At 40.4% G+C, this 115,343-nt stretch carries 119 protein-coding genes and 2 pseudogenes (1 of these 121 running past the window's edge); 60 read left to right on the top strand and 61 right to left on the bottom strand.

Translation table 11 applies throughout. From position 1 onward, the window contains the following. Together ACODST_RS14455 and ACODST_RS14450 are read left to right on the top strand one after the other, a co-directional pair. A protein-coding gene (locus ACODST_RS14455; RefSeq protein WP_488932824.1) for a type IA DNA topoisomerase crosses the window boundary here: on the top strand, positions 1–1,119 show its 3' portion. The gene continues 972 nt to the left of window position 1, outside the view; the window shows 1,119 of its 2,091 coding nt (coding positions 973–2,091); the start codon falls outside the window, past its left edge; it ends in the stop codon at positions 1,117–1,119. Continuing rightward, positions 1,109–1,990 carry an ORF6N domain-containing protein gene (locus ACODST_RS14450; RefSeq protein ID WP_488932823.1) on the top strand — a complete coding sequence of 294 codons (882 nt, stop codon included), beginning with the start codon at positions 1,109–1,111 and terminating at the stop codon, positions 1,988–1,990. The genes ACODST_RS14455 and ACODST_RS14450 overlap by 11 nt, the downstream gene beginning before the upstream one ends. 90 nt (positions 1,991–2,080) lie before the next feature. Here the strand turns inward: ACODST_RS14450 and ACODST_RS14445 are convergent, their stop codons facing one another. Further along, positions 2,081–2,533, bottom strand: a complete 453-nt coding sequence (locus ACODST_RS14445; RefSeq protein WP_488932822.1) for a DoxX family protein — start codon at positions 2,531–2,533, stop codon at positions 2,081–2,083. Between the two features lie 57 nt (positions 2,534–2,590). Further along, positions 2,591–3,157: a Crp/Fnr family transcriptional regulator gene (locus tag ACODST_RS14440; protein WP_488932821.1), complete on the bottom strand. Its 567-nt coding sequence runs from the start codon at positions 3,155–3,157 to the stop codon at positions 2,591–2,593. Positions 3,158–3,362: 205 nt separating this feature from the next. Here ACODST_RS14440 and ACODST_RS14435 point away from each other — a divergent pair, with 205 nt between their 5' ends. After that, positions 3,363–3,800, top strand: coding sequence for a DUF1896 family protein (locus ACODST_RS14435; RefSeq protein ID WP_488932820.1), 438 nt, complete (start codon positions 3,363–3,365; stop codon positions 3,798–3,800). Further along, positions 3,787–9,198 (top strand): N-6 DNA methylase, encoded by a 5,412-nt coding sequence (locus ACODST_RS14430; protein ID WP_488932819.1) that lies wholly within the window; start codon positions 3,787–3,789, stop codon positions 9,196–9,198. Before ACODST_RS14435 ends, ACODST_RS14430 begins: the two co-directional genes overlap by 14 nt. 25 nt (positions 9,199–9,223) lie before the next feature. Here ACODST_RS14430 and ACODST_RS14425 read toward each other — a convergent pair whose 3' ends face one another. Beyond that, the gene (locus tag ACODST_RS14425; protein WP_488932818.1) at positions 9,224–9,616 is read right to left on the bottom strand and encodes a hypothetical protein; all 393 of its coding nucleotides are present in this window, start codon (positions 9,614–9,616) and stop codon (positions 9,224–9,226) included. Positions 9,617–9,802: 186 nt separating this feature from the next. Beyond that, on the bottom strand, positions 9,803–11,821 hold the full coding sequence (gene mobC, locus ACODST_RS14420) for a conjugal transfer protein MobC (RefSeq protein ID WP_488932817.1): 2,019 nt from the start codon (positions 11,819–11,821) through the stop codon (positions 9,803–9,805). A gap of 185 nt (positions 11,822–12,006) precedes the next feature. On the opposite strand from mobC, the gene ACODST_RS14415 reads away from it, so the two are divergent. Further along, entirely contained in the window at positions 12,007–12,294 is a 288-nt protein-coding gene (locus ACODST_RS14415) for a hypothetical protein (protein WP_488932816.1), read from the top strand. A 65-nt stretch (positions 12,295–12,359) separates the two neighbouring features. Here ACODST_RS14415 and mobB read toward each other — a convergent pair whose 3' ends face one another. Then, entirely contained in the window at positions 12,360–13,646 is a 1,287-nt protein-coding gene (gene mobB, locus ACODST_RS14410; RefSeq protein WP_488932815.1) for a conjugal transfer protein MobB, read from the bottom strand. Positions 13,647–13,648: 2 nt separating this feature from the next. Beyond that, complete coding sequence (gene mobA, locus ACODST_RS14405; RefSeq protein ID WP_488932814.1) at positions 13,649–14,086, bottom strand: conjugal transfer protein MobA; 438 nt, start codon at positions 14,084–14,086, stop codon at positions 13,649–13,651. Positions 14,087–14,781: 695 nt separating this feature from the next. Here mobA and ACODST_RS14400 point away from each other — a divergent pair. Genes ACODST_RS14400 through ACODST_RS14390 form a run of 3 tightly spaced genes read left to right on the top strand, consistent with a single transcriptional unit; the run spans position 14,782 to position 16,599 of the window. Beyond that, positions 14,782–15,549, top strand: a complete 768-nt coding sequence (locus tag ACODST_RS14400; RefSeq protein ID WP_488932813.1) for a ParA family protein — start codon at positions 14,782–14,784, stop codon at positions 15,547–15,549. A gap of 11 nt (positions 15,550–15,560) precedes the next feature. Next, on the top strand, positions 15,561–15,959 hold the full coding sequence (locus tag ACODST_RS14395; protein WP_488932812.1) for a DUF3408 domain-containing protein: 399 nt from the start codon (positions 15,561–15,563) through the stop codon (positions 15,957–15,959). Positions 15,960–15,963: 4 nt separating this feature from the next. Beyond that, positions 15,964–16,599 carry a conjugal transfer protein TraD gene (locus tag ACODST_RS14390; RefSeq protein ID WP_488932811.1) on the top strand — a complete coding sequence of 212 codons (636 nt, stop codon included), beginning with the start codon at positions 15,964–15,966 and terminating at the stop codon, positions 16,597–16,599. Positions 16,600–16,607: 8 nt separating this feature from the next. Here ACODST_RS14390 and ACODST_RS14385 read toward each other — a convergent pair whose 3' ends face one another. From ACODST_RS14385 to ACODST_RS14345, 9 genes are all read right to left on the bottom strand, one after another. Beyond that, complete coding sequence (locus ACODST_RS14385; protein WP_488932810.1) at positions 16,608–17,057, bottom strand: hypothetical protein; 450 nt, start codon at positions 17,055–17,057, stop codon at positions 16,608–16,610. A gap of 9 nt (positions 17,058–17,066) precedes the next feature. After that, complete coding sequence (locus ACODST_RS14380) at positions 17,067–17,492, bottom strand: hypothetical protein (protein WP_488932809.1); 426 nt, start codon at positions 17,490–17,492, stop codon at positions 17,067–17,069. A gap of 9 nt (positions 17,493–17,501) precedes the next feature. Then, positions 17,502–18,023, bottom strand: coding sequence for a hypothetical protein (locus ACODST_RS14375; RefSeq protein ID WP_488932808.1), 522 nt, complete (start codon positions 18,021–18,023; stop codon positions 17,502–17,504). Between the two features lie 7 nt (positions 18,024–18,030). Next, on the bottom strand, positions 18,031–18,537 hold the full coding sequence (locus tag ACODST_RS14370) for a hypothetical protein (protein ID WP_488932807.1): 507 nt from the start codon (positions 18,535–18,537) through the stop codon (positions 18,031–18,033). A 22-nt stretch (positions 18,538–18,559) separates the two neighbouring features. Then, entirely contained in the window at positions 18,560–19,168 is a 609-nt protein-coding gene (locus ACODST_RS14365; RefSeq protein ID WP_488932806.1) for a toxin-antitoxin system YwqK family antitoxin, read from the bottom strand. A 126-nt stretch (positions 19,169–19,294) separates the two neighbouring features. Further along, positions 19,295–19,846, bottom strand: a complete 552-nt coding sequence (locus ACODST_RS14360; RefSeq protein ID WP_488932805.1) for a hypothetical protein — start codon at positions 19,844–19,846, stop codon at positions 19,295–19,297. Then, entirely contained in the window at positions 19,843–20,430 is a 588-nt protein-coding gene (locus ACODST_RS14355; RefSeq protein WP_488932804.1) for a hypothetical protein, read from the bottom strand. The genes ACODST_RS14360 and ACODST_RS14355 overlap by 4 nt, the downstream gene beginning before the upstream one ends. A gap of 3 nt (positions 20,431–20,433) precedes the next feature. Further along, positions 20,434–21,057 carry a hypothetical protein gene (locus tag ACODST_RS14350; RefSeq protein ID WP_488932803.1) on the bottom strand — a complete coding sequence of 208 codons (624 nt, stop codon included), beginning with the start codon at positions 21,055–21,057 and terminating at the stop codon, positions 20,434–20,436. 10 nt (positions 21,058–21,067) lie between these two features. Next, complete coding sequence (locus tag ACODST_RS14345; protein ID WP_488932802.1) at positions 21,068–21,466, bottom strand: hypothetical protein; 399 nt, start codon at positions 21,464–21,466, stop codon at positions 21,068–21,070. A gap of 188 nt (positions 21,467–21,654) precedes the next feature. Between ACODST_RS14345 and ACODST_RS14340 the strand changes: the two genes are divergently transcribed. From ACODST_RS14340 to ACODST_RS14285, 12 genes are all read left to right on the top strand, one after another. After that, on the top strand, positions 21,655–22,431 hold the full coding sequence (locus tag ACODST_RS14340; protein ID WP_488932801.1) for a LuxR C-terminal-related transcriptional regulator: 777 nt from the start codon (positions 21,655–21,657) through the stop codon (positions 22,429–22,431). A gap of 189 nt (positions 22,432–22,620) precedes the next feature. Next, positions 22,621–22,926, top strand: coding sequence for a DUF4134 domain-containing protein (locus tag ACODST_RS14335; RefSeq protein WP_488932800.1), 306 nt, complete (start codon positions 22,621–22,623; stop codon positions 22,924–22,926). Positions 22,927–22,935: 9 nt separating this feature from the next. Further along, positions 22,936–23,268 carry a DUF4133 domain-containing protein gene (locus ACODST_RS14330; protein WP_488932799.1) on the top strand — a complete coding sequence of 111 codons (333 nt, stop codon included), beginning with the start codon at positions 22,936–22,938 and terminating at the stop codon, positions 23,266–23,268. Continuing rightward, entirely contained in the window at positions 23,265–25,769 is a 2,505-nt protein-coding gene (locus ACODST_RS14325) for a TraG family conjugative transposon ATPase (protein ID WP_488932798.1), read from the top strand. The genes ACODST_RS14330 and ACODST_RS14325 overlap by 4 nt, the downstream gene beginning before the upstream one ends. A 27-nt stretch (positions 25,770–25,796) precedes the next feature. After that, on the top strand, positions 25,797–26,429 hold the full coding sequence (locus ACODST_RS14320) for a DUF4141 domain-containing protein (protein WP_488932797.1): 633 nt from the start codon (positions 25,797–25,799) through the stop codon (positions 26,427–26,429). A 1-nt stretch (position 26,430) separates the two neighbouring features. After that, positions 26,431–27,426: a conjugative transposon protein TraJ gene (traJ, locus tag ACODST_RS14315; protein ID WP_488932796.1), complete on the top strand. Its 996-nt coding sequence runs from the start codon at positions 26,431–26,433 to the stop codon at positions 27,424–27,426. 19 nt (positions 27,427–27,445) lie between these two features. Further along, the gene (traK, locus tag ACODST_RS14310; RefSeq protein WP_488932795.1) at positions 27,446–28,069 is read left to right on the top strand and encodes a conjugative transposon protein TraK; all 624 of its coding nucleotides are present in this window, start codon (positions 27,446–27,448) and stop codon (positions 28,067–28,069) included. 10 nt (positions 28,070–28,079) lie between these two features. Next, positions 28,080–28,508: a hypothetical protein gene (locus ACODST_RS14305; RefSeq protein WP_488932794.1), complete on the top strand. Its 429-nt coding sequence runs from the start codon at positions 28,080–28,082 to the stop codon at positions 28,506–28,508. Between the two features lie 20 nt (positions 28,509–28,528). Continuing rightward, entirely contained in the window at positions 28,529–28,798 is a 270-nt protein-coding gene (locus tag ACODST_RS14300; RefSeq protein WP_488932793.1) for a nitrogen regulatory IIA protein, read from the top strand. Between the two features lie 4 nt (positions 28,799–28,802). Next, positions 28,803–30,080 carry a conjugative transposon protein TraM gene (gene traM, locus ACODST_RS14295; protein WP_488932792.1) on the top strand — a complete coding sequence of 426 codons (1,278 nt, stop codon included), beginning with the start codon at positions 28,803–28,805 and terminating at the stop codon, positions 30,078–30,080. A gap of 23 nt (positions 30,081–30,103) precedes the next feature. Further along, entirely contained in the window at positions 30,104–30,997 is an 894-nt protein-coding gene (gene traN / locus ACODST_RS14290) for a conjugative transposon protein TraN (RefSeq protein WP_488932791.1), read from the top strand. A 187-nt stretch (positions 30,998–31,184) separates the two neighbouring features. Beyond that, positions 31,185–31,736: a hypothetical protein gene (locus ACODST_RS14285; protein WP_488932790.1), complete on the top strand. Its 552-nt coding sequence runs from the start codon at positions 31,185–31,187 to the stop codon at positions 31,734–31,736. A 233-nt stretch (positions 31,737–31,969) separates the two neighbouring features. On the opposite strand, the gene ACODST_RS14280 is transcribed toward ACODST_RS14285, so the two are convergent. From ACODST_RS14280 to ACODST_RS14250, 7 genes are all read right to left on the bottom strand, one after another. Continuing rightward, positions 31,970–32,773 (bottom strand): PRTRC system ThiF family protein, encoded by an 804-nt coding sequence (locus tag ACODST_RS14280; protein ID WP_488932789.1) that lies wholly within the window; start codon positions 32,771–32,773, stop codon positions 31,970–31,972. Continuing rightward, positions 32,770–33,498: a PRTRC system protein B gene (locus tag ACODST_RS14275; protein WP_488932788.1), complete on the bottom strand. Its 729-nt coding sequence runs from the start codon at positions 33,496–33,498 to the stop codon at positions 32,770–32,772. The genes ACODST_RS14280 and ACODST_RS14275 overlap by 4 nt, the downstream gene beginning before the upstream one ends. Further along, positions 33,491–34,666, bottom strand: coding sequence for a hypothetical protein (locus ACODST_RS14270; RefSeq protein WP_488932787.1), 1,176 nt, complete (start codon positions 34,664–34,666; stop codon positions 33,491–33,493). Before ACODST_RS14270 ends, ACODST_RS14275 begins: the two co-directional genes overlap by 8 nt. Before the next feature lie 16 nt (positions 34,667–34,682). After that, positions 34,683–34,901: a PRTRC system protein C gene (locus ACODST_RS14265; RefSeq protein ID WP_488932786.1), complete on the bottom strand. Its 219-nt coding sequence runs from the start codon at positions 34,899–34,901 to the stop codon at positions 34,683–34,685. A gap of 16 nt (positions 34,902–34,917) precedes the next feature. Next, a complete protein-coding gene (locus tag ACODST_RS14260; protein WP_488932785.1) occupies positions 34,918–35,583 on the bottom strand; it encodes a PRTRC system protein E in 666 nt (221 codons plus the stop codon). A gap of 117 nt (positions 35,584–35,700) precedes the next feature. After that, positions 35,701–36,774, bottom strand: coding sequence for a DUF932 domain-containing protein (locus ACODST_RS14255; protein WP_488932784.1), 1,074 nt, complete (start codon positions 36,772–36,774; stop codon positions 35,701–35,703). A gap of 50 nt (positions 36,775–36,824) precedes the next feature. Then, positions 36,825–37,235: a single-stranded DNA-binding protein gene (locus ACODST_RS14250; protein ID WP_488932783.1), complete on the bottom strand. Its 411-nt coding sequence runs from the start codon at positions 37,233–37,235 to the stop codon at positions 36,825–36,827. A 1,012-nt stretch (positions 37,236–38,247) separates the two neighbouring features. On the opposite strand from ACODST_RS14250, the gene ACODST_RS14245 reads away from it, so the two are divergent. The 7 genes from ACODST_RS14245 (at position 38,248) to ACODST_RS14215 (ending at position 47,340) form a co-directional block, all read left to right on the top strand. Continuing rightward, the gene (locus ACODST_RS14245) at positions 38,248–39,456 is read left to right on the top strand and encodes a hypothetical protein (RefSeq protein ID WP_488932782.1); all 1,209 of its coding nucleotides are present in this window, start codon (positions 38,248–38,250) and stop codon (positions 39,454–39,456) included. Positions 39,457–39,520: 64 nt separating this feature from the next. Further along, a complete protein-coding gene (locus ACODST_RS14240) occupies positions 39,521–41,671 on the top strand; it encodes a KAP family P-loop NTPase fold protein (RefSeq protein ID WP_488932781.1) in 2,151 nt (716 codons plus the stop codon). A gap of 80 nt (positions 41,672–41,751) precedes the next feature. Beyond that, positions 41,752–44,694 carry a type I restriction enzyme HsdR N-terminal domain-containing protein gene (locus tag ACODST_RS14235; protein ID WP_488932780.1) on the top strand — a complete coding sequence of 981 codons (2,943 nt, stop codon included), beginning with the start codon at positions 41,752–41,754 and terminating at the stop codon, positions 44,692–44,694. Between the two features lie 310 nt (positions 44,695–45,004). Beyond that, positions 45,005–45,349: a hypothetical protein gene (locus tag ACODST_RS14230; RefSeq protein ID WP_488932779.1), complete on the top strand. Its 345-nt coding sequence runs from the start codon at positions 45,005–45,007 to the stop codon at positions 45,347–45,349. Positions 45,350–45,386: 37 nt separating this feature from the next. Beyond that, a complete protein-coding gene (locus ACODST_RS14225) occupies positions 45,387–45,962 on the top strand; it encodes a Crp/Fnr family transcriptional regulator (protein ID WP_488932778.1) in 576 nt (191 codons plus the stop codon). A 69-nt stretch (positions 45,963–46,031) separates the two neighbouring features. Further along, positions 46,032–46,484 (top strand): carboxymuconolactone decarboxylase family protein, encoded by a 453-nt coding sequence (locus ACODST_RS14220; protein ID WP_488932777.1) that lies wholly within the window; start codon positions 46,032–46,034, stop codon positions 46,482–46,484. Positions 46,485–47,088: 604 nt separating this feature from the next. Next, on the top strand, positions 47,089–47,340 hold the full coding sequence (locus ACODST_RS14215; RefSeq protein WP_488932776.1) for a DUF6965 family protein: 252 nt from the start codon (positions 47,089–47,091) through the stop codon (positions 47,338–47,340). Between the two features lie 231 nt (positions 47,341–47,571). Here the strand turns inward: ACODST_RS14215 and ACODST_RS14210 are convergent, their stop codons facing one another. The 13 genes from ACODST_RS14210 to ACODST_RS14150 form a co-directional block, all read right to left on the bottom strand. Next, positions 47,572–47,808 (bottom strand): hypothetical protein, encoded by a 237-nt coding sequence (locus ACODST_RS14210; RefSeq protein WP_488932775.1) that lies wholly within the window; start codon positions 47,806–47,808, stop codon positions 47,572–47,574. Between the two features lie 15 nt (positions 47,809–47,823). Continuing rightward, positions 47,824–48,825, bottom strand: coding sequence for an NADP-dependent oxidoreductase (locus ACODST_RS14205; RefSeq protein WP_488932774.1), 1,002 nt, complete (start codon positions 48,823–48,825; stop codon positions 47,824–47,826). Between the two features lie 9 nt (positions 48,826–48,834). Beyond that, complete coding sequence (locus tag ACODST_RS14200; protein ID WP_488932880.1) at positions 48,835–49,173, bottom strand: DoxX family protein; 339 nt, start codon at positions 49,171–49,173, stop codon at positions 48,835–48,837. A 65-nt stretch (positions 49,174–49,238) separates the two neighbouring features. Continuing rightward, positions 49,239–50,003, bottom strand: a complete 765-nt coding sequence (locus ACODST_RS14195) for an SDR family oxidoreductase (protein ID WP_488932773.1) — start codon at positions 50,001–50,003, stop codon at positions 49,239–49,241. 27 nt (positions 50,004–50,030) lie between these two features. Further along, on the bottom strand, positions 50,031–50,768 hold the full coding sequence (locus tag ACODST_RS14190; protein WP_488932772.1) for an SDR family oxidoreductase: 738 nt from the start codon (positions 50,766–50,768) through the stop codon (positions 50,031–50,033). 90 nt (positions 50,769–50,858) lie between these two features. Then, a complete protein-coding gene (locus ACODST_RS14185; RefSeq protein WP_488932771.1) occupies positions 50,859–51,449 on the bottom strand; it encodes a TetR/AcrR family transcriptional regulator in 591 nt (196 codons plus the stop codon). A gap of 33 nt (positions 51,450–51,482) precedes the next feature. Next, entirely contained in the window at positions 51,483–51,854 is a 372-nt protein-coding gene (locus tag ACODST_RS14180) for a nuclear transport factor 2 family protein (protein WP_488932770.1), read from the bottom strand. Between the two features lie 1,137 nt (positions 51,855–52,991). Further along, positions 52,992–53,393, bottom strand: coding sequence for a DinB family protein (locus ACODST_RS14175; protein WP_488932879.1), 402 nt, complete (start codon positions 53,391–53,393; stop codon positions 52,992–52,994). 321 nt (positions 53,394–53,714) lie between these two features. Next, positions 53,715–56,783: an efflux RND transporter permease subunit gene (locus tag ACODST_RS14170; protein ID WP_488932769.1), complete on the bottom strand. Its 3,069-nt coding sequence runs from the start codon at positions 56,781–56,783 to the stop codon at positions 53,715–53,717. 8 nt (positions 56,784–56,791) lie between these two features. Beyond that, entirely contained in the window at positions 56,792–57,877 is a 1,086-nt protein-coding gene (locus ACODST_RS14165; protein ID WP_488932768.1) for an efflux RND transporter periplasmic adaptor subunit, read from the bottom strand. An 11-nt stretch (positions 57,878–57,888) separates the two neighbouring features. After that, positions 57,889–59,220 (bottom strand): TolC family protein, encoded by a 1,332-nt coding sequence (locus ACODST_RS14160; RefSeq protein ID WP_488932767.1) that lies wholly within the window; start codon positions 59,218–59,220, stop codon positions 57,889–57,891. 56 nt (positions 59,221–59,276) lie between these two features. After that, positions 59,277–59,894, bottom strand: coding sequence for a TetR/AcrR family transcriptional regulator (locus ACODST_RS14155; RefSeq protein ID WP_488932766.1), 618 nt, complete (start codon positions 59,892–59,894; stop codon positions 59,277–59,279). A 90-nt stretch (positions 59,895–59,984) separates the two neighbouring features. Then, complete coding sequence (locus tag ACODST_RS14150; RefSeq protein ID WP_488932765.1) at positions 59,985–60,752, bottom strand: SDR family oxidoreductase; 768 nt, start codon at positions 60,750–60,752, stop codon at positions 59,985–59,987. Between the two features lie 102 nt (positions 60,753–60,854). Between ACODST_RS14150 and ACODST_RS14145 the strand changes: the two genes are divergently transcribed. The 8 genes and pseudogenes from ACODST_RS14145 (at position 60,855) to ACODST_RS14110 (ending at position 66,977) form a co-directional block, all read left to right on the top strand. Further along, positions 60,855–61,268, top strand: coding sequence for a winged helix-turn-helix transcriptional regulator (locus ACODST_RS14145; protein WP_488932764.1), 414 nt, complete (start codon positions 60,855–60,857; stop codon positions 61,266–61,268). 45 nt (positions 61,269–61,313) lie between these two features. Beyond that, complete coding sequence (locus ACODST_RS14140) at positions 61,314–61,871, top strand: DUF6624 domain-containing protein (RefSeq protein ID WP_488932763.1); 558 nt, start codon at positions 61,314–61,316, stop codon at positions 61,869–61,871. A gap of 156 nt (positions 61,872–62,027) precedes the next feature. After that, positions 62,028–62,123, top strand: coding sequence for a cold-shock protein (locus tag ACODST_RS14135; protein WP_488932762.1), 96 nt, complete (start codon positions 62,028–62,030; stop codon positions 62,121–62,123). Positions 62,124–62,383: 260 nt separating this feature from the next. After that, positions 62,384–62,767 (top strand): annotated as a pseudogene (locus ACODST_RS14130) (type IX secretion system membrane protein PorP/SprF); the annotation flags it as partial. 638 nt (positions 62,768–63,405) lie between these two features. After that, positions 63,406–63,645, top strand: a complete 240-nt coding sequence (locus ACODST_RS14125) for a DUF6965 family protein (RefSeq protein WP_488932761.1) — start codon at positions 63,406–63,408, stop codon at positions 63,643–63,645. A 120-nt stretch (positions 63,646–63,765) separates the two neighbouring features. Continuing rightward, positions 63,766–64,779, top strand: a complete 1,014-nt coding sequence (gene hemH, locus ACODST_RS14120) for a ferrochelatase (protein WP_488932760.1) — start codon at positions 63,766–63,768, stop codon at positions 64,777–64,779. 593 nt (positions 64,780–65,372) lie between these two features. Then, positions 65,373–66,092, top strand: a complete 720-nt coding sequence (locus tag ACODST_RS14115; RefSeq protein ID WP_488932759.1) for a hypothetical protein — start codon at positions 65,373–65,375, stop codon at positions 66,090–66,092. Between the two features lie 171 nt (positions 66,093–66,263). Beyond that, on the top strand, positions 66,264–66,977 hold the full coding sequence (locus ACODST_RS14110) for a DUF3667 domain-containing protein (RefSeq protein WP_488932758.1): 714 nt from the start codon (positions 66,264–66,266) through the stop codon (positions 66,975–66,977). Between the two features lie 623 nt (positions 66,978–67,600). On the opposite strand, the gene ACODST_RS14105 is transcribed toward ACODST_RS14110, so the two are convergent. Beyond that, positions 67,601–67,759, bottom strand: coding sequence for a hypothetical protein (locus ACODST_RS14105; protein WP_488932757.1), 159 nt, complete (start codon positions 67,757–67,759; stop codon positions 67,601–67,603). A 133-nt stretch (positions 67,760–67,892) separates the two neighbouring features. Between ACODST_RS14105 and ACODST_RS14100 the strand changes: the two genes are divergently transcribed. Beyond that, entirely contained in the window at positions 67,893–68,468 is a 576-nt protein-coding gene (locus ACODST_RS14100; RefSeq protein WP_488932756.1) for a Crp/Fnr family transcriptional regulator, read from the top strand. Positions 68,469–68,537: 69 nt separating this feature from the next. Next, positions 68,538–68,990, top strand: a complete 453-nt coding sequence (locus ACODST_RS14095; RefSeq protein ID WP_488932755.1) for a carboxymuconolactone decarboxylase family protein — start codon at positions 68,538–68,540, stop codon at positions 68,988–68,990. A gap of 270 nt (positions 68,991–69,260) precedes the next feature. Here the strand turns inward: ACODST_RS14095 and ACODST_RS14090 are convergent, their stop codons facing one another. Continuing rightward, complete coding sequence (locus tag ACODST_RS14090) at positions 69,261–71,135, bottom strand: ATP-binding protein (RefSeq protein ID WP_488932754.1); 1,875 nt, start codon at positions 71,133–71,135, stop codon at positions 69,261–69,263. Positions 71,136–71,419: 284 nt separating this feature from the next. On the opposite strand from ACODST_RS14090, the gene ACODST_RS14085 reads away from it, so the two are divergent. The 9 genes from ACODST_RS14085 (at position 71,420) to ACODST_RS14045 (ending at position 77,805) form a co-directional block, all read left to right on the top strand. Beyond that, the gene (locus tag ACODST_RS14085; protein ID WP_488932753.1) at positions 71,420–71,722 is read left to right on the top strand and encodes a TIGR03643 family protein; all 303 of its coding nucleotides are present in this window, start codon (positions 71,420–71,422) and stop codon (positions 71,720–71,722) included. Positions 71,723–71,737: 15 nt separating this feature from the next. Next, positions 71,738–72,154, top strand: coding sequence for a DUF2452 domain-containing protein (locus ACODST_RS14080; protein ID WP_488932752.1), 417 nt, complete (start codon positions 71,738–71,740; stop codon positions 72,152–72,154). A gap of 9 nt (positions 72,155–72,163) precedes the next feature. Next, positions 72,164–72,373 (top strand): hypothetical protein, encoded by a 210-nt coding sequence (locus tag ACODST_RS14075; RefSeq protein WP_488932751.1) that lies wholly within the window; start codon positions 72,164–72,166, stop codon positions 72,371–72,373. Positions 72,374–72,397: 24 nt separating this feature from the next. Next, on the top strand, positions 72,398–72,535 hold the full coding sequence (locus ACODST_RS14070) for a DUF2256 domain-containing protein (protein ID WP_488932750.1): 138 nt from the start codon (positions 72,398–72,400) through the stop codon (positions 72,533–72,535). Between the two features lies 1 nt (position 72,536). Then, positions 72,537–74,075, top strand: coding sequence for a cryptochrome/photolyase family protein (locus ACODST_RS14065; RefSeq protein WP_488932749.1), 1,539 nt, complete (start codon positions 72,537–72,539; stop codon positions 74,073–74,075). A 189-nt stretch (positions 74,076–74,264) separates the two neighbouring features. Further along, entirely contained in the window at positions 74,265–74,930 is a 666-nt protein-coding gene (locus ACODST_RS14060) for a MarR family winged helix-turn-helix transcriptional regulator (protein ID WP_488932748.1), read from the top strand. Positions 74,931–75,029: 99 nt separating this feature from the next. Further along, positions 75,030–75,866 carry a phytoene/squalene synthase family protein gene (locus tag ACODST_RS14055; protein ID WP_488932747.1) on the top strand — a complete coding sequence of 279 codons (837 nt, stop codon included), beginning with the start codon at positions 75,030–75,032 and terminating at the stop codon, positions 75,864–75,866. Between the two features lie 157 nt (positions 75,867–76,023). Further along, positions 76,024–77,322, top strand: a complete 1,299-nt coding sequence (locus ACODST_RS14050) for a DASH family cryptochrome (protein WP_488932746.1) — start codon at positions 76,024–76,026, stop codon at positions 77,320–77,322. A gap of 138 nt (positions 77,323–77,460) precedes the next feature. Further along, a complete protein-coding gene (locus tag ACODST_RS14045; protein ID WP_488932745.1) occupies positions 77,461–77,805 on the top strand; it encodes a hypothetical protein in 345 nt (114 codons plus the stop codon). Between the two features lie 168 nt (positions 77,806–77,973). Here ACODST_RS14045 and ACODST_RS14040 read toward each other — a convergent pair whose 3' ends face one another. The 5 genes from ACODST_RS14040 to ACODST_RS14020 form a co-directional block, all read right to left on the bottom strand. Continuing rightward, positions 77,974–78,363 (bottom strand): response regulator, encoded by a 390-nt coding sequence (locus ACODST_RS14040; protein ID WP_488932744.1) that lies wholly within the window; start codon positions 78,361–78,363, stop codon positions 77,974–77,976. A gap of 311 nt (positions 78,364–78,674) precedes the next feature. Further along, positions 78,675–78,923 (bottom strand): hypothetical protein, encoded by a 249-nt coding sequence (locus tag ACODST_RS14035; RefSeq protein ID WP_488932743.1) that lies wholly within the window; start codon positions 78,921–78,923, stop codon positions 78,675–78,677. Positions 78,924–79,025: 102 nt separating this feature from the next. Then, positions 79,026–80,534, bottom strand: coding sequence for an ATP-binding protein (locus tag ACODST_RS14030; RefSeq protein WP_488932742.1), 1,509 nt, complete (start codon positions 80,532–80,534; stop codon positions 79,026–79,028). Between the two features lie 206 nt (positions 80,535–80,740). Next, a complete protein-coding gene (locus tag ACODST_RS14025; protein ID WP_488932741.1) occupies positions 80,741–81,190 on the bottom strand; it encodes a response regulator in 450 nt (149 codons plus the stop codon). 661 nt (positions 81,191–81,851) lie between these two features. After that, positions 81,852–82,280: a hypothetical protein gene (locus ACODST_RS14020; RefSeq protein WP_488932740.1), complete on the bottom strand. Its 429-nt coding sequence runs from the start codon at positions 82,278–82,280 to the stop codon at positions 81,852–81,854. Between the two features lie 235 nt (positions 82,281–82,515). Between ACODST_RS14020 and ACODST_RS14015 the strand changes: the two genes are divergently transcribed. The 6 genes from ACODST_RS14015 to ACODST_RS13990 all read left to right on the top strand — a co-directional run bounded on the left by ACODST_RS14015 (position 82,516) and on the right by ACODST_RS13990 (position 86,522). Next, complete coding sequence (locus ACODST_RS14015; RefSeq protein ID WP_488932739.1) at positions 82,516–82,923, top strand: hypothetical protein; 408 nt, start codon at positions 82,516–82,518, stop codon at positions 82,921–82,923. 2 nt (positions 82,924–82,925) lie between these two features. After that, positions 82,926–83,615: a VIT1/CCC1 transporter family protein gene (locus ACODST_RS14010; protein WP_488932738.1), complete on the top strand. Its 690-nt coding sequence runs from the start codon at positions 82,926–82,928 to the stop codon at positions 83,613–83,615. Between the two features lie 109 nt (positions 83,616–83,724). Then, entirely contained in the window at positions 83,725–84,159 is a 435-nt protein-coding gene (locus ACODST_RS14005; protein WP_488932737.1) for a thioredoxin family protein, read from the top strand. Continuing rightward, entirely contained in the window at positions 84,122–85,093 is a 972-nt protein-coding gene (locus tag ACODST_RS14000) for an FAD:protein FMN transferase (RefSeq protein WP_488932736.1), read from the top strand. The genes ACODST_RS14005 and ACODST_RS14000 overlap by 38 nt, the downstream gene beginning before the upstream one ends. Beyond that, positions 85,090–85,323, top strand: coding sequence for a DUF4266 domain-containing protein (locus ACODST_RS13995; protein WP_488932735.1), 234 nt, complete (start codon positions 85,090–85,092; stop codon positions 85,321–85,323). Before ACODST_RS14000 ends, ACODST_RS13995 begins: the two co-directional genes overlap by 4 nt. A gap of 17 nt (positions 85,324–85,340) precedes the next feature. Then, positions 85,341–86,522, top strand: a complete 1,182-nt coding sequence (locus tag ACODST_RS13990) for a DUF3570 domain-containing protein (protein ID WP_488932734.1) — start codon at positions 85,341–85,343, stop codon at positions 86,520–86,522. A gap of 337 nt (positions 86,523–86,859) precedes the next feature. Here ACODST_RS13990 and ACODST_RS13985 read toward each other — a convergent pair whose 3' ends face one another. Next, complete coding sequence (locus ACODST_RS13985) at positions 86,860–87,231, bottom strand: helix-turn-helix domain-containing protein (RefSeq protein WP_488932733.1); 372 nt, start codon at positions 87,229–87,231, stop codon at positions 86,860–86,862. Positions 87,232–87,718: 487 nt separating this feature from the next. Here ACODST_RS13985 and ACODST_RS13980 point away from each other — a divergent pair, with 487 nt between their 5' ends. Then, positions 87,719–88,402 (top strand): SDR family NAD(P)-dependent oxidoreductase, encoded by a 684-nt coding sequence (locus ACODST_RS13980; protein WP_488932732.1) that lies wholly within the window; start codon positions 87,719–87,721, stop codon positions 88,400–88,402. A gap of 11 nt (positions 88,403–88,413) precedes the next feature. Further along, positions 88,414–89,832 carry an SDR family oxidoreductase gene (locus tag ACODST_RS13975; RefSeq protein ID WP_488932731.1) on the top strand — a complete coding sequence of 473 codons (1,419 nt, stop codon included), beginning with the start codon at positions 88,414–88,416 and terminating at the stop codon, positions 89,830–89,832. 39 nt (positions 89,833–89,871) lie between these two features. Here ACODST_RS13975 and ACODST_RS13970 read toward each other — a convergent pair whose 3' ends face one another. The 4 genes from ACODST_RS13970 to ACODST_RS13955 form a co-directional block, all read right to left on the bottom strand. Continuing rightward, positions 89,872–90,252 carry a response regulator gene (locus ACODST_RS13970; protein ID WP_488932730.1) on the bottom strand — a complete coding sequence of 127 codons (381 nt, stop codon included), beginning with the start codon at positions 90,250–90,252 and terminating at the stop codon, positions 89,872–89,874. A gap of 187 nt (positions 90,253–90,439) precedes the next feature. Then, a complete protein-coding gene (gene hemA, locus ACODST_RS13965; protein WP_488932729.1) occupies positions 90,440–91,744 on the bottom strand; it encodes a glutamyl-tRNA reductase in 1,305 nt (434 codons plus the stop codon). A 275-nt stretch (positions 91,745–92,019) separates the two neighbouring features. After that, on the bottom strand, positions 92,020–92,607 hold the full coding sequence (locus ACODST_RS13960) for a globin family protein (RefSeq protein ID WP_488932728.1): 588 nt from the start codon (positions 92,605–92,607) through the stop codon (positions 92,020–92,022). Between the two features lie 18 nt (positions 92,608–92,625). Continuing rightward, positions 92,626–93,060 carry a hypothetical protein gene (locus ACODST_RS13955; RefSeq protein WP_488932727.1) on the bottom strand — a complete coding sequence of 145 codons (435 nt, stop codon included), beginning with the start codon at positions 93,058–93,060 and terminating at the stop codon, positions 92,626–92,628. Positions 93,061–93,431: 371 nt separating this feature from the next. Between ACODST_RS13955 and ACODST_RS13950 the strand changes: the two genes are divergently transcribed. Continuing rightward, positions 93,432–93,800, top strand: coding sequence for a hypothetical protein (locus ACODST_RS13950; protein ID WP_488932726.1), 369 nt, complete (start codon positions 93,432–93,434; stop codon positions 93,798–93,800). A 643-nt stretch (positions 93,801–94,443) separates the two neighbouring features. Next, positions 94,444–95,625 (top strand): Na+/H+ antiporter NhaA, encoded by a 1,182-nt coding sequence (gene nhaA, locus ACODST_RS13945; RefSeq protein WP_488932725.1) that lies wholly within the window; start codon positions 94,444–94,446, stop codon positions 95,623–95,625. 24 nt (positions 95,626–95,649) lie between these two features. Here the strand turns inward: nhaA and ACODST_RS13940 are convergent, their stop codons facing one another. The 5 genes from ACODST_RS13940 to ACODST_RS13920 all read right to left on the bottom strand — a co-directional run bounded on the left by ACODST_RS13940 (position 95,650) and on the right by ACODST_RS13920 (position 102,670). Then, positions 95,650–96,960, bottom strand: a complete 1,311-nt coding sequence (locus tag ACODST_RS13940; protein WP_488932724.1) for a DUF389 domain-containing protein — start codon at positions 96,958–96,960, stop codon at positions 95,650–95,652. Between the two features lie 117 nt (positions 96,961–97,077). Then, entirely contained in the window at positions 97,078–98,850 is a 1,773-nt protein-coding gene (locus ACODST_RS13935) for a chloride channel protein (protein WP_488932723.1), read from the bottom strand. A 134-nt stretch (positions 98,851–98,984) separates the two neighbouring features. Then, the gene (locus tag ACODST_RS13930; protein ID WP_488932722.1) at positions 98,985–99,359 is read right to left on the bottom strand and encodes a hypothetical protein; all 375 of its coding nucleotides are present in this window, start codon (positions 99,357–99,359) and stop codon (positions 98,985–98,987) included. Between the two features lie 693 nt (positions 99,360–100,052). Further along, entirely contained in the window at positions 100,053–102,185 is a 2,133-nt protein-coding gene (locus ACODST_RS13925; protein ID WP_488932721.1) for a TonB-dependent siderophore receptor, read from the bottom strand. A 107-nt stretch (positions 102,186–102,292) separates the two neighbouring features. Beyond that, a complete protein-coding gene (locus ACODST_RS13920; protein ID WP_488932720.1) occupies positions 102,293–102,670 on the bottom strand; it encodes a hypothetical protein in 378 nt (125 codons plus the stop codon). A 265-nt stretch (positions 102,671–102,935) separates the two neighbouring features. Here ACODST_RS13920 and ACODST_RS13915 point away from each other — a divergent pair, with 265 nt between their 5' ends. Further along, complete coding sequence (locus ACODST_RS13915) at positions 102,936–103,247, top strand: hypothetical protein (protein ID WP_488932719.1); 312 nt, start codon at positions 102,936–102,938, stop codon at positions 103,245–103,247. Between the two features lie 238 nt (positions 103,248–103,485). Here ACODST_RS13915 and ACODST_RS13910 read toward each other — a convergent pair whose 3' ends face one another. Next, complete coding sequence (locus ACODST_RS13910) at positions 103,486–104,235, bottom strand: phosphatase PAP2 family protein (RefSeq protein ID WP_488932718.1); 750 nt, start codon at positions 104,233–104,235, stop codon at positions 103,486–103,488. A 362-nt stretch (positions 104,236–104,597) separates the two neighbouring features. Here ACODST_RS13910 and ACODST_RS13905 point away from each other — a divergent pair, with 362 nt between their 5' ends. The 3 genes from ACODST_RS13905 to ACODST_RS13895 all read left to right on the top strand — a co-directional run bounded on the left by ACODST_RS13905 (position 104,598) and on the right by ACODST_RS13895 (position 107,710). Continuing rightward, on the top strand, positions 104,598–106,556 hold the full coding sequence (locus ACODST_RS13905) for an LTA synthase family protein (RefSeq protein ID WP_488932717.1): 1,959 nt from the start codon (positions 104,598–104,600) through the stop codon (positions 106,554–106,556). A 303-nt stretch (positions 106,557–106,859) separates the two neighbouring features. Continuing rightward, a complete protein-coding gene (locus ACODST_RS13900; protein ID WP_488932716.1) occupies positions 106,860–107,324 on the top strand; it encodes a hypothetical protein in 465 nt (154 codons plus the stop codon). Positions 107,325–107,461: 137 nt separating this feature from the next. Beyond that, positions 107,462–107,710: a hypothetical protein gene (locus ACODST_RS13895; protein ID WP_488932715.1), complete on the top strand. Its 249-nt coding sequence runs from the start codon at positions 107,462–107,464 to the stop codon at positions 107,708–107,710. Positions 107,711–108,049: 339 nt separating this feature from the next. Here ACODST_RS13895 and ACODST_RS13890 read toward each other — a convergent pair whose 3' ends face one another. From ACODST_RS13890 to ACODST_RS13855, 8 genes and pseudogenes are all read right to left on the bottom strand, one after another. Further along, on the bottom strand, positions 108,050–108,604 hold the full coding sequence (locus tag ACODST_RS13890; protein ID WP_488932714.1) for a fasciclin domain-containing protein: 555 nt from the start codon (positions 108,602–108,604) through the stop codon (positions 108,050–108,052). Between the two features lie 84 nt (positions 108,605–108,688). Continuing rightward, a complete protein-coding gene (locus ACODST_RS13885) occupies positions 108,689–109,090 on the bottom strand; it encodes a cyclic nucleotide-binding domain-containing protein (protein WP_488932713.1) in 402 nt (133 codons plus the stop codon). Positions 109,091–109,215: 125 nt separating this feature from the next. After that, positions 109,216–109,473: a hypothetical protein gene (locus ACODST_RS13880; RefSeq protein WP_488932712.1), complete on the bottom strand. Its 258-nt coding sequence runs from the start codon at positions 109,471–109,473 to the stop codon at positions 109,216–109,218. Between the two features lie 754 nt (positions 109,474–110,227). Continuing rightward, positions 110,228–110,546, bottom strand: a pseudogene (locus tag ACODST_RS13875) (DDE-type integrase/transposase/recombinase). Between the two features lie 772 nt (positions 110,547–111,318). Continuing rightward, a complete protein-coding gene (locus tag ACODST_RS13870) occupies positions 111,319–111,747 on the bottom strand; it encodes a hypothetical protein (RefSeq protein WP_488932711.1) in 429 nt (142 codons plus the stop codon). Positions 111,748–111,751: 4 nt separating this feature from the next. Further along, on the bottom strand, positions 111,752–113,716 hold the full coding sequence (locus ACODST_RS13865; protein WP_488932710.1) for an RHS repeat domain-containing protein: 1,965 nt from the start codon (positions 113,714–113,716) through the stop codon (positions 111,752–111,754). Between the two features lie 290 nt (positions 113,717–114,006). Beyond that, a complete protein-coding gene (locus ACODST_RS13860) occupies positions 114,007–114,240 on the bottom strand; it encodes a hypothetical protein (protein ID WP_488932709.1) in 234 nt (77 codons plus the stop codon). 6 nt (positions 114,241–114,246) lie between these two features. Further along, the gene (locus tag ACODST_RS13855; protein WP_488932708.1) at positions 114,247–115,272 is read right to left on the bottom strand and encodes an RHS repeat-associated core domain-containing protein; all 1,026 of its coding nucleotides are present in this window, start codon (positions 115,270–115,272) and stop codon (positions 114,247–114,249) included. Positions 115,273–115,343: the final 71 nt, after the last annotated feature.

The following is a 115,343-nucleotide window of genomic DNA, read 5'->3' as shown; positions in this document are numbered from 1 at the left end:
GATCTGTGGGCAGAAATTCCCAGCCTTGTAAGAGCTTTACTGAAAAGTGAGGCCTTTAAACATTCCTCTTCCCAAATGAAATGGGGCAGGTTTAATAAGCGTATCGTAGATGATTTGCGTGTAACGGACCATCATGGATTATTAACTACTGATAAGATCCCATCTGCACTTAATGCAAAGGAAAATTCAGTTTATAATATGATTGCCTTTAGACTGCTGGAAGCCATTTCCGAACCCTGCATCAAAGAGTCAACTGATGTCATCCTGCAGGTGCTTCATTATGATTTCATCACAAAAGGCTGTAAGATTATAGAACCCGGCTGGCGTTCCGTGAAGGGCTGCTTCTCTGATGATACAGAAACCATAGCTGATCTGCCTGAACTGAAAAAAGGCGATGATCTTAAAATAAAAGAAGCCTGCATTTTAGAAAAGAAAACCAAACCGCCTACGCTTTACACCGAAGCAGGCCTTTTGTCAGCTATGGAAAGCGCAGGAAATGATATCGAAAATGAGAACGAGCGCAAAGCTTTAAAAACGATTGGTATTGGCACTCCTGCGACAAGAGCCTCAGTGATCGAAACTCTTTTTACACGCAATTATATACAACGGGAAAAAAAATCTTTAATCCCTACTGAAAAAGGCCTTCAGGTATACGAATTGGTCAAAAACCAAAAGATAGCAGACGTGGCAATGACTGCCAAGTGGGAACTAGCTTTGCAGAAAATTGAAAATAACGAAGCTGATGCTGATGCATTTCAAAAGGAAATAGAAACTTATGCTTCATTTATAACAAATGAACTATTAAATACTGCCGTTGTCCAAAACAGAATGCCGGATCTTATATGTCCTAAATGCAGAAGCCAGAAGCTCATCATACGTGACAAAATAATAAAGTGTCCTGATCAGGATTGCAGCTGGTTACAGTTTCTCAATGTCTGTGGAGTACAAATCGGCATCAAAGATATAGAAAGTCTTATCAAGCACGGAAGAACACCACTCATCAAAGGAATGAAAAGCAGATCGGGAAAGAAATTCGATGCCTACATCCTACTTAATGAAAATGCTGAAAGTTCCCTTGAATTTTCAAAAAACATAAAATATAAAAACAATGGAAAATAAAACCATCATTGAATCAAATGAAATTAAAAGTCTTATTTATTCCATACGCGGCAGGCAGGTGATGCTGGACAGCGATCTGGCCTGCTTATATCAGGTGGAAACAAAGAACCTCAACAAAGCCGTCAAAAGGAACATTGAAAGATTCCCTTCTTCGTTCTGCTTTCAACTTAGCCAGGAAGAAGTTCAAAACCTGAGGTTCCAAAATGGAACCTCAGGTGTAAGCTACGGCGGAAGACGATACCTGCCTTATGTTTTTACCGAACAAGGCATAGCAATGGCTTCTGCCATACTCCGTTCAGATACTGCCGTTAAGATTAGTGTTGAAATTATGGAAGCCTTTGTAGAAATGCGAAAACTACTTATCAGCAACGCTGCTTTGTTTAGCAGATTGGATAAGATTGAACTAAAGCAGCTTGAAGCCGGCGAAAAATTTGAGAAAATCTTCAAGGCTTTAGAAAACGACAGGCTCCATAGTGACAAAGGCATCTTTTACAACGGTCAGGTATTCGATGCATATGCTTTTGTTTGCGATATTATTAGAAGAGCCAAGAGCTCTATAATCCTGCTGGATAATTATGTAGACGACACGGTGCTAACTTTATTAGGAAAACGCAATGATAATGTAAAGGCAACAATTCACACCAAAACAATAAGCAATCAGTTACGGCTCGATTTACATCGATACAATAGCCAATATCCTCACATTGAGATTGAATTTTTTTCTAATGCTCACGACCGTTTTTTAATAATTGACGATACAGAACTGTATCACCTCGGTGCCTCGCTCAAGGATTTGGGCAAAAATTGGTTTGCCTTTTCAAGAATGGATATTGAAGTGGGCAGAATGCTTCAAATTTTAAAAAATGAGTAAGTTTTCAATTAGAATAATACCCTATTTTTTATCTCATCTAATAAGTTTCTGATCTATGGAGCAACAAAAATTTTTAAGTCCTAAGCATTTTTAATGTTTCACAGATGAAAGATATATCCAAACTATAAAAAGAATTTGCAATGGTATTCTAAACCACAAATAACTCAAGCCGTTTCCGTCGAAAGTACCTTTCTGGTAGTCAATATGCTTTATAGATGCATAAATATTTACGGGGAGTATCAATATAAGAAATGCTATCAGCAGCCAGGCTGTAATTATTCTAAAATTAGGAATAAACAGACCAATAGCAGCGGCAATTTCAATAATTCCCGTCACATAAACAGTCTGTACTTTAAATGGTATAAAGTCCGGCATCATCATGGTCATGCCTTGTGTATACATAAAGTGTCCCAAAGCGGTAAAAAGCAGCATTGCAGACATTGCTATTCTTGCTGGGAAATAAAAGTCATAACTGCCGCGAAAAATTCTGAAGCCCAAAAGCGAAATTAAAAACGCTGAGAGCAACACTATTAATGGTTTCATCTTTACTATTTTTTAGCAAAGATCAGCATAAGGAAAAAATGAAACAATGAACCCAAGTTAAGAAATTCGTTTCCTGATTCTACTTAAGGCCTGCGGGGTAATGCCGATATAGGAAGCAATATATTTGAGAGGAATTTCTTTTATCAATTTGGGCTGCTGGGTAAACAAATTCAGGTAACGCTGCTCTGCAGATTCCTTTAGCAGAGAAAGTTCACGTAATGACTTTTTGAGAAACAAATCTTCACTCGCCTTCCTTCCGATGGTATTTCCAATTTCTGTCTCTTGATAAATACTTTGCAGATCACTGTAAGTCAATCTCCAAAGCGTTGTTTTTGCAAGCGTTTCTATATTGTACTCGGAAGGTAATTGGGTCAGAAACGAATTGTAGCCGCTTACAAAGCTGTTTTCAAATACAAAAGAGAAAGTTAACTCATTTTCCTTTTCAGGTATATAAAAACGAACCATACCTGTTTCAATAAAGGAAAGATAATTTTCTGTCTCTCCAGCTTTCAATACATGATGTTTCTTAGGGAATTCCTGCTCTATGAGCTTTGATGAAAAGTACTGCCAGTCTGTATCTGTAAGTTTAACAATCCTCTCTAAATATTGCCGTACTTTTTCCATTGTTCGTTATTCTACAAATTCCGTTCAAACTCAATGTTAAGACATTAATCATCATTCAACAGCAAAAATACAAATTAATTCCTCCCGGCTATCTAGTATTGCGCCAAATTCCATCTTTCAAAACCAAATCCTGCCACTTCTCCAAAAGCATTTATCTACAGCTATACTTTTACAATTCAAGTAAAATTATAAACAAAATTAGATTATGGATGCAAAGCAAAATGACCTATCCTATTTCAGTTTAAGACTTCAAGAATTATTAAACTTCAGCTTCCCCGAAAAAGCTAGTGACCAAAAGTTTATCGAAGAGCGTTCCTTATTTGCCGCGAACGCTTATCAGAGTGCCTTTAATTCAGGAAATTCCATTGAGCAATGCAGCGAAACAGCAAATTTCATCCTTTTTGAAAATCTGCATTTCTCCAGATTTGACACTGTTTTTCAGGTCGTATGCCAGGAGTTTGATACCTTAATGACAGAAGAGGAACTTCGAGTATTTGCCTTGAAAATGTTTCCAGTCTGCACACCTGTTTTCTCCCGTTATGAGCTGACAGATAACTTTGCATACACTCATGAGTTTGACCTGCTTTATACCGAAATAACAGGAACCATCGCAATATGGATACAGGAAAATGGGCTTCATTAAAAAGCAGCATCTCCAGCTGAATATTGATGCTCTTCGAATTGCTTTTAAGCTGGAAAATGAGAAGCGGCAAGCCACCGCGGGCGAAAGACTGTTAATGATGCAATACAGCGGATTTGGCGGTCTTAAATTCATATTGAAACCCATAGCAAGTGATATAGATATCAATAATTGGAAAAAGACAGAACACGACCTTTTCCCAATCACACAGCAACTCCATCAACTGCTCAAAGAAAATGCAGAAGACAAAAAGCAGTACCAAAGGTATGTAGACAGTATGAAAAGTTCCGTACTTACGGCTTTCTACACACCGCCTGAAATCATAAATGCCGTTTCCTCTGTGATGCGTGAAAACAGTCTGAACATTAATAAATTCCTTGAACCATCCGCAGGAATCGGCTCATTTATTCAATCCTTTTCAGAAAGTGGGCAAAGTGTAACCGCTTATGAAAAAGATTTGCTGACAGGCAAGATTTTAAAACAGCTTTACCCCAAAAGCAATATCCGCGTGAGCGGTTTTGAGGAAATCCCAGAAAAGGACCAAAACAGTTATGATGTCGTTGCCAGTAACATTCCGTTCGGAGACACATCCGTATTTGACCTTTCCTACTCCAGAAGCAAAGACATATCCAAAGTGCAGGCAGCACGAAGCATACATAATTACTTCTTTCTGAAAGGTACTGACATGCTGCGTGAAGGCGGCCTGTTAGTGTACATAACTTCGCAGGGCATTCTCAACAGCCCAAAGAATGAAACGATACGCAGGGCATTGATGCAGGAAAATAATTTGATTTCGGCTGTACGCCTGCCTAACAACTTGTTTACAGATTATGCAGGTACAGAGGTTGGCAGTGATCTTATTATTCTGCAAAAAAACACAGCAAAAAAAAACCTGACCAAAATCGAAGAACTCTTTTGCCAAAGCAAACAAACGGAGTACAATACGCCTGGCAATGCAATCTTTCAGGACAAAACAAGAATTGTACATACCGAACAGAAATTAGATACCGACCCATACGGAAAACCTGCTCTACTTTATATGCACAAAGACGGAGTTTCCGGAATTGCCAAAGACCTCGAACAGATTCTTAGGGATAATTTTGACAGACACCTGAATTTAGATTTGTACAAAGGCAGGCTTAACATTGAATCAATTATCCAAATTCCGATTGTTCCAAAGACAACACCTCCGATACTCGAAGCTTTAAATACGAATGAAAAAACACAGCCAGTACCAAAACTGGTAATGCAGCAAAAAAATCCAAAGGAATTAAAACAATTGAGCATTTTTGATCTATTTGAAAATGCGGGTGAACCTGCAATGGCGGTATCTCCATCGAAAAGGCCTACACAAACCAAAAAGCAGACCACTAACAAAAAAAGCCTTGAAACGGACCGCCAAACAAGCTTGTTTAGCAGTATGATGCAACAGCCTTATACAAAGCCAAAAAACAATATAAGTGGAGATGGTACAACACAAATAGACAATAAAAAGCAGTCAGCTGTGGGCGACTTGTTTTCGGAAGTTAATGGGAATCAACAAGCGGATAATCCCGCTGTTCCCATCACAGCAATCAATACCATTCCTGAACCTGCTCCCTATGGTGGTGAACTGCGATCATTCCACCGAAATGATTGTCTTGTGGTGGATAATGGCTGGGTCGGTCATCTGCAAGATATAGATACATCAGATGGTACTGCACTATTTACCGCATTACAATTGCCTGCATCACAAAAATCAAGAGCCGAAGACTATATAGCGCTACGGGATATTTATCAAGATCTTTACATCAACGAGGCGAAACTTCAGACCGAACACAAAGAAGAAAGAGAAAATCTTAATCACTTATATGATGCCTTTGTAAAAAGTTATGGAAACCTCAACAGTGCCGATAATATCAAACTCATCAAAACTGACAGTTCTGGAAGGGAAATCCCTTATCTGGAGCGTGTCATTGGCGGCGTGGTACACAAAGCCGATATATTCAGTCGTCCTGTAAGTTTTTCTACCTCAACCATAACAACAGATAATCCCGAAGAAGCACTATCGGCTTCGCTCAACAAATACGGAGCTGTAAATTTTGACTATATGTCTCAAATCAGCGCTATGACGGAAGATACATTGAGAGAAGCTTTAAACGGCCGCATCTATTTCAATCCTCTGCAAAAAAAATACGAAATAGCCGAACGCTGGATTGCAGGCAACGTAGTGGAAAAAGCCCAGGAAGTAAAAGCATATCTGGAAAATAATGCCGATGATGCCCAGGCCAAATCAAGCCTTGCCATATTAGAAGAAGCCCGTCCAAGACGTATCGAATTTGAAGAATTGGATTTTAACCTCGGCGAACGCTGGATCCCTACTGGTATTTATGGCCGGTTTGCTACACATCTTTTTGATACGGATGTCAACATCAATTACTCAGATAGTTCTGATGATTTCTCTGTAAGCTGCAAACAAAAGAATGTTCATATATGGGATAAATACGCAGTTAAAGCTCAAAGCCGCACTTTTGACGGGATCATCCTTCTTAAACACGCCCTTGTAAATACTACGCCTGATATTACCAAAAAAGTGATGGTCGGCGACCAAGAGATCAAGGTAAGAGATATGGAAGCAATACAAATGGCAAATACTAAGATTGATGAAATCCGTAACGCTTTTACAGACTGGCTTCACTCTCAAAATGATGATTTTAAAACAATGCTTACCGACAAATACAATGATACGTTTAACTGTTTTGTTCGCCCAAATTATGATGGAACACATCAGGATTTTCCAGCCCTTGACCGTAAGGCATTAGGAATTGAAGATTTGTATTCCAGCCAAAAGGATACGGTCTGGATGATAAAAATGAACAATGGAGCTATCTGTGACCACGAAGTTGGTGCAGGGAAAACACTCTTAATGTGTACGGCAGCACAAGAGATTAAACGTTTGGGATTAGCTCATAAACCTATGATGATCGGACTGAAAAGTAATGTGCACGAAATTGCCGAAGCCTACCGCACTGCTTATCCACATGCAAAAATACTATTCCCCGGTAAAGAAGACTTTAAACCCCAAAAACGCCAGCGCATTTTTGGCGATATTAAAAACAACGATTGGGATTGTATTATCCTCACGCACGACCAATTTGGCATGATACCCCAATCGCCAGAAATACAGAAAGAAATCTTAGAAATTGAACTAGACAGCGTAGAGCGCAACCTCGATGCCCTGCAAGCGCAAGGAAAGGAAGTGACCAGGGGAATGCTTGCTGGGGTAATCAAGAGAAAAGAAAACCTCGAAGTCAAACTCAAGACCTTAAAGCACGATATTGAAAATCGTAAAGATGATGTGGTAGATTTTAAGATGATGGGGATAGACCATCTTTTTGTGGATGAAAGCCATCAATTCAAAAACCTGATGTTTAATACAAGGCATTCAAGGGTTGCAGGATTAGGCAATGTGGACGGGAGTCAAAAGGCAATCAATTTGCTCTTTGCAATCCGCACCATTCAGGAACGTATCAATGCAGATATGGGAGCAACTTTTCTTTCAGGAACCACCATCAGCAATTCTTTGACCGAACTGTATTTACTATTCAAATACCTCAGGCCAAGAGCAATGGAAAAACAGGGCATCCATTCCTTTGATGCCTGGGCTGCCATCTATGCAAGAAAAACGACCGATTATGAATTTTCAGTAGCTAATAATATCGTAGCTAAAGAACGTTTCCGCTATTTTATCAAAGTGCCGGAGCTGGCACAATTCTACTCTGAAATCACGGATTATCGCACCGCAAAGGATATCGGCATCGACCGGCCGAATAAGAACGAAGTACTTTATAATATACCGCCTACTCCGGAGCAGGAAGTGTTTATCCAAAAACTGATGGAATTCGCCAAATCGGGAAATGCCTCTTTATTGGGAAGAGAACCATTGTCACCATCAGAAGAAAAGGCAAAAATGCTCATCGCTACGGACTACGCCCGAAAGATGTCTTTGGATATGCGAATGGTAAACAGCAGTTACGAAGACCATCCCGATAACAAAGCTTCGCATTGTGCCGCAAACATTGCTAAATATTACAACCAGTATCACGCACAAAAAGGAACTCAGTTTGTTTTTTCTGATTTGGGAACCTATAAGCCGGGCCAATGGAATGTGTACTCTGAAATCAAGCGTAAACTCGTGGATGACCACCACATACCCGGACACGAAATCCGTTTTATTCAAGAAGCCAAAAATGACAGGCAGCGCAAGGAACTCATCAAAGGGATGAACGAGGGTAGAATCCGTGTGCTATTTGGTTCAACCAGTATGCTTGGGACCGGTGTAAATGCACAAAAAAGAGCCGTTGCCGTTCATCATCTCGATACGCCTTGGCGTCCAAGCGACCTTGCCCAAAGAGACGGCAGAGCTGTTCGCAAAGGCAATGAGATTGCCAAGTTTTTTGCTGGTAACAAAGTAGATGTGATTATCTATGCCGTAGAAAAATCATTGGACAGCTATAAGTTTAACCTGCTATACAATAAACAGCTGTTCATAGACCAGTTAAAAAACAACAAGCTTGGCAAACGGACTATTGATGAGGGCAGTATGGACGAAAAATCAGGGATGAACTTCTCTGAATATGTGGCTATCCTTTCAGGAAATACAGACCTATTGGATAAAGCCAAACTGGAAAAGCAGATTGCCGGACTCGAAAGCGAAAAACAGTCTTTCAACCGTTCTAAATTCAGTGCCAAGTATAAGTTTGATGACTATTCAGCAGAACTTGACAAAGCCAAATCCCGCTTTGATCGCATGAGCCTCGACTGGGAGAATTTGCAGCTGCGCATACAAAAGGGTTCTGACGGCACTCTTGCCAATCCTGTTATACTGGAGGAGTTACCGCCCGATGCCGATATCAAACAAATCGGCTTAAAACTCACTGAGCTTGCCCAGAAAGCACGTACCGGAGGGCAGTATGAACAAATCGGTACTCTTTACGGCTTTGACCTTTTGGTTAAAACCGAAATTTCGGAAAAAGAGGGTCTGGATATGCGGCTAAACAGATTTTTTATACAAGGCGAAGGCAATATCAAATATAGCTACAAAAATGGCTTAATTGCTAAAGATGAAAAGCTGTCGGTTATGAACTTCCTTAACGCACTGGAGAAATTGCCCGGTTATATTGAGCAGGAAAAAAAGAAGATTACAGAAATACAAAGAGACCTTCCGGTTCTCCAGGAACTGATAAACGCTAACTGGCCTAAGGAGAACCGTCTAAGTGAGTTAAAAACTGAAATTGCCGCTGTTGAGAGAAAGATTCAATTATCAATTACACCTGCAACCGAAAACAATAATCAGGAAGAAAAAAATGAAAACAATGATATTCAAATACAGCAAAGCTCTTCACCCAAAGTAAAGGTTTAATAAGAACCGTCTTAAATTGAATCTATTAATATATTGGAATAACTGCTCTTTCTTCCTGATTACCCCATTGAACCTGCCATGTTCTTCCGTCAAATTGGTCAAGCAGAATAAAAGTATAGATATTTGTTGTCGGATAAAGAAAGAATCTGCCATTCTTTTCCTGATCTTTACTTGCTCTAGAAATATCCGATAATGTACTTACAAACCTAGATTTACTTTCAGTGCTCCATTGAACCTGCCACATTTGACCGTTTCTAGTATCCAATTTAATAAATGTATACATATTTCGGGTTGCAAAAAGACGATAGACTAGATCATTATCTGCAGATATATTTTGCACAGGTGCACCAGCTGTACTCTGAGAAAGTACAGGGATTGAAGCTAAACTAAAAATTATAAAAAATAGAATTGTTTTCATACCACTTAACTATATCTTATTAAATATTAAAAAAAAATCTCTTCCTCAGACTGCTTCTGTTTTATGCCGCTGATCAGCCTAAAAAGTGCCTTCCTTATTAGAGAGGCAAAGATAATATTTTTATAACTCACACAAAGTCAGGAAAGTATAATCATACTCAGTTTATTAACTTTGAATAAAACAGCTTTACTTATCTCCTTTCTGCTCATCCTTTTGCACTAAATGCTGTAATTGAGGATCGTTTTTTATACGCTCCAGCTCGTTTTCAATCACCAGTACAATATCTGTTTTTATCTGTCTGTAATTCGACTCGATTGTTCTCTTAATATTGTCCTGCCCATCTTGGTCAATAAAAGATAATATATCGGGTATTTTTTGATATTCTTTAGTTTCGGAAGCAACCTTTTCATTATCCACAACAATTTCAGCATGAAAGATTTTCTGATCAATTCGCTGGTCAAAATTGTCCGATACAGAACCAACAAAAAAACCTTGGGTCAGGGTAGATATTTTTGATGCCGGTATCAAACTGTCCAATTGTGTAGATATTGAGGTTGATGTGTCGTTTCGGTTGATGCTCATACTCTGACGTTTCTGCAACACTTTCCCAAAACGTTCCGAAAGGCTTTTAGCTGTTTCTCCAACCACTTGTCCGCTAAAAATATTACCCACGGTGTTCTGGATTACCTTACTCTCTTTGTCACCGTAATCTCTTGTAAGCTGGGAATAATCCTGAAACCCCAAACAAACCGCCACTTTGTTGCTTCTTGCAGTTGCAATTAGGTTATCCAACCCTCTGAAGTAGATCGTGGGCAGCTCGTCTATGATAACCGAGCTTTTCAATTGGCCTTTCTTATTGATGAGTTTTACAATACGTGAATTGTACAATCCTAGTGCCGCTGAATAGATATTCTGGCGGTCGGGATTATTGCCTACGCATAATATCTTAGGTTCCTTAGGATTATTGATATCCAACGAAAAATCATCGCCTGTCATAACCCAGTAGAGCTGCGGGGAAATCATTCTTGACAGTGGAATTTTTGCAGATGCGATCTGTCCCTGCAATTGGTCCTGTGCACCACCCTGCCATGCATCCATAAACGGCGAAAGATAGTTTTCCAAATCTGGATAAGAGGTTAAAATAGTAAATACATCTGAATATTTTTTGTTGAGAAGCTCAATAGCATGCGGAAATGTGCAGTGTTTACCGTTATCATAGATTTTGAGAAACCAGATGATCGCTGCCAGCAAAATTATCGGACTTTCCACAAAGAAATCTCCCTGCTTTTGTATCCACGACCTGTTAAGGTTCAGCATAATGGTATATGCCGCTTCGTAGGCATCGGAAATATCGGTCATGAAATCAGGATTAAGGGGATTGCACCGATGACTTTTTCTTGGGTCATCAAAATTGATGATGTAGAATTTAGGTTTGACTTTGTATTTATTATGATGTTTCAATAAATGATTGTATGCAATGGTGGAAAGATCATCAAATTTGAAATCGTAGATGTACATACTAAAACCCTTCTCTATCTGCTGCTTGATATAATTGTTTACTACAGCATACGACTTTCCCGAGCCCGGTGTACCCAGCACGATTGTTGCCCTGAAAGGATTTACTATATTTATCCAGCCATTGTTCCATCTGCCCTTATAGTAAAATTTAGTAGGAAGGTTTATGGAATACTCATTTTCCATCAGTTTGGTTTGCTGCTGGAAACTCTCGTTTTCGTTATTGAAAACATCCTCCATGAGGTTAGTGTGAAGCAATCGGCTCATCCAAACACCACCCATCAATAAGGCAATATATCCCAATGAGATAGTGAGAATATAAAGAAATGTTCCAATTGCAAGAGAAAGCTTTAACAGAGGTTCATTGAGAAAGAACAGCACAAAACCGATCCCTAAAACCACATAAATTTTACTCCAGGTTATCTTTTCATTCTTTACGCCTTTTGTTCCCAAACAGCTTAAGGCCAGTAAAACCAGAGCAAATGTCTTGGTGTAAAGTTTATGGGAAAACAGACCGGCAGTTCTATCGAAATTGATCAGTATTTTATTGATCACTTCCAGTGTCCATGTCTTTTCTAAAAAGAAAGCATAGCAGAACCAATAAAGATGCATCAGTACCAAAAGTATACTTACTGCCCGCATAAAAGCCATAATTTTGGCAAGTCCTCTTAAATCATCTTCTCCCTGCATATCAAAACATTTAAGATTATCTATGAATTTAAATGCGAGAAGAGCTACTTGCCTGAAAGTAGCCGAAAATGGCTTAAAATGGCAGTGACTGACTGATTTTTCAAAATTTGAGCTGCGCTTATGGAAAACCGTAATTATCGCTCTTTAAAAGCTCTTAATTTTAGGGAAATTTAAATTTCATAGATATGGTACAATTTGATGAAAATGACTTAGTCAATCGTGATTATGTAAACACGACCACAAACGGCGACAATCCCAATTACACGGCTATTCGTGACAGGGAACGCGTAAATAAAAAAGAGCGCTACGAAGTAGTCTATTTCTGCGATGCTTTTGTAAAGAACTATCAGGTTCCTAAAACCAAAGCAAGCTTTCAAAAGGTAGAGAGAATAATAAGACTCCCTCAGGCAAGCAGCATTGTAATGAGAGACCAGCTCAATAATTTTGTGGCTCAAAACTGGAATTTAGTCTAGCTTTCTTTTTCTAACTAAGCTATCCGATAAAAGCAGCGGCTTTTCGGATAGCTTTGATTTTATCCTTATCTGCCTGTCCTCTTTTTTCTTTTCTTCTTCACTCTATTGGCAAAATACTGTTCCTCGTAATCTTCAGAGTGGGCTTCAGGCAGTAAACTGCCCAAAACTTCAATCAAAATGTCTTGGTTCTTTTCATCATCATTTAGAAAATTAAATAAGTAATGAAGTTCCTTCTCAGGAAGATCTGCATCATTTGATTTGGATATTTTCAATTCTAATTCCACATTTTCTTTGAAGGTGGGCTTAATGTTATTGTTCCAGTGATCGTTAAAGATATTTGCAGAAAGATCCCTGCTTAAACGTGAACCATTACAGACGATTTTGGAATTGTGGTCTATAAAAGTGATACCATAAACGCGACCTGTTTGATTTCTGCGAACCACGACATTGATGCCCTGTCCGCCTAACCGCTTTTTGAAAGCCAGCTCGTTATCTGTTAATTCAAGGGCGATAGTAACGGCAGATTTAATGGTTGGCTTTGCCGGGTGGTCTTTTAAGTTTTCAATGCTTTTGGCAATATGCAAATCCAAAGCCGGAAGTCCCGCGTTCTTTCCAAAAAGTGAAGCCTTGAACGGATGCCCTGCTCTTTCTCCTTTTTCGTTCAAAGAAATGTAAAGCAAACCCTGCTGCATTTTTCCGTGAAATTCACCCTGCACTTTCTCGGCGGTGATATTGAACAGGGATAACAAGGCATTGTATTCGCCCAAAGTTTGATATTGATAATAATTCGGCAGATGACGGATAACAGCTGCAATCTGGCTTTTCACATCACCCGCTTTATAATTGACCGGATGGAAAACCTTGTCATTCTGCTTGCGCTTCCTATCGGTTGCGGGTATTAATCCGTGTTTGTTTTCCAGTTCACGGCAAACATCCATAGACCGCATTTTCTCGAACTTGTCCGAAATCTTTTTCCCGTGCTCATCTATACAGACCGATACGATATGGATATGGCTGCGGTCAATATCGGTATGTTTGAATACGATAAAAGGCTGCTGCCCATAACCCATTTCCCGCATATATTCCTCTGCAATTTCCCGAAATTTATCATCACTTACCTTGTCATTCGGGTCTGGATTGAGCGAAATATGCAGTGTATGCTTCTCTGTATTACGGTTGGCAATCAGGTAGGGGGCAAAAGACTGGGCTAATTCTGAAGCGGAATAATGGCCGTTTGCATTTTCAATAATCTTATTTCCAAATAAAATTTTTCCAAGTTCATTCTCCACCTTTAGCTGATTGTATGCCAATGCTCCGTATAAATTTGCGCTTTTTGAAATTTTTGCTATCATCTTTAAGGCTTTTTTTTCAGATGTTTTTCTTCAAATTCTTCGGCAATCTGAATAATTTTTTGGCACAGCATCGCCATTTCAGCAGTCTGTTTTTCTAGTTTATATAGAAATGCAGCAGCCTTTTTCTCTGAAAAATGGCGGTACAAGAGCTTTACAACCTGATTATAATTTACACCTGCCGACCGAAACTGACTATAAAACGAAGTCAATCTCATATAGAAATCTACAGTTCCCTTGTCGATTGAAACAGTCTTTATTTCCCGGCTAAACAAAAGCGATATAATAAATTTTGCTTTATTGTGCATGCCAGACGCCTCATAGAGTGATGAAAGTCTGGCATTTTCCTTTTCGGTCAGACGGAAAACATGTCTGTATATGCTGGGGTCAATTTTAGGGTTTCTGCCTCCTCTGCCCGCTTTAGTGTTGTTTTTATCTTTCATCTTAAATCTATTTATTCTGCAAAAAAACCTGACTTCGGAAGGTTTTTCCAGCTCCCGGCAGGGCAAGTTGTTTTGAGGCACGAACTCAGTTTCGAGTGCCTCAAAACACAACTTGCCGTGTTCTGGTGAACACAAAAATCCGCCCTTCGGGACGGATTATATGTAACAGGGAAAAACGGCGTGCTGCCGTTCTGACTGCCTCCATTCTATCACGATGCTTTTGCATAAATCCATTAATAAAAAATCATTCTGCAAAGTAAAGTACTGCGGATAACAGTGCCGCTATACGGCACTGGGACAAACGATGTTAATAACAGCCAAAGGCTCGCATAAATCAATCAGGCGCAGATTCAAACGGTTTATTTGCCATACAGTTTTAGTGCAGCTTTTAAAAAATGTATTCCTATAAAAAATAAAGGAGTATTTGAATGCACGCAATTTGGAATAAAAACATAAGATTTTAAAAGCATGAAACTTTAAAAATGTAAAAGCATAAAACTGGTAAAACAATTTACCAGTCAAAAAGTTTGCAGTAAGCTAAAAAATACTCCCCGTCAAGAAGTAATGCTGGCAAATAACAACCATGGGAATTTACAAAATTACAATACTGGCAAAGGGCAGACAGGTACTGCTTAAAAATAGAAATATTCAAACCTGCCAAACAGATAAGATATACAACAATAAAAATGTAAATAATGGAAACAAAAAAGAAAAATTTAAAAATCAGTTTTTCAACGCCTAAAGGAGGAGTTGGAAAATCTACTATGACCGCGCTGCTTTCAAGTGTGCTGCATTACCGTCTGGGCTTTAATGTACTTGTAATGGATTGTGATTTTCCGCAGCACAGTTTAGCCAATATGAGAGAAAGGGATATGAAAACCATTATGCAGAATGATTACCATAAAAAAGCAGCAATGAGGCTTTATCAAAGCATCAATAAGAAGGCATATCCGATTCTCAGCTGTAAACCCGAGGATGCCTTGCTGAAGGCTCAGCAATATGTAGATCAATCCTCAGTAGAGCCGGACATCACTTTTTTTGACCTGCCTGGCACCGCCAACACCAAAGGCGTGCTGACGACCTTAAGAACAATGGACTTTATTTTTTCTCCAATCAGCGCTGACCGTCTGGTTATGGAAAGTACGTTGAGCTTTACTAAAGCATTCGTCGGTTTGCCGGCAACGGCAGAGAGCAATAAGCATCAAAAAATGTTGATGTTTTGGAATCAGGTAGATGGCCGCGAAAAAACAGGAATATACCAGGCGTACCAAAATATCATTAACGAGCTTGATTTATCGGTAATGGCATCAAAAATTATGGACAGCAAACGTTTTAGGAAAGAAACCGATGATACCCCAAACAGTGTATTTCGCTCAAGCCTGCTGCCTGCCGAACCACAGCTGATGAAAGCAACCAGATTGGATTTGTTTGTTGAGGAGTTTTTAAAAATTGTTAATCTCTAAAATTGTTAAGCATGTCCTTAGATAAGAGAAGAAAAGATTTCGAGAAGTCTGCTGTTGATGAAGAATTAATCATGAATATCATGAGCGGCAATCAGTCTTCTGCTTTACCTCAAGCTGATCCCCAGCAGGAAATGCAGAAAGAAACAAGACTAAAAGCCCGCAGCAGTTCGTCAAAAAAGATGGATTATGAAGAGATATTTCTGGTAAACCGCTTTCCATCGGGCCGAAACGGCAAGGTCGTTTACATACGTCCGGAATATCACGAAAGACTAATCCGAATTGTGCAGCTGACAAGGGAAGAAAAGACCACCCTCTACTCCTATATTGACAACATACTGGAACATCACTTTAAGGAGTTTGGACATGATATTACTGAATATTTCAACGAACATTTTAAACCCATCTTATAAAGCTATGGAAATAGTAATTGTAATTTGCCTGCTAATAGTCATTGCCCTGCTTTTGCAAGACAAGATCATTATTATGACCAAATCGGAAAAAGAGGTGGTGCAGGACAAAGCCAATCCAAATTTACCTGATGTTATGGGACAGCCCAAACTGCAAAGGAGCTTTTTAATTCCAAACCCTGCCAATGAATGCCAAGTCGACGAGGAAGGTATAAATCATGGTAATTTAGACATAGAATACGACGAAAATGAAAACGAAGGTATTCAAATTCCGCAGGAAGAACTTGATGAAGTTTTCAGTGATATGCCTGATTTTGAACAGGAAGAAGAAGAATGGAATGGGTATGGAATATCCGGCGCAGATAACGGTTTTGCCCAAGGGGTTACCTTCGAGGAACTAAGCTCCGTGGGGATGATGCTTCAAAAAGACAGATTGGAGCTCTCTCAAAGGGAAACAGCGATAGCTTTAGTTCAGAAAATACAGGGGACCGAATTATTCAGTCTGCTGGAAAATTCCATGGAAAGCGCCTCCCGTAAAATAGCAGAGCTGTTGGACGGGAGCCTTTCTTCTGAAAAAGAATCCGGTTTTTCCTATATGCGGAAAAGTGATCTGAATGATTTTGACATTGGGGAGTTTGTGTGAGATTGGTTTTAAAGAAGACTTTTCAACTTTAAGATAATCTTCAAAAGAGCTTCACGGTTTTTTGCTTCGTGATAAAACTTTGGCAATTTTTCAAGCAATGTAAAATGCGACCTGTCTTTATGCTCTCTTAGATTTGCAGAAATGTATTTTTCCAGATATTCCAAATGGGAAAGATTATAAGCCCAAAAGACATTATTCTTGAAAGACGCTTTCAGCCAAAGCTCTGCACCGAAATAAGAACCTGCAGGCAGCTGCCAATTTCCTGAATGCCCAAAAACAGCCACTTCGGTCGTTTTCTGTTTATTGTAACCGCAATTTTCACAAAACAAACGAGCCGAGTTATTTTCGTAATCTACTCTTGCAAAAGCTTTCTTCCCGCATTTTGGGCAAACCACAAGAACATCCGTCCAAAATTCGGAGATTTTTTTGTTTTCATCTTGGAAACGGCCTTGTTTCATATTTTACTCTTAGTAGGTCTCAAATTTTACTTTGTCTTCATATCTTTTGCAATGATAAATGATTTTGTCTACCAATGGCGGAATATTTTGATTGAGATATTTCTTTTCCGAAAAACCATCATTGTCATTTGAAATGTCTGATTTGTACAAAACTAATGATTGCAGAATGAAATTGAGCGAAGATTTCAGTTTCGCCATTTCTTGTTTGTTATCTAGAATTTTTATGATATTTCTATTGAAAAAGTCTTTTTGAGTGGTTGCCGATTTAATTAGACGGTCTAATTTCTCTAATTGTTGTGGCTTTTCTTTGGAATTGACAGTCGTTCTGATTTCCAGCAAATAACTTTTCACCAAGAACAAACTGTCAACAACTTTAGAGGTTTGGGAATTTGCCTGAAATGAAATCAGAAAAAATAATAGAAATAACGTCCTCATAAATTATCTTTATTTAAAAAATTTATCATTAAGATAATACCTGAATTTTGTTGTCAACGAACCGTCATTCGCTTTAATTTTAATGCACGCCATATAGTGTGCTTTTATGTATTCATGAGTCCCTCTCTGATAGTAGACAGGTATTTTTTCATAAACTTTTTCAGCCACTTCTTCCATATAGGAATAATTAGTTTTCTCATATTTTCTCATAAACCAATCGTCTTTAATTTTATATGAACTATCGCCAAAACTTTCGGCTTCTTCCATTACCACTATCCACTTCCCATCGTCGTCTGGCTTAAACCAATAGTATTTAACATTTCCTGTTAAATTACCATACATATCCATATCTCTTTCTATAATCCAATAATTTCCATCGTCTTCTTGCAGGTTTTCATAAGCCTTGTTTGTATAGCGCTTAAAGTATTCTACAGCTGCATCATACTCCATTCCTAAATAAGTTTGTGCACAAACATTCCCCGAAAAAACAAGGAATGCAGATAATACTGCGGTTTTAATTAATTTTTTCATAATAAAATTATTTGATTTTAAAACTTGACGTATCAAGGTAAAAACTTAAAATTAAACTAGGAACCAACATTACATAATGAGGATTATTTTTGAAATATTTATCATTTGCCTTGTAAACAGGTACATCAAATGAGGACTGCACATAATTAGTTTTTTCATATCCATTTTTTAGAGCATCAGCTACGCTTGCGCTCTTCCATAATGAACCGTAGAATTCTTCTGGGCTGTAGACCTCTATTTCGTTGCAAATCATTTGCTTTCCTCTTTTCACGAAATAAAAATTTCTACTTACACTGCCTCTGTCTTTATTTTCAACATATTCTTCAACAATCCTTCGCTCATTGTCAAATTTTTCGACTTTGTATTCTCTTTTGTCTGAATCTATTTTTTTTATGACATAGTCATACTCTTTTCCCAAAAGCTCTTGTCCGAGAGCTACAGTAGTCTGTCCGACGGTATTCCCCGAAAAAATCAGGAATACAAATAAAACTGCGGTTTTAATTAAATGCTTCATAATTCATGAATTTCACTATTTATCAATCTATTTTTTTTCCGTTTTTGTAATGCTCTATGGTTTCCAAACGTCCATTTTCATAAACTTTCTTTTCGCCTTCGTATAATTCGTCAGCATTTAATTTAACGGATGCTATCAAATTTCCATTTGGGGCATACATTTGCAATTCTTCTGCTTTTCCGTTTTCGTCAAAATATTCCCAACGGCCGAATTTTTTTCCGCTATCGTAATGACCACTGTAATAGATTTTTCCATTATCATAGTAACCTTTTACTTTTCCAGCCCAGTTCCCATCTATTGCAAAGCCTTCTAATTTCGGTTTCCCGTTGTAATAATATTCTATGTAATCTCCGTCCCGTTTTCCTGTTACAAAATTTTGACAGGCTGCTATTTTCAACCTTCCTCCGCTGTAGTATTCCTTATATTCTTTGTAAGTTTTTGGGTCAGATTTTATTATTTGTGTTTTGTCATAAACTTTCCTGTTTTGTTCGCCATACATTAGCGTCATAATAAATCCTTCCTGAAAATCTTCATCAGAATCAATATCAAATTTCCGTTCCGAAGGGTTCTTTTCTTCTAAAGATTCTGCACCTTGTGCGAAAATAGTTCCCGAAGAAATAAAGAAACTCATAAGAAATAGGATTTTAATTGAACTTTCCATAACTTTTTTGTTCAATAATTATTTATATTCCTGCGGAAATTGAATATTAAACGAAGTGAAACCTTGTTTTTTTGAACTGATTTATGACCCAAAACTTTAATCATGCCAAAATCCCTTTTGTATTGCATATTTCGCCTTTTTGAAAGCTTCTACCAAATCTTCTGCTAAATATTCGTTTTGCTTTTCATAAGACAGCTGAAGGAAAAACATGTCGCTTGTTCTTATGCTTTTTTCTCCATTTTCTTTGGTTTGGGTAATTTTTACTGCATCGGGTTCGGTTTCAAAAATTACATTGATATCTTTTACCACGGCTTTTATTTTTTGTAAATCTACTTCCTGTCTTTCGGTGTAGAAATCTTCCCCATAATCACTTTTCTTTTTCACTTCTATGCTCAGGATTTTCATTGTAGTCTGCATTTCTCCCACTTCTTTTCCCTCAGAATTTATGGCAGTAATTGTCAATATGCTGTCCTTAATGCTGAAATTTTTCTGCACTTCAAATTTTTCTGCATTATAATTCCCAAGGTCTTCTTTTTGAGCTTTTGTTTCTTTTTTCAACTGTAAATTCAAAATTTTTACGATTTCAGAAGTTTGGGAAAATGCAAAAAAAGATTGAAGAAGCAAAAAAAGGGCGATAGCATTTTTCATTTTTTAAAAGTATTGTTTAGATGCTGATATTTATGATATTTTCCGCCGCCTTGTTTTACGATATCAAACATCTTTGCTACTAATTCTTGCTCTTTTGAACCCGGAAATTTCTTATCCCAATAATCTTTTTCTTCATATACATAATCCATAATATTCATACCGTCAATTTCATCTATCACATCAAGAGGAAATTTAAAAACCGTAACGGCACGTCGCAAGAAATCTATGTTCCCGATCGCTACAGCTACTTTTAACAGTTGAATATTTACCTTGTGCGTTCTTATTGTACTGCACAGAATACATTTGTAGCATTTGGCAAAATAGGCTTGTATTTTTGCAACAAATAGTTGGTCACCATCTTTTGCATAATCGACTTTTGCCAATCTCGCCATTTCCTCTTCATATTCATAAAAATAAGGAGATTCTTCATCTTCTACTTCACTCCAATGTTCCAACGCACTGCATAATTTCCCGTATCCATTATAGGTTTCAGATGTGCGTTCGCACTCATAATTTGGAATTTTTACCTGAGCGGAATTTTTAGCAGAGAAACAGAGAAGTATTATTGAAAATATGAATTTCATAAACTATCCTATTTGGTTTGCTAATTTATAAGTTGAGAAAAACTCCTCATCCAATTCTTCTGGAGAGTATTCTATAACAATACCTTCTGGTAAAAACGCTTTTCCATAATCGAGTTGTGTGCGAATTATTTCTAACAGAAATGGAGGCTGTCCTGTAAAACCTTTAACAATGTTTATCTTGAAACTCTCTTTTGAGGTAAGCCCATTTGACGGCACTCTTATTTTCAAAGAGTTACGAAAAATTTCTATTCCTTTGATAACTTCAAGATAAGGCTGTAAGTGCAGGCTTTCACCTACAATTTTATCATTAACAGCCGTCACCGTAATGTTGGCAATAGTTCTTTCATTTTGGTCAACCACCAGTACAGTTTTATATTTATCAGTATGTTCAATGGGATAAGATCTTTCTACTGAAAAGAATACAGAACCTTCTGTATTTGCAAGGGTCCCGAAGATTAGCGTAAGCACAAGTTCTGTATCCACTATACTTGGAGGATCTTTTTTTTCTAAGTGATACAAAGGTTTTTGCCCAAATGTTGGGAATGTTCCGTTAATTACAATTTGTGGAGTTTTGCCAGTGTTATCTACAGCAGCACTCCAGTTTCCGATGTTTTGATTTGCTTTCATTTTATTTTCTTTATGGTTCTACAAAAGTTACATATGACATTTTTACAATTTTATAACCCGGATTCTTTAATTGAATGCCAACAATTAAAAAAGGGGAAGAAGTCCCTTCAAATTGATTGTCCAATCCCAAAATCTTAAATTGTTTAGGTCTTATAATATACAATGCTCTATATTTTCCAGGATAAGGCTGTGTAGAATAAATGAAATAGATGTTTTTATCGTACACAAAATCTGTTTCATAAGCCAGATTGGTCAATGTCCCGTTAAAATTTTCTACACTAACAACAGTTAAGCCTGACTTTAAAAAGTCTTGTACAACCGTATCGTTTGTATTTGCTGTTTGGGCAAATCCATTTCCTGCCAACATAATGAAACAGACAAGGATTGCGTGCTTTAATTTTATTTTCATACTCCTTCGGTTTTGCTGTTGCTTTAGTTAAAAGATCTATTTTGATTTTTAGCCAATGTTTTCATAATTCATTTTTTATAACCGTAAAATTATGGCAGCATTAAAAACCAAACAATCGCTAATGGTAGTGAATTTTTTATGAAATTTTGTATTTTTGAAATAATTAACCGGCTAATCTGACAATACTTATGGAAATCGTGAAATTTGACGAGATGAAAAAAACGTGGTTTCAGATTGCGAAAAACCACGATGGAAAAATCGATTCCAAGTTTGAGCTTGAAGTGCATAAAAAGCTTCTTGACATTTTCCAGGCAGGAGACTTCTATTATTACATTTTCAACACTGCAAACGCCGAAATGGAATTTATCAGTGAAAAAATAATTCCTATTCTGAAATTAAGTGATGTTTCCGAGTTCACTGTTAAATATATCTTTGACAATTTGCATCCTGATGACAAGGAAAGATTTATCCTCTATGAGCAGAAAGTAACTGAGTTTTTTAATAATCTTAAGCCTGAGCAGGTTACCAGATACAAAGTAATTTATGACTATCGACTCCGGAAAACCGATGGATCCTATATCTGGGTGCTTATGCAGACCGTTACAATTCAAAGCACCGATGACGGAGCTGTAATAAGGGTGCTGGGCATACAGACAGACATCTCCCACTTGAAGACCGGCAGCATAGGATCGGGATTATCGTTTATAGGTCTTGAAGGCGAACCATCTTTCTACAATGTAAATACCCATTCCAGCCTTTTACTGCCGATAAAAGATCTATTCTCAAAAAGGGAAAAAGATATACTGCGTCTGGTCTTAGATGGAAAAAGCACCGTTGAGATTGCCGAAATTTTAAATCTTTCCATACACACAATAAACTCACATCGCAAAAATATTTTATCAAAATCTAAATGCAGTTCTCTGGCAGAACTTGGCTCAAAATCAATCATAGAGGGCTGGATTTAATTTTTTTTTCAATTTCACCTAACAAAGGCTGTATCGAACGATACAGCCTTTGTTTTTTATTATCATAACCACTCACTGCCAAATACTTCCTTTACAAACCTTATTGCCGGCTCATCCTGATTTCTAAAACACCTTTGTCGCGAAAGCCCGCATACTGCGGGATAAAGCAATAATTTAAAGTGTTTAATCATGGAAAAACAAAGAAAAAAAATCCTGCCGGCAGCAACTTTACTGCTTTTATCCTTAAAGATCTCCGCTCAGGGAAATGGAACAGCAGGTATTACAGAAGCCACCCAGATGGTTACTTCCTACTTTGACCCTGCCACCCAGCTCATCTACGCTATCGGAGCTGTAGTGGGGCTGATTGGCGGGGTTAAGGTGTACAACAAATTCAGCAGCGGGGATCCCGATACCTCAAAAACAGCGGCAAGCTGGTTTGGTGCCTGCATATTTCTGATTGTCGCGGCCACCATCCTCCGATCCTTCTTCCTTTAACCCTGCACTATGAATACTTACAAAATCAACAAAGGCATCGGGAGAACGGTCGAGTTCAGGGGGCTCAAGGCACAGTACCTGTTTATCTTCGCAGGCGGACTGCTTGCAATGCTTATCCTGGTTATGATTTTATACATGGCCGGGACTGGTTCCTATATCTGTCTTTTTCTAGGAACGGGCGGCGCCTCGCTGATTGTCTGGCAGACTTTCTCGCTTAACAGAAATTACGGGGAACACGGTCTTATGAAAATGGGTGCTAAGAAAAGGCATCCCCGTTACATCATTTGCCGCAAGCCTGTACGACGCTATTTGAGGTTGACCGCTAAATCAAGCATCATATGAGAAATACAGCCAAAACCACAACACTGGAAAGACGATTTCCGCTGCTTGCAGTGGAAAATAACTGTATCCTTTCCAAGGATGCGGATGTTACAGCCTGTTTTGAAGTCCTTCTGCCTGAGCTCTTTACGGTCGCTTCGTCTGAATATGAAGCTATTCATTCTGCCTGGCATAAGGCCGTTAAGACCCTTCCGGATTTTACGATCGTTCATAAACAGGACTGGTATATCAGCGAGAACTATGATCCTGAAATGAATAAGGATGACCAGAGCTTTCTGTCCAGGTCTTATCAGAGGCACTTTAATGAGCGTCCGTTCCTGAATCATTACTGCTACCTGTTTCTGACCAAGACCAGTAAAGAACGAATGAGGATGCAGAGCAATTTCTCCTCGCTCTGCAAAGGTGTACTTATACCTAAAGAAATCAGGGACAAGGAAGCAGTCCAACATTTCATGGAAGCAGTCGCGCAGTTTGAGCGTATTATAAACGATTGCGGATATGTCAAAATCCGCCGCATGAGCGAAGAGGATATAATGGGATCCGAAGACCGATCAGGACTGCTCGAACAGTACCTGACCCTTTCACAGAAAACAGGGACGCCACTGCAGGATATCGCCTTGGGCAGCGAAGAGGTACGTGTGGGAAACAAAAGGCTCTGCTTGCACACGCTCTCGGACACCGACGATCTGCCTTCATCTGTATCGGCTGATACAAGGTATGAGAAACTCTCCACCGACCGCAGCGACTGCCGCCTGTCCTTTGCAGCTCCTGTAGGGTTGCTTCTTGATTGCAGCCACATCTACAATCAGTATCTCTTTTTGGACAACAGTGAAGAGAACCTACAGAAGTTTGAAAAATCCGCCCGAAACATGCACTCTCTGGCACGCTACAGCCGCGCCAACCAGATCAACAAAGAATGGATTGAACGCTATCTAAATGAGGCGCATTCTTTTGGGCTGTCCTCTGTAAGGGCGCACTTCAATATCATGGCATGGTCTGAGGAGCCGTCCGAACTCAAACAGCTCAAAAATGACTGCGGAAGCGCGCTGGCCCTTATGGAATGCAAGCCTAGGCACAATACAACAGATACTGCAACGCTGTATTGGGCAGGCATGCCCGGAAATGCAGGGGACTTCCCCAGCGAGGAAAGCTTTTACACGTTTATAGAACCCGCTTTGTGCTTTTTCACCCAGGAAACCAATTACCATGATTCGCCATCGCCTTTCGGCATCAAAATGGCCGACAGGCTCACGGGCAAACCCATTCATCTGGATATTTCGGATCTGCCCATGAAACGAGGCATCATTACCAACCGCAACAAATTCATACTTGGCCCTTCGGGAAGCGGCAAGTCTTTTTTTACCAATCATATGGTAAGGCAGTATTATGAGCAGGGCGCGCATGTCCTGCTAGTGGATACTGGAAACTCTTATCAGGGTTTGTGCGAGCTCATTAAAGGAAAAACCAAGGGCGAAGACGGAGTGTATTTTACCTATACAGAAGACAACCCTATTGCCTTCAACCCATTCTATACAGATGATGGGATTTTTGACATCGAAAAAAGGGAAAGCGTCAAAACGCTGATCCTGACCTTATGGAAACGTGATGACGAGCCTCCTACCCGCTCCGAAGAAGTCGCACTCTCCAATGCCGTGAGCGGCTATATCGAAAAGATCAAGCACGACGATGCCCATCCTTCCTTCAATGGCTTCTACGAGTATGTTAGTGGGGATTACCAAAGCGTGCTGAACGAAAAGCAGGTCAGGGAAAAAGACTTTGACATAGCCAATTTCCTGAATGTCCTGGAACCTTATTACAAAGGCGGCGAGTATGACTACCTGCTGAATTCCAACAAACAGCTGGACCTTCTTTCCAAGCGCTTTATCGTCTTTGAGATTGACGCCATCAAGGAGCATAAGATCCTCTTCCCAATTGTGACGATCATTATTATGGAAGTGTTCATCAACAAGATGCGAAGGCTTAAAGGCATCCGAAAGCTTATCCTGATTGAGGAGGCATGGAAGGCTATTGCCAAGGAAGGAATGGCAAATTACATCAAGTACCTGTTCAAGACCGTGAGAAAATTCTTTGGAGAAGCCATCGTAGTGACCCAGGAAGTGGACGACATTATCCAGTCGCCCATCGTCAAGGAAAGCATCATCAACAATTCAGACTGCAAGATCCTTCTGGATCAGCGCAAATACATGAACAAGTTTGATGATATACAAGCTATGCTGGGGCTGACCGACAAGGAAAAAGCGCAGGTGCTTTCCATCAACATGAACAACGACGCATCACGCCTGTATAAGGAAGTCTGGATCGGATTGGGAGGAACGCACTCAGGGGTATATGCCACCGAAGTCAGTCTTGAGGAATATCTGGCTTACACCACCGAAGAGACCGAAAAACTGGAAGTGATGCAGCTTGCGGCTGCACTTGGCGGAAATATTGAGCTCGCCATCAAGCAGATTGCCATAAGACGCCGCGAGCAGGAAAATCAATAATCTAAAACAACTTAAAAATTAAAAACAATGAAAAGAATACTATTCATGGCGTGTGCCGCAATTATGCTTTCCGGCGCGCCATCAGCAAAAGCGCAGTTTGTAGTGACCGACCCGGCCAATCTTGCCTCGGGAATCCTCAATAGCGCAAACGAGATCATTCAGACCTCCTCAACGGTGAGCAACGTTGTCAAGAATTTCAAGGAAGTAGAAAAGGTCTACAAGCAGGGCAAGGAATATTATGACAAGCTGCAGGCCATCAACAATCTGGTAAAAGATGCCCGCAAGGTACAGCAGACGGTGCTATTGGTTGGTGATGTATCTGAAATGTACGTAAAGAATTTCGGCAGGATGCTCAATGATCCAAACTTTTCGGCAAGGGAACTCACCGCCATTGCCAAGGGATATTCGGCGCTGCTGGGAGAGAGTACCGAACTTTTGAAAGAACTCAAGCAGATTGTCACATCCTCGAGCCTGTCGCTCAGTGACAAGGAACGAATGGATATTGTTGACCGAGTATATAAAGAGGTGAAAGAATACCACAGCCTGGTACGGTATTACACCAATAAAAATATTTCAGTCAGTATCCTAAGGGCTAAAAAGCAGAACAGCACCAAAAGGGTTCTGGAACTTTACGGCACCCCAAACCAAAAATACTGGTAAGATGGAATTCAATAATCTTCATGAGGTCCTCCGCTCTCTGTATGATGAGATGCTGCCACTGTCCGCCGATATGGCGGCGGTGGCCAAAGGACTCGCAGGACTCGGAGCTCTGTTTTTTGTGGCCTTGAAAGTCTGGCAGGCACTCAGCCGCGCCGAACCCATTGATGCCTATCCGCTTCTGCGACCTTTTGCACTGGGTCTCTGCATCATGTTTTTCCCGACCATCGTACTGGGCTCAATCAATGCTGTATTAAGCCCGATAGTTCAGGGAACACATGGCATTCTGGAAGATCAGGTATTGGACCTGAACGATCTGCAGGCAAAAAAAGACCTTCTGGAGCATGAAGCGATGATCCGCAATCCTGAGACCGCCTACATGGTATCGGACGCTGAGTTCGACAAGAAGCTTGACGAGCTCGGCTGGTCGCCCTCAGACATCGGAACGATGGCCTCAATGTACATGGACAGGCAGACTTATCAGATAGAGAAAATAATTAAGGAGTGGTTTCGCAACCTGCTCGAAATACTGTTTCAGGCTGCGTCGCTGGTAATCGACACCATACGGACTTTCTTTCTTATAGTGCTGTCCATCCTCGGACCCATCGCATTTGCCATTTCAGTGTGGGATGGCTTTGAGTCAACACTCACCCAATGGATTACCAGATATGTCAGCGTTTATCTCTGGCTTCCCGTAGCGGATCTTTTCAGTTCTATGCTGGCCAGGATACAGTCCCTGATTATTGAAAGGGACATTGAAATGCTTGCCGATCCCGCTTTCATTCCTGACACGTCAAACACCGTGTACATCATTTTTATGATAATAGGCATTGTAGGCTATTTTACCATTCCGACTGTGACAGGCTGGATAATCCAGGCAGGCGGCGCAGGAAACTTTTCACGCAACATCCATCAGACTGCCATGAAATCCGGAAATATCGCAGGCGCCGGAGCAGGTTCCACCGCAGGCAACATTGCTGGAAGGCTCATCAATAAATAACTATTAAACAATCGATAAGATGGAATTTAAAACACTTAGAAATATAGAAAACAGTTTTCGCCAGATCAGGCTCTACGCCATCGTGTTTGCCGTGCTCTGTGCATTTGTGACCGGCTACGCGCTTTGGAAATCTTACCGTTTTGCCGAGCAGCAGCGCCAGAAAATTTATGTGCTGGACAATGGCAAATCACTCATGCTCGCTCTTGCCCAAGATGCCTCGATCAACCGTCCCGTGGAAGCCCGCGAGCACGTAAGGCGTTTTCACGAGCTATTCTTTACCCTTGCCCCTGACAAGAATGCCATCGAAAGCAATATGAAAAGGGCATTCAACCTTGCCGATAAAAGTGCCTTTGATTATTACAAGGATCTTTTGGAGAAAGGCTATTACAACCGGATTATATCGGGCAATGTCCAGCAGCGCATTGAAATGGACAGCGTGGTCTGCAATTTTGAGACATACCCTTATGCAGTGCGCAGCTATGCAAGGCAGATTATCATACGCTCTAGCAATGTTACCAAACGCAGTCTGGTCACCTTTTGCCTTCTGGTCAACTCGGTACGCTCGGACAATAATCCGCAGGGCTTTAATATTGAAAAATTTGCCGTGGTTGAAAACCGGGATATAGAAGTAATCCAGCGCTAAAAAAAATCTTATGGAAGCATTATATAATTTAGAAACATTTACGGGAATCCTGACTGGCAAAGGCTACAACGGCTACTTTCATACGCAGGGTGCATACGCAGGAAAGTTAAAAGACAGCATCAGCGAATACCTTGAAAACTGCCAAAAAGGGACAGACAGTCTGCCTAAAGCAGACTTGCTGCTGACAGGCTACCTGGAATGGTCGGGTGATTACAATCCAAGTGTGCAATGCATTATGTGGGTAGAATATCTGAACGGTAAATTTTCCCTCAACAGAATGGAGGTTGCAAGGAAAGATCAATTTGGGCAGCTTCTGAAAAAATCGGAATTGACAAACCTCTCCGTGATGACTGCGCCTACCGCATCGCAGGCAGTCGCCCTGGTCAATGACGAACAGCAGCAGCAAGCAGATAAACCCTCCAAAGGTTTTAAACTCTGATAACACAAACAGCAACGGTTATGAAAAAATTAAGAGTAAATATAGACCGATGGCTCGAAAGGCTTGACAGTAACTGGGACGCAATGCCGATAAAAAGGCAGCACCAGCTGATACTGTGCTTTTTTGCAGCTTATGTGCTGCTGACGGCATTTGTCATTTTCAACGTATGCCTTGATACGGCACTCGCGAGAAACAATATCGCTGTCGAGCACATCCAAAACCCGGCGCAGCCAGAGAAAGAAAGCCAGGCATCTGTAAAAGACACCCTAAAGCCAATTTTAAAAAAATAGGATTATGAAAGAAACTAAAAAAAAAGTCCGCCTTCTATCAGATGAAACCGGACAGAGCAACTCGCGCGTGCCTGATGAAAAGAAGACAGCTCTCGAGCGTTTTAAAAAGCCGGTCATTTTCACCCTAATGGGAATTGTATGCTTCGGATGCATGTACTTAATCTTTAAGCCGTCGAAGGATAAAAGGCAGATCGAAGATATTGGTCTGAACGAGAGCGTTCCGCAGGCAAGCGGATCCGTACTGCAGGCTGACAAACAGAAAGCGTATGAGCAGAAAATGCTCGAAGACAAAGAAGAGCAGAAAAAGAACGCTTTAACGGACCTGTCCGATTACTGGAACGAGGACAGCGCTGGTCAGGAACAATCCCCGCCCGATGACACAGAAGATCCTAAAAATCCGGCGCTGAACACCTACCGCAGTGCCCAAAGCACTCTGGGCTCATTCTATCAGGAGGATAACAGCGAAACAAAGGAACTCCGCAGGCAGCTCGAGGAGATGAAACAGGAGCTTGCACAAAAGGAAATTCCCCCGCCGGCAACTGTTGATGACCAGCTGGCGCTTATGGAAAAATCCTATCAGATGGCTGCCAAATACCTTCCCTCAGGCTCTGTTCCCGCCACTGCTGCAGGCAAAAACACTACTGTGGAAATGGCGGAATCAGAACAGAAGATTTTTTTGGCTCTGGCTCCTATAAGAAAAAGCAAGGTTTCCTCCTTGTACCGTGCTCCTTCCGACAGCACTTTGCATGCAGAATGGAACACATACAGAGGGTTTAATCCTGCAGCTTCAGTGCAGGAAACACTTAATACAAAAAACAGCGTCAGGGCCTGCGTGCACCAAACCCAGACCATCATCGGAGAGGCAGGCGTATCGCTTCGACTACTCGAACCTGCAAAGATTTCAGGCCGTATCATAGCCGCAGGTTCTATAGTCACTGCACATGCCAAAATTCAGGCAGGAAGGCTTCAGTTGAAAATCACTTCGATCGAACTTGACGGATCCATTATTGCGGCGGATATCAACATTTACGATCTTGACGGCCAGCAGGGAGTGCCTGTTCCGTATTCTGCCGAAAGAAGCGCCCTTACCGAAATGGCGGGCAATATGAGCCAGCAGTCCGGCACCAGCCTAATGATGACCCAGTCGGCAGGACAGCAGATGGCCGCCGACCTGAGCCGCGGGGTGGTACAGGGCATCTCGGGCTATTTCTCCAAGAAAACAAGGTCGCCCAAAGTTACCCTTAAAGCGGGGCATCAGGTCTTTCTGGTTTCCAAAAAATAACAGCAATCTCTAATAAATCAATTATGAAAAATCATTTAAAGACATTTTTGGCTATTACCATTTTTATAACCCGCGCAGTATTTGCATCAGCGCAGGAAAATCATATTTCAAACCTGGATTTGGCAACAATAGAGCCATACGACATGCAGGTCACTTACGATAAAACTTCCCATCTTATTTTCCCCTCCGCTATAAGATACGTGGATTTGGGAAGCGACTTTCTAACGGCCGGAAAGGCCGAGGATGCAGAAAACGTCCTTCGCGTCAAGGCAGCCGTCAGGACTTTTGAGCAAGAAACCAACTTTTCGGTCATTACCGATGACGGACGCTTTTACAGTTTTAATGTTCAGTACAGCTCCGCACCAACGACTCTGAGCTATGATCTGCAGCTGATGCAAAGGGCCACGGACAAAACCACAGCAAGCAGTGCGCTTTTTGAAGAGCTAGGCAAAACACCGCCTTCCCTCGCTGCCTTGATCCTGGAAACTATTTACAAAAACAATAAACGAGTCTTAAAACATATTTCATCGCAGAGTTTCGGGATACAGTTCAGCCTAAAGGGCATCTATATCCACAGCGGCAAGTATTATTTCCACACCCAGCTTGAAAACAGCACCAATGTCCCCTTCTCTATTGATTTTATGAGCTTCAAGGTTGTCGATAAAAAAACAGCCAGGCGCACTGCCATCCAGCAAAGGCCGATTATCCCGCTGCGCACTTATAAAATGACGGATGAGGTTCCAGGAAAAACCGCAGACCAGAATGTGTTTCTCTTGGACCAGTTTACTATAGCGGATGACCAAGTGCTGCTGATTGAGATTTTTGAGAAAAACGGAGGCAGACACCAGACACTCAAGATAAAAAATTCAGATCTGGTCAAAGCCAGGCTGATAAGCGATATGCACCTTAAATTTTAGCACTTGCCAAAAGTATTGAAATGAAATATATTACAGCCCAAAGCAATGCTTTGGGCTGTTTTGTTTGCTGCCCTTCTTAATCCTTTACTGCACACCGAATTGCATAACTCAATTATCCTTAATACCTTAGCATTGAACATCAAGAACCAAAACCTATTTTGGCAATAATGATTTAACTTATATTGTTATGCAAAACAAAATTGACCGCACCAACGCCTTTTATATCGAAATGTCCAGAAAAGTGCTTCCTGAAAAGGAATATCGCCTGCTTCATAAACTTCTGTTAGAAAAGCCCCCCCTTAAAGAGGCGGTAGCTCAATATGGCATTACATCCCAATATGTCGAGGCGCTTTATGAGAGAACATTGAGTAAAGCAAACGTAGTGAGAGAACTGCTTTCAGAAATCAAAGGGTATATTGAGAAGCTGCAGGAGCTAAAACGCGAACTAAACCCCAGTCCCGCCCAGATCAGAAAAGAAAAAACTAAAAAAGACAGGGAAAAACGCGTCTCTGACAGCCTGTATCCGTTAAGCAGAAGACTGCTGTCGGTATTCGATGCAATGGAGATCGAGACCTTCGGGCAGATCGCTGATTTCCCTCTTAAGGACTTCCTTCGTATCCGGGGATTTAGAGCCAAGTGCAAAGAAGAGCTCATAGCCCTTATCGAATTTGAAAAGATGCAGTATCTCTTCAAAGGCTTTTCCCTCTGGAAAAAAGAGCCTATACCACAATTTAAATAAAAGGCGTTGCCATAAAGCGGCCTTCTTTTGCTTCTTTTCTTTGGCCGCCCCGGAAAGAAAAGAAGCCCCACCAAAAACAGCAAAAGGGATACAGCATCCCTTAAAAAAAAAAACGCAGCGGATTTGGTAAAATAGCGGGAACTGCATTTTGGCAAAGGCGCTCCACCTTTTTAAACGCAAAAAGACGCTCCGACCGGAAGGAAGGAGTGTCTTTTTGCCGCCCGATTCAGGGCTTACCCAACTGCAATGGGCTGAGAGCGGAACTCTTTCAGATTCAGGAAAAACCCCCTGTTTTCGGTCATGCCCTCTCGAAAGAGATTCCACAAAAGCGAGCACCCCATCTGCGCCAAGGCAGAATTAATATACAGATCCTGTTTTTCGAGCGCCTCGGCAAGCGAACAGCTCGGCATGTTGTCCTGCTGTTCGGACTGATTTAAAAGTTCCCCAAATTCCTCGGTCACAAAAGGCAGGCACGCCACGGTTTCAAACTTTTCTGATTTGGGCTGTACAATCTCCCCAACAGTGGACAGTACAACCTGTCCAGTGCAGGTGCTGTTGCCAAAGTCCATCCAGTATTTAGGGTCATCCCTGTGATGCGCGCGGTTGCTGTATTTTAAAATTTCGGCAATTTCAAAACGGGAATGCACGCTGTCCGTGCAGGTGATATAAATGGTGGCTTTCGCATTTGCTGGCAGTTTTCCAAAAATGTCCTTTTCAAATTTGACCGTTTCGGCTTTCCAGTTCGTACCCGTAAAACGATTTGCACGGTTTATAAGCGCCACGGATTTATGCAATCCTGTCTCACTGGGCGCAAAACGCTGTCTGCCGAGGTTGGCACTTGTGATAATATCATCATCCCATAGGCGGACTGAGAGCCCTGCATGACCCAGAGCCATGAGGCTGTGGTTCATTTCCATAAGGGCAGTAAGCACCTTTGACCCTGTACCGCCCGCCCCTATCAGGTTTACGGTAATGGGATTGGTCGGGCTAATCAGGTATGGGTCTGTAAAATGCATTTTGGCTTTCTCTGTTTTCATGGAATTAGGTTTTTAAGTGTTTTGTTGCTGCTTTTCAGAATTGCTGTCGGAAAAGCTCTGCCCGATGCGACAAGGTCTTTCCAAAAGCTCACGCAATTGCCTTTTACAGGGCTGTTCTCCCCCATAAGGTGGCTGAAATAGCTTTGGAAGAAATAATCCTCCCACGCCTTTGTAAACTCTTCAATTGAGGCAGACTGCTTTATCTCGATATTTACCGAGCCCATGCACACTCTGCCGTCTTCATAAATGTTGAAAAAAGGCGCATGATACAATGTTGCTTTTTCCGTGGGTCTGCGCCTGCCCATAAGGGCAAACACCCTAAGGCTGTTTTTGTCCGCCTTCCAGACCATGGCAGGCACAAACCCCTGACCGCAAGGAATACCTAAGCCCTCGGTAAAATAAAGCAGTCTTTTTTGGGGTTTGGTATGCCATATCACAGCACTTTTTTCATTGTTTGGATTGATATGCAGAATGTTTGTCGGCAGAATCCCGCCCGATTTTAAAAAGGCGGTCTGCTTCTGCTTTTCAGTTGTAAGCGCCTTTGCAAGCGCTTCTGCTTCCCGCTCTGTAAGCGGATGGGCATTGATGGGCGAACCGTTTTTATCCATATCAAAATGCTCGACATATACCTCTTTATCTAAAGTGTTGCTTTCATAGAAGACAAGGGCGGATTTCGGGTGGTAGAGCTTACAAAAGTCTTGGGTTATATCATTTAAATTATTCATTTTCGTTGTTTTTATAGTTATACAGCAAAGCGCACATATCGTCCAAAAGGGCAAACAGTCGGCTTTCAAAATCAAGGCTGTCCCCTGTCAGCTCATTTCCGTCAAAACATTTTATGATTGTCGGCTCATCCATTGCCCCGTACTCGTTGAATTCATTGTTGATGCTCTCCTCAATGCTTTCATACAGCCAACCCTTCGTATCGGAGATAAAGGAAATATACTTTTCCATACCTATGCTCTCATCTTCCGTTTCTACTTCTTCATCTCCGCCATTAATGGGCGCATTTCGGAAAATGTACTCATTTGGGTACTCGGCAAATAAGGCAAAACCTTTTTGGGCTATATCCAAACACTCCTTATCAAAAGCATCACGGCATTTGAAGGCATTCAGCCGTTTTTCAAAAAAAGTCAGGTTCATTACACTGAAAATCTTCTGCTGTATGCTGTCTCCTATAAATTCCGTCTTGTCAAACTCACCGATGTACCTTTCGTTTTCCTCCCTGTCCTCATCCTGCTCCGTCCATTCCCTGTGCATTTCATAGAGCCAGTACAGGTAGCTTCCCTCATCTCTGTAGTGCGGAATCCCCGCACTTCGGTACAGGTAGGAACAGACGGAAAGAAGCAGGTGTGCGCTTTTTCTGCCTTTGGGGTCTTTGAGCATCTGATAAATCGGCTGTATCGGGATATAATACAGGGTTGTGCCTGTATGGTATTTTTCCTCACATGTCAGATATGTTTTCTCTGAGTCCTGCAAGACCCGCAGTTCGGAAAAATTCCCTACGTTTTTTTTGAGCTTTTCATGCAAATCCCATAAAGCGACTGCCGTATTGTATGGAAACCCCAAATAGCGGGTCGGCATCGGAATAATGCCGTAATGCTCTGCAAGCCTGTTAAGGGATATATAAAAATCGTCCTGTATTTTTGCAGATTCCTCGCCAGCCTGTACCGCACTGGTTTGTTGCAGTACAGGAAGGAAAGAAACCTTTAGAAAACCATTGGCAGCATCCCCGCAGGAACCGCCCTTGGTTTGTCTTTCTGCACCTCGCCTGCGTCTTTTGGTCTGCCCATCCAATGCATGAACCCTGCGAGCTGTGCGTGAAGCTGTTTTTGCCTTTTTCCCTCGGGAAGTTTCACTCTCCCCGATATTATTGTCTTTTGCATAAGTCATGGCTTTAGATTTTCGGTTAGCCTTTTGTTCCCATTACCGTTTCAAATCGGTACTCGACCGCATCGTCCCTGATGGCAGGGGCGGATATCTTGGCTGTGGTCAGTATCGGATAGGTCGGGGCATAGAAATTCAGCACCGCCTCGGTGCTCCATCTCGGTTCGGGGTCGGAAAGCCTTATTTCCTGCCCCTTGTCTTTGAGTATAAAAACCCTCTGCAATTGTGTCGATAGTATCATGACTGCTGTATTTTAGTTAATATTCCTGCTCTTCGGGGTCTTCTTCCCAATATTCCGCCTCTTCGGTTTCTCTTTCATCTTCCTCTGCCTGCTCATCTTCCCCAGTATAGCCATGCTCGGGGTAAAGCGCTTCTCTTGGCGGTTCGGGCGCTGTCTTCTCTGGCGCACTGCCGAAAAGGTCGGGCGCAAATTTTGCAGACAGTTCGGCTTTTCTTCTGCGCAACTGCTCCGCTTTTAAAGGATACTCGTGGATTTCTGGCACTTTCATCCATGCCTCGCGGAATTTCCCTTCCTTTTCAAGCTCGTCCGCCTTTGCCATGGCTTCATTGAACTTTTTATCCTTGACTTCGGCTTCCTTCTTTTGGCTTTCGGCTTTCTGCTTCTCCATGGCAGACTGCGTTTTGGTCTGCTCGAGCTGTTTCATATACCCTTCCATATCCACCATAAGACCCGAAGCGCTCTGCATGGGCGTGGTGATATTCTCAAAAAAGCCTTGGTCGAGCTCCTCTGCCGTTCCCCGCAGGCTTAGAGGCGGTATGCTGTGCTTGGCGCTGTCCCCGCAAGCCTCGTTCTGTAGCATGACTAGCACTACAAGCCTGTCCTCTGTCGCTTTGGCTACGGTAATGTGCAGATCTCCTATGATGTCCATCTGCGCTATCTGATTGAAAAAATTAGTGTTCATTGTTTTAAGTTTTAATTGTTTCTTCTGCTGTTTGTAGGTTTTTCAGCTTTTTAATCCCAATGGGCATAGCTTTTTAAAGGCTGTCCCATTTTGGCAACAGCCTTTTGTTTTCTGCCCCTAATTTAAGTTGAGGATTTCCGCTCCGTCTGTCTTGAAAGCCATGCATAAATCAAACGCCTTCTGCGCTTTTTCCTGCGCAGTGCCACCCATGACAATCGACTGCAGTTTTGCCTCGCCGTCTTTGTATTTGCGGACATTCTGATAGTAGCCCGTCACGGCATTGTAAGCCCCGAAAAGCGTGCCTTTGGTAGTCTCCATCTGCTGTGCTTCGCTTGCCATGGCGTAGGCGAAAGCATCCTCTACTGTATTTTTGAAGATGGCGGAAGCCTCTTCCTCCGCACCTTTTTTGATTAGTTCCAAGGTTTCTTTATTTGGGCATAAAGCCAACTGTATAAGCTTTTTGACTTCCCTGTCCGCAATCTTTACTTTAGACCAGTTATTGAAGATGCCTTCAAGTTGTGAACTGAGCCTGTCGGCAAGCCCCATCACTTTATGGGCATCGTCAAGGCGCTGTTTAGCCCCCGAGGTATGGCGGATGCGCACCACGTTGCTCATCGAGCGGAGCGATGCGTTAAGGGTGTTCTGACATACTATGCGGATGGGTGTGAATGCCGCTGTGATGCTTCCGCTTCCGTCGTGGGAGGTGGTCAGGAAAATGTATTTTTCGGTCACGTCATCCCCTTTTCCCACACGGATATAATCAGGGAGCTTTGCTGTAATAAAGATGCGTTCTCCCTGCCCGAGAGCTCCTGCCGTCTCGTAGAGTATCCCGTCGCCCCCGCCCACAATGGCATCAAAGAAGCTGAATGCCTCGCGGTTCTGCACGATATGGTAGTCCTTTCCTACCACGCCCAAAACGGCATTGCTGTCGGTGCGTATGGTGGCAAAGCAGTCAGGGACTGCCAGTTCGGAGCTTCCCACCTCAATGCCCTCACGGGTAACTAAGATTTCCGAACCCTTGGTGTAAAGCGGGCTTTTAGCCACCTGATAGTCAAGCCCTGCGTATTTGATGGCTTCTGCGCTTGTCGGGTACTGCTCTACTGTCTGACCGAGCCCGTGCCACGCCTTTTCCTTCACGCTGAAAAACGAATACTTTCCCGTTTTGCTGTTGTAGTTGATATTGTGTGCCATGATGCATCTATTTTAAAATTTATAACTATGTTCTGCTTTTCTGCCGTTTCTTAAAACGGCAGGTCTTCTTCGGGCTCTTTCAAATTGGGTTTGCTGTTGTCTCCCTGTGCCGAATCCTTCCCGCCCTGCGCTTCCTGCGGGGTTTCCGCTTTTCTGCCTCCTGCGTGCAGTTTGATATTCGACGCATTGAAATTCAGCCCCGCACGCGGTTCTCCGTCGTTTCCTTTCCACGCCCTTGCGCTGACCATTCCTGTCAGCTCCACCACTGTGCCTTTTGTAAGCCAGTCGGCAACCCTTGGGCTTATCCAGTAGGCGCAGTCGAAAAACGTGGTCTGCTCCACCCTGTCGCCCTTTTTGTTTTTGTAGCTCTCGTTGATGGCTACTGAAAAATTTACTACCTGTCTGCTGTCCGACAATGTGCGCACCTGCGCATCTCTTGTCACTCTTCCTGTAATGTTCATAATTTTGATTTTTAAATGTTTACCCCATTTTACTTACTCTATTGCTTTATAATTTATTCTGCCTTATATCTTTTACATTTCCCGCACCTGCAACCCACAACCAAAAAAAAATCAAACTCGAAAACTTCTATCCAAAAACTGCAAATCCCAAAACCTAAATCCCAAAATCCCGAAAAGGAAATCCTAAAAAAGAAATCCCGCAGACACCACCCCCACACCCAAAACCATATCCTAAATCCTTTTCATTTCCCCCTCACACCGCCCTGCTTTGTCCCGTTCTGCATTTTGCTTTCTTTTACTGTCTCCGCATTTCCTTTTCGGCTTTTGCTCCCTGCATCCCCGCCTTTCGCTTTTTATTTTTATTGTCACTTTTCACTTTTTATTTTTTTCAGAAACTTTATTCGGCAATGAGAGCTGGCGCTGTTTTGTTTCACCACTTCTTTTATCAATATTTCAATCCTTATTTCTGACATTTTTTTTATTCGTCTAAAGAGCCGCAGTATGCTATGTTTTGTTTCATGAGCATAAAAAGGTTAGTGTCCGCCAAAAGCACGGCTCTGCTTGAAAATACTATCCAAAGGGTTGGAGATTTTCAAGCCAGACCCAAGGGGCTTGGCCTTGCTTTTGGCAAAGGGCACGGAGTTACCTTTGCTCATGGAATAAGACAGAAGCATACGCGGTTTTGATAAAAGCAACAAGGAAGCAATCGGGATAAAAGGGAAAAAATGCAGTCAGGAAGAAAAGCTGTGTGCTTCGTGTGTGAATTCTAAAAAGAATTATCAAATTAAGTTACTGCAAAAAATAAATCGCTTAGTTTTTCTCACCAGAAATAACGTATAAATACCTACCCCTTTATATAGCAAAATTGATATTTTTGAGAAAATTATGTGAAACTGTATGGTTTTCCGTAAAAAAAGTACAAATCATTCCCGCACCTTTGTTCTAGAAATTTTTGAATTATCTGCCGACTGGCTATAAGAATAATTGTGAAAAGATTAATAACACATAAACCATGAGCGAATTATTCAGAAAATATTATTTAGGAGATTTTGTAGTTGAATACAGAAAATCTCTTTTCGAACGCATTGATAAGTTGGAAATTACTGATAATACTAATATTCCCGAACTTGCTGAAAGACTAAAATCTGAATTCACTATTTATCCAATTATTATAGGTGAGCCAAAACCCTCGCAGCCAAAAGAAACAACCAAAGAAATGTACAATCCCTGGGGACAATTGATCAACCAGGCTGTTCTTGAGATTATTGTGACAATTCCATTCGAGGGAGACCATAAGTTATTTTACTGCATGCCTTCGCGATCCACGATTGTATATCTTGAGGATAACGTTGTAATAGGCAATACTAATATCAAGGCAACAATCACGCTGACTCAGTTTGACGAGAAGGCTTATTTTTCAGAAGTAAACGAAATTATCAGCACTGTAAGCACAAACTTACCCGCAATTCACGATGAAATCAAACCTTGGAATGACAGACTTGAAAATTTAATTCAGCAAGCCTTAGAAAGCAGAAAAGGAATTGTATCAAAGAAGTTTGATTTTATGGAAAAAATTGGATTGAAAGTTAATCCAAAATCTACAGAGTATTTAGTGCCGCCAACTATTACAAAAAAAGCAATTCCGACCCCGGCAACTGAAACAAGTAAAACAGTAGCAAAAGAACAAGTTCCTATACTACAAGAAGAAGTTTATAAGGATATTAGAGAAGTTTTGTATAATGTTGGAAAGGCAATTGAAAGAAAACCTTCATTATACAAGGATAAATATGAAGAAGACTTGCGAGATATTTTCCTGTTGTTTCTTGAAACAAGATATGAATCTACAACAGGAGTTGGAGAAGCGTTCAATAAAAAAGGTAAGACAGACATTCTCCTAAAGTATGCAAAAGACGGTACTAATCTCTTTGTTGCTGAATGCAAGTTCTGGAAAGGACAAAAAAAATTAGCTGAAGGCATCGACCAATTATTAGGCTACTTAACACATCGAGACACTAAAACAGCGTTAATATTTTTTGTTGACCAAAAAGAAATGACTAGCATTGTAAGTACAATAAAAACAGAAATTAGTAAGCACGCAAATTACAGCAGACATATCAAAGACACATACGAACATTCCATTAATTACGAATTCAATTTACCTGGCGATGGCGACAAGAAAATTCAAGTTGAAGTAATGCTTTTTCACTTTCCTAAAATATAACGAACCTACACTATCGATATTTTGCAATTTTAAAATTAAAAACTAAAAAAAACAGAAAATAATAATGTCGAGTAATATCCATTTTTTAGATGATAATGCAATAAGTAAACCTGAACAGGATTTATTTAATTTTAAATTTTATGCAGATAAAGTTCAAAGGCTTATCCAGCTAAATTCAAGTAATCCAGATCCAATTACAATAGGAATTTATGGTAAATGGGGAGAAGGGAAAACTTCGTTTTTGAATCTGATTGAAAACAAAATAGATCATTTTGAAAAAAAAGAAGGTGACAAGGAGTATCTGATTTTCCATTTTAATCCTTGGAGATATTCAAATGAAGATGAAATGATATTTGATTTTTTTGACAGTCTTGCTAAAAGATTTTATGTAGAGAAAACGACAAATACACAGAAAGTCGGTAAAGAATTGAGAAAATATGGCAGATATCTTAAAGCGATTAAAATATCAGCTTCCTTTGGAATACCTGCAAAATTTGGAACAAAAATTACATTTGATCCAGGACTTATACTTGAAAAATTAGGTGAAGATTTAGAAGGACAGGAAATTACATTAGAAATATTAAAAGACAAAATTAACGCTCGATTGGTAGAGGTTAATTTTAAAGTAGTTGTATTTATTGATGATTTAGATCGATTAGATAAAGAAGAGATTTATACTATTCTAAAATTAATTAAATTAAATGCAAATTTTAAAAATTTCATTTTTATTGTGAACATTGATGGTGATCACGTAGCAAAAGCTATAAAGGACCGCTATGGAAATGACATTGAAGATGGATATCAATTCTTGGAGAAAATTATTAATATCCCTATTCATCTTCCAAGAATTGAAAAAGAAGATTTACAATATTTTTTTGATGTCAAACTTAAATCTATCATTGATAAGTTAACTTTTTTACATGACGCAAAAGATGATACGTTAAACGATATTAGTCTTGCATTTTCTGAAGCAAACTTTGATTCTCCACGAGAAATTATAAAAGTGCTTAACAGCTTTTTCATAAGTGCTTTCGCACTTGAAAAAGAAGCAAATATCATAGATGTATTTTGGATTGAATGGTTAAAAATAAAAAATATAAAATTATATAATTGCATTAAAAACTATAAATATGACAGTAGTTTTATGCCTATATTCTCTAATCAATATCCAACAATAAACTTTAATGATGAACTTGGCATTACCAATTATCCAAATGGTACTAGAAAGAAACTAATTAATGATTTTAAGGATTATGAATGGTTTTTAGATAAAATGTTTCCTTCAAATATTAGGCCTCAAGATATCCCAAGTGACAATTTAATACCTCATATAAATCTACAGGACCATTTTGAGAAATATTTTTCATACCATACCCTAAGAAAAATTTCAAATATAAAAATTGAGAAAATTAAAAATTTCATAAAAGAAGATAAAACCGATGAAATCACCGATATAATTTTAGATTTTATAAATAATGGTATTGAAGAGCACAAAATAATTTATAAAATTGAATCTCTAATTACTTCGGTAGGATTTGAAGAAGGTCGAAATTCATTTTATCTTTATCTATTTGAAAAATATATAGCATCTAGTGGTGTATTTAAAGATAATTATAAGATTCGTTTAATTGAATCAATTTCAAATGTTTTAGATAAAGATGACGACAATAATAACGAGTTAATTTCAATGGAGTTAGCCAATAAACTTAATGTAAATCAATTGTGTCATTTTACAAGAAAATTTGATAATACCAAATCTTATAAAAAAGAGTTAGAAGATCTTATTGCAGAAAAAGCTCAAAGTACTTTTAATCTTGAGAACCTTGTTTATAATGATCCCCTAAATCCAACTAATCGAATGATTATGCAACATTGGAAATTAGCTGATAAAGATGGTTACAACAGCTATATGGAATCGACACTCGCAGATGAAAAAAACATCCGCCTTCTAATTAGAAATTTTCCTACTTATTGGAATTCATCTTTTTTTGGTCCGTTAGAAGCAAGTAACTACGACTACCTAAAAAAACTTGCGAATGTAGAATTGATCTTTAAAAAAATTACCGAATTCAATCCTGAATTAGTAAATCGAATAATTCCGCAGAATTATAATTTTCCCGACATTAGCTCTAATACAGAAGAGCAAAATTTAGAGCAATTTATTTATTGGTATAAAAAAGATAAGGAATCTGGAAGTAAAACAGCGACCTTGTAGTGTCATTAAGTAATTCTTAAACTTTGTTAGCTGAAAGCAGCCTATCTAATTGACAGAGAATTAACCAGATATAAGTACTTATGAGCGAATTTGACATTACCGGCAAAATCCTATTGCCCTATTTGAAAGATTTAGGAATCGATTCTTCAGAAATATCTTTTGAAGATTCCTTTACCATACGTCTGGGAAGAAACAAGCATGCAACAGGCAGGTCTGATATGCTAGTAAAAGGACATGGAAGGAATCTTTTTGTCATTGAAGTAAAAGCTGACTCGAAGCAGCTTACAGATGCAGATAGGGATCAGGGAATTTCCTATGCAAGACTGCTTGATGAAATAGCCCCTTTTACCATAGTTTCAAACGGGATTTCGACTAAAATATTTGACTCCATAACAAAAGAAGAATTATCGGGAACCATTTCAGAAAAATCTGCCTTTTATAGAAATGGATATACCTTGTCTACAGATGAAGAATTAAAGCTTAGATATGAGGCTCTTAAGAACTTCATTGCAATGTCTCCTGAAAACCTGAAGATCTTCTGCGAATCAAATGTTAATGACCGTATGGGCATGATCATTGGCAATTCTGACAGTCGCTATGCGAAATTTATACAAAAATTATATGTTCAGCGAAAAGCGCTGACAGACTCATTCGAAGCCTTTACGGCTTCCGGTGATTCTGTCTTTGGTCTGGTGGGCGATGCGGGGGTAGGCAAAACTAATACGATGTGCTCCCTGGCCCTACAGAAACTGGAAGACTCCTTCGTATTCTTCTACAATTGCGCTGTCATCACATCTCCCTGCGAATGCATTGCTCAGGATCTCAACATTACTTTTTCTACCAAGACCGAAAAAGATGTTGCGCTGAAAAAACTTGACGAATTGGGCCGTTATGCCGATAAGACCGTTCTCATATTCATCGATGCTGTTGATGAGAGCACCAATCCTAACATAGCACAGGAATTAAGCGAAATGGCTCTAATTGCAAAAAATGCTGATAAAATAAAGATTATTGTCAGCTGTAAATCGAATATCTGGAACTCAGTTCTGAAAATCAAAAATAAGCCTACGCAGTTATATGACGAGATAGACCGCTTCCACAATTATAACAGCAGCTTGGAAAACCCGGGGTATCACTTAACTGAATTCTCCGATGAGGAATTAACCTCAATTCTTCCCCTCTATCAGAAAGAATTCGGTTTCAAAGGTGAAATTTCGGATGAACTCCTTCCTGAACTAAAGAACGGGTTCTTTTTAAAAATATTCTGCGAAGTCTACACTGGAAAACAGATTCCGCAGAAAGTCAGCGACAGGGAACTTATAGCAAAATACTTGAAACAAACCCTTGAAGAAACTGAGATAGGCACTGAGGCTGGAACAAGAACACTTTCCGCCATAGCAAACCTATTGATGAATTATATATACTCTCATACGGAAATTCATAAAAATGACGGTATCGATGTGAACCATATCGTTGAAAGATTAAACTATTCTCTGGACCAGAAAATACCCGAAGATCTTTTCACCAGAAACATCCTAATCAGATCCAACAAAGAGGAATTCTACAATGTCTCGTTCTATTATTCGAAAATCCGTGATTATATTATCTGTTTCCTGATTCATAAATTGGATAAAAAAAGCAATACAGAGTTTTATGATCTCCTCACCTATTTTTATCAAAATCATATTGGTAAAAGCGCCTTGGACTTCTACCTCGAAAATGCATCTCAATCCCATAAAAGTACACTGATTACATTTAAAAAAGACAAGTGTCTTTCATACCTTTCTGCCTACAATTCTTATCTGGATGAAAACTTTTCCACTTTCAAAGAAAAATTCGAGCCACATACAGCAGGCCAAATCGGTATTATCCTGTCCGAAGATCTCATTAACGGCGATGGCTACGCTTTATTTCCATTAGCTGAAAAGCAAAATCCCAACGTGATATATCTTGATCTCCGGAATCCGTTCGATGCTCCATATAATAGCAACCCATTTTTACAAACAGGTGCAAAATCCTACAGAACAAGCAATATCTCCCTATTGGCAGAAGACCATGATAAGATCGTAAAGCAGTCTATTTTTAGCCAGCTCAGAGAAATAATTGGTAAGGAGATCATCGACACGTTTACTCCTGATGTCCTTCTATTGGAGCAACTAGCAGCAATAGTATATCACTACAATGAAAAACTAAACTACAGCTGCAAAATTGACGATTATTACATGCCGCGATATCAGCAAATTTACCCGATTGACCTTTTGGATTTAAAAGGTAGAATAAATCTATTTAAAATCAGGGAGCATTATAAATACGAAAAGGTTACAATTGAGGAACTAGCACAGATTACTGAGAAAATTATAAGGGAAAATCTTCCGATTCCTGAATTTACAACAAAGGGGCAGGTTCCGCCATTCGAGGGATTGTCAAAAATAGTGGATATGCTATTGGCAAAAGGATATTTGCAGATTGACGAGCACTATCTGCCACTAGCCGATATTTCTATAAAGGAAACAAAAGAAATGTACCAAAATAACAGACTGCAGAATTCAAACCGCATGCGGACGGTCCAGTTCAGTGAAAGTCAGGCCAAAGAATATACAACAAGCTTTTTCAGGCATTTGGAATACTGTTACAAAGAATTTGTCGAATACAACTTCCCAACTTTAAAAGATTCTTTTGAATTCTATAATACCATGCCGCACGAGTACATTATTTACCTGAAAAACGGTGACATCCTGCAGTGGGGTGGTGTTGGTTACCGCCATTCCCAGACGGGTACTTTTGCTATTTATTTCGATGATTTAGAGGCGGAAAAAAATGCATTTATAGAAGAAGGCATTATAAGCATAAGGCATTTTTCAATGGAAGTGATACTGAAGGTCAACGACTCGTATCGATATAACGTCCAAGTGTTCGAAGGAATAAGCGCTTCAAAACTAGAGGAAAATTGCATTATAAGAAGCTGGTTATACAAAATGCTTGAAAGTGACATCGACGATTTACTAAAAATGCATGAGAATTAAATTTTTGGTATAAAAATTCAGAACCAATAACATAAGGAACAAATTATTTACCATCTGCATTTCAAGACATTGCCAATTAAATCGGCTAAAGCAAAATAAACAAAGCTACTTCTGGAGTTAGTTCTTATTTGAATATAAACAACGTCTTATATGCCACTAAAAAACAGGTTTCAACTTCCCTAGCCCCGATAGCAGCGTAAATCCTTTTGCGCCGGGGTTCGGCGCAAAAGATTGGAGCGGATAGCGGGAACAGCTCCAAAAAAAATAAAATAAATAAAAATAAAAATCAAAACTAAAACACGCAATACAATTGACGTTACTGCCCGCTCCAGCCTGTCCAGCTTATCATGAAGGCTGCGCCATTAAAAATAAAACCCCTAATTTTGCCTTTCACATTAGAGCCAACGCCCAATACGGCATCCGCGGCGCACGAGATATGAAGAAGTTTGAAATAAAAAAAGATAACACAGGGAGCTGGCTGGTTTCCCATAACGAACAGCCCAGGTTCACCTGCCTCTTTGAGGACAAAAAATTCCATTACTCAAGAATCCTGACAGGGCTTGCAGACCCCACAGGCAACCCTCAAGAAATCCAGCTGCTCCAGAGGATGGAAAAATGGCTCTCGCGCTGCCATAAGGAAAAAATAAACGGCTGAAAAAATTTTGAATCTGTAAATAATATCACAAAAAACAATGTCAGATATATTGCAAAACCATATCGCCAAGTTCGCACAGCTCACTGATGATGAATTCGGCCAGATCATAAAATTCTTCGACACCAGACAAGTTGGCAAGAAAGAAAACCTATTGGAAGAGGGAGAAATCTGCCGGCATCATTATTTTGTGCTTCAGGGCCTGCTTCGAAAATTCTACATAAATGAGAAAGGCACCGAGCAGACCACTGAATTTGCCATAGAAACCTGGTGGCTCACCGACAACTATGCCTATGAAAACCAGCTTCCTACCGAATTCTATATCCAGGCAGTCGAAAAATCGACAATCCTTTACATCACATCAGAGAAGCAGCAGAAGCTCCTGGAGGAGTTTCCGGTGATGGAGCGCTATTTCCGTTTTGTCTACCAGCGCGCCTATGCCGCGGCCCAGAAGCGCATACAGTTCCTTTTCTCGTTCTCCAAAGAAGAATTTTATTACCAGGCAGCGCGCAACCACCCTGAATTCATACAGCGCGTCCCGCAGTACCTGATCGCCTCCTATCTGGGATTCACCCCCGAGTATCTGAGCGAGATCCGCCGCAGGCTTCTTTCTTAAACCAGTTTAAGTTTTTTCATTTCCTTATTGCCCAATTTTGCAGGGAACAATTTTAAAACGATAATTGCCATGCAAAAACGACTTAACTTTAAACAGGCTGCGCCAAATGCGCTAAAAGCGATGATAGGACTGGAAACCTATCTTGCATCCTCGCCGCTATCCAAGACGGTAAAAGAACTGATAAAAATCCGCGCCTCGCAGCTCAACGGCTGTGCATACTGCATCAACATCCATACCCAGGACGCGCTTAAAAACGGCGAGGCCAGCCAGCGCATTTTTCTTGTTGGTGCCTGGAGGGAAGCCGGGGAAATTTTTACCCAGGAGGAAAAAGCAGTGCTGGGGATAACCGAAGAAATAACAATGATCCATCAGAATGGGCTCTCGGATAAGGCCTATGCAGATGCCCTTGGGTTTTTCAGCGAATCCGAGATTGCAGATATCATAGCTGCCGTAATTGCGATAAACCTTTGGAACAGGGTCGTGCTGAGCACCCGCCTGCCTATTGGAGAGAGCCTTGCATAAACACTGCAAAAAGAGCCGGCTGAAACAAGCTGCACACACAAAATTTAGAATTATGATAATGAGCCCGATCTGTTTCGGGCTTACCTTTTACGGAGAAACCCTATTTAATATTGCGAGACAGCAGACCAATCACTATTTCCAAAGGACATTCCATAGCGACTCTCTCCCCTCTCTTCCGCAAAATCATCTAACCCATCTCCCCAGCCCCGATTGCTTCGCCGGTTCACTTTGCTCGTGTGCAGCGGAAATCCTTCTGCGCCGAGGCTGGGCGCAGAAGATTGAAGTGAATAGCGGGAAAAGCTCCCCAAAAAATTAAAACTAAAAACTAAATCTCAAAACTCAAGCTTCAATTCCATGACACTCAATCGCATCAAAAAAAAGCTCCCCAAAAAAACCAAGCCTCAAAACCAAGCCTCAAAACCAAACCTAAAAAGGAATATCATATAAACACTTCAATGAATGAATAAATAAATAAATAAATAAACAGCCAGCCTTTTCCCTGCGTGTCAGGACCCTTGAAAAAAGAGCCGGAAAACACCTCCAAAATCTGATGCCTCTCCATGGTGAGCTTGACAGAAAAGGGATTTTAGCTTAAATTTGCCCCATGACCCCAGAAGAGATAAAAAAATACTTTGAAGCCTTTCCTCCGCCTCAAAGGGTGGACTGGAAGCCCTGGGCGAAGATCACCGATTCGCAGGTCTTCCTTAAAAGCTGCTATTCCACCATCAGGAACTTCAACGGACCTCTGGAGAGATGCCCCGCGTGGTGGCACCTGAAGGATTTCTACCTGCTGGTAAAGAAAAACGGGCAGGCCAAGAGCGAAGATCTGCCCCCGGGAGAGCAGACTGCAGATTAAAGCCAAAACAGCCGCACGCCGGTAAGGCAAACCAGAGAGCCCGGCAGAAAACAGCCGGACTGCCTCTTTTGCCGCAAAATCCAGAAAAGGGCCTCTATAAACTCTTTTTCTGTTTTTCCCATACCCATAGAATTTTCTTGAGCCCATACAATGAGCAGAAAAAAAACGCTTCGAAAAAAAGTCTTAAGCAGCCATTTTTAAATTATAGACTACACAATGGGAAACATGGCATTACCGCTGAGGGTTTTCTCTGCCGGAACTTATTCCTGCAGCACATCCCTGTGTTCCATTGGGCACTGCCGTATTGTGCTGAATATGATCATCGCTGAAATACCCGCCGACTGCATCCATATTTCTGTTACTGAATACCGCTGTTACAGCCTCTAGTACTAATTCTTTATTGGTAATGCCTTTATAAGTAAAATTGTTGGATTGATTTAAAATATGGCTTGCAGTAATAATGCACAACTCTCCAATAAGAGGTTATTTGATCCGCACCACCACTTTGCCTTTGGCCCTGCCGCTCTCTACGTATTCCAGAGCCTCTTGTGTCTGTTCAAATGGATAAACCTTATCTACAATTGGTTTGATAATTCCCAATTCAATCAATCTGGTGATTTCTTCAAGCTGCGCGCCATTGGCCTTCATAAAAAGAAATGAATAATCAACATTGTGCTGCTTCGCTTTTTTGCGGACTTTACTGCTTATCATCCAGAATACAAACTTCATCACCCATGACAAGCCCAGTTCTTTAGCTGACTGCGGTGTTGGAGGACCGGAAATAGAGACCAGCTGTCCGCCTGATTTAAGAATGGTAATCGATTTTTGAAGTGTTTTTTCATCCTGGCTGTTCAGGACATAATCATAATCTTTTAGGATGTTTTCAAAATGCTGTGTTTTATAATCAATAACAACATCCGCCCCTAAATATTTAACCAATTCAGAATTTTTGCTGCTGGCGGTGGTAGCTACTTTCAATCCCAAGTGTTTTGCCAACTGGATAGCGAACGTACCTACACCGCCAGAACCTGCCTGAATGAAAACTTTCTGACCTTTTTTCAAATGGGCTTTTTCAAAGAATGCCTGCCAGACTGTTAATCCAACCAGAGGAATAGAGGCCGCTTGTTCCATAGAAATGTTTTTGGGTTTTAAAGCGGCATCTGCCTGGTCAAACGCTATTAACTCTGCGAAAGTTCCAATCCTGAAATCTGCCGGACGGGCATAAACCTGGTCCCCGGCTTTAAATTTCGTGACTTTTCTGCCTGTTTCAACAACCACGCCAGCCAGATCATGACCTAAAACAAGGGGCATTTTGTAGGGCAGTAATAATTTGAATTCTCCGTTCTTTATTTTAGAATCGAGCAGATTAAGAGCGGCGGCATGTATTTCAACCAGTATATCGGTATCTTTAATTGTTGGTTTAACCGCATCGGAAAGCTGAAGCTTTTCCTTCTTGCCGTATTTATTAATTACAAATGCTTTCATAGTCTATGTTTAAATGTTTTTTGACCTGTTATTGTTTAGTTTATGATAGTACAGATAAGAAATTACCAAAAATACGAATGGTATGAGCGGAAAAAGGCTCTTGCTGAAACCATCAATCACAAAATGGGCATAAGTGCCGGAGAGGAACGTGATTCCGAAACCAAAGTAGGCCCACTCTTTAATTCTTGAAGCAACACCAGGAATCAGAATCGCAAAAGATCCCAATATCTTGAACACTCCAAGTTCAATCCTGAAATGATCCGGAAAACCAAGATGTTGAAATGCTTCCAGCATCGTTGGATTGGTAAAATAAAAGTAACCGGAAGCGGCTCCTGTAAGCATTGCCAGTAAGGTTGTTATCCAGTAAATTATGCTGTTTTTTTTTCATAAAGTTACACATTAGGTTAATGCTTCTATTTCAGATGATTGTAATGCTGTTCTTTGTTGACCATTTTATAGGCAGTATCAGGCATCAAACGGTTCAGGAAGTAAAGTGCTTTTGTATCTCCGACCCGAATGGTATACGTATCGCTATGCAGACCTTTAATCAATCCGTTGACTAATTTTTCAGGACTGATTTTCTTATCCGGGCGGTCTGCCACCATATCTGTATCCACCAAGGGCGGTAATAATTCAAAAACCTTTACCGAACTTTGGATAGCCTGCAAATGGGATCGTAAAGATTTGGTGTAAAATGCCAAAGCCGCTTTTGAAGCCGAATAGGTTGCTTCTAATACCGAAGGCACAATGCTCAATATAGAGGTAGTGTTTATGATAGCTGCTTCCCTGCGTGATTGAAGCATATCCATAAAAAGATTGTTCAGGCGGATGACGCCAAAATAATTGACATCCATTTCATAAACCGCACCGCCTAAATGCTTGTCATTGGCAACACCAAGATTTATCGGAGCAACGCCGACACCGGCATTATTAAAAAGAATATCGATTCCTCCAAGTCCAGAAACCTTCTCAAAAAGCGCATTGGCATCTTCTGCTTTGGAAACATCGCTTTTAAGGGCGATAAGCTCTGGAAACTGTTTTTTGGCAGCATCCAGTTTATCCTGATTTCTGCCGGTAATAATCACCTTCGCGCCATCTTTCAAGAACTGTTTGGCGGCCTCGAATCCTATTCCTGATGCACCGCCGGTGATTAGTACTGTTTTGCCCTGAATATCCATAACAATAGTTTTTATAATAAAAGTTAATTAGTGGTCTGCCTGAGATGCAATTTTAGACATCGCATCGGCAATGGCAGCGGCATAAATCTTTGTTTCCCCCACCGGAATATCAAACTGGTTCTCTTTTAAACCAATAAATAATTCGTCGGCAACTTCGCTTGGCGGGATTCCGTTCTCACCTCCGATGTAAGATGAGAATTCGGTATTGGTAAGTGGAGGATATACTTCATAAATCTGAAGGTTTTTCTGCTCTTCATAAGTGTATCTCAGAGCTGCGGTATAGCTGTGCAATGCCGCTTTTGTAGCACCGTAAGTCGGCAGGAATTTATGGCTTCCGTAAACTGCAAGCGAAGAAATATTTACTATCGCAGATTCTTCTTTCTGCAGTAAATGAGCAATCATCAGTTCGTTAAAATGGATGATGGCAAAATAATTCACATTCATTTCAATCTGCGCTTTCTCAAGGGCATTGGCTTCTTCACTTAAAAGATAGCCAAAAGCAGCACCCGCATTGTTTACAATGACATTTACATCTGAATATTTATTTTTGAGTTCATCAGCAATCTTGATTCTGTCAGATTCACTTGCAAAATCCCCAATTATAGCAGCTGCACCGTCTAATTGGGAAAGTGCTTTCTGCAGACGCTCTTCATTTCGCCCGTTGATAATTATTTTATTGCCCTGGGCATGTAATTTTTTAGCGATTGCTAAACCTATTCCGGCACTTCCGCCACTGATAAATATTGTATTTCCTGTTGTTTTCATTTTACGTTATTTTAAAATTTATTTTGTTTTATATTAATCTCCTGCGCTTTTGTTAAAATATACTTTTTAGTATATTTCTGATTAAAAAAATTACAAACTGTAATTTTCAAGTTCCTCTTTTAAGTCATTTACCAATTCATACATTGGCTGGGCAGAATCTATAGTACGACAAATTATGATACCCCCTTCAATTGCAGCAACCATCTTAAATGCAAATCTTGCAGGATTCAGCTGGGATGAAAACTCACCGCTTTCAATGCCCTGCTGAAGGACTTCACTTAGTGCCTTCTGGCCTGCCAGGAACCTTGCCGCTACCTTTTGTTTGATAACAGGAAAGTTGTCATCTGCTTCCACTGCTGTGTTGAATAGAGGACAGCCACCGTCTATATAAGTATTGATGGGATTTTTATAAAAATCCATGAATGCATTGATTTTTCCTTTTGCGGTAGTTTCCTTAAAGACAGCTGCGGTAATTTTTTCAGTCAGATTGTTCAAGGAATACTCAATCACCTGTTCAGAAAGATCATCTTTACCTTGAAAATGCCCATAAATACATCCTTTTGTTAATTTGGTAGCTTCCAGTACATCATCAATGCTCACACCAGAAATACCCTTCTCGTTGTAGAGCGGTGCTGCTGCCTCTAGAATAAATTGTTTTGTTCTTTCTGCTTTAGTTGTCATAGTACTATTGTCTTAATTTAGTTGAGCAAGATATCAAGAAATAGGAAACATAGTGTTTCCTGTTACTGTTTTCTCCGCCTCTACTTCTTCCTGCAGTACATCCCAATGTTCCGCCAATTTTCCCTGCTTAACTTTAAAAATATCAACAGCGATATAATTTTTTCCATTCCAGTTGGAAAATCGCCCATGAATCATCACAGTGTCTTCATTTTCAGTTATTGTTCCAACTTCGTACTTAAAATCTTCAGGTAAAGCAGGAATAATTTGTTTCAATATTTCTGTTCCGTTAGGCAAAGCCGGATTATGCTGTATATAATTAGGGTCAAAATATTTATCTAATGCAGATAAATCTCTTTGACAAAACACTGCTGTGATCGCTGTCAATACCAATTCTTTATTTGTCATTGTCCTATTTTTTAATTTCCTTAAAAATTATCGGGTACAAATATACTAAAAAGTATATTTTAAAACCAAATAAAATATACTTTTTAGTATATTTTAATTCCAGCCATTTCACCAGCTTAAGTTTTATGGCAGAAACGCAGAAACCAGTTCTTCAAAGAACAAAAAATAAGTAAAATAAATTTCCCCAGTATTTAGGTTCTATATGTACCCATAGGGCTCCTCTAATCTGGTTATACATTGAGCCCCAAAATAGATCCGGATATAGTAATTTATCACTGTGAATATTTTCGATTCGATTTATGGCTATTTGCCCTCCTTTAGTAAATTTCATATCCATATAAAAAGAAGTTATAAAACGATAATGGATAACTTAGTGGACTTTTTTACATAAAATTTGAGATATGTAAATATCTTAATTAAAACAGCGGGTGCAGTTCTGACCGCCAACCCGCTGTAGGCTGCTCCTCTCCCAAATTCGCAGGCTTTTTTCTAAAGCCAATTTCTTGCTTTGCCTGCAGGCAGGTCATGTCTTACCCTTAACAAATTTGAAAACATTCGATTCACATCAGATTTAATAGCCTGAAAAATTATAGCTGTAAACGTAATGCTCTACATCTAATTTATGGCCTTTGAAAAAATGGCAGAGGATTGATACAGTATTTTGAAAGTCTGCTTTATCAGATTCTATCAGAATAAAGGTTTCTTTTGAAAATGTTTTTTTAAATTTTTGCTTTAACTACTTCTATCAATTTTCCGGCAATTTCTTCGTGTTCGACACTGTAATGGATAACATTCATTTTCGTCTTGGATTTAGCCGGCATTTAAAGCAGTACCCCATAAAAAACAGCTCGCCAAGCTGGGCTGGCACAGCTTGCTGTTTTCTTTTCATGGAGCATCTTGGCAGGATAGTTTTTTATTTCAGGAAGTCTTCATCCTTTTATTCCGGATTTGGATACTTGTAAAAGCCTTCTCCTGAGAATATGCCGAGCTTGTTTTTATCGATAAAATTCTCCTTGATAAAATCTCTTCTTTATTTCCACATCTCATCACCTGTTAATTCTGCAAATGAGTCCATAAACATTTCATTGGTCACAATAGCTATTCTCAGTTAGCAAACAGATTTATATCAGGCCATCTTCAAACAAACCCTAAAAGCTGTTTGATTTTTCTGGAATGCATATCCTCATGAAACAGCATTAAGCGTAACGATTCGTCGCTTACCGGAGGGTAATCTAGACCGCCCTGAGATATTAATTTGCTCACTGATCCGGCAGTATCCAACATTGATTGCCTGATCTGTGCGATGATACCATCGCTAACAGCCATATCAGGCTTTGTTCCTATCTTGAACTTCTCAATGTCAAATTCGTACCGGGGAATTTTAAATGGCGTATTTCTGTATAAAATACCATCTGTAATGACAAGTGAATGCGCCAAATTCCAAATAATATTGTTGTTGAATCCAGAGGGGATAAGGTTGTACTGCTCTGTTGTAAGCCGCTCTGTAATTTTCAGTAGAATTACCCTTTGCTCTTCCAGTAATTTCAGATATTCTCTGATAACTATTTATTTTTAATGAAAAGAGATAAAGTTTGGCCTGTCCCGTTGAAAGCTTCATATTGTTAGCTGAAGAAAAAACAGCCTGTATGATTGTTAGATCTTCTGACAGTACAAATGCCACAATGCCTTGGAGCTGATATTTGAATTTTTAAGCTGATTATTTATATAAGAGTCATATGACCCGTTTGGATCTAACTAAATGGTTGTTTTTTTAAACCACACAGAAACATAGTTTTTTAGTGTCTAGAAGTTTTTCGACTATGCAACTTTTCCTGTGTGGTCTATTTGATCAATAGATGTTTAGACTTCTTTGCTATCAGCATTAATTTCTAATGAGGGCGGAATCAATTTGTACATTACTGGAGTTACAATTCTCGATAATATTGTCGAGCTGATCAATCCGCCGATCAATACAATGGCCAATGGCGCAATCAAAGGATTTGAGTTCAGCGCAATAGGAATCAAACCGCAGATTGCAGTAATGGATGTCAGTACTACCGGCAGAAAACGGGTTTCTCCTGCAATAGCGATTGCCTCGTCAATCGACTTTCCTTCCTGTCGCAGCTGGTTGGTAAAATCTACCAGCAGGAGCGAATTCTTGACCTGTATTCCCGAAAGACCTATAAAACCGATAATGGCCACCATAGACATCGGTATGCCGTTCAGAAGCAGCAGAAGTACGCCTCCTAAAATTCCCAATGGTATAATAGAGAGTACGATAATGATTCCTTTAAAAGTTTTAAACTGAAGCAATAAAACAGCAACAAACAAAAAGGTGCTTAAAATAATTACCGCCAGAAAATTGCCTCCAAGAGCATCGCCTTCAGATTCTTTTTCACCTGATAGTTTATAGTAATACCCCTTTGGCATTTTCAGCTGATCCAGTTTTGGAACAATGTGGGTCAATAAATCATTGGCATAATATCCTTTTGCAGACAAAGCCGTTACTTTTGAAAAGCGGGACTTATTAAAATGATTGATTGCCGTTGGAGAAGTTTCAAACGAAATTTCGGCAATCTGATTCAGCGCGACCGGCGTTCCCTGAAGGTTATTGACATACAGGTTTTTCAGAGCATCAAGATTTGAAAATTTATCTCTTGGCAGTGTAAGTGTTACATTTCTGGCATCTCCCCTGTCGTCTATGTAATCGCCGACAGTTAATCCTGCTACCGAAAGACGGATTACCTTATCGACTTCACTGGTCAGCACACCGAGTGTTCTGGCTTTCTCTTTGTTGATTTTAACTTTAACATCAGTTTTATACGTATTGAGTTCGTTGTTGATGTACATCGTTCCTTCCTGGTTTCTCAGGATAGTTTCTACCTGTGAAGAAAGCTTACGCAGAACTTCCTGGTCTTCACCAAATAATCTTACAACAATATTGGCTTCTATTGGTGTCCCCTGTTCAAAATCTTTTACCTCCACCTTTGCGTAAGGCATCGTTTTAAATTTATTTCGCAGCTCTTCAATCAAAGCTGTTTTCTGTGCCGGTTTGGCTTCATCGTCAAGCTGGACAAAAATCTGCGCAAAATCAGGTTTTCTGTCCTGCGGGTGCACATTGTAATAAATCTGCGGATTTCCTTTGCCCACATTCGAAGTGTAATACACTATCTCTTTATGATTTTTCAGCTCTGCTTCCACAATTTTGGCAACACGGTCACTTTCTGAAATATTGGCCTGAAGCGGCAGTTTTATATTGATCAGAAACATCGGCTTTTCTGAGGTTGGGAATAATTTAAAACCGGTTACTTTAAACAGTCCAAAAGCAGTAATGCTTAAAAATATAGAAATGGCAACAGTGGTTCTCGGATATTTTAATGCTTTTGGCATAATATTACGATAGGACCTGCTTAGGAACTTCTGCAGATACTGAAGAAAAATATTACCCTCTGCATGGTCGTGTGTTTTTAGAAAGCGGCTCCCCAAGAATGGCACCAGTGTCAAAGCCACGAGCATTGACGCCAGAACGCTGGTAATAACAGCCATTGGCAGGCTCCTCATAAATTCACCTGCAACATCCGGCAGAAAAGCAAGCGGCAAGAATGCAATGACAAGTGTTGCGGTACATCCTACTACCGCAATTCCGATCTGCTTGGTCCCTTTAAGCACTGCATCCATTTTAGAATGTCCTTCCCTGAGCCAGCGTTCTATATTTTCGACCACCACAATACTGTCATCTACCAGCAGTCCTAAAGCCACAACAAGACCAACGATGCTTAACTGATTTAAAGAAAAGCCGAAAGCATTCATTGTAATCAATCCTAATGCAAGAGACAATGGAATGGAAATCATCACAATTCCCGATGCCCTAAAACCTAATGGAAGCAGCGTAACAATTACCAGGACAATCGCCAGGGTAAAATCAAAACCTAAATGTCCCAGACGCTGTGATACCATATTGGCTTGGTCAAAGTTTTTTACAAGTTTGATGTTTGGAGGCAATTCTTTGGAAAACACGTCTATAATCGGCTGGAATTCTTTCTGCACATCGGTAATGTTTACATTCTCTTTCATACCGGCTGTCACCAGCACACAGCGATGCCCGTTGATGCGGGTTATGTGATCGACAACCTGCGACTTATAGCCTACCTGGGCCACGTCTTTAATGTAGACTATTTTCCCGTTGGCGTTGTAGATAACTGTATTGGCTACGTCATCGGCATTTTTGAATTTACCGCTGGTTTTCACATTAAATACCTTGCTGTCCAAGTCAATGCTTCCTCCAGGAATATCGGCAGCTTCACTCTGGAGGCTTCCCATAACAACGTTTAACGGTATTTTTAGCTGTGCCAGCTTTTCCATCTGTAAGTCAATGCGGATTTCCTGCTCGGGAATCCCGGCATATTTTACATCTTTAAGATTGGTTATTTTTTCAATTTTAGATTTAAGTTTATCGGCCTCATCGCGAAGTTTCTTGTCCGACGCATTTTCTGAAACCAAAGCCACCTGAAGGATTTTTACATCTGATGATGCAATTTTTTCAGTTTTTATCTGATAAATATCTTTTGGAAGTTCGCTGCTTTTAAGTGCATTGATTTCCGTAGAAATCTCCTGATATTTATTGTCAACATCAACACCGTATTTAAATTTTACCTGAAAAGCGGCAACACCGTCTTCTACCGTGGTTAAGATTTTTTCGATGTTTTCGAGTCCGTAAATTTTGTTCTCGATGGGTTTTACCACCTGTTCCTCCATGTCCTTCGGACTTGTGCCGGGATAAATTACCGTAATTAGATAATCAGGCGGATGCGTTGCAGGATCTTCAGCTCTTGGCATTGTAAATAAGGTAAGATACCCCACTACAGCAACCAGCATAAATATTATCAGCGTAAACTGATAATTCTTGACAGCAAAGTTTGTTATTTTCATGATACTTATTATTTAATGATCTTGATGGTTGATTCTTCGTTGAGATAAGCACTGTTGGAGATCACGATCTGGTCTGTTTTTGCAAGACCTTCTTTGATATACACTTTATTGTTTTCAAATTTATTGATCGTCACAGGCTGGCGTTTTACTTTGCTGTTTTCCACAATAAAAACAAACGCTTTGTTTCCGTCGGCCTCAATGAGCGAATTGTACGGAATGATGATAAAATCCTCCGAGTGCTCTGCATTTATTTCAGCTTTCCCAAACATTCCCACTGCTGGTCTGCTTTTTCGAAGATTAAGTTTTAGTTCTACCTGAAAAGAACCAAGTGCTGTATCTGCCGCCTGCGATTTTCTAAAAATAAAGGCATCGAATTTTTCATCAGGATAACCGTCAAGTGTCACTACAGCTTTCTGTCCTACTTTAACCGCAGCCCATTCTTTGTCGGTCAAGCCGACTTTCAGAAGATAATTATTGTTCTGGCTGGTTTCATTTATGGCCAGAATTGGAGATCCCGCACTGACAACTTCGCCTTCGCTGGCTATTTTTTTTGAAACAAAACCATCCGCGGCCGCATAAATTTTAGAATAGCGTGCATTAAAGGCAACCGCATCTTTCTGTCTTTTGGCAATGTCAAGGCCCGTTTTGGTATTCTGAAGCTGTTCCAATGTATAAACGCTGTCTTTATACAGATTGCTCGCACGTTTATAATCACGTTCGTATTTTTTCAAGTTTAAATCGGTCTGGTTCAATCCGGCGTTGATCTCTGTTTCGTCTAATGACGCCAAAAGCTGGCCTTTCTTAAAAAACTGGCCTTCTTCCACATAAATGCGATTGATGATCCCTCCGATTTTAAATCCGTAATTGGCCTGGTTTTCTGTTGTTACCAATCCTGATGCGCTAATGGTATTATTAAGAGCGAAAGATTCGACCGGAGCTGTTTTAATCGGAATGACATCTGCGCTTTCAAAAGGCGAATTTTCCTTTTTTTCTTCTTTGCAGGCAAAAAAAAGCGGCAAAACAAGCAGTATAACCAAACCTTTTTGAGAGGCTTTAACCTGTTTTTTTAGATATTTGTGAATGGTTGATTTCATGATTTTTGTTTTTAGTTAAAAGTAAAAGTGGCGTTGGCCCGTTCTAATTCTGCAAAAGCAATCCAGGAGTTATAAAGCGAAATATTGGTGTTAAGCTGCGCATTTACCCATTGGTTCTGCGCATCCAGCAGTTCTATATATATCGCCTGACCCTCCTTGTACAATTTGGTGATGTCGTCATTGTATTTTCTGGCGGACTGTTTTTGATTTTTATCGGCATAGAACTGCTCTAAAGCCGATCTTAGATTGTTCTGTGAAACCTGAAACTGAAGCAGCAGCTGCTGTTTTGCATTATCAGTTTGCGAACTTATTTTTTTCTGATCCTCTTCAACCTGTTTCAGTTTCCATTTGTTTTTATTGCCCGAAAAAACAGTCCACTCCATACCGACTCCGGCAAAATAATAACGTGATTGTTTGTTTACCTCAAAATCAAAATCCTGAATTCCGAAATCGGCAAAACCATTTACTTTTGGCAGCCAGTAGGAGCTGGTCAGTCTGCTTACATTTTCGTTGATTTCCTTTGCCTGGGTAAGCTTTTGGAGCTCTTCCCTATTCTGGGTATTTTCTGCCAAAGATCCAACTGGCGGCACTTCATTTTCATCTACTTCTACAGCGGTATCCAGTTTTTGATTCAGTAAAAAATTAAAATACGATCGGGCATTATTACTGGTTTGTCTTGCCGTTTCTAAATTGGCTTGTATCCTAATTACCTCATTATCGCTTCGCAGAACTGCAGTCCGGTTTATTTTTTCATTTTTGAATAAAGACAAATTCACTCTCTGATTTTCTTTTACCAAAGCCAGAGCATCTTCATAAATCTTAACTCCCTGGACCGACTGCAGATATTTGTAATAGGCAATTTTGATTTCCTTAACCAGCTCCCTCTGGTAGATTTCAAGTTCAATTTTTTGAAGCGAAGTCTGCTGGGTTTTGATTCTTTTATTGTAAATAATTTCAAAATTCAGAAGCGGCATCGCGGTATGAATTTTTGCATCATAAAAATTATCCGGATTAATCAGAACCGACTGATTTTCCAGCATGGGAAAAGCGCTTGAATTGGTAATCTGGTTTAAGGTGCTGTAAACCGGATTGAGCATATCTCCAATGGGGATATCAATTGTTCTTCCCCCTTCTGCTTTGGTATAACTTCCGTTTAGGGAAACCGTTGGATAATAAAGGGATTTCGCTTCTTTTAAAGCATACATGCTTTTGCTGATATCAAAATTGTGCTGCTTTATCACTTCATTATTTTTTAAGCCAGTCTGTATATAACTTTCAAGCTTGTTCTGTGCATACCCTAAATATCCTAGGCAGAGTATTGCAAAAGTCAGTTTAATTTTCATTTATTGTACATTGTTTATTATTTGAACATTGTTCATTTTTTTGGGCAAAAAAATTTTTAGAGTTTTTCTATCATTTTTAAATATTCATTGTATCCGTCATGCAAAATAGTATTCGGATTGGTAAAATTTACGTTTTTTATTCTCTGATGAATTTCGAGACAGCACATACCATGTACCAAACTCCAAACCATGAATGCCAGGGGTTCTACACTATGACCTTTAAAATATCCTTTGTCAATACATTCCTCAATAGTTTTTTTTACTAATCCAAATGCAGTACAGCCTTCGTCCCAATCTGCATTCTCAGAGCCTTCCAGGAATTCTATTGGAGCTTTTAGAATAAACATCAAATTGTACATCTCAGAATTTTCCAGGGCAAATTTGATATAGGTAAACCCCATTTTCTTTAATCTTTCCTTTGGATCTTCTATAGTATACAGCTCCATAAAATAACTATATAATTCCTGAAAACCTATTGTATGAAGATCATGGAGAATATCGTTTTTATCTTTAAAATAAACATACACAGTGCCTACACTGTAGTTGATTTCCTCAGCAATGTTTCTAATGGTGGTCTGTTCGATTCCTTTTTCAACAAAAAGCTTTTTGGCACCTTTTAATATAAGGGCTTTTAAAGCTTCTTTCTCTCTTACTTTTCTATCAACTATACTCATACTTATTCTATTCCAGACTTATTGAACACAAATATATAAAATAAAATGAACAGCGTTCATTTTATTTATTCGCCACCAAATTAAGACAGATTAAGATTGCAGTTTAATACTTACCCCCTTTGGATTTATTAATTTATGCGCCGCCTTTGGCAAAAAGCGATTCAGCAGATAAATCGCTTTTGTATCTCCAACACGAATCGTATAGTTATCATTTTTCAATCCTTTAATCAAACCCGTTATCAGAACATCAGGCGTTATCGATTTTCCATCCATACCTTCCGACATGTTTGTTTTTACAAGAGGCGGCAATAGCTCGAATACCTTTACCTTACTTCTGACAGCAAGTAAATGTTCTCTTAATGCCTCTGTATAAAAACGAACCGCAGCTTTGGAAGCAGAATAGGTCGGCACTAGAAGAGACGGCGTATAACTTAAGATTGATGAAGTATTGATAACGGCCGCCTCTTTTCTGGATTTAAGCATCTCCATAAATAGGTTATTCAAAAGCACAACCGCTAAATAATTGGTATTGATTTCTGCGGCCGCTTTTTCAAAATGTTTCGTGCTGCTTATTGCTAAATTATCTAAACCGTTCATAATTCCTGCATTGTTATATAAGATGTCGATCCCTCCTAGCTGATCGATTTGTTTGTATAATGCTTCGGCCTCTTCTTTGTTTGACGCATCGCTTTTGATTGCAGTAAGCGATGGATACATTTTTTTAGCCAGATCAAGCTTTTTCTGGTCCCTGCCTGTTATAATTACTTTAGCGCCTTCTGCAATGAATCGTTTTGCAGCCTCCAATCCGATTCCGGCAGAACCGCCGGTAATCAAAACCGTCTTACCTTTTAATTCCATAATTTTTCTATTTAATTTATTATTTCTATATTTGCTTGCGAAATGCAAGTGCAAATGTAAACATATTTACTTGTGAAATGCAAGTGGTTTTGAATTTATTTTATGAAAACGCAGAAAAAGAGATCAGACTGCCCGATAAGTTTTTCACTTGAAGCCTTTGGTGACAAGTGGTCACTGTTGATTGTAAGGGATTTAATGCTTAAAAAAAAATGCACCTATGGCGAGTTGGCTAAATCTGATGAGAAGATAGCAACTAATATTCTGGCCGCGAGGCTGCTTTCACTCGAAGAAAACGGAATTATTCAGAAACTGGAGCATCCGGACAGTAAAGCAAAAGTATTATATCAATTGACACAGAAGGGAATGGATTTAATCCCTTTAATTGTTGAGATTAATCTTTGGGCGGAAAAGTATACCGACATTCCCGAAAAAAGAAAAGAAATGCTGGCACAGATGAAAGCCGATAAGGAAGGATTCATTAAAAATGCTTTTAAAGAACTTGAATCAAATCAATAAGTGCCCCTAAACTCCTTATTTTGAATATTTAAGCAAATATCTCTTATGGACAAAAACATTGCTCAAGAAATCATAGAAATGCAGCAGGCCGATTTCGAATTAAGAGAAAGGCTTTTCAGGGAGGGAAAACTCTCCTTGGGTTATAATCCCGATATGGAGCGGCTTCATAACAGAAATGCGCAAAGGCTCAACGAGATTATAGAGCTGCACGGATACCCTACACTTAGTAAGGCAGGAAAAAAAGCTTCCCAGGCCGCATGGCTCATCATCCAGCATGCTATCGGCAGACCTGTCTTCATGAGGCAGTGCTATAAAATTCTCTCGGAGATAAAAGATGAGGTAAATGCCCAAAATCTTGCCTATCTCCATGATCGTATATCTTATTTCGAAGGAAAACCGCAGAGGTTTGGAACACAATTTGACCAGAGAGGCATATATCCGGTTGAGGATAAAATGCAGATGGCCGGACTTCGCGCAGAATTAAATCTACCTGCCCATGATCCCTCTTTGATTACCGAATGCGGCACGGGGGCAGAAGGCCCTGATCTGCACCAAAGCGGCACAGAATTTTATCACTGGCGCAGAAAAACAGGATGGATATAATTTTTTAATGAGCCGCAAGCCTTCTATCCAATTTATAGTCCGGGGTTTGAAAAGTCAAATTCATAATTCTCAAAAGTTAATAAAATCATAATTAAATTCTCAATATGCCTTTCCCATTATTGAAAATCTGCATTTGAGCAAGTCAAACATTTAAAGATGCAGGAAGGTAGAGTAAAATTTTCCAATGAAGAAAAAGGTTCTGGATTTATTACGCCAAATGATCGCGGGAACGAAATTTCTGTTCATGCTTGACAACCGCGGCGAGTTTTTTTGCTGCCTATTCGTATAAAATTTTCTTTGATTCTTAGTACGGCCAGGGAATATGGGGGACTTGCGATCCTAATATACTGTCTTTCGGGATGAGTGCCGGAGGAACTAAATACAGCGAAGACCTATTGAGCCTCAATATTGGGAACGCCCCTGAATTCCAAAACAACATCAATGCTTTTGTCCCAACTTTGGGAGTTGGCATCCTCTACAATAGAGACCGTCTTTAATAGGGGCTTTCAGCGCCTAACATTTTAGGAAACTCCTTATCAAAGGAAAGAAATATCAATTTTAAAAATCCTTATTACAGTTATTTCGGCTACCCTTTTTTAACCTCTCAGCTTGAAGAAGTTATGGTAAATCCCGGCATTCTGCTTAGATATGTCAGCGGGGCACCGTTTCAGGCCGATCTCAATGTTATCGTGAACTACATAAATAAGGTGGGATTTGGGGCAGGATACCGCACCAGCCAAACCATCAATTTTCTGGCCGGATTTCACCTGGGAAATCATTTTAAATTATTGTATAATTACAGCCACGCTTTAAAAGCATACAACAATATCAATACCCACGGTCTTATACTCAATTACAGATTTGGCAGAGGGTATGAAGAAAAAGGCTTTAGATAAGACTTTTTCTCTCTTTTAAACTGTACAGATTTTATTAAATCTGATCAGCTGAAATTCTTGGATAAAAGCAGTCAGCGCAATAATGCCGCAGACTGCTTTTTTTAATCCTCTTTGATTATCTATCCGCGTAAAAATTGACTATCTGCTTCTGCAGCACCCAAGGCAGATAAACTGCATAACTTACAATGATCCGCAAAATAACAATCTATTGAAAATCAATCTAACCTCACATCAAATAGAGAAAAATAAGTTTCCATATTAATTTTATATGACATTGAGATATTTAACTAATCATTGTCTAAAAAACCGTCTCCCCCTTAGCCCCGATAGCAGAGGAAATCCTGCTGCGCCGGGATCCGGCGCAGAAGATTGCAGCGAATAGCGGGAACAGCTCCAAAATATTAAAACTAAAATTAAAACAGCACAATAAAATTAACGCCGCAAATACGCCAGGCTTAAGATCAAGGGCTGCCAATAAAAAATAAAACTCTATTTCTGCCCTTAAAATAGATGAAAAGCAAAAGGCATAGAATGAAAAAGTCTGCAATAAAAAAACAAAAAGAAAACACACAGCAAAAAAAACATCCCTGAGGCTTTCCCCCCTTGACCGGTTTTTTATTTTTTTCTAATTTTACCCAATGACCCCAGAAGAGATAAAACGCTGTTTTGAAGCCTTCCCCCCTCCAAAAGAGCTGCAGTGGAAACCGTGGGCAAGAATAAGCGATTGGCAGATTTTTCTCAAAAGCTGCCACTGGGCCATAGAGAATTATAAAGGCACCCTTGAGAGATGCCCTGCATGGCGGCACCTAAAGGATTTTTATCTCTTTATAAGGGAAAGCCCCCAGCAGGATCCGATGAGAGATGCTGCCCCGTTATAAAACAGCATTGACTGCTTAAATTACGCCGCAAATAAAAATAAGACGGCCGCTGTCTGCGAAAGGCCGCAAAAACTATCTTTGACATAAACTTAAAGAGCAGATACTAAAAAAAACAAAAAAATGAAAGGCGTATTATTAGTAAACTTAGGTTCTCCGGACAGCCCGGCTCCAAAAGACGTAAAACCATATTTAGATGAATTTTTAATGGATAAATACGTGATTGATGTTCCGTATTTATTGAGGGCATTATTGGTCCGGGGCATTATCCTGAGAAAAAGACCAGAAGAATCAGCGCACGCGTATGCAAAAATTTGGTGGGACGAAGGTTCACCGTTGGTAGTACTTTCTGAAAGAATGCAGCAAAAAGTACAGTCTTTGGTAAATGTTCCTGTTGCACTTGCAATGCGTTATGGAAGCATGACTATCGAAAAAGGACTTCAGGAATTAAAAGACAAAGGCGTTACCGATGTAATGCTTTTTCCATTATATCCGCAATATGCAATGGCTTCCACGTTGACTATTTTGGTTAAAGCCGAAGAAATTCGTAAAAAGAAATTCCCACACATGAAATTTACCGATGTTCCGGCATTTTACAATAAACCGGATTACATCAAAAACTTAGCAGATTCTATCAAGAAACACTTGGTTGGATTTGATTATGATCATTTATTGTTTTCATATCACGGAATCCCGGAGCGCCATATCCGCAAAACCGATGTGACAAAATCGCATTGCAAAATCGACGGTTCCTGCTGCAGCACGCCTTCACCGGCACACGATTTCTGCTACCGCCACCAATGTTATGAAACTACAAGACAGGTTGTTAAACTATTAGACATTCCAGCGGACAAATACAGCCTTACTTTCCAATCTCGTCTGGCTGGCGATAAATGGCTGGAGCCTTATACCGATGTCGAAATCAATAATATGCCCTCACGCGGCATCAAGAAACTCGCTGTTGCAACTCCTGCATTCGTTTCAGATTGTCTTGAAACGCTCGAAGAAATAGCCATGCGCGCCAAAGAAGATTTTGAGGAAAACGGCGGAGAAGAATTCCTGGCAATTCCGTGCCTGAATGACGACCAGCAATGGTGTGAGACTGTCAGCAGCTGGATTAACAGCTGGACTGAATGAAATGATATGAAACGGAAAATAACAGCAGCGCGGGCATTTAGGTGGAGCTGCCTGAAGGCGGAATCTCCCGCGCAGCCTGCTATATGGTCCTGATCGTCTTTAGCTCAGCAAAGGTTCAAATAAAATAAGCAGTAGATGCTGCAGTTCCCTTGTTCTTTTGATGATGCAGTTATTAAAGTTTATATATGGAATCCCGCAACTAAAAATCCCCGGTGCGCATTTAAAGGCTCTGGTTTTAACTTCACAAAGGGCCTGGGAAATACAAACAAAAAAACACCTAAAACACTGGAAAACAAACACAAAAAAAATAAATATAGAAAAATATTCTTAATTATTTTTATAGCATTTTCATTATTTTAATATTATTTTAGCATGTAAAATACTAAAAAAGATCCCTTAACGGTAAAACATTAACGGTAATGATCCTGATCCTGTAATATTAAATACTCTAAACCATGAAAAAGCTCATAAAGACAGCGGTCATAATATTCCTGCTTCTGGCGGCGGGGGTCTCTGCCCAGAATAAAAGCACTGCCAAACTGGACAGGATAATAAAAAAAGATTACCAGGTCATCGAGTGCAGCATATCGAAAATGTCTGATACTTCGGTCGAATATTCCCTTCCGGGGGAAACAATGGTGATTTCTCTGCAGATAAGCAGAATTGCCAGAATTGATTTTGCAGGCGGCAGGTCCCAGACATTCGATACAGCTTCTGGCACCGGCACCGCTGCGGGTCCGCCGGCAAACCAGGCTGTTGAAAATGCCCCGGCGAAAACCAATACAATCGTCGTTCTGCCCATCCCTTACGTGAATTCGGACAACCTGCAGAACTCTGAGGAAATGGCCAGATTTGCACAAAACGACATCTACAATAAACTAATCGACAAGTCATCGAATATTTTCCCTCTCACCGTGCAGGATTTAAGGGTAACCAACAGCCTGCTGCACAAGGCAGGGATCAGCAGCGCCAATATAGATGAAACCCCGATAGAGGATCTGCAGAAAATTCTGGGAGCCGACAATATTATTGCCGCCAAAATATCCTATACCATCACCCAGGGGCAGACCACTTCAACCTACAGCTCGGGAACGGCAAAGGCAAACGACACCTACACCAAAGCCAAAACAAACAATAGTTCGGTGACCACTGCCAGCACGCAGGAGTATTACCACTACACTGTGTATTTTGATATGTATAAGAACGGCGCTAAAATCTACACCCAGAGCAGAAAACCATTTCTTAATCTGAAAGACAGCTGGATCGATTCGATCACTTACCTGCTAAAACGAAGCCCTATTTATGTTAAATAACAGCATAAAACAATGCCGTTTTATGACTGCCTGCGGCAGGCTGCATAGAAAGGGAAAAAAATGTTTGAAATATCAGCCGGCACCAGTCCTTGTGCATTGCAAAGAGAAGCTGGCGCAAATAGAGATGCCAAATCCCTGCCGGAGCAAAAAAACTGACCAACAGCTAAAACTATGAGCCATATCTGCAAGAACTGCGGGCATACATTTGAAGGAAACTTCTGCAGCTGGTGCGGACAGCCCGCCGCTACCCATGAAATAAATGCATCCTTTGTCATGGATGACCTAAAGCGCGGGCTTATCCATCTGGATGGGGGCATACTGCACTCGGCGCGCGAACTCTTCACAAGGCCCGGGCACAGTATCCGGGAGTATATCGAAGGGAAACGCATCAGGCACTACAGGCCTTTTTCAATGCTTTTGGTGGTGGCGGGATTCTACGGGCTTCTCTACCATGCCCTGAACATAGATCCTTTCAAGGATATGCATGACGATACATTCAATTATGAGGATTTCCACCAGTGGATTTCGCACCACTTCTCCATCATAACCCTGTTGCAGCTCCCGGTGCTCTCCTTGAGCTCTTTCCTGCTTTTTCGCAGCCAGGGCTATAATTACACCGAACATCTGGTCCTTAATGCGTTTTACAGCACACAGAAACTCTGGCTGCGAATTTTAACACTGCCGGTGCTTATCTGGTCACAAAACGCACAATTGGCGCTTCAGGTCCTCCTTTTGGCAGACTTTGCCCTGCTTTTGTGGACCTACGGACAGTTCTTTAAAAATATCGGCACAGCTAAAACATTTGTACTCACACTCTCGGCTGCCGTGCTGAACTACCTGATGGTGCTGGCCGCTACCGCGATAGTGATACTCTGCATCATGTAACGGTTTATTTTCAAATAATTGGGCACAAAAATAGTAAAAGCGAAAAGCCGCGCATGCAGAAGTCCTTTTTTGGAAAAGTAAACTTTTTAAAGTATATTTTATCAATTACTGCAGGGGCAATTGCTGTGCAGGATCAATTAACACTCTTCCCATGACGGATATCGGGTTTCAGAATTGCACAAAACCAGCTAAAAAGGTCTTATTGGCACCATTTTATAAACTTGTATAAAGTAGCTGGCAGAAAGTTTAAACAAAAAAACAGGACGAGTAGTTTATATATACTATCCTAGTCCCGATAGCAGAGCAAATCCTTCTGCGCCGAGGCTGGACGCAGAAGATTGGAGCGCATAGCGGGATAAAGCTCCAAAAAATAAAAATTAAAACAACGCCATACAATCCACGGAGCTGCCCGCTCCAACCTGCCCAGCTTATCATGAAGCCTGCGCCATTAAAATAACACCCTGTTTCTGCCCCCCAAATTAAAATAAGGCGCGCCAAAGCATTTAGGGCAATACGAAAATGAAAAAGTCTGGAATAAAAAAACAGCCCAGGGCAGCCGGCCTGCATAATGAACATCTCTGGCACTTCAGTTAACCTTAATATCGCATTTCAAAGCTGATTTATCATACAAAATCTTTCTGCAAATCCTTCAAGAGCCTTATCAGATCCCTCATTTCCTGTTTCTCATAAGGGCTTCTCGGGGCATCTGTATACTCGCGTGACAGGATTTCTATAATCTCTGACTGGACTGTAATGATCTCAACTAGTTTATCTGCTTTCATAATAATGGCTTTTAACCAAATATAATCACTAATTTTGATACTTTAAATTCAATAATCAGAAATACTGGAAAAAGGCTTCCAGACTCTGCCGGACCCGGCGGCAGATCAAATACCCGCAAGCCTTTCAATTACAATGTCCGATATATTCAAAAACCATATCGCCAAGTTCGCAGATATTGCTGACAACGAGTTTGAGCAGATCATAAAATTCTTCGACACAAAACAGGTTGGCAAAAAAGAAAACCTATTGGAAGAGGGAGAAATCTGCCGGCATCATTATTTTGTGCTTCAGGGCCTGCTTCGAAAATTCTTTATCAACGAGAAAGGCACCGAGCAGACCACCGAATTTGCGATTGAAACCTGGTGGCTCACCGACAACTATGCCTATGAAAACCAGCTTCCTACCGAATTCTATATCCAGGCAGTCGAAAAATCGACAATCCTTTACATCACATCAGAGAAGCAGCAGAAGCTCCTGGAGGAGTTCCCGGTAATGGAGCGCTATTTCCGTTTTGTGTACCAGCGGGCCTACGCGGCGGCCCAGAAGCGCATCCAGTTCCTTTTCTCGTTCTCCAAAGAAGAATTCTATTTCCAGGCGGCGCGCAACCACCCAGAATTCATACAGCGCGTCCCGCAGTACCTGATCGCCTCCTATCTGGGCTTCACCCCCGAGTATCTGAGCGAGATCAGAAAAAAGCTTCTTTCTTAAACCAGTTTAAGTTTTTTCATTTCCTTATTGCCCAATTTTGCAGGGAACAATTTTAAAACGATAATTGCCATGCAAAAAAGACTTAATTTCAAAGCTGCCGCTCCAAACGCGCTAAAAGCGATGATAGGCCTGGAAACCTACCTTGCATCCTCGCCGCTATCCAGGACGGTAAAAGAACTGATAAAAATCCGCGCCTCGCAGCTCAACGGCTGCGCCTACTGCATCAACATCCATACCCAGGATGCCATAAAAAATGGCGAATCCAGCCAGCGCATTTTTCTTGTGGGTGCCTGGAGGGAAGCCGGGGATATTTTTACACAGGAAGAAAAAGCGGTCCTGGTGCTGACCGAGGAAATAACAATGATCCACCAGAAAGGGCTCTCGGATAAGGCCTATGCAGATGCCCTTGGTTTTTTCAGCGAATCCGAGATTGCAGATATCATAGCTGCCGTAATTGCGATCAACCTCTGGAACAGGGTCGTGCTGAGCACCCGCCTGCCTATTGGAGAGAGCCTTGCGTAACACTGCAGAAAAAGGTTCAAGACACCCAAAAGCTGGGAAGTGCAAGTGGATCTGACGATAATGGGCCCGGTTTGTTTCGGGCTCATTTCTTTTACAGGAACGCCCAAAGCCAATCAGCATCACAGTTCAAAATTAAGAACCCAGCCCCGAGAGCTTATGAATGCTGCTGGCATCAATTAAAAATTATTTACTTCTTTTCATTATTTTAAATAATCCGTCAAATCAGTTTTTGAAAGATAATCCAAATCATATACAGGTTCTTTTTGAATATCATTTTTTTATCGGAAATGCGGCAAAAAAAACAGTCGCTGCATTTTCAATGCTTTCTGCCCAGATGTCTCCTCCAATATTACGCAGCATATCATAGCTTATTTTCAGGGCCACGCCTGCCCCGCCGTTAATAGAATCAGCACTGCAATCTGAATACTGGTCAAAAAGAGAATCCAGAACTTCTTTCCGCAGGCCTTTTCCCATATTGTGTATTCTAAAAACAATACGGTCCTTTTCATTTATACAGCTGACTGTTATGGCACTTCCGATGGGAGCATATTTTGTAGCATTGCTTAATAAGTTTCTAAATATAAAAAGTGCAATTTGTTTTGGCGCAGAAAAATTAAAGTCCGAAGGCAGCTGCAGACTTAGATTTATTCTTTTCTCTCGCTGCACATTTTGAAAAAAAAGATTTGCTTCTCTGAAGAGCTCCGCTGCATTAAGCATTTCTGTATGAAGGTTAAAATTATGCTTTCTGGATTTAATCCATGCTAAAATTCCATCCATGAAACTTATACCCTGGCGCGTGATCTTGTTGAGTTCGCTCATAACAGTTTTAAATTCTTCCGGACTTGAAATCAGTCCCTGGTCAGAAAACCGGCTGATCATCTCTATATTTGAAAATGGCTCTCTTATATCGTGGGCCAGAATTGAAATAAGCATGGTATTAAAACGCTCTGAAATTTCAAGCTCGCGGTTTTTTTCAAGAGAAGCCGTATGAAGCTCCTGCTCTGCTTTCAAGAATTTCTTTCTGTTTTTTAGTGCCAGCCAGAGAAAAAACAATACAAGGAGCATGGTCAGGGTAATACCCGCAAGCAGCGCAATGAGCTTTCTCTGGTACTGGTATTCTTGTTTTGCTTTTTCCAAAAGTGACTCTTTAGAAACATAAGACAGGTAATTAAAGCCTGATTTTTTGACTCTCTGGGCATATTCGTTCTGTTTGGTTAAAAGAAGTGATGCATAATAGAAGGCCCTGTCAGTTTGTTTTTGCTGTTTATAATAATTATAAAGCCTATCGGCAAAAGCAAGGTAACGCTCCGTGTAACCAAATTTTTCAGAACTGTTGATCCCTTTCTGGTAATAAGAAATGCCTTCTCCTACCCTGCCCATGTCCAGCATCATTTCTCCAAGGGTCATATAGGCAGAAACTTTCACGTATTCGCTCCCTTCCCTTTCTGCCATCTTTACAGACTTTTCCAGAACGGCAACACCCTGCGGCTTTTTACCTGCGTTATAAAGCTGTGTCCCTAAATTATTCTGGTACGAAATTATCATCGGATAGTCTTTATACTTTTGGGCTTTGGCCAGCCCTTTTTTAAATATTTGATGCCTTTCTGCATCGGACAGATCAGTGTCAATAGTCAAAATATCACTTAATATTATCGATTGTATAGAGTCCTTCAGCGTCTGTCTGCTCTTTTTAAAAGCCTTATAAATATATTTTTTGGCTTCACTTCTATTATTATCAATAAACATTAATACACTCATATTCATTAAAAGCTGGGCCTGATTCTCGGTATCCCCTATTTCTTTGTAAATCACCAGGGCATCATTGAAATATTTAGCTGAAAGATAATTGTTAAGTGACAAATAATAAATACCCTGGCAGTTCAGCGCATCAGCAGTTCCTTTGAGATAACCGATCTGCTGGGAAGTCTTTAAGGCTTTGGCAGAATAGAAATAACAGGAATCCCGGTATCTCATCTGGGAAAGCATGGCCAGCCTATTGTATTTATCTGCTAATTTTTTTTTATCTGCTGTATACCCAATACTTCTCTGGAGCTTTTTTATTTCACTTATCTGCGATAAGCCTTTAGGAGCATATAAGAGACATACTGCTAAAGTTGTAAAAAAAATGGATTGAGTTTTTTTCATTTGTACCCGTTTTATTGAGAGCCAGAATTATCAGCCTTACACTATATTGCTTAAATGGCGCATTTATTTACAGGCAAATCTAGCATATTAAATCATTAACTAAATAAAAAAACGGATTCAGCATATCATTGCTGCAATATTTAGCGCGGCAAATCCAGACAGCTCATCTGCCTGATTATAAAAAAACTGCTTTTAAATGCAGCCACTTCGTCTTTTTTTGACTGCCATAATATAAAAATGATTATTTTTGTTTAACAAAAAATAAAAATAGTTAAACAATATACATGAAGCCGATTCTGGGAAAAATCGATAAAAGTGACTTAAATGAAATTCACATAGACCGGATCATCGAAATGGCGTGGGAAGACCGAACCCCTTTTGATGCCATACAATTTCAGTACGGACTGGCCGAGGCAGATGTCAGGGCCTTGATGAAAAAGCAGCTCAAATTCAGCAGCTATAAACTATGGCGTGAGCGCGTTGAAAAATCCAGAACCAAACATGCTGCCAAAAGGCCCGAAGCGGTAGACCGTTTTAAATGCAGCAGGCAGCGCGCCATTTCAAACAATAAGATCTCAAAGAGATAAAAAAAGGCACCGATCATGAAAAAAGAAAAAACCGATAATGTCGTATTTTCCAAGGAGCATGGCTATAATGCAGGGCTTCTGCCTTACGCGACCAATGCAGGCGCACCGGTCATCCAGGCAGATAATCTGGCAGGCTGGAAAAACATGGGAATCAGCAGGGTGAATAAAGAATTTGAAAGTAAATTCAATGAATTAAAAATTCAATATCAAAATTTAATCGAGGAATTCCAATGGAATGAGCTTATTTACAATTCCAGATTTTCTTTTGAACCCATCGTGGGCGAAATCTATCATTTATACAAGGATGCCGCCGGTTTTAATTATCTCTCGCTAATTGCGCCCCACCAATGGAACAAAGAACATGTGGGCACCATCAGGCTCAACACCGATAAAAAATGGATCCTGCTCAAAAATGCAGATACTGCCCATTAATAGAAACAGATGAAAAATAAAATACATTTCAACACCAGTGAACTGGAAAAAATGGAAAAGCAAAATGCAGTGCATCTAATCAACAGCCTTGGCGGATTTAAGAGCGCGGCACTTGCAACTCATTATCCGTTTCCGATCGTCGATATCGAACAGACCAGAAAGCATGCCAGTGATGCTGTTTATAGTGCCAGAAAAAAACAAGACAATAGATCACAATAGAACTGCCATATCAAATCAGGGATCATGCGAAGGGTTAAAAAACAAAATCTTCCCGCTAAAACCTGCCCGGTATGCGGCCGGCCATTCTCCTGGAGAAAGAAATGGGAAAAAGTCTGGGAGCAGGTAAAATACTGCAGTGATAAATGCAGAAGCAATAAATAGTATGGCAGATAAAACGTTAAGGCTCATTCTCGGCGACCAGTTGAATTATAATCATTCCTGGTTTGAAAAAACAGATCATTCGACCACCTATGTGATGATGGAAATCCGGACTGAAACTGATTATGCCGCACATCATATCCAGAAAACAGCAGGCTTTTTTGCCGCCATGCGGCAGTTTAGCCATTTCCTGAAATCCAAGAAACACCACTGCATTTATTTGAAAATAAACGACAAAGGCAATCTGCAGTCATTTGAAGCCAATCTGTCTTTTCTTACAGCAAGAGATCATTACAACAGATTTGAGTATCAGCTGCCTGATGAATACCGTGTAGATCTGATATTGAGAAATTTCACATCGCAGCTTGCTATTCCCTTTAAAGTTTATGATACCGAGCACTTTCTAAGCACCCGTGAAGAACTCGGGAAATTTTTTGAAGGCAGCAAAACTTTTTTGATGGAAAGCTTCTACCGTGCCATACGAAAAAAGCACCGCATACTCATGTCGGGAGATGCTCCTATGACGGGACAGTGGAATTACGACCAGGAGAACAGAAAGAAACTGCCCAAAAACCATAGACCTCCTGCCCCGCTGGTTTTCAGCAATGATGTTTCGGATATAGTGGAAACAATTCTGCAGACCGATATTAAAACCATTGGCCTGATTGACAAAAACAATTTTATCTGGCCCATAAACAGGGATCAGTCTTTGGAACTGCTGGCTTACTTTACAAGGGAATGCCTTCCGCTTTTCGGTTCTTATCAGGATGCTATGCTTCCGGGTGAATGGTCTTTATATCATTCCAGGTTATCCTTTTCATTGAACACAAAAATGATTTCCCCTTCCGAAGTCATACAGGCTGCCCTTACTGCATGGCAGGAGAAACCTGGCCGTATTGCCTTTAACCAGTTAGAAGGTTTTGTACGGCAGATTATTGGATGGCGCGAATACACGAGGGGAATCTACTGGCTGAAGATGCCGCACTACGCCTCCCTGAATTTTTTCAATCATTCAGCAAAATTACCCGATTGGTTCTGGACAGGCAGAACGAAAATGAACTGCCTTAAAGAGGCCTTAACCCAATCTCTTGCCTCTGCCTATGCACATCATATCCAGCGCTTAATGATTACAGGGAATTTTGCCCTTTTGGCGGGAACAGATCCTGATGAAGTGGACAAATGGTATCTTGGTATCTACATTGATGCCCTGGATTGGGTGGAAATTACCAACACACGCGGTATGAGCCAGTTTGCAGACGCAGGGATTGTCGGTACAAAACCCTATGTTAGCTCAGCAGCCTACATTGACAAGATGAGCCATTACTGCGGCACCTGTTTTTATAATAAAGCAAAAAAAACCGGACACAAGGCCTGTCCATTTAACAGCCTTTACTGGAATTTTTATGACAAACATGAAAGTAAACTGGCTCATAATCCCCGGATTGGAATGATCTACAAGCTATGGCACAAAATCAAACCCGAAGATAAAACAGCTTTATTGGAACAGGCCGATTATTATCTAAAAAATATAAACAGCCTATAAACAGCTGCAGTCAGATGTATCACCCATCAGCTGCGGCAGCAGCCATAGCAGGCCTTCGGTATGTTTTATCTGCAGGATGGCTTATGCCCGCTCCAGTATCCCCCTGCATTAGAATATTGGAACAAAAATAGTTTAAAAATACACTTTATAATTAAAAATATAGTATATTTATATCCTAAATAAAATCCGATGAAGTATAAAATCATTACAGACCTTATCGGCCTTATTGAAGAATTTGAGTCCGAGCATTTAAACGACCTTAGATATTCCAATGATGCCGAGGGGTTCAAGAAATGGATTGCTGACGGGTATAAAGGTCATCAAAGCCGTAAAGATGAGCCCAAATGGGAGGGAAAAGAAAATGGCAGAAGCGCAGAGAGTGTTATTGCCACCTTACTGGTCCATTTAAACAGATATGCGAAAAACTATTCTAAATCAGCCATAAATGGTTCTGAATTTTCGAGCCAAGACGATTTCAGTTATCTGATAAACCTTAAATCAGCAGGAGAAATCTCTAAAATGGATCTGATAAAAAAAAATGCCCATGATAAGCCTGCCGGAATGCAGATTATAAACAGACTCATTGCAAGGGGCTGGATAAGCCAGACCGGTTCTGAGCAGGACAAAAGAAGAAAGCTGTTAAAAATAACCGCTGAGGGGCTCGGGCTGTTGGAGCGGCAGATGGATAAAATCAGAAAAGCAACCCAGATAGTTTCGGCAGAGTTAACCTACAATGAAAAAATGGATCTAATCAGGCTTCTCACCAAGCTTCATGATTTCCATGAGCCCATTTTCAATAAAAACGCAGGTGCGGCCAATTTATTAAACGATGTACTAAACGATAAAAAACAATGATAAGCAAAACAGCCCCGGTCGGATCTGTTTTTTCGGGCATCCCTGTAATTTCAGAAGGAATTGCCTCGGATCAGATAAGCGGATTTAAAAAATAAGCACATGAAAGAGTTATTCGATGAACTTTCCTACTCTGTAAGCAGGCTGGCAACAAACAAGTACAGCACGAGCTTCTCTCTGGGCATTCTGGCCCTAAAGCCTTCGATACGCTCTGCCGTGTATGCCATTTACGGATATGTAAGACTGGCAGACGAAATTGTGGATAGTTTCCACAATTATGATAAAGAAAAATTACTCTCCCGGCTGAAAACAGAAACCCAGGATGCCCTTGAGGAAGGCATTTCACTCAACCCGATTCTGCACTGCTTTCAGCAGACTGTAAATCACTACAAAATCGAAAAAAAATTAATAGACCATTTTCTTCACAGTATGGAAATGGATCTTCAGAAAATAGATTACAGCCCTGAACTGTACAAAGAGTATATTTTCGGCTCTGCCGAGGTAGTGGGCCTGATGTGCCTGCAGGTTTTTACAAAGGGCGACAGAGAAAAATATGAAGAACTCAAACCTTATGCAATGAAACTGGGTTCGGCCTTTCAAAAGATCAACTTTCTAAGGGATCTGAAAGATGATTATCAGGTACTTGGGCGCATCTATTTTCCCAACATTGAAATGAATGTGTTTGACAGCGATGCAAAATACAGGATCGAAAAAGAAATTGAGGAAGAATTCCGCACAGCCCTTATCGGAATAAAAAAACTGCCCGACACCTCCATGTTCGGCGTGTACCTTGCCTATAAATATTATTTATCATTATTTAAAAAGATTAAAAGCAGATCACACAATGAAATATTAAACAGCAGAATCCGGGTGGCAGATTCTGAAAAAGTGCTCGTGGCCTTTAAAAGCTACCTGAGGTATAAGGCTGCCTGCCTTTAAAAGCCACGTTACTGCTGCTTTCGACTGCTGTTTTTGAGTTTATTAAACATAGCTTACAGCTTAATATAAACTGGAGCGTGATTAATACTTGATCAAGAAAAAAAAAAAAAAAAAATTTAGCACAACGGGGCCATTATTCATTAAATAACACAAGATTATGAGAACAGCAATAGTCTGGTTTAAAACTGATTTGCGGCTGGCCGATAATGAAACTTTTTTTAAAGCCGTTTTACAAAATGACAGTATTGTCCCTGTTTATTGTTTCGACGATTCACATTTTGGAGAAACACCTTACGGATTTAAAAAAACCGGTGATTTCAGGGGGCAGTTCCTAATTGAATCCCTTCTTGACCTGGATGCCTCTTTAAGGGCTGCCGGCTCAGGCCTGCTTATTTTAAAAGGTAAACCTGAAATCGAAATTCCAAAAGCCGCACTGCATTACAGGGCTTTGAAAGTATATGCCAAGCGGGAGGTTGCTTTTGAGGAAAAGCGCACCGAAAAACTTGTCGAGGCTGAGCTTTTTAAAATGCGATGCGAACTTCTGACCTTCTCCACCAGCACTCTGCACCATGCAGAAGATCTTCCATTTTCCATAAAGAACATACCCGATGTATTTACTGAATTCAGAAAAAAGGCAGAGAAGGATTCTATAATTAGACCAGCCTTTGAAAAACCAAATTCTATCAAATCCCCGGATATTCCCAAGGCGGATATTCCAGATCTTCAGCAGTTGGGATTAAAGCAGACAAAGAGAGACCCCCGGGCCGCTCTTGAGTTTGTCGGAGGAGAATCGCAGGGTTTGAAAAGAATTGAATATTATTTTTTTGAATCGCAGTGCATCGCCGTCTATAAGCAGACCCGCAATGGGATGACAGGTGCTGATTATTCTTCTAAATTTTCTCCATGGCTTGCCCTGGGATGCATATCACCAAGATTCATTTATCAGGAACTTAAAAAATATGAATCGATTTATAAAGCAAATGAATCAACCTACTGGCTGGTATTCGAGCTGCTATGGCGTGATTACTTTAGATTTATGATGAAAAAGCACCACAACAGCTTTTTTCAAAAAAATGGAATTAAAAATAAAGCGACCGCTTCAAAACCAATCCTTTTTGAGAAGCTCCGCAGCTGGACTGAGGCAAAAACGGGAGTTGATTTCATTGATGCTGCCATGACTGAACTAAATCTTACCGGTTTTATCAGCAACCGCGCTCGTCAGACTGCTGCAAGCTATCTCTGCAGCAGTCTGGATGCAGACTGGCGTTACGGTGCCGCTTATTTCGAGCAGCAGCTCATCGATTATGATGTCTGCAGCAACTGGGGTAACTGGGCTTATTTAGCCGGGGCAGGCAATGATCCAAGAGGCAGAAGGTCGTTCAATATTGATAAGCAGGCGCAGGATTATGACAAAAATAAAATCTTTCGAAATTTATGGTTAAATAAGCAGCGTTGACCTTGGGAAATATATCGGATACTGGAAGCCGGCAGCCCATCGCCCTGTATATACGCCTGCAAACAGAAACACGCGGCCCTTTTCGGCAAACAGAAGGTTAATGAGGTGTTCTGAATAGAAAATACCAAATTAAAGGTTATGAAAAAAGTACTATGGATAGAGAAAAACTGGGGAGGCTCGATGAATGATATCAGCGCGGAAGACTTTGGCGGCACTCTTGACCAAATCATGAAAACACAGCATAGCGGCGCGGCATTCTGGATGGGATGCAGCGATGGCCAATACGTTTTAAAAATTGAGAAAAACCTGAATCTGACTTTCATCTGCGGCAAAAATCTAGACCTGGAGCTGACTGTAAAAACGGCCTGCTGGGAAGATATTTATTCTCTGGGCATACTGTTTATCTGGGGGGAATTCAAACTGCTCGAAGATCTTATGGAAATAACAAAAAAAACGCCACCCCTTCCTTTAAGTTTAAATTGAAAGTGAGTAAAATTGACATTCTATCAATAATAGAGCAGATAAAAAAAAATTGCATCAGGTTGTAATGCATAGATATCAGGTCGGCAATTTTCATAAACAAGTAATTTCTCCAATGCCCTTTCGGATCAGCCGCGACGCGCCAGCTGCAATTTTGGGCGGGAATATTTTTCACTTTTCATTTTTACCCCAGTCCAAGGTCAGAATATGATAAAGCAGCTCTTTGAGGGCCTGGAACGAGCTGGGCTTCACGGCATAGAGATCAGCTCCCAGACCATAGGACATTTCTATGTTCTCAGGCGAGCTGCTGGTGGAGAGCATGACCACTTTCGCACCTCTGAAATCCCTGCCTGCATTTTTTATTTCCTTTAGGCATTCAAAGCCGCTTCTGCCGGGCATATTGATGTCCAGAAATATAATTTCAGGAAGCTGTTCTGCTCCCTGATAAAGCATATCAAGTAGACGCTGTCCGTCCGGAGCCTGTTTTAACTGAACAGGCAGCTCCAGCTCTGCAAGAGCATCTGCAAAGAGCATCCTGTCATCATCATCATCATCGGCCATATAAATAGTTTTAGGGCAATACTCCTTCAGCATCTCCTGTGTTCTTTTCCGCAGTTACAGAAAACAATAAACTGAAAATCCCAATCGGACTGGCCAAAGATGCCGGCATCCGGGATCAGCAGATAATCGGATCATATCCCTGAAGTGTTAATAGTCGGCAAATATACAGACTTTAATCCAATAAATACACCTTTGCAAAGGGGGTACCGGTAAAAAGACCTGCAGTGAAATTCAATGCTGTAAAAATGCCTGCCGCAAGGGCAGGCATTCAAGGCAAGCGCCTTTAAAAGCAGTTAGTTTAGTTAATTAATCTATTTGGTTATTGTTATGGTTTCCAAAAGCTGCTCACCGGCGATAAAAGATGTTATGTAATCAAGCACTTCACGGGTCTTTTCTTCGGAGATTCCAAAAGTATTGATATAAAACTGATCGTCCTGGTCCTCAATATGTATGATCTGGGTATAGCCCATTGAAACCAGGCTGCCTTTTAATCTTATGATACTGTTGTGCTGCGAAGGGACCGTTTCTTTACGAACCCTGAGACGTATTGTCTTTTCCATATTCTGTTAAAAACCCATTTCTTTTCTATATCCAAATATAAAGATTTAAAGTGTTCCTTACAACTTCAATACTGTTAAACTTGAAAGGAAGCTTTTACAGCACTAAATGGTGCTCTGTGCCTGATGCAGGGGAAGCACTACGGTGAAAACCGACCCTCCGCCGGTATTGGGCGAGACCGTTATGCTCCCCCCATGCCTTTCTGTGATTTTCCGGCAGAGCGAAAGCCCCAGCCCGCTGCCTTCGTACCGGTCCTTGGAATGAAGGCGTTCAAAAGCCTTGAAGATCCTTTCACTAAAGCCTTTCTCAATTCCGATTCCGTTGTCTTGGATACGGATACTCGCTGCAGCACGCTGTTCAAATTCGGTGATCTCCCCCCCTATTATAATTCTTGGAGGCTCTTCGGATCTTGAGAATTTAAGAGCATTGTGCAGCAGATTATAAAAAAGCTGCTGGAGCAGCGCCTTGGAACCTTCAATTTCGGGGAGTTCCAAAATGATCAGAACCGCATCCTTTTCCTCAATGGCAAGCTCCAAGTCGCCTTTTACCTGCTCCAGAACCCCATTTAGGTCTACGGTTTCCACGGGCCGCTTTTTCTTATCGGCCCCCGAATAGGCCAGGATCCCCTCTATCACATTGCCCATGCGCTGGGCGGTATGGTCTATCTTATCGAGGTAGAATGCCTGTTTTTCAGAAAAAACATCCTCTGAACTGCTTCTCATACGGCTGATGAAGGTTTTGATCTTGCGCACCGGCTCTTTGAGGTCATGGCTGACCAGATTGGCAAAATGAAGCAGCTCCTCGTTGGATCGGCGCAGTTCCTGGTTGCTCTTCTGGGCCTCTTCGCGGAGCTTTTCCTCAAGGGCCTTCCGGCATCCTATATCCTCTATTATTCCTGTAATTTTAACGGCCCTTCCATTTTCATCCCTGAGTATCTTGCCTGTGATGCTGGTCCAGCGCACGCTCTGGTCCTCATTTATGATACGGGCCTGATAGCTGATCACACCGGTAAGCTCCGCCTCGCGGTGCGCCTTCTCCCTAACAGGTATGTCCTCAGGGTGCAGTTTTGATATAATGGCATCGTTTGTAATGGGCCCCTGAATATTCCAGATCGAGCGGAAATTGCCCGAGGTCGTGATGTTTCCCGTTAGAAGGTCAATCTCATAAGTGCCCATGCCCGAAGACTCAACAGCCATGCGGAGCTGTTCTGATGCACTCTGCGCCTGTTCACGGGCCATGTGAAGCTCGGTGACGTCCATCCCGGTGTTCATCACCCCGTACACTTGTCCGTCCGCATCGAAAAGGGGTATAAAACTGTAATTGAAATAAAAGGTCATCTCTTCTCCATCCATTACAAGGTCAACCCTTCTGTCCATGGCATGAAATGGGATGCCGGTTTTAAAGGCCTGCAGCGCCTCCTTAAAAATATGCTGTTTTTCAATTTCGGGCACCACCTCAAAATAGGTCCTGCCGATCACATCCCCCCCTTTTCCTAAAGTCTTAATCATCGCCGGATTGGCCGCCTCTATCTTTAATTCTTCTCCTGTATAGACCCCGATGGGCAGGTGCGTATTCTCCACCGCATCCTTTAAAATCTGTAAAGTTCTTTCCATAAGTAGTCAGGCTGTTTCCAATGCAGCAAATTACTGCTTTTCAAACAGCAGGGTTTATATCAATTATTTTATCTTTTTCAAAATTCCAACACAGTCATCCCGTAAGGCATTATGCAGGGATAATTTTAAAGGCATCCATCATAAAGTCCCAGGTGCAAAATCAGCTTTCTGCTTTGATGCCTTTTGGCGGCTGATGCCGCTTGTGCTCATCGGGCACCAAATATCCGCTGTCCGCGTGCCCGTCCCTCCCAGCCGGACTCCATGATCACCCTTACAAGATCTTTCAGGTCATTGTAGCTGGCGGGCTTCACGGCGTAAAAATCCGCACCCAGATCAAAGGCTCTATGAATGCTATTCTCGCCGCTCCGGCAGGAATAAATGATGATCTTTGTTTTTTTGCGGCCCAAAGGTCCGTTTCTGAGCCTCTCCAGGCACTCAAAACCATCCATTCCAGGCATCATCAGATCAAGAAAGATGTAATAAGGAAGGCTCAGGGGCTTTTTTGCTAAGTGGTCCAAAAGATCAGCAGCGCTGCATAGCTCGAGGATTTCAAAGGTTTTGTCTAAGGTCAGGATCGCTTCATGGAGCAGCATTCGGTCATCCTGATCGTTGTCGGTAAGGCAGATGATCTTTTTGGAATTTTCATTTTCAGGCATGATTTATAGTTTCTCAGGCTGGCATAAGACTATAATCTAAAAATCCGCGAAGGGTCATATCACTATAGTCCTATGAAAATCAGTAAAGAATTGAATTATATCCGTTGCCGGGTTAATAATATTTAAAGATAGATTTTCTGATCCTGGAAAACAAACCCATCTAAAAAAATTTACATAATTTCCACCTCAAAGATGGGAATTATGTAAAAAGAAGTTCAAAATGCGTAGGTATATACTTAAAAAAAACATTGGAACATTATAAGGCCCTAAATTCGCCTGCGCCGAAGAAAGACAATCCAATATTGAGCAATATGTTAAAGCCTTAAAGCAATTCTGCCGCATATCTGCAAAAAAAACCTTTCCCATGCCTTGGGCCGGGAAAGGTTAAAAAATACCTGCTTTTTTGTTTAAATTTTAAAATCCGAAATAAAAATAGATGTAAAAATTAAAATTCCAAACCTTTTACATCTTCAATCCATCCTTTTCAATCCAGGCTGTGAGAAAAATAAAAGCAGCCTGCAGTGCAGTGCTCACAGAACAAGTTTAATGCCGCTATTCCATGTCGTAAGGCAGCGTCAGCAGAGTATTTGCAGCCTGTGGGATCATAAAACTTTACAACAAAGAGTAACAACCCATGCAGAGCCCAGCTGCAGGCTTTGTCTCAATTTATTCTATAAATCTGAATTTTCCCCAATAGATCAAAGCTCAGACCATAAGCTTTCTTCAGTATATAATTTTCATCTGTCAGTATGGCAGGCATAACTTTATAAATGATATCACAGCTGCTCTGCAGCGCATTATTTCCAGATAAAATAATACAGTGGGGAAACAAGGAAGCACTCAATGAATTCAGGTCAAATATATTCCCGTCTTCCTCTTTGGCCTGCTGGGTAAAATACTGTCCTGGGAAATTACTTTTATTCAGCTCAATGAAACTCTTAAATTCTTCAATTTCAAAGTCCTTTAATGGAACTCCCTGTATCTGCAGATCGCTTATCAAAACGGATTTGAACCATGTGATATTGGCCAGCATCCTTTTGGGATCCGCGCCGTATTTGAAATAAGCCAGCTGTGTATTGATGCTGTACATTATACTTGATCATTTTATGGTCAGACTTCGCAAATCGGCCCTTTTATACCCAAAGAAAATAATTCTCATAGTCCCTGTCGGGTAAAAAAGAACCCAGCCCCTTTTTACAGCGCTAACATACTTCAATTCTGCTTTCAAAAATAATATCAGGAGAAATTTAGAACCATTCTAATAGTCTTTTTCGTTCAATATTTCGCTTTTCAAAGTAACTTTACTTCTTAAAAGAGCAGATAAAATGAATATAATTGCAGATGAAAACAATTTCAGGCAGAGACTCAGAGAAATCGACCAGAGGATCGGCCACCTGAACAATCAGAAAATAACAGCATTTCTCGAATCGCTGGGCCTGCAGGAAAGAGAGGATTTTCCAAAGGATTATCTGCAATGGGAAATCATTCTTATCGTGGTTCCAAGCCGCACTGTTTTAAATGATCTAAAAAAATTTAAAGCTTCAATATCCGGCATCGCATTCGCTGTAAATACAAATGCAGCGCACATCCATATCTATAATTTTAAAATGTGGGAGAACATGACCCGAAATAAAACGCAGTTTCAGATCCGCGAGATGCTCAAAACCAATTTTGGCGGGGTTGGTAAAAAACCAGAAAACCGTGACTGGACCAAAATACCCAAAGAAAAATAGTTATGAAGGATGAGAATCACTATACCAGCAGGAGCGGCTGGCTCAGGGCCGCTGTCCTTGGAGCCAATGACGGCATATTGTCCACGGCAAGCATCGCCATAGGGGTTGCCGCGGCAAGCGTAACCAGAGAGCCTGTGCTGCTGGCCGCTGCGGCAGGTCTCACGGCCGGCGCCCTTTCAATGGCTGCAGGGGAATATGTATCGGTGAGCTCCCAGGTCGATGTTGAGCATGCCGACCTTCAGCGTGAGAGGGCCGAACTCGAAAATATGCCCGAATCCGAACTTGAGGAACTCGCCCAGATCTATATCCAGAGGGGCTTGAGTTCAGAACTTGCCAGAGAGGTCGCCCTGCAGCTGACAGCCCACAATGCCCTGGAAGCGCATGCCAGGGACGAGCTGGGAATAAATGAAATGACACAGGCCAATCCTTTTATGGCTGCCTTTGCTTCGGCCGTTTCCTTTATCATCGGGGGGATCCTGCCGCTTTTGACAGCAGTTTTTGCCCCGATAAAACACATGGTAGCCTGCCAGTACGGCTTTTCAATCATTTTCCTGGCCCTCTCAGGGATGCTGGCCGCCAAGGCGGGAGGCTCTCATAAAGGAAGATCTGTGCTGCGCATCTGCCTCTGGGGCACTTTTGCCATGGCGGCATCTGCCCTTGTAGGCTGGCTCTTTGGCGTACAGGCGCCGTAATAAATTTATGGGCGGTATGCCTGAAAAATTAATCCAATCTTAAGGATCAAAGAAAAATAACAAACCATCCTTTTCGTTATTTCGTATATACCTTAAAATAAACAGCACAATGAAACTCCTCTCTTTATTTATCGTCCTTACCCTGCTTCCCATCAACTGGGAGCCTGATTTTAACGCCGCCAAAAAAACCGCGGCACAGCAGCATAAACTGATCCTTCTGAACTTCTCGGGTTCGGACTGGTGCGGCCCGTGCATTATACTTCGAAGGGACTATCTTGAAAATGCCGACTTCACAAAGATGGCCGAGAAGAATCTAGTTCTTGTCAATGCTGATTTTCCCAGAAAAAAGAAAAATATGGGGTCAGATGAGCAGATAAAACGAAACGAAGGGCTGGCCGAAATATACAACAGGGAAGGCAGTTTTCCCCTGACCCTTCTTTTGGATGCCCAGGGAAAAGTGATCAAGACCTGGCATGGAAAGCCTGAGATGACCCCTGAGCAGTGGAATGAAGAAATACAAGCGGTCTGTGAAAGCCGAAAATAAGCCCTCTGCAGGCCAGAAATATTCCCAGACCCTGAAGCTCATGGGAAACAGCTTTACCATTACAGCGGTAAGTGGTGAAAAGAAAAAAGCAGATGCGTTTATCAATCTTGCCGTGGGGGAAATCAGGCGCATTGAAAACCTGCTGAGCACCTTTAAGCAGGACAGCCAGACCAGCCTGATCAATGACAATGCAGGAATTAAGCCTGTCAGGGTAGACCTGGAGGTTTTTAACCTTATAGAAAGATCTATGGGGATTTCCAGAATAACCCAGGGCGCATTTGACATCACCTACGGCGGCATCGATAAAAGCCTCTGGAATTTCGACAAGACCATGACAAGGCTCCCTGATGCACAGACGGCGCTTAAAATGGTGCATCTCATTGATTACAGAAATATCATCCTGGACAGGGAAAATACAACTGTTTTTTTAAAAGAAAAAGGCATGCGGATCGGTTTTGGGGGCATCGGCAAGGGATATGCCGCGGAGATGGCCAAGCAGGTCCTGATTCAAAATGGCGTACAGAGCGGCATTATTAATGCGAGCGGGGACTTATGCGCCTGGGGACTGCAGCCGGGCGGCAGCAAATGGACCATAGGCGTTGCCTCGCCCGACGCTCCAAATGCGGCATTCTCCTACATGGAAATATCCAATAAAGCGGTGGCCACTTCAGGAAACTATGAAAAGTTTGCAATCATTGGCGGGAAAAAATACTCCCATACCATCGACCCAAAAACAGGCCTTCCCATATCGGGCATAAAAAGCGTGACCATAATTGCGCCCAATGCAGAATTTGCAGACGCAATGGCCACTCCCATAGCGGTTATGGGCATCAAGGCAGGCCTTTTTTTAATAGACCAGATACCTGATCTATATTGTATCATCATCGACGACAGCAATAAAGTCTACACTTCTAAAAACATCAATCTGAAATGAAAAAGCCAAAACAGAAAAATCTCAAACTCATCTGCGGCACTGCCCTTGCAGGACTGCTGCTCACCTGCTGCACTCCGGTAAAAGAATACCAGAAAGGAAAAATCAACGATTCTGAAATGGTCCTTTCCAACAGGAAAATTGAAAAGACAGAACTCAGTTTCCAATCCTACCGCGAGGGAGCTTCCGGTGCCAATTCAGGAAAAAGCGGCGGGGGATGCGGCTGTAATTAATCTGATACGATTTAGCAATGAAAAGAATATTCATTACAGGATTTGCCCTTTTGGCCTTGTTTCAGGCGAAAGCGCAGGATGTACCTGCTGATTCAAGCAGTTACAAAAGCAGAAAACTAAAACTCGAAGAAGTCAACCTGGTCTCAAGCTATTACAAACAGAATGGGGACAATTCAGCGGTTATGGGAGGACGCGGTTCGGAGCATCTGACCGATATTGCCAATACCATAGACGTGAAGCTGGTAAAATACGGCCAGACGGGTATCAAGCATACCTTTGACATTGAGGCGGGCATTGACCACTACACCTCGGCCTCCTCGGATATGATCGACCTGAGCGCCAATTCTTCGGCATCCTCTTCCGACAACCGCTTCTACCCATCGCTGACCTATTTGAGAGAAAACGAGCAGAAAGGAAGAACACTCGGCATCGGGGTATCTTCCTCAACGGAGTTTGACTACCAGTCCTTCGGGGGAAATATCAGCTTCTCACAGAAAACCAAAGACAGAAACGGGGAATTTACAGCCCGGTTTCAGACCTTTATCGACCAGCTCAAACTCATCGAGCCTGTCGAGCTGCGAACCGCAGGTGAAGGCTATGGCAGCGCGAACCGAAATACTTTTGCAGGGACTTTGAGCTACAGCCAGATAGTAAATAAAAATCTTCAGATTATGCTTGTCGGCGACCTTATCAGCCAGAACGGGTATTTAAGCCTTCCCTTTCACAGGGTGTATTTCCAGGACGGATCGGTGCACCAGGAAAAAATGCCCGATACCAGGCTGAAAATCCCCCTTGGGATCAGGGCCAGCTATTTTGCCGGGGATAATATCATCATAAGGGCCTACTACCGCTATTACACCGATGACTGGGGACTCAGGGCGCATACCGCTGATCTTGAAATTCCCGTAAAATTGACCCAGGCATTCTCACTGAGCCCTTTCTACAGATATTACACCCAGACAGGCACCAAGTATTTCAAACCTTATGGGGAGCATACGGCCGCGGATCAATTTTATACCAGCAATTATGACCTGTCCAAGTTTGACAGCGGTTTTTTTGGAATGGGAATGAAATTCACGCCGCCTAATGGAATATTCGGGCTCAGACACTGGAATACGCTGGAGATCCGTTACGGACATTATACGCGCACCACAAATATGGCCTCGGATATCATCAGCATTAATATAAAATATAAATAAGCGTAAGCTTTAAGCAGATAATGCCGTCTCAAAATGGGACGGCATTACTTTTGTGCAGAAAAATCCCCTTAAAGGACTTCCTGCTCTTCATTACAGCCAAAGCGGCGTCCCTGCCGCAGATTTATCAGTCTGAATTCTGAAAAGCAAAAAAACCGCCTTATTCTGCAATAAGACGGCTGTCCATAAAAACATAATCTTCCAAATAAATGTTTCTATATAATCATAAGACCTTTATATGTGACTTCTTTATCCGCTGTTTTTCAAGCTCCCTGCCCTATTTCAGAAAACCTGCTCCCCTTCCAATGAGCTCCCTTTAAAAAACACACAAAAAGATCTTTTAAAGGCATCCAAATCTATCCTTATAATTTGTAAGCTCCCTGTCGGTTATATCCAGCAGTTTTTCCAGCAGTACAATTTTATCCCGGTAAAGGTTCTCTATACTGCAGCCCCCTCTTGCAGCTGATCTATTTTCCATATGCTGCGGCGTACTTTTAAAATTAAGAGCGCTGCCAAAATTGATGATGCTGCCCAGATCCATTTCAAATATAACTGCTATTTCCTCTAATTTCTCAAAGCTGATCCTGCTTCCGTTCCTTTCCATCTTACTGTATCCTGCCTGGGTAATGCCCAATCTGAAGGCCATATATTCCTGACTGTAGTTTTTGAGTTCTCGTATGCTTTTTATATTTTCATTTATATCTCCAGGCATTCTATCGGGATGTATTAAGTTAAAACCGGACTGATAAATCTAAATGCCACTTTCGCTAAATCCATACATCACAGATCCGCGCAGTGAATGAACAGAACTGTTCAAATCAGCAGTGCTTTATGATTTCTTCCGATACACTAAATAAACGATTTTTAAAACTAAACATTTCTTAAAAAAAACATAAAAAAAATTATTCGTAAAATAATTTTGCCGGCCATAATTATACAAGTAAAACCTGCTGTCCGGAAAACGGCACGGGTCAATTGCATTCCTGCAATAAGATTCAAACCAGCTCCAGGCCGGAATGAAGGCAGAAAATAAAAAAATGTTTAACAAATTTAAACAAAAATTAAACAAAATTGTATCTTTACTACTGAGATTTCCAATTTCACCGATTTGACCATAAAGGCTGGTCAAGGGCAAATATTATATTCTTTAGGCTTATATCATTTTAGCTAAAACAGATAAAAGAATTAAACTATCCGATATGAAAAAAATTCTGATCATAGGAGCAAGCACAGGGATTGGCAGGGCCCTTTTGGAGGAAAAACTAAAAAACAGCTTCGTATATAACATAAGCCGCACACCCCCTGATGCTTCGCACAGCAATCTTATTCATTATTGCGCCGATATTCTCAAAGATCCGCTGCCTGATATAGAGCAGATCGATTCTCTTATTTACTGCCCGGGGTCGATCAGCCTTAAGCCTTTCCAGAGCCTGCATACTGATGATTTCAGAAATGATTTTGAAATAAATGTAATGGGGGCCGTGAGAGTAATCCAGAAATATCTTCCAATCCTAAAAAAAGGATCAGGCCCCTCGATAGTATTATTCAGCACTGTGGCCGCAAAACTCGGGATGCCTTTCCATGCCAGCATTGCAGCATCTAAAGCGGCTTTAGAAGGACTTGTCAGATCTCTTGGTGCAGAGCTTGCCGGCCAGGTACGGATTAATGCTGTGGCTCCTACCATTACCCAGACACCTCTTTCTGCTTCCATTTTAAGAAACGATAAAATGAAAGAATCCATCAAAGAGCGCCATCCTATGAAAAATTACCTTCAGGCCCAAGAAGTAGCCCAAATGGCTGATTATCTGATTTCAGAAAGCGCATCTTCTATCTCAGGGCAGGTTTTTGTGATGGATTACGGACTTGTCAGCTTTAAAATATAATAAAACCCACCATGAAAATTCTTTTGACCGGGGCGGCAGGATATATAGGAAAACGGCTGCTGCCTCTGCTTGTAAAAAATGGACACGAAGTGATCTGCTGCGTAAGGGATAAAAGCAGATTCAATTATCCTGAAAGATTCTCAATGAATGTAAAAGTTATTGAAACGGATTTTCTTGATTCTCGAAGTCTTGCCGTTATTCCCAGCGATATAGACGCCGCTTATTACCTGATACATTCCATGTCTGACAAATCAGCCAGTTACGATAAAATGGAAAGTGCATCGGCTTATAATTTCATAAACAGGCTCAGCGGTACAAAAGCCAGACAGATTATCTATCTCAGCGGCATTGTTAATGACAAATCCTTATCCAGACATTTATCTTCGCGAAAAGCCGTAGAAGATATTTTAAGAAGCTCTAAAATCCCCTGCACAGCACTCAGAGCAGGAATAATCGTCGGCTCAGGCAGCGCTTCTTTTGAAATAATACGGGATCTTGTAGAAAAGCTGCCATTTATGATCACACCAAAATGGCTCAATACCAGATGCCAGCCTATAGCGGTTTCGGATGTTTTGGAATTTTTAGTACGCTCTCTTTTAAATCCGCAAACTTATAACCAGAGCTTTGATATAGGCGGGCCGGATATACTGACCTATAAAGAAATGCTGCTGGAGTTTGCCAGGGCAAAAAAACTCAGCCGGTATATTTTTACTGTTCCGGTGATGACCCCAAAACTGTCCTCCTACTGGCTTTATTTTGTGACCTCCACATCCTATAGACTCGCCTCCGCTCTGGTGGGCAGCATGAAAACAGAAGTGGTCTGCCGAGATAATCGTATAAATAGTCTGCTTCATATAAGCCCCATGACATATCGTCAAGCACTGGAGAGGGCACTTGAGAAAATACAGCAGAACGATGTAATATCGAGCTGGAAAGATTCGCTCGCCAGCAGCAGCTTTAACGGCAGCATCAGCCAGTATTTAAAGGTCCCAAAAAAGGGCTGCTATGTGGACAGAAGAAAAAAAGAAATCATCAATCGCGAAGATACCATTGAAAAAATATGGTCAATAGGCGGGCAGACCGGATGGTACTACGCAGACTGGCTGTGGGATCTGCGCGGATTTATTGACAAGGTTTTCGGCGGTGTGGGCACTAGACGCGGAAGGACACATAAAAATATACTATTTCAGGGTGATGCTTTAGATTTCTGGCGCGTGGTGTATGCCGATAAAAAACAGGGAAAATTAGTTTTATACGCTGAGATGAAACTCCCCGGGGAAGCCTGGCTTGAATTTAAGATCATTAATAATACCTTGTATCAGGCCGCAACCTTCAGGCCCAAAGGATTTTTGGGAAAATTATACTGGTATGCTGTTCTGCCCTTTCACGGCTTTATCTTTAAAGGCATGCTCAATAAATTAATAAATTGAGACCTATAAATCCCGGAGCGAACAGCTGAAAAAATCATGTTACAGCATGGTGCTGAATAAGGCTTTAAGTTCTTCAAATGTATCGGGTTTTGATCTGTATTTCACTGAGATGCCATTTTTAATAAGCCAGGGAAGCATTACATTTTCTTCTGGAGTTGAAAAAATCACCACTTCAATACCTTCAAAGCCTGGATAACTCCTCAGTTTTCGCAGAAACTCCATTCCATTGATATAGGGCATATTATAGTCCAGAAATATTAAATCAGGTTTTTTCTCGGAACCAGCGAGCTCTTCAAGAGCTTTTAGAGGATTTCTCAGGGCATGGCAGCTCACATTTTTTTTAAGAGATTCAATTGCATCAATAAAATTGTCAAGATCATCTTGGTCGTCGTCTATAAGGAGTATTTCTCTTCTCAGCATTGTTCTATCAGATACGCTTTTTATGAGGTCAAAAATTTTTGAAATATAAGACTATTTGAGCTGATATAATAAAACTGATGCAAAAAAAATAATGCAATGAAGATAAAAAAAAACTAAGATTGTGTATTATAATGCATTCCCCTCTAAAAATGCTGCCCTGCAGTCTGCTTTAAAAATTCATGTAATATCAGGAAAGATTAATTTTATATTTCTCCTCTATAGGTGAATGCTTTTTTAGCGGTTCATATACTCCCAGCTGAAAAACTTTTTCAATAAATTTAATGCTCTCATCAATCGAGCACTCCTCATGTTTTAAATGGCTTGCGAAATGGCTGGTTATCTTATTTATGATTCTTGAACTTATCTCATCAGCCTGAGCCTGATCAAAATTAATGGATTTCTTTTTCTGAAAAGCCAGTTCCACCGCCGCAATATCATTTAATTTGGCTTTTAATGCATGTATTGCCGGCGCATATTTTCTTGCCTGCACCCAGGTATTAAATTCGAACTTCACATCTTCAATGATGGCTTCGGCCGCGGGAATATGCTGTTTTCTCTTTTCAAGGGTCTCATCTTTCATCTGGGAAAGGCAGTCCATATGTATGAGGGTTACCTCCGATATGTCTTCTACATCAAGGGCTACATTTCTCGGAATGGATAGATCCAATATCAATAGAGGCTTATTGGGATTCAGCAATTCTCTGCAGACAGTGGGATGATCTGCCCCTGTTGCCACCACCACAACATCGGACTGCTGCAGTTCGTGCCTCAGATCATTATAATCCTTTACTATGACATTTAGTTTTCCTGCCAGTGCCTGAGCCTTGCTTTTTGTTCTGTTTATAACGGTAACATGGCCGTTTTTGGTATGCTTCACTAAATTCTGGCAGGTATTCCTTCCTATATCGCCTGTTCCAAGCAGCAGGATTTTTTTGCCGCCGATATCCTTCACATTTTCAATGATATACCGTACCGCTGAGAAGGAAACAGAGGCTGCCCCTGAGGAGATCCCTGTATCTGTTTTGATTTTTTTACTGGCCTGGATTACTGCATTGCCCAAGCGGTCCAGAAACGTATTGACAAGCCCATGTGATTTACTTTTATTAATGGAAGTTTTAATCTGGCTGATGATTTCAAAATCACCCAGAATCTGGCTTTCCAAGCCTGCACCCACTCGAAAAAAATGATTGACCGCATCTTTATTTTTATAAATGTAGCCGGCCTGCTGAAACTCCTCCACGCTGCCTTTGGTATTGCCGCAAAGCAGTTTTATCAGTTCATACGGATGAGAGGCCGATCCATAAATTTCAGTCCTGTTGCAGGTGGAAATTACAATTAACGAATCTATACCCTCAGCTTTAGCCTGCACCAGCAGATCAGACTGCGCTTTAGGGTCTAAACTGAATTTCCCTCTAATGAGGGCATCTGCTTTTTTATAACTTAATCCTAAAGCATAAAAAGCAGTATTTTTGGACAGGTTTAAATTTTCCATAGGATGACTTTACTTAAAGATTCAACAAACAGGGAGATCAATTTTATAAAATAAATTAGGAATTGGATTCTGCAGTCATGCCAGCAATCGGATCAAAGCCAATGCCGGGGATCATCGCTGTAATCCTTAAATCATAATGCGACAGAACATACCGTAAAGGTAAATTTAGAATTACAAAAGGCACGCCTTAAGCACTCATGATTGTATTGGAATGAAACAAAGTTTTAAATAAAAACGCTGCCCGCAGGAAAAGGCAGCGTTTTTTTGGAAGATTATTATTTTTGAACGATAGGCGTTCTTAATGATTCCAAAACCGCTACAATATCCGTGTAGAGTTCCGTGTTTGAAGCAACACCATTTGCATTGGCCGCCGCTCCTACATAACCTTCGAATTTTGTATAGTCGGCACTGCTTGATTTTGTGCCCATTCGAGGATTAGTCGCAGGGTTATGCGCCGCTGCCATGCTCAGACCCGAATAGGTGTTCACTGCATTTGTACCTCCGGTGTTGAATGAAAAGAAATCAGTCAGGTTATCTGATAATTTTGCAATATTTGTAGCCTGGGTCGATCCGGTTTCAGCCAGAAGGGGCGCAAAATGCGCCTGAAGGTTTCCTGATGCATTAGACTGGATATCGGCAACTATCAGTCCGATGGTTGAATTTACCACTTTACGGAAGCTTAAACGTCCCTGCTCGATCATCTGCCCCGAATTATCAGGATCAGCGACCATTTTGGTTCCTCCCAATCGCTCATATATAGAGGCTTTTACGGGAGCCGGAGTCTCATCATCATTGCTGCATGATGTAAAAGCAGCTGCTGAAAGAAATAAAACGCTTAAGGCAATTTTAGAATAATTTTTCATAACAAAAATATTAAAGGGTTAATTAAAAAAATGGTTTATCTTCTGAGATAATTTATAACTCATACTATTTTGGTCCATAGGACATACTTCTTTGGATGCCAGATTTTCAGGCAGTATATAAGGCCTCGCATCATAATGCCTTTTGGCCATCAGCTGGGCGTAGACCTTCTTTGAATTGGTGATTTTATTATTATGGAAGTAAACCACCACGTTTCTTTTAATAATGATGGAATCTGAGGTCAGCCCTTTAATTGACCTTAAATCAGAACAAATCTGCTTTGCCTGGACAGAATCGATATCTGATTTGAAATCAATACGGCTTACCTGTAAATTTGGAGTATCATAAACCGCAGGTTTGGCGGTAATGATATGGAAAAGGAGAATAGCCGAAAATAAGATCGCAATGCCAAATGCAATCCAGAGTCCTTTTTTGATGTACTTGTTAATTTTCATAAGGTGCTTTTTAAAATGGTTAGATTTAAAAGGATATACGAATACTTTTTTAGGATGGTTTTAACAAGTAACAAGAAAATATTAGTTTAGAATTAATTTAAATAATAACAGATCCCCAGAGCAGTCATTACGATAATCTGACACAGGCTTTACCAATATGGGCACGCTTCAGCCCAGCGGATGTTTTAAGACGCAGAATAACATTCTCTTTCTTTATGCTTTTATGAAGTTATCTCTAAAGCCCTCATAAACTGTAAGTCAATAAAAAGTGTTCTTATTAAAATCTGTATTATAAATTTTAACGTACATATGCAGAAAGCACTCTTTTCAGATGAAAATAATGACGGCTTTGTAAACTAAACTAAAACATTATGAATCCAAAAAAACTATTTGCCATTTTATCATCCTCTTTAATTCTTACAGGCTGCTCTAACGATGATTCCTCAGCCGGAATCGATACGCCGGCGCCTGCAGGATCAGTAACCTATAATAAGGATGTAAAATCAATTATCGATAATAATTGCATTGTGTGCCATGCCGCGGTCCCTCAAAACGGGGCGCCGATATCCCTGGTTACATACAGCCAGGTAAAAGATGCCGTTTTAAAACGCAGTCTTATTATCCGGATCTCCCTGGAAAACGGCAATAATGTACTTATGCCTAAAGGAGGGCCTAGACTGCCTCAGCAGACAATAGATATCGTGAAACAATGGGAAAAGGACGGGTTATTTGAAAAATAGTTTCAATCTGATCATCAAAAAATACAATTTAAGGCTTTCCAACTTGATATTAATTTATCATAAGAAGAGATTAGGCAATAAATTCGCCTAATCTCTTTTTGCCGATCTGCTCCAGGGAAGATCTGGAAACAAACCAATTTAAAGCTGAAGCTGCCCCGGATTCCCTGCGTGATAAGGTGCGCAGCTAGTTTGAAAACACTAAATTCACCAGCAATATTATAACCAAAGGCAAATCAATGTAATTTATTAAATCCTTACCCTGAAGCATTAAACAATAATGGCTAAAATTTCTATTGTAATTATTTTCATTTGCAATACCTGCCTGCAGGTTTCAGGTAAGTATTGCAAAACTTAGAACACCATATTGCCAAAGCGCAATGTCTATTTGACTTTTTCATCCCCGATTGCTTTGCCAGTCCGCTTCGCTCGTGTGCAGTGCAAATCCTTCTGCGCCGGAGTTTCGGTAAAGAAGATTGCAACTTGCAAGGGAAAAGCCCCAAAATACCATCTGCTACATACTGTCTCAATCTCAGATTATTATTTGCTGTCCTGAGGCGGAAAACTGATTAATTCACGTATATCCTGCATGCCGGGAGATCAACAAAGGGAGATCAATAAAAATAAAATCCCTAAATTTGCAGATATGGGAAAACTGATCAATCTAAAAAGCTTTAAAAATTTCTTTACATCATCTTCCGCCGGCGGGATTGTATTACTTCTATGTATTCTTGTGTCTTTAATCATTGCCAATTCAGCGCTTTCAGAGCCGTTTTCCAATGTTTTAAACTACGAACTTGGCGCAGAATTCCAATCCTTGAGCTTAAAATATCCTGTTTTGATATGGATCAACGACGGCCTGATGGCGGTTTTCTTTCTTCTGGTCGGCTTGGAAATCAAAAGAGAAATTATTGAAGGGGAACTCTCCTCCTTCAAACAGGCTTCGCTTCCCGTGCTTGCAGCGATTGGCGGCGTGGCTCTGCCGGCATTGATCTATGCATTATTCAACTCATCGGACCCCCGCACCAGTTCGGGCTGGGGTATCCCTATGGCAACTGACATTGCCTTTGCCTTAGGAATTCTTTCACTGCTGGGCGATAAAGTCCCTGCAGGGCTTAAAATTTTCCTTGCCGCACTTGCCATAGTGGATGACCTGATTGCCATTTTGGTAATTGCCGTATTTTATTCCAGCGACATCCATTTCAGTTATCTCGGTTATGCCGCGGGCGTTTTTCTTCTTCAGATAATCTTTAATAGAATGGGGCTGAAAAATCTCTTCTTTTATATTATTCCGGGAATTTTCATGTGGTATTTTATACATCATTCCGGTATACACGCCACAATCGCAGGGGTTCTTACCGCACTGACGCTTCCTAAAAATGAAGATGACAGCGAGTCGCCGCTTGAAAAGCTCGAACATATGCTTACCCATCCGGTTAATTTTATAATAATGCCGTTTTTTGCCCTTGCCAACACCAACATAACCTTTCAAAACGGTATGGCCGAAGGACTTCTTGGAAATCTCGGACTGGGTATTGTACTGGGACTGTTTCTGGGCAAACCCGCGGGAATATTTTTAATGTCCTGGCTTTCGGTGAAGCTCAAAATTTCACAGCTGCCGGAAAATACAAACTGGCCTCACGTACTTGGTCTTGGGCTTTTAGGCGGTATCGGATTTACGATGTCCATATTTATAGCCCTGCTTTCTTTTAAGAATGCCGAATTTCAGACAGAAGCAAAATTTGCGGTGCTGGCCGCGTCCATATTATCCGGTATCTGCGGTTTTATGCTCCTGAGCAGCTACAATAAAAGAAAGGCGGACTGCTGATTAAAATCTTATTTATTAAAAAAATTACTGTTTCCTGTAAAGCTCAACATTTTTTAAGGAAAGCCTCTGCCCCAGCCAGCTTCTGAATTTTTCCTTTTCTTCGGCTTTCAGATCCTTATCCGCTTCGTAAAGAACGGCAGTTATATCAATGATACTGTCTTTTTCATTAACCAGCTTGTGGCTGGATATCGAAAGCGCATGAAGCGAGGGATAAAGGATTCTGGATTCCTTTAAAATCTTTACATTATCAAAGCTGTTTTCTGCCAGCTGTTTTTCCAATTGGGCGATTTTTACATCCTTGGCATTGATCTGGTTTTCAGTTCCCTTTATCTGGTTTAAAATATCTCCTTTCAGTGCACTGAACCTATCGGTGGTATCTTGGCGGATCACCAGATCAGTCCCTTTCAGAAACCTGTTTTTATCCATCAGAGAATCTAAACGGGTGATTTCTTTCTTTGAAAACCTTTTGGTCAGAAAAGCAAGTTCAAGGCTCTTTTTTGCAGGAGTAAAAGAGCTCTTTTTAAATATTACCGTATATCCCTTGGAAACAAATTCGTTTTCAATGAATAAATCCGCATTTTTTAAAAACTGCTGTTCACGGTAAAGCGAAAAGGCTAAGTAAGCGCTTGGAATAAGCATAACTGCGGTAAGCAGTGTAATGGTAAGACGGACCTGCTTCTGCTGGCGCTCATCTACCTGCCTTTTTGCGGGATATTTGAGGTATTTAACAATCAGGAAGGTAGCGATTCCTATAAAAACGCAATTGATGCAGTACAGGTAAAATGCACCCAGGAAAAAGGTCCACTGCCCGGTTGCAAGCCCGTAACCTGCTGTACACAGCGGCGGCATAAGCGCTGTAGCTATCGCTACGCCCGGTATGGGATTGCCCTTTTCTGTTCTGGTTACTGCAATCACCCCGACAATACCCCCGAAAAAAGCGATCAGAATATCATATATGTTAGGCGAAGTCCGTGCCAGAAGCTCGGACTGCACCTCCTTAAAGGGACTTACGGCAAAATAGACTGCAGAGACCGTCAGACTCACCAGTGTAGCGGTAAGCAGGCTGCGCAGGGATTTCTTGAGAAGATCAAAATCGTATATGCCAAGGGCAAAACCAGCACCCACAATGGGGCCCATCAGCGGCGAGATCAGCATCGCGCCGATAATCACTGCCGTGGAATTTACATTAAGCCCCACTGAGGCTATCAGTATTGCGCATGCCAGTATCCATAGATTGGCACCTTTAAAGCTGATGTTTTTAATTACGCTTTCCAGCGTTTTTTCCTTATTGTCTTCCCCTTCGCGCAGGTTCAAAAGATCGGTTAGTTTATTCATGTGGCCTTTTTTATACACTAATCTAAGCATTCTGCTGCTGGAAAGCAAAAATTAAAACTTTTATATTCAAAATCGATTTAAAACTTTTTTGTTTAAAAAACACCCGCAGGCTGCCTGTTAATCAAACATCATAGCCTTTAACTGATTACGATAGGCCTCCAGGGCACTTCCCTTGTCAATGTACCCGTAATAAAGCCCGTCCCTTATCACAGGGAGATAAAACTTTCTGCTCTTCTCGAGTCTTTTCATCATTGTTTCCATACTGTCTGAATAATCCAGGGTTTCGCATGCAGATTTCATGATATCTCTGATCAGAATATTTTCCTGCTGAAAGATGATTTCACGCACATCAGAAAAATAAATGACTCCTGCCAGTTTCTGATTCTCTGTAACGGCGAACATACCCTGATCGGTCTGGGTGATCAAAGCTCTTAGTTTTTCCATACCGTCATCTGCCGACAAGGTTTTGTGGTCAGCATGAATAATGCTGTCTGCATTAAGGGTCCATAGTATGTTGGTGTCCTTGTTGCTTGTAAATACATTTCCTTTTTTAACCAGCCCTTTTACATCCAGCGAATGCTGTTCAAATCGTTTTGAAATGGCATAACTTATAGATGCGGTGATCATAAGGGGAATAATCAGCCCATATCCGCCGGTTATTTCGGCAATAAGAAAAATAGCCGTCAGCGGCGCATGAAAAAGTCCGCTCAGTATCCCGGCCATCCCGACCATAGCGAAATTGCTTACAGGCAGATCGGTAAGCCCTGTGAGATTTAAAAACTTAGAGAAAAAATATCCCGCATAAGATCCCAGAAAAAGCGATGGGGCAAAGTTTCCTCCATTTCCTCCGCTGCCCAGGGTAATTCCCGAAGCAAAAGCTTTGAGCATCATAGAGAAGCCGACAAAAAGCAGAAGAATCCATTCATTGCTGCTGAAATCCTTGAAAAGCGTATTTTCCAAAAGCTCACCGGGATTCGCATCGGCAAGTGTTTTAATGCTTTCATAGCCTTCACCAAAGAGTGTCGGGAACACAAATACCAGCAGGCCGAGCAGCAGAGATCCTGCCAAAGCCCTCCTGTAGACTCCCATTTTTAATCCCGCGAAAAAATGCTCTGTCTTTAAAAAATTTCTGGAATAAAATACGGAGATAAATGCTGTAAAAAATCCAAGGAGTATATAAAATGGTATATTGTGATAGTCGAAAGTTTCCTCGTGCCTGAAGCGCAGCAGCACCTCTTCATTCAGCACAATAGCCGAAACCAGCGTACCGGTTGCAGCGGCTATCATAATAGGGGTAAAAGCTGAAATAGCCACATCAACCAGCAGCACCTCCACAGCAAAAAGCACTCCCGCAATTGGCGCATTAAAAGCCGCCGCTATACCGGCCGCCACACCGCATCCAAGAAGAAGGGTCCTCTCCTTGTAGCTGAGCCTGAACTTCTGCGCATAATTAGACCCGAATGCTGCCCCTGTGACCACTATAGGGCTTTCGAGTCCTGCAGATCCTCCCAGCCCGACTGTAAGCGAACTTGTAATAATCTGCGCATACATCTGTTTTGGCGGGATTATGCTTGCTTTGCGTGCCACAGTATGGAGAATCTGAGATGTTCCTTTTTCGATGTGGCCTCCCAGTACCTTCTTTACAACCAATACCGTGAGCAGGATTCCTGCAACGGGAAGCAAACTGTTTATAAAACTGAGTTTGAGAATGCTGTTGCCATATGAGGCCAGAGAATAGACCCAGTGTGCAAAAGACTTAAGAAAAATTACGGCAAAAGCCGACATGATCCCAACAATAACGCTGGAAATAAATATAAACTGCTTTGGGGAAAGTTTTTTCCTCCCCACAATCAGCAGCGCTTCGATCTGAAGAAGTTTTTTTTTGAACATTTAGAATTTAAGTGATTTAAAAATGGTACAAAAGCCCGCCTGAATTAATGCAGTAGTCAACCCTATGCATAATCTGCGTGGAATATAGTACAAACCAGTGCACGCTGCACAGTGCAGCTGTCCATCCTTAAATTCTAAAAAAGCTGATAGCGGTGCAGATGGCTGTGAAGCCTTATGGAATATAAACTCGTAAGACCGAAGAAGTCTCTGCCTGGATTATGATAAAACTGCTCATTTCTAAAAGGATAAAAAACAGCAAACTGTGCATATTCTAATTCTGTGGCTTTTCTCTTAATCTGAAAATCCGAAGAAAATCCCTGCTCAGAATCTTTGCTTGCAAAACAAACACCTTTCTTGATGCCAATTTGCAATTTAGGCGCATCTGCTGCAGAATCTAAAGCAGCCAGATAACCGAAAACTGCTCTTTTGGCAAACATACTTTGGTAGGCATCAGCTGAAAATGAATGCAGAAAAGCCAGAAATACATAAAAAAGCAGCAGACGCTTCATAGGTTTAATTTAAATGCAGAGCGGCAAAGGTACAAAACTTTAAGCTTGCTGCTTAAAACGGTCTTACCAATAAAAAATAAGCTTTCCAGATTCTGTCTCATATTATAAAAATTTTCGTACTTTCCATTGCGCACATCTGCATCATTTACACAGAGATAGAGCGGATATTTTTAATTAGGGTTACTTTTATATAAAGATCTGCTGAAAAAAAAGTCCAAAATGAAAAGATTTAAATGTCTTTAATAAAACTTAAAAGAAATTCACAATGAAACATTTTTTATTATTACTTAATCAAGACGTGCAGAAAAAGGCGGAACTCTCACCTGGAGAGATTCAGGAAATTGCCCAGGCACATCACAGTCAGGAACAGATTATATAATTATTTAGATCTTACAAAAAGTTTATGACTTCATTCTTACTATAATTTTAAACCGGCCTATTCGACTTTTCAGCCCCGACAGCAGTGGAAATCCTTCTGCGCCGGGGTTCGGCGCAGAAGATTGCAATGGATAGCGGGAAGAGCTCCAAAAAAAATAGCAGGCAGTACCCGCTGATCTAAATTGCACTTCAATAACAGAAAATTTTATAAACTACCAATCTTCGAACATTATCCTGCCGCTCTCTTGGAGCAAAAAATGATTAATATCCTGAGACCTTTGTAATTTTTTTCACTGGAAGTTTTGAATTACAGCATTACAATTTTAATTTCAGAGATAAAACCACCTGACGAAGGTTTCCAGGGGTAATCATGCCGCGGCCTCCGTACCAGTAGTGCTCATTTAGCATGTTATTGGCAGAAAGCGAAAATACATAACCTGTTTTCTCAAAGCTTACAACCGAGTTGATCAACGTATAAGGATTGGTGTAAAAAGAACCATTAGTGTTATTGATCATCAAATCTTTACCATAATGGCTGCCTCCTATCCCTAAAGAAAAACTGTTTAAAGCTTTTGCCTGGGGAGTATAATTAACATACCAGGTTCCTGAAAGTTTAGGACCAGAATCTACCGGTCTTAACCCCTGGGTAAGTGCATCAGAAACAATAAGCTTGCTGTCATTGTAGGCAAAACCTGCATGCAGAAACAGTCCACTCATCGGACTTGATTCTAAATCTGCTTCAAAACCCTTGCTTCGCTGCTGTCCGTCCTGCAGATAGGAAGCCGTATCACTGGGGTCCTGTCTTACCACATTGGTCACATCAATATTATAATAGCTCAAAACGGCATCCAATAGGTTCTTTTTCAAAGAAACTTTAATCCCGGATTCCCACTGGTTTCCATAAACTGGCTGAAAATTGGTCATCTGTCCGTTTACTGACTGGGGTGCCTGCGCCTGAAAGCCGTTCATATAATTGGCAAACAAGGCTATTCTCTGCTCAATAATCTGGTAACTGATTCCGAGTTTCGGAGATACTGCCGTCTGAGAATAATCACCCGAAGCGGTTTCTGTTAATAAATCCTCTGTCCCTTTGTTATTTATGTAATTAATCCGCGCGCTGAGCATTACAATCAAATTCTCTAATGGACTCAAAACATCTGAAAGATAAACCGAATAATGATCCTGAATGGCCTTATAATTCTCTGCATAAGACTTTAAGGCCAATTGGCCGGTAATATATTCATTATTGAAATAAGCATTCTGGGGATCTGCCGCAGCAGCCGGCACTTTAGTAAAATTCACAGATTTACTGGCAATGCCGTAGAGGTAATGGTAGTATTCAACTCCTGCAATCAGTCGATTTTTGATACCGCCAATTTTGAAATTCCCGACAAAGTCCTGCTGTATCTGCTGGCTTGTAATAGTCTCCGGATACATTCTGTACACTCTTCGTGTTACATTCTGGCTGTTATCATCCAATCTTAAACGGATGTAATCTCCGGGAGTCTTATTATTGACTAATACTAAATTGGTCTGCGATTTCCAATTTCCTGAAAGCCTGTAAATGATTTTTCCGTAAATATTCACCGCCTTATTGTTCATCGTAACCGAATTATCATTAAAAGAACGGTAATAATCCAAATTGAGTTCATCCGCCGATTCAGCAGCCCCTAAAGCCACTTGGTAGAGCGGATTATTTGTGGCAGTTTTGTTTAAAATTTCAGCATCAAGCTGGATAATTACATCATTGCTAAACTTGTAGGAAATACTAGGAGCTAAAAAAAAAGTTTTTGAAAACCCCTGATCCTGAAAAGAATCTTTATAGGTATAAGCGCCGGTTAACCGGGCAAGAACTTTTCCGTCTTTGTCAAGAGGCCTGTTGATATCAACGGTGGCACGCTGCAGATTGTAAGACCCGCCCGCTGCACTAATGTCGGCAAAGGTGGCATTCTGAGGTTTTACCGTCACACGATTAATGAGTCCTCCAAAAGTAAGCATAGTTGAACCGCCCCCGCCAAAAATTACCCCGCTTGGTCCTTTGATTACCTCCAGCTGGGCAATGTTAACCGGATCCATATCAGAGGCTGCATAACCGTTTACCCCGTTTCTGAAGCTCGAGCGGGTGCGAAATCCCCTGATGGAATAGTAAGGCGAAATTCCTGCCCAGCTCGGTGCAGCACCAGTAGCATTTTGCAGCATTTGATCCTGGGTGAAGAAATTTCTGTTTTTGATAAGCTGTGGTGAAACCGAAGCGGTTACCTGAGGGTTTTCCAGGTTCTTGATCGGCAGTTTGGAAGCCAGTTCACTTGCAACATCTTTGGACTTTCTCACTCCTTCAATAATCACCTCGTCCATTAAGGTGTATTTGCTATTTATGCTGTCATTTTTTTGTGCATAGATCTGCAGCGAAGCTGCCAAAGCTGCCGCAAAAAATATTCCTTTTTTCATTTTGTAATTTTTATATAACTGTAATTTTATTAGAATGCAGGCACTCTTTCATTGTTTATGCAGCAATGAAAAATCATTTCAATTCGTATTGAAATGGAAATTAGAATTTATATAAAAAAAGAAGGGGGACGAAAAGTTTCTGCTGAAACAGAAATAGGCTTGTCATCGGATCCAGCCTCAAAGCCAGCTTTGATTTCGATAGGCTCTATTAATTTGAAAGTGTTATGCAAAGCATCTAAAATGTAAACCTGCTCTGTTTTTTCTTTCAGGCTGTGCTGCATTTTATTTTCGTTATCGTTGAATTTCTTAAGGCTTTTTTGAAGTTCACAGCGGCCGTTGCAGGTGTTGAAAACCAGTTTCCGCTGCACGCAGATCGTTTTTGCGATTTCCTGCTGCTGTAATTTAAAAGATACATAAACAAACGCAGTGCCAAATGACGGCACTAAAATAATGCAGCCAAGCAATAAGATTAGATACTTTTTCAAAGCTGTTGTTTTGTTTAGGAACGCAAAAATAGTATTTTTAGTTTTTATTTTGAAGAAAGTTTTTTTTTACTTCATCAAAAAAAACACGCTGCTTAACTGCTTTTTTAGGCAGTAAATCCCTCCGACCTCCTAACATTATGAGCATCACTATCAATAAAGGCAGAAATGCCTGGAGCTGTTCTGAGATAAAATCATATATTAGCTGCATCAACTATTTTTTTGCGGGCTTATCGCCGCCCGCTGTTTTTTTAAATTAATTTGGACAATGGAAAAAGGTTTCTGGATTGAAAAAAGCTGGGGAGGGTCAGTGGATAATGACGGCCGTCTGGAAACGGCCGAAGCTTTTGAACACTTGCAGAATACGGCCGGTCACGGCACCGCGTTCTGGATCGGGTGCTATTTCAGCGATTATGTTCTGAAAGCCTGCACAGACAAGCAGCTTGTTCTGATCTACGGAGAGAACCAGGATCTTGAGATCAGAAAAACCATGAAGGACTGGGCCCAGTGCATCCTTCTTGCAGATCTGCTGCTTGCCGGTGAATTTCAAGAGCTTCTCCAGTATATGCAGAGCACTTAGCAGGCATGCAGCCTTGTGAATAAGGAAATTCAATATTTCCCATTAATAGGGCTTCCTCGGCAGCAGTAGAAGCAATGGCATTAATCCGAACTGCCGGGCCGGCTATGCCGCAGATCCTTCAAGCTCCAGCATATAAGAGGTTTTATATTTTTTGAAAATCCCGGCAGAAGCCTAAGCCAGAGCGGATTTAAAGATAAAACCCTCAGTACTGCATTTCATTTTCAAAAAAACAGAAGCACTAAAAAGACACGGCCATTGCCAGTCCATACTCCCTTCCGTTATATACCGGGACTATGACCCCGTTCAGGTTGTCCTTTTTTTTGAATATCCTGTTTTGGATCAGCGGGTGGATCCAATAGGCTATTTTGGTGCTGAGAATTCCAATTCCTGCTCCTGCCGCCACATCGCTGAACCAATGCCTGTCATTGTACATCCTAAAAAAACCGGTCCCCGCGGCAACCAGATACCCGGAGATTCCATACCAGACCGATACGTCTTTATATTCCTGATACAGGAATTCGGCTCCCATAAATGCCGTTGCGGTATGCCCTGAAGGAAACGAGTTGTTGGAGGTGCCGTCGGGCCTCATTTCACTGCCGGTCTTTTTAATTATATTTACTGTAGTTCCCATAATAAGATAAGCCGAAGCCAGGATGACAGTACGGTCCTTGAAGTTGTTTCTGCCTTTGATGCCGGCCGCATTCAGGGCATATACCGACAAAAAGGTACTGTATTGCGAGAAATCATCAATAGTTATTTTCTTGTCGATATGCTCGTTTAGCTCATTTTTAGTATCGGTATTGATATCTTGAAGGGTATGGCTTTCGAGTCCCACTACCCCATATCCGATTAAAACACTTGGGATAATAAGGGCCTGATATTTAAACTTGAGCTCTCTGCTGCTGTACAGACTATCGGAAGACTGGGACTGGGCCGCAGCTTTTACAGAGAAAACGCCTGCTAAAACAATTACGTAAATTTTCTTCATAGCTCTTTAATATTTTAGGATAAAAAGACGAAAAGCACCGGCTCGTCTTGAAACAGTTCCTTGATCATAATCCCGCTTTGTGTCAGAACCTGCAGAAAAGCTGCTTCTGGGCCATTGATAAGAATCAATAGCTTTTTTGAAATTTAAAAAACAATATGCTAATTTAAGTTTTTTTTATACATTAGTCCTACAAATTAAAAAATATTAAACAGATTTTATTTATATAATATCATTTTTCATTTAAAATATTTTCCAAATGATAATTGACATTCCAGCATCTTTATTCAAAAATAACTAAATTTTAAAATTAACACTTGATTCGAATGTAAACTTTACACCTCACCAATAAAAACAACGGCTCTATGGACAAAAATACTCGTAAGTACGCAAGATATTTCCCGGTTTTCATTTTTTTGCTTTGGTTTTTAATCTGTTCGCAGTTCATCCGATTGTGTTTTTTTATATGGCAGTACGATGAGGTTTCCTGGAATGTAGTTGATTTGATAAGGACGCTGCTTACGGGGCTGTTTTTTGATCTGGGCACAGCGGCATATTTTTCTCTGCCGGGCGTTATCTATTACAGCGTGATGCCCGATAAGTGGATTGGTTCGGTCCTGGACAAAATCCTTGTTTATTTCTTCACCTCTCTGATGGTTTTTATCCTTGTTTTCACTTTTCTGGCAGAGCTGACGTTTTGGGATGAATTTAAGACCCGCTTTAATTTCATAGCGGTGGATTATCTCATTTACACCCACGAGGTGATTGCCAATATAAGGGAATCCTATCCTCTTGGGGTCTTGATCAGCGGGGTTGTGCTTCTCAGCACGGCATTTCTGTTTGTTTTTCACAAAAAAAAGGCTTTCCAGTCCGCCTTTGATTCCAAAGCCTCTATAAAGGTAAGGCTCACTGTACTTTTGCCTGTGATCATATGCGTGCTGTTTTATTCGTTTTATATTACCAACAATCAGGCGGAATGGTCGCCAAACAGGTACAACTCTGAAATCTCAAAATCAGGGATCTATTCCTTCTTTGCCGCTTTCAGAAACAACCAGATGAAATATACAGAATTTTATACGCGCATTGACAACAGCAAGGCCTTCGGTATTGTAAAAAAGAAATTGGCGCAGCCTAACTCACTCTACAGCAGCAAGGGTTATTCGATACACCGCAAAATTACCGTCCAGTCACCTTCAGCTGAAAATAAAAATGTTGTTTTTATTTTGGTGGAAAGCCTCAGTGGCAGCTTTCTGAAGGAATTCTCAAACAAAGAAAACATCACCCCCTTTCTGGACAGTCTGGCCCAGAAAAGCATCTTTTTTGAAGACCTGTATGCCACAGGCACCCGGACAGTCAGAGGCATGGAGGCCGTTACTTTGTGCATTCCTCCCACACCGGGGCAGAGTATCGTAAAAAGACCAGAGAATCAGAATCTCTATACGGTCTGCAGCATATTTAAGTCCCGCGGGTACGACTGCAGTTTTTTCTACGGGGGCGATGGTTATTTCGACAACATGAACGCTTATTTCGGCGGCAACGGCTTTACGATTTACGACCGCGGAAGGGGCAGTCTTTTAAGCGACAAAATCAAGACCGTCCGCCATAACATACCCGACAAGGAGGTGACCTTTGAGAATGCCTGGGGGATCTGCGATGAAGACATCTACAATAAGATGCTCAAAACCGCCGATAAACAGCAAGCAGAGAAAAAGCCGTTTTTTAATTTTGTCATGACCACCTCCAATCACAGGCCTTATACCTACCCTTCGGGAAAAATTGACATTCCATCGGGCACAGGGCGTCAGGGAGCTGTAAAATATACCGATTATGCGTTAAGGGAACTACTCAGAAAAGCAAAAACCAGGTCTTGGTATTCCAATACGGTCTTTGTCATTATTGCCGATCATTGCGCCAGCAGTGCCGGCAGAAATGAAATCGATGTGGCAAACTACCACATCCCGGCCTTTATAGTGAATCTAAGCGGATATGAAAACCAAAAGATAAAAAAACAATGCTCGCAGATAGATTTGTTTCCCACCTTGTTTCATTTGTTCCGCTGGAATTATGAATCGGTTTTTTTTGGAAAAAACGTTCTGGATCCCAATTTTGAGCAGCGCGCCTTTGTGGGGACCTACCGAAAACTGGCATTAATGAAAAAAGACAGGATCATGGTGCTCTCCGACCAGAGAAAACAAAACTATTACCATTGGAAAAAACAGGACAACAGCCTAAGGCCGCTGGCAATGGACAGATCTCTTCTTGAGGAAACCATTTCATGGTACCAGACTGCGGATTTTCTCTTTACAAACAAAATGCTGAGATAATCCAAAAATAAAGTTCTGTTTTTCAACAGTATTAATTAATCGGCAGGTGTAAAATGAAACTTGAAATCATTTCTCGCGCTGATTATTTATAATGCTTTTAAACAGCACCTTACAATCTTTACCGTGCTTTAATTTGCTAACTTTGATTGATAAAAACACATGCCTATTATTTTTCCCTAGACCTGCCGACACCAACAAGGAGCTTATAAAACAGTCTTTGAAAAATACAACAGTATCCGGCCACTAGTTTTTCCGGCCGCCGCCCAAAACCAGATACAAAAAAAAGAATATCGAACTAATCCTTTGAAGAAGAAAATTATGAACGGAGCACATTATCATTTAGTACTGAACCACTTCCCTATCATCATACCCTTTATAGGCTTATTGGTCATAATCGGCGGATTTATGGTAAAATCAGAAATCGTAAAAAGAACGGCCTACTGCATTTTTATACTAGGAGCCTTAGCATCATTTGCGGCAATCGCAACAGGGGATGGTGCTGAGCAGACAGTTTTACAAATTAACGGGATTTCTAAAAATTTAATCCATGAACATGAAGAAAAAGCGGAAGTGTTTGCTTTGCTTTCTTATATACTGGGATTAAGTTCGATTGCCGCTTTATGGGGCAGCCTGAAAAAGAAATCCTTTGCACGCTATATCGGCTTTAGTATACTTGTGTATTGTTTGGTGGTTTTATATTTTGCACAGCAGACAGGCACAACAGGCGGAGAAATCAGGCATTCTGAAATCAGACAGCCCGGCAATTAATAAGTATTCCGATTTGTATCCTAAAGCGCTAGGTTTTGGAGGGCGGGTCTTGTTCCAAATTCCGAAATCACTTTATTTTAAAAGTATGATTTACTATATCATTTTTGTATCTTGCAGTAATAAAATGAGATCAAGTAATGTATACTCAAAAAGAGGCAGAACAGCTCTGCAGCTATTACAATAACAAAATAATGGGAAAACCCATTTACAAATTCAAAATGAAATCACCTTCAATTACAGCTGTAATGATAGAACAGATTTCAAAAAATGAATTTGATATTATCTGCTACACCAAAAGTTCTGAAGGTATCGGCTTTTTAAGGGATATCCGATCTGCTGCTAAAGAATTGGGACTGCCTGCTCCAGCAGATATATTAGCAGGCTGATAAAAAGGCAGTATCCAATAATTCTTATTTATCAGTTATTTAATACATATATCTTCCGTAAATTACGGAAATAAATCAATTTTTAGCTTCAAAGAAAGAACAATAAATAAGCAGAGACTCATATTTTTTATTTTCATCCAAACTAGCAAAGATTAATCATCAAATTTTGACCTGAATAATCTCAAAACTATATTCAATTTTGCCTGAATTAAATCTTGATTTAAACATTGAGTCGTTTGCATATCCACATTAATATTATATAAAATGAATATGGAGATTAAAAACAAAAAAGCCTGTGAAATAACTTCACAGGCTCTTTTTGTCTATATAAATCCAGCATTACATTTTTGGAAGCAGCACCGCATCCACAACATGAATAACTCCATTTGACTGGTTCACATCCGAAATGGTAACTTTTGATTTATTGCCGTTCTCATCGGTGATATATAGGTCTTTGCCTTCCATCCATGCAGTCAGGATTCCTCCGCTGACAGTTTTTAAGGATGCTTTCCCCTTGCCAGCCTTTATCGCTTTGACAATATCTGAAGCATTCATCTTGCCTGCCACCACATGATAGGTCAAGATTGTCTGTAAAGTTTTAATATTTTCCGGTTTCAGTAAATTATCAACTGTGCCTGCAGGCAGTTTGGCAAAAGCTTCATCTGTAGGAGCAAAAACGGTAAAAGGCCCTTTACCCTGAAGGGTTTCAACCAGCCCTGCCGCTTTCACTGCCGCTACAAGTGTGGTGTGGTCTTTTGAGTTTACCGCATTTTCAATAATGTTTTTGCTTGGATACATAGCAGCTCCCCCAACCATTACCGTTTTCTGTGCAGAAGAAGTAAATCCAAATCCAAGTGCCAAAACTGCCAAAGCTAAAAATTTTCTAGTTTTCATGATTATTTTTTTTAAAGTTATAATCTCATTTACGCTTTAAATTTCCATTCGGTTTTTAATTCTTACAGGAAAATTCAATATTATTTAGAAACAGCTGATACTGGGAGCTTTAAGGAACAAAAAAAATGCGTTTACTTTAAGAAATGAAAATGTAGCGGCAAAGATGCAAAACTGCGCAAGTGCAGCCAATACCGATTCCTCCCCAAAAAGTAAGCCGGATTCTAAAGTCAGTTCACCAAATAAATCTCCTTTTTGAATAATGTCTTTTATGGTTTCATTACCCTTATCATCAATGGCAACAATTTTTATGTTTCCTTTTTTAAGTAAAAAAATTCGAGGTACATCTGAAGAAGAAAAATAAATAACTTCGCCTTTTGAAGCTTTTTTAAAACCGGTAATAATGCACAATTGTTTGATCTGATAATAGCTCAAAGTCCTAAACAATTTATGATCTCGTAAATACCAATATTTTAATTCATCATACATAGAAATAAGTTTTCTTGCTGTAAATGTAATTTAAAAACCATAAACTTTTTATAATAATTAAATCTTCCCGATTCTTTCTGAACGTTAAAAAATAAGCCTCAAAAGACAACTTAAATATTGTTTTTTTATAAAGAACCTGCTTTAACAAAAGTCCGCCGTCCGCGCATGGTTTCTATAAAGTGTTTGTTCAATCCGCCTTGTCGCAGATAATCAGCCATTAAAGCTAATTGTGGGCTATCCCACATTGAGTTTGCTTTTACTTGAAGCGGAAAATCTCTCTGAAGAATAGCTGCTCTCGGAATCAATGCAAAATCACAGCCTTCTTCGAGAAGTTCTAAGGCACGCTGGGCGCTTATAATTTTTCCTGCAGCGGCTAAACGCACGCCTTTTCGAGGAAGCTCTATAAAAACATTCAACAATTAAATCCCAGACAGTAGTTCACAGCGCCAAAGAAAGACAATCCTATCTTAATTTAAAACTTTCTTTTCAAACCCTCCATAATATTTGTAGAATTGTATATTAATTTACTGCCGTAAACCATTTGAGTTTTTATATTTTTTTTGCATAAATCCCCAACAGGACATCCAAACCAAATTCATAAAGCCAATGAAAGACAGCCTCTACTTCCAGTAAGACAATCTCCTCAAATCCTCCATAAAATGGTTTGTAATCTGTCCTTTACGGGTCACTTGACAGGACATAAAAACAGTAAAAACCTACAAGAAAAAGACTCGCAAAAAGACTAAAAATTGGGCAAAAAAAGTCCATTTTTTAAAAATGGACTTTGAATACAGAAAATGTATATATTGTGAATTTCTACTTCCGAAATTAAATAAGTATTAAAGATTGGTGTACATTTAAGACACATAAACGGTACAAAATATAACACTTGTAGAATTCGACTATAATTATTCAGAGAAATTATTTTATTTATCTGTAAAATAACCAGTTTGTTTATTCATTAACATCGATACAATTTATATTCAATTATTATGGTATAATCGTGACACAGACATATTTTAAAACACAAAAATAAGCTTTACTTTAGCAAGCTTAGGTTCGAAACTGTATTACTCCTTATTAAAAAAATCATTAAATTATCATAAGAAACAGGTTATTATTATTCTTACAAAACTGTTATTCTACTGACCCAAAAAATTGGTTTATTTCTCGATGATCTTGCTTAACAATATTGTTGAGATATTTACATTGACGAATTTTAATCTTTGAAAACAAACGTTTATTGTAAACTTTGATTACACTGATATTAGAGCCACTTTTATCTATATTAATTACTGTTGGGCTGCAGTTAGTATTTATTGCCCTAATTAGAAATGAATGAGCGCTCTTTCTATGTCTTCTTTTAGTCAAAAGAAAATCTACTGTTTCCAGATTTATCCACAGCCCTATATAAATAACACCATATACCTTTAACTTTTATATAAGTTATATCCATTCTCCAACTCACTCCCACTCTGTTCATTCTCTTTTTCATCTGAGATTCGATCATTACGCTAAATTTAAACATCCAATGCTGAATCGTTGAATGATCAACTCGTATTCCACGCATTTTCATTATCTCCTCAACACCTCTATAACTTAATGTAAATCGTAATTTGAAATAGACTGCCTGAAGAATAATAGCTTTTGGAACAATGATCTTTGGTATTCATTTAATTTTTTTTGAGTCTCTAAAGATAATATGTTACGTACAGATGCGACAAAACCTCTATTTCTGTTCTTACCAATTTTAACTCTGGTTTAACTTGTTTAAGAACATTTTTTAAAGGTTTATTTATAAACTGATTTTCGTTTTCTTTTAATTTATTTACATCATTTGGAGTCTGAACCATTTGCAGCAGTTTGCTGCTTAAATTTAAAATTAGATAATACTAGTAATATCAGAATAATTTAAATTATTTTTTTCATTTTACCAGAGTTTAAATCGTTCATGAAATATTTTACAAATTGTTCTGTAAAGTCAATTAAGAAGATAGCTAGTTAATATAATATGTCTCTCTTTGTTTATGAATTGCATTTTATTTTCACTACTTAATTCGAAACATCAAATTGGATTTTTACTTAATCTAACTCATTTGAACCAATATTAAATCAAAAAAGATGAGCACATTACTGCTCATCTTTAAATCATTTGCTTCAAAAACGATAGAAATCTTTTGTTGATTCCAATCTAACGTAGTACAAACTCCACGTAGATATTTTCTAAGTTACTCATTAAGATTACTAAAAATATAAGTATATTTCAGTTTATTTTTATTCAATAATCCCTCTCCCAAAACGACACTTTCAAAATTAATAGACTTCTGTACCTTTTCTTTAAAATCTTTCGGAAAATTGTAATGAAGATAAATACTTCGATTGCGGACACTATCTATTTTAGGTACATAATCCTCTCCTCTTAAATCTATAGATTCAACTAACTGATCATGAGAATCACAAATTCGTAAAGTAACAATTGAGCCATAGGTTCCCTGCTCAACACGCCATAAAGATATTTGAAGTTCTGCAGATTGAACAACCTGCAATAGTTTCTCGTTGCTGTTAATTGAGCATTTTTTATCATTACCGCACGACATGGTTACGAAAAGGAACAATAATGAAATACTTCTTTTATAATTTATATATCTTTTCTTCATGGTATTAATCTTTGTAAAATATTTTGGAAAAATTAGTATTGAATTCATTTAGTGTTCTAGTACCTTCGTATCCTAATCTGATGAAATAATTTGATCTGTCATCCTCTCCATATGTACGCTGAAAGGCCCCATCAGAAGGTTTATGTGCGTAAGCCTGCTTAATAAAATCACTATGATTTTCTACAAAACTTGACAAATTATTACCGCTTAACTGAAAGGCACCAGTTTCGGCTAAATATTCTTGTTTATCATACCCATTGATTCTTGCAAAAGCACCTGCTGCATAATTTCCTACATCTCTATTACTTATGTATACTCCATTGCTTAACTGAGAACCACCGTTTATTCCTCCTTCAATAAAAGATTTGGGATCATATGCCCCTTTGTTTACGCCATGCATTGCATAAAAAGCTTTTCTAATAGTTCTAATAGGCTGCATTCCTGTAATAGTCCTTTGATTTGCCTCAAATTTATTAATCCAGTCTCTGGCTCTATTAGAACCAAAATCAATTTTATCACCTTTTTTAAACGATTTTTCATAAAGAGTTACTCCTACTTGTTTACTCTTATCATTGCTTAAATTTCCAGATTCAATATCCGCTTGACTATGTTTATATATACCTAAATTTCCATCTTCTCTTACTTCTATCACTTTTCCATTCTGATCAGTATGGGTAGAAGGAGGACCTGCAAACCTCCCGTCCGGATCAATAAAAAAAACAGGATTATCAAGAGCATATGTATAGGGATTAAACCTACGTGATTTTTCCGCCAGCGAATCAATATTCATCCAGCGACCTAAAGCTGGATCATAATTACGTGCCCCATAGTCGTACATGTTCAGCTGGTATCCTCCTATATTTTCATCCTGAAGCTCCTTACCGTTATACTTGTACCTCAGAGCATCATTAGTGGAAGGGGTGCCTCCATTGTAGCCCATATGTTTAAGCCCAAATGGATAGTAATTGTTCTCTTCCTGAATAACAAGTGACTTATCATAACTCAGACGGATATTGCCCAGATGGTCTTTGTACTGGTAAATATATTTATAAGTACTTCCTGAGACTTCAACATAACCTTCTGCTGTGGGAAAGAACCTAAGTGTCACCCCGCAGCTCTGACAGTCGGCCTTATACTGAAAACCTCCCTGATAATCTGTCGTTGCAGCATTAGAAGGAGAAGTTGTTGTGATTACTTTCTGAACCTTCTCTCCCGCAGCATTGTAAATGTAGGCAATATTACCTGCCGTGCCAAAGGTTATTTTTGTCGGAAGGTTCAAATGATTATAAGTTACCGCAGTTATGTTTTTGTTATTGTCCTGTATCAGATTTCCATTGGCATCATAGCTGTAATCATCAGCCGTATTGGCGGCACTGTCCACAAAACCGCCCGATTTTGAACCAGACGGCGCATTGTCTACAACTTTGGTAAGCTGGTTGCCTGCATTGGTACTTCCGTAACTGTATACCAGATTATCAATCTGGGTCATAGTCTCACTGTTTCCATTACGTATAAGGCTCAGGATATTACCGTTTTTATCATAAGAAAGTGTCTCATTGTAAGCATTGCTTATCGAGGATGCCTTTTTAAACACACCTTCTTTGAGCCTGTTCAGATTGTCGTATTTATAACCGTAGGTCCTTACAATACCATTATCAGAATTGCTGGCCCACCAGGTTTCAGAGATATTCCCGTTATAGAGGGAAGCAACTCCGCTTATTGCAGCACCGGGACTGTTGTAGTTAACTTTAAAAGCAAACATATCCTTAGGGTCCCCGGACTTAGTAAGGGTGCTGATATCATTAATCCCCGTCAGCCATCCTCTGATATTATATGTATAATGAATATTCTGGGTTGGGGACGTTTCTGTGTTACCTACTTTTTTAGAAATCAGCCGGCCAAGCTCATCATACGTATTACTGGCTATAAGTTCAATGGCTCCGCCGTTTATCTGATGGGTCTGGGTCATCAGACGCTCCTGGGCGGAATACGTAAAGGTATCCTTAGTGGTAAGTTCTGTACTCGATGAGAGTCTTTTGTGACGGGTTATGCTGTACTGTACCTTACCTGTGACATGTTAAGCCCCAGCACGTCTTGAAGTTTCTTTCCATTGTATTTGTACTTAAATGCATCATTTGTCGAAACGATGTTTTCGTTATATCCATTTACTTCAGGCCGAAGGGGGAATAGTTGTTTTCTTCCTGTATGACAAGATTCTTGTCAAAGTTCACACATATATTGCAAAGATGATCCTCGGTACTACCTACAAATTTGATAAATAATAGCATCCTTGTCAAATCCGTTACAATAGATATGGAGTCTCTGACATTCTTTGCAATGGACAACTATTTTCATTTCTTTATAAATTTCTTCTGCATCAACATTACCTTGAAATTTATCAAACAAGATATCTGAAATCATTAAGTATTGATTAGGACTAGGAATTTCTCCTAACCCTATTATATTCCCGCAAACACATTTTATTTTTGGCATATTTCGTTATTTTGGCATTATTTTGATATCAGTTATATTAGTAGCTCCAGTTCCACGAACTCTTTGTAAAGCATTACCAAGTTGAGAAGCCTCTACATTTGTTTTGGACAAATCTAAAACAATTCCCGTTGTTTGAGAATTTTTAGATACCATTGAAGAAATAATCCTGTTAACATTATTAGTTGTTGGTGTATATACATCGTATGGAACTCCATTTACTAATAAATCAGAAGTTCCACCTCCCGCCCTTGTTCCTTGAGGCATCCTTAAAACAACATTATTACCTTGGCTCTCCATAAATCTAGCAGCTGCCACTTCACTTTCACTAAATACTCCTCCAGCTTCTATAGTTAAAGCTGATTCGGTAACAACCGTTTTTTCTGCTCCAACTACATTCGACATTTCACTAGAAGTTAAAGCATTATTTGAAAAATTCTCCAATTTCGATGATGCTACACCACTTTTACCAGCTTGATGAGTAACCGCAATAGCAACAACATTTACGACAGTTGCACCTATTGCTGAGGGGTCTCCGTTAGCGGCTTTTTGAACTGTTTCTACAGCACTTTTAGCACCACTTGTTTCATAAACGGATTGTGCATATTGTTTAGCTGCTCCAGAAACTCCTCCTGTATTGTACGCTGATGCAACTTTTCGACCTTCATTTATTCCATTTCTAATACCATTATATGTACCCGTAAGAGCTCCTTTAACCATATTTCCACCTGCTGACCAAGCTCCTCTTGCATATGCTTGAATCCATTGACCAATACCTGGTCCTGGCCACATTCCATCAGGGTCAATAAAATAAACAGGATTATCCATTGCATAATTATATGGAGACCACCTATGACCATTCTCCGCCAGCGGATCAATATTCATCCATCTTCCTAATGCAGGGTCATAATTACGTGCCCCATAGTCGTACATGTTCAGCTGATATCCTCCTATATTTTCATCCTGAAGCTCCTTACCGTTATACTTGTACCTCAGAGCATCATTAGTGGAAGAGATCCCTCCATTGTAGCCCATATGCTTAAGCCCAAATGTGGAAAAACCGGTCAATTTGACCACCTAATTCCGGAGTAAATTGACCACCCGTT

Source organism: Flavobacterium sp. FG19 (assembly GCF_057809475.1).
This window is presented reverse-complemented; position numbering and strand designations above follow the sequence as displayed.

Bases quoted from the DNA above. Each gene is read 5' to 3' on its own strand.
- ACODST_RS14450 (WP_488932823.1), top strand. From the start codon at position 1,109: ATGGAAAATAAAACCATCATTGAATCAAATGAAATTAAAAGTCTTATT.
- ACODST_RS14445 (WP_488932822.1), bottom strand. From the start codon at position 2,533: ATGAAACCATTAATAGTGTTGCTCTCAGCGTTTTTAATTTCGCTTTTG.
- ACODST_RS14440 (WP_488932821.1), bottom strand. From the start codon at position 3,157: ATGGAAAAAGTACGGCAATATTTAGAGAGGATTGTTAAACTTACAGAT.
- ACODST_RS14435 (WP_488932820.1), top strand. From the start codon at position 3,363: ATGGATGCAAAGCAAAATGACCTATCCTATTTCAGTTTAAGACTTCAA.
- ACODST_RS14430 (WP_488932819.1), top strand. From the start codon at position 3,787: ATGGGCTTCATTAAAAAGCAGCATCTCCAGCTGAATATTGATGCTCTT.
- ACODST_RS14425 (WP_488932818.1), bottom strand. From the start codon at position 9,616: ATGAAAACAATTCTATTTTTTATAATTTTTAGTTTAGCTTCAATCCCT.
- mobC (WP_488932817.1), bottom strand. From the start codon at position 11,821: ATGCAGGGAGAAGATGATTTAAGAGGACTTGCCAAAATTATGGCTTTT.
- ACODST_RS14415 (WP_488932816.1), top strand. From the start codon at position 12,007: ATGGTACAATTTGATGAAAATGACTTAGTCAATCGTGATTATGTAAAC.
- mobB (WP_488932815.1), bottom strand. From the start codon at position 13,646: ATGATAGCAAAAATTTCAAAAAGCGCAAATTTATACGGAGCATTGGCA.
- mobA (WP_488932814.1), bottom strand. From the start codon at position 14,086: ATGAAAGATAAAAACAACACTAAAGCGGGCAGAGGAGGCAGAAACCCT.
- ACODST_RS14400 (WP_488932813.1), top strand. From the start codon at position 14,782: ATGGAAACAAAAAAGAAAAATTTAAAAATCAGTTTTTCAACGCCTAAA.
- ACODST_RS14395 (WP_488932812.1), top strand. From the start codon at position 15,561: ATGTCCTTAGATAAGAGAAGAAAAGATTTCGAGAAGTCTGCTGTTGAT.
- ACODST_RS14390 (WP_488932811.1), top strand. From the start codon at position 15,964: ATGGAAATAGTAATTGTAATTTGCCTGCTAATAGTCATTGCCCTGCTT.
- ACODST_RS14385 (WP_488932810.1), bottom strand. From the start codon at position 17,057: ATGAAACAAGGCCGTTTCCAAGATGAAAACAAAAAAATCTCCGAATTT.
- ACODST_RS14380 (WP_488932809.1), bottom strand. From the start codon at position 17,492: ATGAGGACGTTATTTCTATTATTTTTTCTGATTTCATTTCAGGCAAAT.
- ACODST_RS14375 (WP_488932808.1), bottom strand. From the start codon at position 18,023: ATGAAAAAATTAATTAAAACCGCAGTATTATCTGCATTCCTTGTTTTT.
- ACODST_RS14370 (WP_488932807.1), bottom strand. From the start codon at position 18,537: ATGAAGCATTTAATTAAAACCGCAGTTTTATTTGTATTCCTGATTTTT.
- ACODST_RS14365 (WP_488932806.1), bottom strand. From the start codon at position 19,168: ATGAGTTTCTTTATTTCTTCGGGAACTATTTTCGCACAAGGTGCAGAA.
- ACODST_RS14360 (WP_488932805.1), bottom strand. From the start codon at position 19,846: ATGAAAAATGCTATCGCCCTTTTTTTGCTTCTTCAATCTTTTTTTGCA.
- ACODST_RS14355 (WP_488932804.1), bottom strand. From the start codon at position 20,430: ATGAAATTCATATTTTCAATAATACTTCTCTGTTTCTCTGCTAAAAAT.
- ACODST_RS14350 (WP_488932803.1), bottom strand. From the start codon at position 21,057: ATGAAAGCAAATCAAAACATCGGAAACTGGAGTGCTGCTGTAGATAAC.
- ACODST_RS14345 (WP_488932802.1), bottom strand. From the start codon at position 21,466: ATGAAAATAAAATTAAAGCACGCAATCCTTGTCTGTTTCATTATGTTG.
- ACODST_RS14340 (WP_488932801.1), top strand. From the start codon at position 21,655: ATGGAAATCGTGAAATTTGACGAGATGAAAAAAACGTGGTTTCAGATT.
- ACODST_RS14335 (WP_488932800.1), top strand. From the start codon at position 22,621: ATGGAAAAACAAAGAAAAAAAATCCTGCCGGCAGCAACTTTACTGCTT.
- ACODST_RS14330 (WP_488932799.1), top strand. From the start codon at position 22,936: ATGAATACTTACAAAATCAACAAAGGCATCGGGAGAACGGTCGAGTTC.
- ACODST_RS14325 (WP_488932798.1), top strand. From the start codon at position 23,265: ATGAGAAATACAGCCAAAACCACAACACTGGAAAGACGATTTCCGCTG.
- ACODST_RS14320 (WP_488932797.1), top strand. From the start codon at position 25,797: ATGAAAAGAATACTATTCATGGCGTGTGCCGCAATTATGCTTTCCGGC.
- traJ (WP_488932796.1), top strand. From the start codon at position 26,431: ATGGAATTCAATAATCTTCATGAGGTCCTCCGCTCTCTGTATGATGAG.
- traK (WP_488932795.1), top strand. From the start codon at position 27,446: ATGGAATTTAAAACACTTAGAAATATAGAAAACAGTTTTCGCCAGATC.
- ACODST_RS14305 (WP_488932794.1), top strand. From the start codon at position 28,080: ATGGAAGCATTATATAATTTAGAAACATTTACGGGAATCCTGACTGGC.
- ACODST_RS14300 (WP_488932793.1), top strand. From the start codon at position 28,529: ATGAAAAAATTAAGAGTAAATATAGACCGATGGCTCGAAAGGCTTGAC.
- traM (WP_488932792.1), top strand. From the start codon at position 28,803: ATGAAAGAAACTAAAAAAAAAGTCCGCCTTCTATCAGATGAAACCGGA.
- traN (WP_488932791.1), top strand. From the start codon at position 30,104: ATGAAAAATCATTTAAAGACATTTTTGGCTATTACCATTTTTATAACC.
- ACODST_RS14285 (WP_488932790.1), top strand. From the start codon at position 31,185: ATGCAAAACAAAATTGACCGCACCAACGCCTTTTATATCGAAATGTCC.
- ACODST_RS14280 (WP_488932789.1), bottom strand. From the start codon at position 32,773: ATGAAAACAGAGAAAGCCAAAATGCATTTTACAGACCCATACCTGATT.
- ACODST_RS14275 (WP_488932788.1), bottom strand. From the start codon at position 33,498: ATGAATAATTTAAATGATATAACCCAAGACTTTTGTAAGCTCTACCAC.
- ACODST_RS14270 (WP_488932787.1), bottom strand. From the start codon at position 34,666: ATGACTTATGCAAAAGACAATAATATCGGGGAGAGTGAAACTTCCCGA.
- ACODST_RS14265 (WP_488932786.1), bottom strand. From the start codon at position 34,901: ATGATACTATCGACACAATTGCAGAGGGTTTTTATACTCAAAGACAAG.
- ACODST_RS14260 (WP_488932785.1), bottom strand. From the start codon at position 35,583: ATGAACACTAATTTTTTCAATCAGATAGCGCAGATGGACATCATAGGA.
- ACODST_RS14255 (WP_488932784.1), bottom strand. From the start codon at position 36,774: ATGGCACACAATATCAACTACAACAGCAAAACGGGAAAGTATTCGTTT.
- ACODST_RS14250 (WP_488932783.1), bottom strand. From the start codon at position 37,235: ATGAACATTACAGGAAGAGTGACAAGAGATGCGCAGGTGCGCACATTG.
- ACODST_RS14245 (WP_488932782.1), top strand. From the start codon at position 38,248: ATGAGCGAATTATTCAGAAAATATTATTTAGGAGATTTTGTAGTTGAA.
- ACODST_RS14240 (WP_488932781.1), top strand. From the start codon at position 39,521: ATGTCGAGTAATATCCATTTTTTAGATGATAATGCAATAAGTAAACCT.
- ACODST_RS14235 (WP_488932780.1), top strand. From the start codon at position 41,752: ATGAGCGAATTTGACATTACCGGCAAAATCCTATTGCCCTATTTGAAA.
- ACODST_RS14225 (WP_488932778.1), top strand. From the start codon at position 45,387: ATGTCAGATATATTGCAAAACCATATCGCCAAGTTCGCACAGCTCACT.
- ACODST_RS14220 (WP_488932777.1), top strand. From the start codon at position 46,032: ATGCAAAAACGACTTAACTTTAAACAGGCTGCGCCAAATGCGCTAAAA.
- ACODST_RS14215 (WP_488932776.1), top strand. From the start codon at position 47,089: ATGACCCCAGAAGAGATAAAAAAATACTTTGAAGCCTTTCCTCCGCCT.
- ACODST_RS14205 (WP_488932774.1), bottom strand. From the start codon at position 48,825: ATGAAAGCATTTGTAATTAATAAATACGGCAAGAAGGAAAAGCTTCAG.
- ACODST_RS14195 (WP_488932773.1), bottom strand. From the start codon at position 50,003: ATGGATATTCAGGGCAAAACAGTACTAATCACCGGCGGTGCATCAGGA.
- ACODST_RS14190 (WP_488932772.1), bottom strand. From the start codon at position 50,768: ATGAAAACAACAGGAAATACAATATTTATCAGTGGCGGAAGTGCCGGA.
- ACODST_RS14185 (WP_488932771.1), bottom strand. From the start codon at position 51,449: ATGACAACTAAAGCAGAAAGAACAAAACAATTTATTCTAGAGGCAGCA.
- ACODST_RS14180 (WP_488932770.1), bottom strand. From the start codon at position 51,854: ATGACAAATAAAGAATTGGTATTGACAGCGATCACAGCAGTGTTTTGT.
- ACODST_RS14170 (WP_488932769.1), bottom strand. From the start codon at position 56,783: ATGAAAATAACAAACTTTGCTGTCAAGAATTATCAGTTTACGCTGATA.
- ACODST_RS14165 (WP_488932768.1), bottom strand. From the start codon at position 57,877: ATGAAATCAACCATTCACAAATATCTAAAAAAACAGGTTAAAGCCTCT.
- ACODST_RS14160 (WP_488932767.1), bottom strand. From the start codon at position 59,220: ATGAAAATTAAACTGACTTTTGCAATACTCTGCCTAGGATATTTAGGG.
- ACODST_RS14155 (WP_488932766.1), bottom strand. From the start codon at position 59,894: ATGAGTATAGTTGATAGAAAAGTAAGAGAGAAAGAAGCTTTAAAAGCC.
- ACODST_RS14150 (WP_488932765.1), bottom strand. From the start codon at position 60,752: ATGGAATTAAAAGGTAAGACGGTTTTGATTACCGGCGGTTCTGCCGGA.
- ACODST_RS14145 (WP_488932764.1), top strand. From the start codon at position 60,855: ATGAAAACGCAGAAAAAGAGATCAGACTGCCCGATAAGTTTTTCACTT.
- ACODST_RS14140 (WP_488932763.1), top strand. From the start codon at position 61,314: ATGGACAAAAACATTGCTCAAGAAATCATAGAAATGCAGCAGGCCGAT.
- ACODST_RS14135 (WP_488932762.1), top strand. From the start codon at position 62,028: ATGCAGGAAGGTAGAGTAAAATTTTCCAATGAAGAAAAAGGTTCTGGA.
- ACODST_RS14125 (WP_488932761.1), top strand. From the start codon at position 63,406: ATGACCCCAGAAGAGATAAAACGCTGTTTTGAAGCCTTCCCCCCTCCA.
- hemH (WP_488932760.1), top strand. From the start codon at position 63,766: ATGAAAGGCGTATTATTAGTAAACTTAGGTTCTCCGGACAGCCCGGCT.
- ACODST_RS14115 (WP_488932759.1), top strand. From the start codon at position 65,373: ATGTCTGATACTTCGGTCGAATATTCCCTTCCGGGGGAAACAATGGTG.
- ACODST_RS14110 (WP_488932758.1), top strand. From the start codon at position 66,264: ATGAGCCATATCTGCAAGAACTGCGGGCATACATTTGAAGGAAACTTC.
- ACODST_RS14105 (WP_488932757.1), bottom strand. From the start codon at position 67,759: ATGAAAGCAGATAAACTAGTTGAGATCATTACAGTCCAGTCAGAGATT.
- ACODST_RS14100 (WP_488932756.1), top strand. From the start codon at position 67,893: ATGTCCGATATATTCAAAAACCATATCGCCAAGTTCGCAGATATTGCT.
- ACODST_RS14095 (WP_488932755.1), top strand. From the start codon at position 68,538: ATGCAAAAAAGACTTAATTTCAAAGCTGCCGCTCCAAACGCGCTAAAA.
- ACODST_RS14090 (WP_488932754.1), bottom strand. From the start codon at position 71,135: ATGAAAAAAACTCAATCCATTTTTTTTACAACTTTAGCAGTATGTCTC.
- ACODST_RS14085 (WP_488932753.1), top strand. From the start codon at position 71,420: ATGAAGCCGATTCTGGGAAAAATCGATAAAAGTGACTTAAATGAAATT.
- ACODST_RS14080 (WP_488932752.1), top strand. From the start codon at position 71,738: ATGAAAAAAGAAAAAACCGATAATGTCGTATTTTCCAAGGAGCATGGC.
- ACODST_RS14075 (WP_488932751.1), top strand. From the start codon at position 72,164: ATGAAAAATAAAATACATTTCAACACCAGTGAACTGGAAAAAATGGAA.
- ACODST_RS14070 (WP_488932750.1), top strand. From the start codon at position 72,398: ATGCGAAGGGTTAAAAAACAAAATCTTCCCGCTAAAACCTGCCCGGTA.
- ACODST_RS14065 (WP_488932749.1), top strand. From the start codon at position 72,537: ATGGCAGATAAAACGTTAAGGCTCATTCTCGGCGACCAGTTGAATTAT.
- ACODST_RS14060 (WP_488932748.1), top strand. From the start codon at position 74,265: ATGAAGTATAAAATCATTACAGACCTTATCGGCCTTATTGAAGAATTT.
- ACODST_RS14055 (WP_488932747.1), top strand. From the start codon at position 75,030: ATGAAAGAGTTATTCGATGAACTTTCCTACTCTGTAAGCAGGCTGGCA.
- ACODST_RS14050 (WP_488932746.1), top strand. From the start codon at position 76,024: ATGAGAACAGCAATAGTCTGGTTTAAAACTGATTTGCGGCTGGCCGAT.
- ACODST_RS14045 (WP_488932745.1), top strand. From the start codon at position 77,461: ATGAAAAAAGTACTATGGATAGAGAAAAACTGGGGAGGCTCGATGAAT.
- ACODST_RS14040 (WP_488932744.1), bottom strand. From the start codon at position 78,363: ATGGCCGATGATGATGATGATGACAGGATGCTCTTTGCAGATGCTCTT.
- ACODST_RS14035 (WP_488932743.1), bottom strand. From the start codon at position 78,923: ATGGAAAAGACAATACGTCTCAGGGTTCGTAAAGAAACGGTCCCTTCG.
- ACODST_RS14030 (WP_488932742.1), bottom strand. From the start codon at position 80,534: ATGGAAAGAACTTTACAGATTTTAAAGGATGCGGTGGAGAATACGCAC.
- ACODST_RS14025 (WP_488932741.1), bottom strand. From the start codon at position 81,190: ATGCCTGAAAATGAAAATTCCAAAAAGATCATCTGCCTTACCGACAAC.
- ACODST_RS14020 (WP_488932740.1), bottom strand. From the start codon at position 82,280: ATGTACAGCATCAATACACAGCTGGCTTATTTCAAATACGGCGCGGAT.
- ACODST_RS14015 (WP_488932739.1), top strand. From the start codon at position 82,516: ATGAATATAATTGCAGATGAAAACAATTTCAGGCAGAGACTCAGAGAA.
- ACODST_RS14010 (WP_488932738.1), top strand. From the start codon at position 82,926: ATGAAGGATGAGAATCACTATACCAGCAGGAGCGGCTGGCTCAGGGCC.
- ACODST_RS14005 (WP_488932737.1), top strand. From the start codon at position 83,725: ATGAAACTCCTCTCTTTATTTATCGTCCTTACCCTGCTTCCCATCAAC.
- ACODST_RS14000 (WP_488932736.1), top strand. From the start codon at position 84,122: ATGAAGAAATACAAGCGGTCTGTGAAAGCCGAAAATAAGCCCTCTGCA.
- ACODST_RS13995 (WP_488932735.1), top strand. From the start codon at position 85,090: ATGAAAAAGCCAAAACAGAAAAATCTCAAACTCATCTGCGGCACTGCC.
- ACODST_RS13990 (WP_488932734.1), top strand. From the start codon at position 85,341: ATGAAAAGAATATTCATTACAGGATTTGCCCTTTTGGCCTTGTTTCAG.
- ACODST_RS13985 (WP_488932733.1), bottom strand. From the start codon at position 87,231: ATGCCTGGAGATATAAATGAAAATATAAAAAGCATACGAGAACTCAAA.
- ACODST_RS13980 (WP_488932732.1), top strand. From the start codon at position 87,719: ATGAAAAAAATTCTGATCATAGGAGCAAGCACAGGGATTGGCAGGGCC.
- ACODST_RS13975 (WP_488932731.1), top strand. From the start codon at position 88,414: ATGAAAATTCTTTTGACCGGGGCGGCAGGATATATAGGAAAACGGCTG.
- ACODST_RS13970 (WP_488932730.1), bottom strand. From the start codon at position 90,252: ATGCTGAGAAGAGAAATACTCCTTATAGACGACGACCAAGATGATCTT.
- hemA (WP_488932729.1), bottom strand. From the start codon at position 91,744: ATGGAAAATTTAAACCTGTCCAAAAATACTGCTTTTTATGCTTTAGGA.
- ACODST_RS13960 (WP_488932728.1), bottom strand. From the start codon at position 92,607: ATGAAAAATTATTCTAAAATTGCCTTAAGCGTTTTATTTCTTTCAGCA.
- ACODST_RS13955 (WP_488932727.1), bottom strand. From the start codon at position 93,060: ATGAAAATTAACAAGTACATCAAAAAAGGACTCTGGATTGCATTTGGC.
- ACODST_RS13950 (WP_488932726.1), top strand. From the start codon at position 93,432: ATGAATCCAAAAAAACTATTTGCCATTTTATCATCCTCTTTAATTCTT.
- nhaA (WP_488932725.1), top strand. From the start codon at position 94,444: ATGGGAAAACTGATCAATCTAAAAAGCTTTAAAAATTTCTTTACATCA.
- ACODST_RS13940 (WP_488932724.1), bottom strand. From the start codon at position 96,960: ATGAATAAACTAACCGATCTTTTGAACCTGCGCGAAGGGGAAGACAAT.
- ACODST_RS13935 (WP_488932723.1), bottom strand. From the start codon at position 98,850: ATGTTCAAAAAAAAACTTCTTCAGATCGAAGCGCTGCTGATTGTGGGG.
- ACODST_RS13930 (WP_488932722.1), bottom strand. From the start codon at position 99,359: ATGAAGCGTCTGCTGCTTTTTTATGTATTTCTGGCTTTTCTGCATTCA.
- ACODST_RS13925 (WP_488932721.1), bottom strand. From the start codon at position 102,185: ATGAAAAAAGGAATATTTTTTGCGGCAGCTTTGGCAGCTTCGCTGCAG.
- ACODST_RS13915 (WP_488932719.1), top strand. From the start codon at position 102,936: ATGGAAAAAGGTTTCTGGATTGAAAAAAGCTGGGGAGGGTCAGTGGAT.
- ACODST_RS13910 (WP_488932718.1), bottom strand. From the start codon at position 104,235: ATGAAGAAAATTTACGTAATTGTTTTAGCAGGCGTTTTCTCTGTAAAA.
- ACODST_RS13905 (WP_488932717.1), top strand. From the start codon at position 104,598: ATGGACAAAAATACTCGTAAGTACGCAAGATATTTCCCGGTTTTCATT.
- ACODST_RS13895 (WP_488932715.1), top strand. From the start codon at position 107,462: ATGTATACTCAAAAAGAGGCAGAACAGCTCTGCAGCTATTACAATAAC.
- ACODST_RS13890 (WP_488932714.1), bottom strand. From the start codon at position 108,604: ATGAAAACTAGAAAATTTTTAGCTTTGGCAGTTTTGGCACTTGGATTT.
- ACODST_RS13885 (WP_488932713.1), bottom strand. From the start codon at position 109,090: ATGTATGATGAATTAAAATATTGGTATTTACGAGATCATAAATTGTTT.
- ACODST_RS13870 (WP_488932711.1), bottom strand. From the start codon at position 111,747: ATGAAGAAAAGATATATAAATTATAAAAGAAGTATTTCATTATTGTTC.
- ACODST_RS13865 (WP_488932710.1), bottom strand. From the start codon at position 113,716: ATGACCCAGACCCATCAGATAAACGGCGGAGCCATTGAACTTATAGCC.
- ACODST_RS13860 (WP_488932709.1), bottom strand. From the start codon at position 114,240: ATGCCAAAAATAAAATGTGTTTGCGGGAATATAATAGGGTTAGGAGAA.
- ACODST_RS13855 (WP_488932708.1), bottom strand. From the start codon at position 115,272: ATGGGCTACAATGGAGGGATCTCTTCCACTAATGATGCTCTGAGGTAC.